Source organism: Desemzia sp. AGC72, assembly GCF_057334175.1.
In genome coordinates, this window is sequence record NZ_JBHFIG010000006.1 from 1 (window position 1) to 115343 (window position 115343).

Here is a 115343-nt window from a genome sequence, read left to right on the forward strand (position 1 = left end):
CATAAACATAATGTAAGTAGACTTTTTCGTTGATTGGGGAAGTACTCAAGTGGCTGAAGAGGCGCCCCTGCTAAGGGTGTAGGTCGCTAACGCGGCGCGAGGGTTCAAATCCCTCCTTCTCCGTTTTTATGTTCAATGTCATTTATAAACAGGCCCGTTGGTCAAGCGGTTAAGACACCGCCCTTTCACGGCGGTAACACGGGTTCGAATCCCGTACGGGTCATGCTATTGAAATAACTTATCTTTGGAGGTTTAGCTCAGTTGGGAGAGCATCTGCCTTACAAGCAGAGGGTCAGCGGTTCGAGCCCGTTAACCTCCATTGGTTCCAAAAATACATAAAAAAGAAACTTCTAAGTTGGCTCGGTAGCTCAGTTGGTAGAGCACTTGATTGAAGCTCAAGGTGTCGGCGGTTCGATTCCGTCCCGAGCCATTATATTCTGGAGGGGTAGCGAAGTGGCTAAACGCGGCGGACTGTAAATCCGCTCCTTCGGGTTCGGCAGTTCGAATCTGCCCCCCTCCATTTTTATTTTATTATGGCGATTGTGGTGAAGTGGTTAACACACCGGCTTGTGGCGCCGGCATTCGTGGGTTCGATCCCCATCAGTCGCCCCTTTAATGGGCTATAGCCAAGCGGTAAGGCAAGGGACTTTGACTCCCTCATGCGCTGGTTCGAATCCAGCTAGCCCAGTTTTTAAATATATTTTGGCGGTATAGCCAAGTGGTAAGGCAGAGGTCTGCAAAACCTTCATCACCGGTTCAAATCCGGTTACCGCCTTGTTTTATAAGTGATAAAATTTGTAGGCAAAACACATGCCGGCGTGGCGGAATTGGTAGACGCGCTGGACTCAAAATCCAGTGCCCGTTGAGGGCGTGCCGGTTCGATTCCGGCCGCCGGTATTAAATACACCGTTATACTTCAATATGCACTTCAAACTAACAATATGTTATGTTTGAAGTGCATATTTTTTTATCTAAAATCAACCAGATTATAACTACATTTAAATTCTATTGATAGAAGGTTTATAGTGGTGAAATAGGCATACTTTAGAGATATTTTACTTCTATTTGTGAAATTAACTATTCAAATATTTCTTTTGTGAAAAATAATAGCGAAACTCTAGGTTATTAGTTGCAATGTATAGAGAATATTTGGTAAATTTGTTTCAGTTATAAATTACATACTATTGGAGGAATAATAATATGGCACAAATCAAACTAACACCAGAAGAGTTGAGAACTTCAGCAGTAAAATATACGAATGGTTCTTCTGATATTGATAACGTTTTAGCAATATTAACTTCTGAACAAGAAGCTATTCGTGAAAATTGGGAAGGATCTGCTTTTGAAAGTTTTGACAATCAATTCAGTGAATTGAAACCAAAAATCCAAGAATTCTCACAATTGTTACAAGACATCAATACTCAGTTAAACTCAGTTGCAGATACGATCGAGCAAACAGATCAAGATATCGCTGGAAAAATCGGGTTTTAATACTAATAGTTGATTGATTTAAAATCGAGCCACAGGGAAGGGATGAGAATTCCCTTTCTTTTTTTATGTGTTTTTTTACTAGGAGTTTAATTTGGAGAGGTGAATGTTGGAGATGAAAAATAAAAGAAGGCTTTGGTTAAAAATTGGTGCAGCGATTACTGTGTTTGCAGGTTTATTATTTATTTTAAGCAATCATATACAAACGGCAGAACGCGTCAATGAAAAAGCAGATGAGACAGGTACTGAAAAGTCTGTAGACGTGAAAAGTAAAATGGCTATAGCTATTGTAAATGAAGATGAAGGAACAGTAGTAGGGGATGCAGACTATACTTTAGGTTCCAATTACATTAAGCAAATTGAAAAAAATGAAGAGTATGATTGGTATGTAGTAAGTAGAGGAAGTGCTGAATCAGGACTTAATGAGGGTCTGTATCAACTGATGTTGATCATCCCCAATAATTTTTCTGCAAAAGTATTAGATATGAACGAAACAAATCCAGAAAAAGTAGCGATAGAATATCGAGTGAATGCTAATGGAAACAATGAGTTGGAGACAGAAGCCGATCGTGTTGGAAATGAAATAGTGAATGGATTGAATCAGCAATTAGTTGACGTATATGTGGCAACGATTTTAGTTAATCTATCTCAAGCTCAAAATAATGTGCGAGAAGTGGTCGATGGCAACAATACCAACATGGGTTCATATGAAAATCAAGTTTATGGAACGGCTTTAAGCTTTGAGAATGCTATTCCGACAATAAAAGATCATACAAGCATTACCCTTGAAAGCAATGAGCGGTTAACAGATACTCTTTCTGAAAACACAGCGGGATTTACTGAATATAGTCAGTCATTGTTGGAATACGACTCTCAATTAATGGAATACATATCAAAACTGAATAATGACACTATTTCTTACGAAACTTTTATGGAAAACATTCTTAGTATGGATGCTGCTTTATTGAATCAAGAAACAGAAGAATTGTTTAACAGTATCCAAGTTTCTAATGAAGTTCTGTTGTCCCAATTTCAACGGCCTACAGGTCCAGTCAGAAATGCAGCTATTGGGATCGATACTTATGCTAGTGAGTATGCTCGCTTAGAGAGCTATATGACAGAAATGAACACGAAAGTAGCTCAACAAGAAGAGCTATTGAATGACCAATTAGAAACAGTTGATGCTTTTGTTGAAGAGCAATTGAATGAGGCTTATGGTAAAGAATCGGACATCAGTTTAAGAACATTTTTACAGAATCATGAAGACATAAAAGATAGCAAAGGGGAGACCAACTCTTTCTTGGAAAAAATAGCTGAAAAAGAAGAACTTCAAAAGTACAAGGAAGAGAAGCAAAAAAAAATTTTATTGGAACAAGTAGCTACATTGCCTTATCTAACTATTGAAGAGCTGCCTAAAGAGCAGTTAAGTTTAGTTAAAAATGTTGACCAGTTAATTGAATCTGTAAAGCAGCAAGAAAATTATCTAAAAGAATTTTTGAGTAACAATAATAAAGAACCGAATAAAGAAGCAGAAAATATAGCGAATGATATATCTAAAGCTTATCAAGAATTGGTAGCATTTATTGAGGAAACACCAGAAAAAACATTCCATTTTGAGATAGATAATACGGATGGGAAAATTCGAGATGGAACTATCAACGTTCAATTTCCTAATAGTATAGTATCGCCTACATGGACAGTTAATGGGACACCAGTTCCAGGAGATTCTTTCCTCATATCAGATCGTGACTCACATATTACTATCAGCGGAACGTATAAAATCGAAAACTTACCTGAAAATCAAACTGACAAGCAACAGATTAAAGTTGAAGTTTTGCAGAAACAGCAAAAACCAGAAACCGACCAGCTTGAACAGGTGAAAGAAGATGAGGTGAGTAGCGAGCCACCTTTAAAACCAGAAAATGGGGCTAGCGAATCTAATGCAGGAGTGAAAGAAAGTCTATCATACGTCCACTATGTTTTTTATGAAGAAGTGGATTATTATTCTAGCTTAGAGCATCGAAACGCATTGGATCGATATACAAGTGTTATAGAGAAAATCGAACGTCTCTATAAGGATGTTTTTCTACAAATTGATATTACAAATGAAGAAAATACTCAGCCAGTATTTGATGACTATTCAACCATAGTAGGGAAATTTTTAGATCGTGATGTGAAAGACTACTTAACCGAAGTCATCACAAACACTTTAACGAATAATTTAACGGGTTATGGGTTGTTAGCCAGTCAACAAAATGTGCGTTCTACAATGGTTGATTTGACGCAGCAATTGCCAGTTCTAGCTGAAAAAATGTCAAGTATCAGAACAACAGCACAGAACAATGCTGAACAAATCAATACTCAGCTGCAACTATTATCTAGCTGGCAAGAACAAAGCCAGGCTGTAACAGCATTGGGAGCAGATAATGGTGAAAATCAACAACTAAACTCCATTACAGCTAAAGATATTTATACGAACCTTGGTCAAATTCTACAGACAAGCGGGAGTTTAAAAACCGATTCTGAAAGTACGGTAGAAATGGCCAGTTCTGTAAAAGATGTATTCCAATCTTTTGATGCAGACGTTGCTGTATTAGAATTGAGTACTGAAGAATTAACGACAGACGCGGGCAGCTTAATGAATCGATTCCAAGAACAAGTGGAAGAGAATAATCAATTTGCAGGTAATTTTGTAGAAGTATTAAGCAATGCTCACCAAAATGGCATATTGAATGAGACTGTTATGGATTTTATCGCCAATCCTGTTGAAAAAGACTTTAAAGGGTCTATCCAAGCAGCGGAAAAAGTGAATCCATTTACTTGGGTATTGATGATTTATGGAATCTCCTTATTTGCGGGTTATTTGATTGCTTCGAATAATGTTGTTTTCCTGAAAAAAGATGACTTTGACGGATCCAATGCAGCTTTAAAAATGAAAGGTTATCCACTATTGATCATTTTAGGCATCAGCATTGTTTTAGGATTGATAGAAGGGATGATCAGCGGAGCAGTTCTAGGTGTGCCATTTGAAAGTACATTGAAGTGGACTGCGGCGGTTGTGCTACTAAGTGTAGTGTTCAGTCTAATAAACTACAGTTTGATCAAGTTATTCAAAAATATGGGATTAGGAATCAGTATGTATTTCTTGATCAGTTATGTTTTTGTTACAGAATCTATAGGAACCACAGCAAATTTATCAGGGTTCGCAAATGTGATCCGTACAGTTAATCCATTAATGCTGGGAGAAAGAACGATGAGAGCATTGCTTCAAGCCCAATCTAGTGTTGAAATGGTTCTAGTACTAGTGATTTTGGCAATCGTTGTCAGTGGTGTTCTACTATTAGTTGGAAAGAAACCTGCTAAAAAAGAGGTGGCATAGACATGAGAAATAACAGAATGCTCCTTCTGTTTCTTTTGTTACTAGGAATATTGGTTTCTTGGGAACCTAAAAATGTTGCAGCAGCAGAGAGTTCTGATTCAGAAAATGGTGTTTCGATTCAAGTGGACCGTTTAGAAGGGAATTCAAAAGGTCAGTCTGCTACCTTAGATGTCAGCGATTTATTTGGAACAAAAGATACTGAACGGATAGAAACGTATACTGAACAGGATAAACTAGACGAACAGAAGCAGGTCAATGCTCTTTTTACTACTGGGGTAGAAGAAACGACACACGAGACTTTCAATAAAAAGAGCTTGTTTACTGCTCCTATAAATACAAATCATACTGGAGAGTCAGTGCTGCAGCAAGAAACACATGCGCTTGGCTCAGTCAGTTTATTAGAAAATACATGGTTTAAATTCTTTCTGATAGCAGTATCAGCAACTTCTGTTGCGGCATCATATCAATTGTATAAGAGGGATAATTATGAGGGATAATGATCACGTTAATATTACGTTAGTGTTAAAAAATGGAAATGAGGTTGATTTGCGTATCCCTGTTTACATCACAGCAGCAGGACTGGTCAATCAACTACATTCTATCTTTCATTTGGAAGAAAATGAAGGCATGAAACAAATCAAGATTTCGTCTAAAGGATTGATCTTGGCCGAAAATCAGTTTTTATATCACTATCCAGTAACGGATGGGGATATTATAGAAATTATTTAAGGAGAAAACTATGGACTCAATCGAACATATTCCACAGACGGTAAAAATAGTATTTGATCAAGTAGAGTACGATTATGAAAAAACAGAGACACAGTGGACAGTCCGCATCAAAAAATCTGCAGCACACTTAAAGAATGAAGATCGATTAGCCGTTTTAAAAGTACCAGAAGCTCATTTTTTACCAGGCAGTTATGAAGTTACAGAAGACAAATTGATTTTTAATTACACAATTCAGCGACCAGGTCATACAGTGAAAGAAATGCAGGAGCTGGATACGGTAGAAAAGTTGAAAGCTGCAGTAAATTTATTGTCCTTTGGGGAATTAACCCAATTTCCTTATACTTTTTTCCTGCACCCGGAAAATCTCTATTTTGATTACAATTTAATTCCCTCAATTGCTTATCGAGGAATCAAAGAGCAAATGCCGCCGATGGAGATGAACCCAGAATTTCTGTTGCGAAATATGAAATGTTACTTGATCAGTTTATTTCTGACAGAATACAGATTTGAAGACTTGTACGCAGGCAATTTGGAGACCGTTACGGGAACTGAGTTTATCCATCGTATCAAGACAGCCGAATCCATGGAGGCATTGGCTGATTATATTAAACCATTGTATGTGCAAAAAGCAGCAGAGGAAGAAAAAAAATATCAAAAAGTGGATAAGAAGAAATACAAATGGTCCAGACAATTAGCATTATGGTTTGGCGGTGCTGTAGTCGTTTCTCTAGCAGCATTGAGTTATTTTGTCTTTATCCGCAGTCCGTTCCAAAACAGATTATTAGAAGCTGACTCTTATTTTGTACAAAATAATTACACTGAAGTTATCTCGACATTAAATTCGATTAAGCCTGAAGACTTGCCGGCTACACAAAAATATATGATGGCTTATTCAGTTGTTCAAGGTCAAAGTTTCAATGAAGAACAAAAACAAGTAATTTTAAATAATGTCAGCCTAAAATCAGACGTGAACTATTTGGATTACTGGGTTCATATCGGCCAAGGAAATTATGAAGAATCGATTGATTTAGCTAAAAAAATAGGCGATTACGATTTGATTTTGTATGGTATTGCTCAAATCAGGGAACAAATCATCAACAATCCGGAATTATCCGGTGAAGAACGAGAACAGCAATTGAGTCAATATGAAACTCAATACGAAGAATACAGCGAAGAAAGAGATACAATTCTTGAAGAAGAAACGCAAACAAACTGATAAAAATTCAGAGCATTCAGTAAGGAAGGTGCACTAGGTGGAACAACTCCGATACCAGACAAATAATATTCAAAATATAAGCCTGATCGTCCACGGTTCAGCGGATCGCTATCAGTTTGATTTGACGTTAAATGAATTAGATGATCAGTCATTCTCTTTGGATGAGCCAAAGTTTGCAGCGTTAGTAGAATCTTTTCCGAAATTAAAAGGATATATCGTACATGTATTGGACAATACATATACGATCCAAAATGAAAAAGAAAAAAGAGACAGCTCCTTAAACCAGTGGTCGACTATCTCTACAAAAAAAGAAGACCTAGCTATTTGGGTGGGCGCACAAGCTGAAGAAAAGATATATGATATCACAACAAAAAATGTTCTATTTGTTGGACCAGAAATAAATGCAGACCTGCAGATCGTACATACAAATTCACAGGTCTTATTGAAGAAGACTAAAGAGGGACAATGGACTTACGAAATGGTGGAAGGGCTGCTTTACCTCAATAACCGCTCGACTGCTGCTAGAATAGGGCAAGTCCAATTTGGCGATGAGTTAACGATTGAAGGCGTTACGCTGAAAGTGATGAAAGAAGAATTGAAAGTTTGGGGGCTTTCTTCAACATTCATTCATTTGCAAGAAGTTGCTTTTTCACGTTACGCTTTTCCTAAGGATTATCCAGAATATCATCGATCGCCAAGAATTATTTACCGCAATCCTGAAAAAAAAGTAGAGGTAAAGGCGCCTCCTCAAATGCCGAAGAAACCGACTGAGCAATTGCTTAGAATTATTTTACCTCCTTTAGTAATGGTTACGTTACTTGTGATGATCAGTATTTTCCAACCTAGAGGATTATACATTGTTATTACATTAGCGATGTCTTTACTAACAGCTGTTTTTTCTATTCAACGGTATTTTACTCAGCGAAAAGAGCATAAAAAAGCAGTAGAAGAAAGAGAAAAGACGTACCAACATTATTTGAAAGAAAAAGGCAAAGACTTGTATCAAGATAAAAAAAATCAAGAAAATGGTCAACATTATCATTATCCTTCGATTGAAGAACTGCAGGAAGCAGCTGTAAAATTGAATCATCGAATCTATGAAAAGACGCCTGTACATTTTGATTTTTTGCATTATCGTTTAGGATTGGGAAAAGTAGCGAATGCAGTGGATTTGACTTACTCAAATAAAGAGAGAGAGAAGAAGCTGGATGAATTAGAAGTTCAAGGCTATGAATTGTTTGAACAGTACCAGTCATTGAATGATATGCCGATAACCGTTAATTTGATAGAAGCGCCAGTAGGGTATATCGGACCTAGAAAACTTGTCATTGAACAGCTGCAATTATTGGTCAATCAGCTAGCTTTCTTCCATAGTTACCACGAAGTTCAGTTTATTGCGGTTTTTCCTGAAGAAGAAAAAGAAGAATGGAATTGGATGCGCTGGCTGCCGCACGCAAAATTAAGCAATATCAATGTCAGAGGTTTTGTTTACAATCAGCGCAGTCGCGATCAAGTGTTGAACAGCTTGTACCAAATCTTAAAAGAACGGAAAAACGCCTTAGGAGAAAAGAAAAAAGCCGAGGATTCTGTCGCTTTCACTCCTCATTATGTCGTGCTGGTAACCGATGAAAAATTGATTTTGGACCATATGATCATGGAATTTTTTGATCAGGATCCATTGCAGTTAGGATGTAGTATCGTTTTCGTTCAAGATGTATTGAGCTCGTTATCGGAAAACGTTCAAACGGTTATCGATATTCGAGATCGTACGACAGGCGTATTGTTGATGGAGAATGGAGAACTGAAGAATACTGTATATCAATTGGATCATTTTCCAATGGAATTCGATAAAGAAAGAATCCCACGCGCTTTGGCTCCACTAAAACATTTGCAAAGCATCAAAAATGGTGTGCCTGAGATGGTGACATTTTTGCAAATGTATCAAGTCAGTGATGTTGAAGAGTTAAATGTTGTTAAAAGATGGAAAGAGCACTCTCCTCATAAAACATTGGCTGTACCTATTGGATTACGATCTGCCAACGATCCTGTTCAGTTGAATCTGCATGAAAAAGCTCACGGGCCTCATGGATTGATTGCTGGTACGACAGGTTCGGGTAAGTCAGAATTGATTCAAAGTTATATTTTAAGTTTAGCAGTCAATTTCCATCCGCACGATGTGGCTTTTCTGTTGATCGACTACAAAGGTGGAGGAATGGCTAATCTGTTTAGCGGGTTGCCTCACTTGCTGGGAACGATCACCAACTTAGATGGCAATCAAAGCTTAAGAGCTCTATCGTCGATCAAAGCAGAATTGAAAAGACGGCAGAGATTATTCTCTTCAAATAATGTCAATCATATCAATCAGTACCAAAAACTGGTGAAAAATGGAGATGCAAAAGAACCGTTGCCGCACTTGTTTTTGATCAGTGATGAGTTTGCAGAATTAAAATCTGAACAGCCAGATTTTATGAAAGAATTAGTATCCACAGCTCGGATCGGTCGATCATTGGGGATTCATTTGATCTTAGCAACTCAAAAGCCGACGGGCGTTGTGGATGATCAAATCTGGAGCAACTCGCGTTTTAAAATAGCGTTGAAAGTGGCTGACCGCTCAGATTCAATGGAAATGCTGCGGACACCAGATGCATCTGAGATCACCCAAGTCGGACGCGGATATATGCAAGTGGGGAATAATGAAATTTATGAATTGTTCCAAAGTGCTTGGAGCGGAGCAGATTACCTGCCTAATAAAGAAACTCAGCATATTGAGGATCACACGATCTACTTGGTCAACGATCTAGGGCAATATGAGATCTTAAATGAAGATCTTAGTGGACTTGATGCCATAGAAGAAGTAAAACAAATTCCAACTGAGATGGATGCTGTGATCGAAGAGATACAAAGAGAAGTTTTCAAAGCTCAAATCAACCCGATCGCTAAACCTTGGCTGCCGCCTTTAGAGGAACGTATCTATACTAGTGATCTGCACCCGCTAAACTTTAATGAAGAATGGTCTAATCCAAAAGCACCTTTGACTCCAGTCGTTGGGGTGATCGACTTGCCTGACATTCAAGAGCAGCAAACACTGCGATTAGACCTGACAAAAGATGGCCATGTACTACTGTATGCCAGCCCTGGTTATGGAAAGTCGACTTTCTTGCAGACAGTGTTGATGGACTTGGCGCGTTCTCAAAATCCTGAACAAGCAGAAATGTATCTATTGGATTTCGGAACAAACGGCTTACTGCCCCTAAAGAACTTACCGCATGTTGCCGATATATTTACTGCAGATGAACACGAAAAGTTAAAAAAATATATGACTCGAATCAGCCAAGAAATGAGAGAGCGGAAAAAACTTCTGAGCCGATATGCAGTAGCGAATATTGCATTATATGAACAAGTTAGCGGGAAAACGGTCCCTTCTATCTTGATTGCTGTAGACAGTTATGAAGGAATCAAGGGATTTGCTATCGAAGCGGAATTTGAAAGCCATTTGATACAAGTGGCTAGAGAAGGAGCTGGTCTAGGTATTCATTTGGTAATGACAGCCGGAAGACAAGCTAATCTAAGGATGAATCTGTCTGGAAACATTAAGCAACAATTTGTTTTGAGACAAAACGCTGATGATGAAGCAAGAATGGTTGTCGGAAGAACAACTCTCAGCATAGATGATTTGCCAGGACGCGGGTTGGTACGTATAGAAAAACCAGAACTGATACAAATTGCTTTACCGGTTAAAGCTGAGAGCAGTATAGAATTGATTCAAGTTATGCAGCATGAAATAAAACAAATGAAACGATCATGGAAAGGGAAAGTACCAACTCCGATTCCAATGGTTCCAGATGAATTGTTTGTTAATGACTTTGTATCCAACCCAATCGTGGCAGAAGTTCTGTCACAGAAAGAAAATATGGTCATTGGACTTGATCGCGGAACTGCTCTGCCAGTTGGTTTTGAGCGTAACGGAAAAGTTATTTATTTAGGAGCTGGAAGAGCTAAATTGACAGAAAGTTTGAGTTCTCTGTTGCACATTTCGAAATCAGCTGAACAACAAACGTACATTATTGATCAATCAAGTATGCCGCTTTATGCACATCGGGACAGTGTTCAAGCTTATGCCACAGCAGATCAAGAAATTGAATACGTACTGGACCATGTGCTTGAGATTATTGGTGAGCGAGAGGAAATGTACTTTAATCAATTTAGACAAGAATCAGGGCAAAACATGGAACATTTCTATACTGACTTCACACCTATCATGTTGATTATCAATGATTTAACAGCGATATATGATAGATTAGAAACAGCAGCGAAGCGGAAAATCGATCAACTAGCTGAAGTGGAACATAAGCTGGGTGTCACTATTGTATTTGGAGCTGAATATAGTACCTTTAATCGCGATTACAATGATATTGCTAAGAAATTGAAAGCTACCAAAAATGCGGTGATCACGATGGCCTTTTCAGAACAAAGTATCTATCCGCCGGGAGTCCGAATTGCTCGTGAAAAACCATTAGAACAAGATGAGGCTTATCTGTACCAAGAAGGTCGCTATCATAAAATCAAATTCCCAATAAAGATTTCGGAGGGGTAAGATGAACCAAGTGAATGGACTAAAAGTAGAGATCAATCAACACAGATATTTGGATAATAAACTTTATGTATCTATTGGGATCCATGCAGGATTTGCGTACAAAGAATACGTTACTTTAGATGATCCGACAAGACGCATAGAAGTAAACCAAGCTAGTGCAAATGTCTTTATGGAATATATGCGATTGAAAGCCATGAAAGAATTAGGAAAAACGATTCGTGTAAATACGACGACAAATGCTTCGGTATTGACTTTTCTGACTACTGCATCGGCTTTCGATCGAGACATCCAGCAAGTGATGGACTTGTTTTATCATCTTGAACTAGATGAAGAGGTATTTGCAGCGGCCAAAATCAATTGCGAAATGAATTTTAAACAAAATTACAAGGATATTGCTTTTCGAGCTTATACAAAAATGATAGAATTTTCAGATAAACGAAAAGACTTCCACTTTCATCAATTGACAAGAGATATTCAGACCATTGATTCAGAGGACGTAAAACAATTCATGGAACTGTTTGTGAATTTTCCCAATACCGTCTTATTGATAAACGGGAATACTGACAAAATCACAGAAGCCGAATTTTTCTATTGGTTAAAGAATACTGAAAAACCAGGAGAAGTGATCGTTCCTTCTCCTCATGTGATGGAAATACTTCCTATAGTAGATCAACACTTGAAAGCTGTAGATAAAGAGTCGTATTCTGTTGGAGCAATGCACTTCGATTTTGATCCGCATGTTGTTCCAGTACATGACCAATTCGCTTTACTGCAGTTGATCGGACACTGCTTATTTAAAGGAGACTTTGCCGTGAGCATCGACAATTTTGATGCGAGTATTCAGTACCAAGAGCATCCTCTGCTTAAGTATAAAGATCAATTACCATTGTCGCTGACTCAAGGAACGGTTAAAGAAGCTTACCTGTCGATTCAAGAAGAAGTAGAATATCTTTTAGTTGAAAAGCCTTACCAATTCAATCAATTGTTTTTGAGTTTGTATGTTAACGGTATCGATTTGATTAAATATTATGTAACAATAAAAACGTATCAACCTGAATTTATCAAAAAAATAATGAAACAACACTACAAGGCTATTACTGAATGCCATATGGTGTTGGAACAAGGAGCAAAGGTGAATTATGTCTGAAATATTGATAGAGCCAGAACAACTTCAAGAAGAAATAACGAGCTTTAAAGAAGCCAACGCGGCAATAGACAGCTCTCCTTACACAACAGAAAAAGGCAATTTAGATTTAACAGCCGTTAACAAATATGTAGATGCTTTAGAACAAATGAACCAAGCCATAACAAATTTTAAGAATTTATCGGATAACGATATTCAAAATCTAGAATATATCCGTGCTGACTGGATGAACCTAGATCGTGAATTGGCAGGAATGACTCTAGGAGACAGGCTCTTTGGTTCAAGTGATTCATAGGGAGGTGCACTATGGCTTTATTAAACAATGAAGAAATGGAAGAATTGACGAAGCAGGCGACAGATCAAGCCTCTACTTTAGAAGAATTGTTTTATGCTCAATATAAAAGTGCTTATGTTTTAACGGAAACTGCTAGTTTTAGAGGAGCAGCAGCGGATAGTTATAAACAATACATTCAACTATCGACCGTACATCATATCAACATGTTCATGAATATATTAAATGAAATCAAAACAGCCATTACAGACATTAAAGAGATTTATTTGGGATTTGAAAGCGATGCGAGCGGAAAAGTATCTACTGCTGACTTAGAAACTGCCGAACAGCAAGTAACAGCTAGGCAAAGAAGTGTTTCAACGATAACGAATCGAGTAGAATCGTTGAATATCCAAGCGGCTGAATATATCCCGGTAACAGATATTCAAAGCAATGCTTTAGAAACAGATTTTCAAGCAGTATTGGTTTTTTTGACGGATACAGTGTATGACTTAGCTGATACGGATCAAACCGCTTTAGAACGAGCAGAAACGATTTATGGACGTATCCAAACGTTGAATACAAGTATCCAGAATATTGCTGACAATTATTACGACAGTCAAGGGACATTAGCGTTAGATAAAGTAGGACAATTGGCCAGTGAAACTTGGTATAAGGCAGAGCCTACAACAGCTTTAGATGAAAAGTTGATTGAAGATCCTTTCTTTTTCACTGCAGATTCTCAAGCTGCAGCTGAAGGTCAATGGGCAGCAGGATTAGCTTCTGATACTTACATATCAGCAGGACATCAACAGCTTGGACGATCTTACCAGACTCAACTAAACGAGGGTGTTTTGACGGCTTCTGGAGAATTTGTAACCGTAGAAGGAAATGCTAATGCCCGTCTGGGAGAAGTAGCTGAAGCGAATGTAGCTGGAAGAGGCGTTTATGCGAACGGGACCTCAGAGTTTGGATCGTTGACCTCAGATAATAAAGGGTTCAATGTTGAAGGAGAAGCAGGCCTGTTGAATGCTCAAGGGGATGCTAGGTTAGGCAATGACTTGATCAATGCTGAAGCATCGGCTGGTGCCGAAGTGCTGACCGTCGAAGGTGGGGCAGCTGCTCAGTTTGAAGATGTAAACAATTATGCCCTTGGACTTAAAGGAAATGCTACCGCAGCAGATTTATCTGCGAGTGCAGGAGTTTCTTTCTTTGATATCGAAGTAGATGGAGAATCTCAAAATGGTCAATCCGTAAAAGAAAATCTATCGCTGTTTGGAGTAAATGCTGAAGCTAGTATTGGTTTATCAGCGGAAGCTGCTGCTTATATAGAAACACAGAATGTAGCAGAATTTGGACCGCTGAATTTAAACACGACATCTTTAGAGGTAGCAGGGAAATTAGGTTTAGGTTTACGATTGAATGTCAACGTTCCGACGTTTACGTTTGACTTTCCTTGGTAAATAAAGATTTTGATTTTGAAAGCATGTAAAAAATATTTACGAAAGGGAGTGAGAATATGGCAGATAATCCATCTGTTCAACTGGTTCTACCTAAAAGTTCAGGAGGTCAAACTCCTGATAATAACAACGTTGTGGCACTGGCAGATAAATACTTAACGACCTATCCAGACATAGGAACTAAAGGAGTATTTAATGTGACGTATACTGGTTATGTGACAAAAACAGAACCAGCACAAGCTTTGTTTATGGCAACGAATCGAACTGGAGAAGCCATTTCCAATTTCTCGTTTGTATTTGATCTGAAGATAGATGGACAAGCGATATGGGAAAAAACGCTGATCGCTATTACTGATGAAGAATTTGGGGAGTTGCCTGCTGAAACTTCTATGCCATTATTGATCAATGTCCCTATGGGGAAAGAAGCAGACTTACTGAAAGCGGCGGATGAAGCTATGATTCAATTGTCTCTTTCGCAATTGCAGAGACTAGTTTAGTCCTAAGCCAAGGAGGGGAAATATGGTATGAGTCTCTTAGAGGATCTTAAAGGAAGAATTCAACAGTATCAAGCCACCATAGAAGATGATCGTCAACGGATAGAAGAATACAGTCAAAAAATCAGTGAGATCGATCAAATCTATCAGGCAATGAATGATGAAAAAGAACTATTGTCGGATGAGAAAAGAGCAGTTCAAACGCTGGCTAATGAGACCTACAGCAACTGGACTGGTGATCTCCATTCAAATGAATACGAGCCGAAATTAGAAGAGGACATTTTGAACGGAAGTCTTCAAGTTACCATTCGGGCGATTGATGAGAACATGGATGCTTTAAATGATGCTAAAACAAGATTTGAAAATAAAATCTCACGCACGCAAGGTATTATCGGAACATTAGAAGCAGGAATCAACTCTATGTGGAATGAAGTAGAGAACTTAATGAATTAATTAAATGTTGACTTGATGACACATCAGCTCCTCAATGGATAATAATTTTCCATTGAGGAGCTGATGTATTTTGGGTCTTCATCTTCTAGCGTTGGTAAAGAAACTCCCTCCGGTCTATGGGGTGACTTACGGCGAGCCATGGGACCGCCTTGAGCCAAAAAGCATCTCAAGGGCTTTTAAGTTTTGGCATATCCGTACGTCGCTAACGCTCCAACGGCTATGCCAAAGCTTGCAAGCTTGATTATGAAAGACATTTCTGCAGCAACGTCATAAATTGGAGCTCCGTTATTTTGCATTCATCTGCAATATTTAAGGTGCTTGTTTCAAAATAGAGCCATCTCTAGTAAAATAAAAGAAAACCAACAGGTTACAGAACAGTCATCCAAAAGTATGATGCTGTAGAAGGAGTACACTAATGAATCCATTTTTTAAATTTGTTCTCAAATTGATGTCTTCTCCAAAAATCAATATGCAAGAAGACTATCAGTTTGTCCGCAAGATGCAGCAGCTTTTTTCACAAAAACCAAAAAAAGGGTACGTTATTTTGGATCACAAGATCTATTCTAAAAATCATTCGCATGATATACCTGTAAGAGTTTTTCATCCGAAAGAAAAACGTCATGAAGACGCGTTGGTATTTGTTCATGGCGGAGGTTGGGTGACTGGAAATATTGATACTTATACGACTACCTGTATCAATATGGCAGACCAGACAGGCAGGGTAGTTTATTCGGTCAATTACCGCTTGGCTCCGGAGCATCCTTACCCGGCAGGATTAGAAGATTGTTATCAAGTCATAGATGTCCTATTGAATCATTTGGAGTTGACTCGCTCAGCAGATACTTCCAAGTTGACGTTGATAGGAGATTCTGCTGGTGCGAATCTGATTGCAGCAGTTTCATTGAAATTACGCGATGAAGGAAAAATTGTACCTGCCAGACAGGTTCTATTGTATCCGGTCACTTATTGGGATCATACAGAAAGCTCGCCTTTTGAGTCTATTCGAACAAATGGATATGACTACGGATTAACTGCTAAAAAGATGCAAGAATATATGGAGTTGTATGCACCTGATTTGGAAATCAGGCAAAGTGCATATATCTCTCCTTTGATGGCATTTGACTTAAGTCGTCAGCCGGATACATTGATCATTACAGCGGAATTTGATCCTTTACGAGATGAAGGAGAGGCTTATGGTGAGAAGCTTCAAGATGCAGGGAATAATGTGGTCATTCATAGAATCAAAGAAACGGTCCACGGATTTATCACATATCCAACGTTTGTTGAACCTGTAGTTGAAGCATACGAAGTCATCAACGCTTTTTTAGACAGGACGCAGTAACATGCTCGATGGAGGTGAAATAGGTGAAACAAAAGGAACAATCCAAACAAAAAGAATGGGTACGGTTGGATAACGCATCGAATATCTTTTTGGCAGCAATGTCGACGACCGATACTAAAGTATTCCGTTTAAGCGCAGAAATGCATGATAGTATAGATCCAATCAGTTTACAAAAAGCTTTAGAGCAGACATACGCACGGTATAAGTTGTACCACAGTGTCTTAAGACGTGGGATTTTTTGGTATTATTTACAGCATACAGAGATCATTCCCAAAGTGGAGCCGGAAGTTTCAGCTCCTTGTTCGCAATTGTATCATTTTGACCAAAAAGAGCTGTTGTTTAGAGTAATCTACAATCAAAATCGTGTCCATTTAGAAGTCTTCCATGTGTTGAGCGATGGGACAGGTGCGTTATGGTTTTTTGAAGACTTGATTAAAGAATACATTTTATTGCGCTACCCTGAATCGTTGGAAGAAGTAAAAAAAGAGCAAATAGAAGCCAAAGTCCGTCATTTGGAAGATAGTTTCGTAACGTACTTCCGTCATAATGGACAACAATCCTTTACGGAGTCTGCACAGTCTGCGCTGCGTAATTTTGCCAGAAGCAGCAAAAGAGCAGCTTTTAAATATGGGAAAAAATTTGGCCGTGCTTTACTGACAGACAGGACTGTCCCTTCAAAGAAAAGACATGTTTATCTCATCAAAGGGGAAAAAACAGCAGATAACCGCACAAAAGTAATCGAATTAGAAATGCCGGTAAAAAAAATATTGCATTTAGCTCATCAAGAAGAAGCTACTCTAACCATTTACTTGATCGCCTTATTTTTTGAAGCGATTCGAAAATCCAGACCTGATTTCCAGACCAGAGATACTATAGTGATTTCTGTGCCTGTCAATTTGCGACAGTTTTACCCTTCCAATTCAGCCCGCAACTTTTTCAGTACTGTAAAATTGGAATACACTTATTCTCAAGAGCGTGATCCGCAATTGAAAGAAATTTGTGCGTCGTTGGCCAAACAAATGAACCAGCAGTTAAGCAAAGAAAATTTGGAAAACAAGCTGAGCCGGCTGATTTCTTATGAATACAATCCAATAAACCGTTTGATACCGAGGCCAATAAAAGATGGTGTATTAAAAATCATCAATTACTCTAACAATCGAAATCTTACTGTAGCCATGTCTAATCTAGGAAGAGTAGCGTTTCCACAGTCGATTGATGGATATGTGAATAGGCTTTACTTCCATACATCTGCTGTGAGACCTCAGTTTTCAGTCATTAGTCATGGAGATCAGTTAACCATTTCGTTTACTTCTCCATTCATAGAAACGGATATTCAACAGCAATTTGTCAGAGAATTGACTTCTGCAGGGGTCGAAGTGACCGTTGCGGCAAATAAAACCCAAGCAGTCGAGTTAAGGGGGGATCTGTGGTGAAGCGTTGTACGCATTGTCAAGTGAACATCAAAGGAGACTGGGAACAGTGTCCTTTGTGCCATCAAGCCCTGGAAGCAGACAGCAAAAAAAATTCCAGCAACCCGTACCCGGATATTCCTTTACGATTTGACAAGAAGAATGTTGTACAGCGCTTGATGTTGTTATCTCTCTTGATAATTTTAGTAGTCTTCACGCTTGGACTCTTCTTCCCCAGTCCGTTAGGTCCTTTGCGTATTTCTTTGTTTGGGATCATGAGTCTTTGGCTAGTTGCATTGATCATCATCCGTAAGCGCAGAAATATAGCTAAAGGAATTGTTTACTTGATTATTTCCACATCTCTGTTGTGCGTATATTTAGATTACATGGCGGGTTGGAGTGCATGGTCAACAACGTATGCGATCCCGATCATTTGTATCAGTGCAATTGTAGCGATGTTTATAGCGGTGCGTATCGTTCGCTTAAAAGTTGGGGATTACATTTTGTATCTTTTAACGGCTACGCTGCTGGGATTTTTGCCAGCTGCATTCTTATTTTTCAATTGGACTACTTGGGCTTTTCCAGCGCAGTTTTCTCTGTTGATGAGTATGTTGATGTTTGCTTGGACCATAGTGAATCATGGAAAAGACATCTTATCAGAATTACAAAAGCGAGCGCAAATTTAGAATTAATCTGAAAAAAATACCGCTGACGATAATCGTCAACGGTATTTTTTCATTGTTTCAACAAGTCTTTCTAATGAGTCCATCAATATTTTTGTAGGAACGGCAAGGTTCAAACGTTCAAATCCATTTCCTTCTGATCCAAAAATGTATCCTTCATCTCCAAAGACAAGAGCTTCCTCATGCATGATGCGTTCCAATTCTTTTTCAGAAAGTCCAAATGCATTGAAATCCAGCCATTGCAGAAATGTGCCTTCTAAGTCAAATACAGTTACTTCAGGTAATTCTTGGTTTAAAAAGGCTTTTAATTTTTGATGGTTTGTCCAAATCAACTCTTTAAACTCAAGCAACCACGGTTCTCCCACGGTATACGCTATTTCCGTGGCTTTCAAGCCTACTACATTGGTGCCGCTGTCTAGACCGACCATTTCCATATCTTCCAAGAAGCGTTTTCTTACCTGCTCATCCGGAATGATGATATTAGAATTTTTCAATCCTGCCAAATTAAAGGATTTGCTGACAGCTGTTGCTGTAATACAGATAGAAGCAGCTGCTTTTGTGACAGTCGCCATAGGAACATATGTATGTCCAGGCATAGCTAAGTCATGATGGATCTCGTCAGCTAAAATGATCACATTGTTTGCTTTACAAATCTCTACCACTTTTACCAATTCTTCTGTTGTCCACACTCTGCCTACGGGATTGTGCGGACTGGAAAACAACAGCAACTTGTTTTTAGACTCTTTCGCTTTTTCTTCCAAATCCGAAAAATCGATCTCATAACGAGATCCTTTTTGAAGTAAGGAACTTTTAACGATCGTACGTTTTGTTTTTTCAATCGAAGAATAAAAAGGATAATACACCGGCGATAAAATCATTACACCATCTTGAGGATCTGTAAAAGCTCTGATGGCAGAATAAAAAGAAGTCACCACACCTGGAATAGTAATGATCCAGTCTTTTTTGATGGACCACCTATGCTGGTTTTTCATCCATTTGATCACAGTCTTATAATATTCTTCAGTAGGCAGATCATACCCTAAAATGGCAGTGTCTAAATAATCTTTCAGACCTTGAATGATCTCCGGAGCTAACTTCATGTCTACATCAGCAACAGATAAAGGAAAGATCGTATCGTCTAAAGAAGGGTTCCAGTGATTCATCTGGATCCATTTTGCAGAACCGGTGTGTTTTCGGTTGATTGGTGTTGTAAAATCATACTTCATCAGTGACAGCCTCCTAAAACTCCAATTTGTCTTATTTATGCTCATTCTAACATACAAATAAAATTTCAAATAATAGAACCCTGTTTCTTTTAGTCGGATGAAAAAAAGCTGTTGTGTAAATTTTTGGATAGGAAGGAGACAACGTTTCTTGTTAATGTTAAAATAAAATGAAAGATTGATGAAGAACAACTTATTTTATTAGACAGGGAGAGATTTGATGACTGAAAAAGGATTACAAGAACGCTCTTTAGTACCGGAAGCTTTAACGTGGGATGTATCAGCTATTTACAGTTCGCGAGCTGAATTTGATGCAGCGGTGACAGAGATAAAAACAGCAGTAGAAAAATTTGCGCAGAAGTTTGAGGGGAAACTAACATCTGCAGCAACGATTAAAGAAGCCATCAAAGAATATGAAGCCATTTTACAAGTAGAGATGTGGTTGAATTATTATGCTTACTTACCTGTTTCTGCGGATATCTCCGACCCTAAGAATATGGAATTGTACCGATGGATCGGAAACTTGATTGCTGAATGGAGCGGAACGTTGAGTTTCTTCCATTCGGAATTGATCGAAAGCGAAGCGGATGTATTGGACCAAGTAGCAAAAGAAGAACCTGATTATGCTGTATTCATTCAAAAAATCAAAGACGAAAAAGCGATCCATTTAGATTCGGCTGTTGAAAAAGCTTTGGCGCAGTTGGATCCTGTTTTAAGTTCGCCGCAATCGATCTTTGAGCAGATTCGCTCTTCAGATATGGATTTCGGGACGTTTACGGCAGAGGGAAAAGAATATCCGCTCAGTTTCGTATCGTATGAAGAATATTACATGTACCATCCGGATACTGCTGTTCGTCGTGCAGCATTCGACAAATTTTCCACAGTATTGGGTCAATACCAAAACGTGATGGCTGAAACGTATTACACTCAGCTGCAAAAGGAAAAAACGATAGCTACGATGCGAGGATTTGACTCGATATTTGACTATTTGTTGTATGATCAACAGGTGGAACGTGAAATGTATGATCGCCAAATCGATGTGATCATGAAAAACTTAGCACCCGTGATGCAAAAGTACATTACTCATGTTAAAGAAGAAAATGGATTAGATAAAATGACGTATGCAGATATCAAGATCGATTTAGATCATGAATTTGCACCGACCGTTTCCGTTGAAGAATCAAAAGATCTTGTACAAAAAGCTCTTTCAACTTTAGGAACTGATTATGTAGACATGATCATGAGAGCTTATCCAGAACGTTGGGTTGATTTTGCTCAAAATAAAGGAAAACGTTCAGGTGCCTTTTGTGCGACGGTTTACGGTAAGCATCCGTATATCTTGATGTCTTGGACCGATCAACTGACGGATGTGTACACGCTGCTTCATGAACTTGGTCATGCCGGTCAAGGCGTATTGTCAGGCGCGAATAACTCTATTTTATCTGCACGGATGTCGCTGTATATGATCGAAGCACCGTCAACCTTTAATGAGCTGCTGCTGACGGATTCATTAAAAGAAAGCAGCACAGATCCCAGAATGGAACGTTTCGCATTGACTCGAATGATTTCTAAAACGTATTTCCACAACTACATCACACATTTATTGGAGGCAGCTTATCAACGAGAAGTATATAAGCTGATCGATGCCGGACAAGGATTTGATGCTGGCAAATTAAGCAAATTGAAACGTGCCGTTTTAGAGGAGTTCTGGGGTGATGCAGTAGAAATTAATGACGGTGCTGAGTTGACATGGATGCGTCAAATCCATTATTATATGGGACTGTACTCTTATACTTATTCTGCAGGTCTGACGATTGCCACCCAAGCTTTTTTGCGAGTGAAGGAAGTAGGCCAATCCGCAGTAGATGATTGGTTGAAATTTTTAGCGTTAGGCGGTCAATTGAAACCAGCCGAGGCAACTAAAGTAGCAGGAGTAGATATTACCACAACAAAAGCGTTAGACGATACGATTCACTATTTAAACGAAAGTGTAGACCGAATCATCGCGTTGACGAAAGAAATGAATTAAGTTCGGAGGATGACAAGTGATTGACTTAAACAAGTTGGTTGCGGGAAAGCAGCTCACTGAGTTAGATGAGAAGATACTGAATTTTGTGATCCATAACATGGACACTGTTTTGCAAATGGGTGTAAGAGAAATCGCGCGGGTGAACTTTACTTCCCCGGCATCTATTATTCGGCTGGCGAAAAAATTAGGCTACACAGGCTTTGTGGATATGTATTATCATCTGCTGCCTAAAGTGTCTCATACACAGCAGCCATCAGAAAAAAGCCCCGAAGATATTTTCAAATTTGAGTTGGAGGATATCTTTCAGTACAATTCAAGAGAAAATGTAGATAATTTTATCCAGCAAGTCTTAAATCTTAAACAACAATACATTTTCATTTACGCAACAGGTTTTTCTGCGATTGCGGGGGAGTATTTGTATAAGAAATTATTGGTGTTGGGGAAGAAAACGATTTTTGCTTCCGGGACAGATTCAATAGGGGTATTTGAAAACAACTTGGAAGATATCGGTGCTTTTGTTGTGATCTCAAAATCAGGAGAGACTCAGCAAGTCATCGACAAACTAGCATCAGCTAAGGATCAAGGCATCTGCACGGCATCTTTTACAAAAAATGAACCTAACCGAGTAGCCGAGTTGTCTGATATCCATTTCAAAATTTATGATCGAAATGAACTGGATGATCGAAATATGCTGCCCAATACGTTTTTCCCTAGTTTATTGATGATGTTTGAATACTTGTTTAAAGTATATTTAGATGAAAAAAATACCTTGCAAGACAAATAAGTGCGAAACGTGTTTCTGTTTTAGGAAACACGTTTTTTTGTGATCGTTATAGCTGTACAAGTAAGGGGTTTCATCATAAGATAAGGGCAGCAAGGAAAGAGATAAGGAGGAAGAGAAGACATGAAAGAAAAAATGATGGATGGGCTGCAGAGATTTTCTAAAGCTATGTTTATTCCTGTATTGATATTACCGATTGCAGGGATTTTGATCGCTTTAGGAAACGTATTTACAAATCAGCGGTTAATTGAAACCGTTCCCTTTATGGATAATCCAATCACCACAGGTTTCGGCACTATTTTATCTGGATCATTAGTATCTATTTTAAGCAACTTAGGATTGATTTTCTGTGTGGGGTTAACAGTTGGTCTTGCGAAGAAAAAGAAAGCTGAAGCTGGGTTTACAGCTGTATTAGGTTACTTAGTATTCATCAATGCGATGAACAAATTCATGGAATTATCTGGATTATTGATTGAAGCAGAAAATTTACAAGGAACAGGACAAGCATCTGTTCTAGGTGTTCAAATCTTAGACATGGGTGTGTTCTTGGGAATCTTGTTGGGTGTTGTTACAGCAATGGTCCACAATAAATATGCAGACAAAGATTTCAACAATGCATTCCAAATTTACGGCGGATCTCGTTTTGTATTTATCGTGCTGATCCCAGTTGTTGTTTTATTAGCCATTGCCTTTACTTATATTTGGCCATTTTTCCAAACGGGTATCAATAACATGGGGATCTTGATCAATCAAAGCGGCAATTTTGGATTATTCTTATATGGTATGTTGGAAAGATTATTGATTCCTACTGGATTGCATCACTTAGTGTACACACCGTTCTTATACTCTTCATTAGGAGGAGTTCAAGAAGTTGGGGGACAGATCTTCGAAGGAGCTCGAAATATTTATTTTGCTGAAATAGCAGATCCGAATGTAGCTGTTCTTTCTCCGAGTGTTATCTGGGATGCACGTGGAATCTCTAAAATGTTCGGTTTGATCGGTGCTTGCTTGGCTATGTACCAAACAGCAAGTCCAGAGAAAAAGCAACAAGCGAAAGCTATTTTGATTCCAGCTGCAGTAACTTCTTTCATCGCCGGAGTTACAGAACCGATTGAATTTTCGTTCATGTTCATTGCACCAATCTTGTTCGTTGTCCATTCAGTATTGAGCGGATTGAGCATGGTCGTCTTAAACTTATTCAACGTTCGAGCAATCGGACCTAATGGTTTTATTGACTTTATCTTATACAACATCCCTCTTGGACAAGAAAAAACGAACTGGATCATGTACGTTGTTGTTGGATTGATGTTCTTTGCGATTTACTACTTCACATTCCGTCTATTGATCACCAAATTGAATTTGAAAACCATTGGACGTGAAGATGATGGTCAAGAAACGAAATTGTATTCTAAACAAGATTATAAAGAAAGCAAAGAATCAAAAGATGTTGCAACACAAACAGGAACAAAAGATACTGGTTTAGCTAGCACGATCGTTGGCGCATTAGGCGGAGCAGACAATATCCAATCGGTCACGAACTGCTACACACGATTAAGACTGATTTTGCAAGAACCTGACAGAGTAAACGAGAGCATATTGAAAAATGAGACAGGAGCTAACGGTATTATTGTCAAAGGACAAAATGTCCAAGTTGTCTATGGATTACAAGTAGAAAGTGTCCGAAAAGCAGTAGATAAGTATCTAGGTATTACCGAAGAAGAATAAAACAAACAGAAGGAGTTTTTTTAATGAAGAAGTTTTCAATTGTTATTGCCGGTGGAGGAAGTACTTTTACTCCAGGAATCGTAATGATGTTATTAGACAATATGGACCGCTTTCCGATTAGAGAATTGAAACTATACGATAATGATGGCGAAAGACAAGGAATCTTGGGAGACGCTTTAAAAATTCTTTTAAGAGAACAAGCTCCAGAAGTGAAATTTTCACATACCACAGACCCTGAAGCGGCTTTTACAGATGTAGATTTCGTTATGGCACACATTCGTGTTGGAAAATACGCTATGCGTGAACAAGATGAAAAAATCCCTTTGAAATATGGAGTTGTTGGTCAAGAAACTTGCGGACCAGGTGGAATCGCATATGGAATGCGCAGTATTACAGGAATGATGGAGATTATTGACTACATGGAAAAATATTCTCCAGATGCTTGGATGTTGAATTACTCAAATCCAGCAGCTATTGTAGCAGAAGCGTGCCGCGTGATGCGTCCGAATTCAAAAGTCTTAAACATTTGCGATATGCCTGTGGGAACATTAAGAAGAATGTCTCAAATCGTAGGAAAAACTCCAGATGAATTAGAAGTTCGCTACTTTGGTTTGAACCACTTTGGTTGGTGGACAAGCGTGAAAGATAAAGAAACTGGACACGAGTATTTAGATGAAATCAAAGAGTACGTGGCTGAAAATGGATATCTGACTCAAGTGGAAGTAGATACGCAACATATGGACGAGAGCTGGCAAGCAACGCATAAAAAAGCCAAAGATCTATTAGCGATCGAACCGCGCTTCTTACCAAATACGTATTTGAAATACTACTTCTACCCGGATTACGAAGTATCTCAGTCAAATCCTGAATTTACTCGTGCAAATGAAGTTATGGCTGGTCGTGAAAAAGAAGTCTTTACAGCAGCTAGAGGCATTATTGAAAAAGGAACAGCTGAAAACAGCGGCTTCCACATTGACAGTCACGCATCATTTATCGTTGATTTAGCTCGTGCGATCGCTTTCAACACGCATGAACGTATGTTGTTGATCGTTGAAAATAACGGAGCTATCGCCAATTTTGATGACGATGCAATGGTAGAAGTACCTTGTATCGTGGGCAGTGATGGCCCGGAACCATTAGCTCAAGGTAAAATCCCTAATTTTGAAAGAGCGTTGATGTTGCAACAAGTTACAGCAGAAAAAATGGTGGTTGAAGCGTATCTCGAAGGAAGCTACCAAAAATTATGGCAAGCATTAAGTCTATCTAAGATCGTTCCAAATGCAGAAGTGGCTAAGAACCTTTTAGATGATTTGATTGAAGCCAATAAAGGATACTGGCCAGAATTAAGCTAAGCAAAAATAATGAAAGCGGCGAGAAAAGTTTAGTTCCTTTTCTCGCTCTTTTTGTTTAAACTAAAAAAGAAAACCTTTAGGAGTGAAGAGCAGAATGGAAATTGGTTTGATCGGATTAGGTAAAATGGGTCATCAATTAGCATTGAATTTGTTGGACAAAGGGCATAAAGTTACAGGATACGACGTTATGGAACCAGCACGAGAATCTGCTTTAAAAGCAGGTATCACAGTAGCAGAAAGTGTTGAAGGATTGGTCTCTGGTTTTACTGGACGAAGAGTCATTTGGATGATGGTTCCGGCAGGAGAGCCATTAGAAACATTATTGCATCAGTTATTGGGTCTGTTGGACAAAGATGACATCATGATTGATGGAGGCAACTCTAATTACAAAGATTCTATCCATCATGCGGAAATTGCGGCAGAAAAAGGTCTTTATTTCATGGACTTAGGCACATCTGGTGGGACAAGCGGAGCTAGAGAGGGTGCTTGTATGATGATCGGTGGAAATGAAGAAGCATTCTGTTACATCGAGCCTGTCATAGAAGAAATTTGTGTGAAAGACGGGTACTTATATACTGGCAAATCAGGCAGCGGGCACTTTTTAAAAATGGTCCATAATGGTGTAGAATATGGTATGATGCAAGCAATGGGCGAGGGATTTGAACTCGTTGAAAAAAGCGGTTTCGATTATGACAATGCTGAGGTTGCAAAAGTATGGAACAACGGTTCTGTGATCCGCAGCTGGTTGATGGAATTAGCTGAACAAGCTTTCCAAAAAGATGGGCATTTAGACGAAATGACCGGTATAATGCAGTCTTCAGGAGAAGGTCAATGGACTGTTGAAACCGGTTTAGAATTAAAAGTTCCGACGCCAGTTATTTCGATGTCTTTGATGATGAGATACCGTTCTTTACAAGAAGATACATATGCTGGGAAAGTTGTTTCAGCACTACGAAATGAATTTGGAGGACATGGTGTAATCAAAAAGTAAGAAGGAAGTGTAGCAGTGAGTCAATATGTTATTGGGGTAGATATTGGGACAACGAGTACAAAAGCGGTTCTTTTTCAAACAGATGGGACCGTTATGAGTTCAGCTTACGATTACTATCCTTTGATCAAAGAAAAACCAGCATTTGCTGAACAAGAACTAACAGATATCTATCAAGCCGTATTAAAAACAATCAAAACAGTTGTAACTCAAACCAACACGCTTGCAGAAGAAATTGCAGCGGTCAGTTTTTCGAGCGCCATGCACAGTTTGATTTTGATGGATCATGAAGACCAGCCGTTGACAAGAAGCATTACATGGGCGGATAACCGTGCGCATCAGTGTGCTGAGCGTATAAAAATGACCACTGGAACCGAAATTTATCAACGCACCGGAACACCGATCCATCCGATGTCGCCTTTGTGCAAAATCAGCTGGTTCAAAGAAGAGGAACCAGAATTGTTCCATCAAACGAAAAAATTTATTGGTGTAAAAGAGTATGTTTTCCATCAATTGTTCGATGAGTATGCTGTCGATTATTCAGTAGCTTCAAGTACTGGTTTATTCAACATCCATACTTTAAATTGGGATGAATTGGCTCTTCAAGAAGCCGGCATAACGATCGATCAATTGCCAGTTGCATACAGTCCGACAAAGCAGTTGAGCGGACTGAAAATGGAAGTTGCCGCAGAGTTGGGCTTGCTTCCAACGACTCCATTTGTTTTAGGCGGAAGCGACGGGTGTTTATCCAATTTAGGAGTAGGTGCCGTTGATTCAAAAAGTGTCGCTATTACAATTGGAACCAGTGCAGCAGTGCGGATGGTGACGAACAAACCTTACTTGGATGAGGACCAGCGAACATTTTGCTATGTATTGGATGAAAACCATTATGTTGTTGGTGGAGCCATTAATAATGGCGGTGTCATCATGGATTGGGCAAAAAAACAATTTTTCCATACGGAGAGTGCATTTGGAAAACTAGAAGAATACAGCAAAATGATGGAATTGATCAATACGGTTCCTACTGGTTCAGAAGGATTGCTGTTCCATCCGTATCTAAACGGCGAACGGGCTCCTTTGTGGCAAGGAGAGGCAAGAGGATCGTTCTTCGGATTGCATTTGATGCACGAAAACAAGCATATGCTGAGAGCTGTTTTGGAAGGAATCTGTTTAAATATCTATGATGTGTTGTGCGAGATCATGGAGCAAGCAGGAAAACCAGATAAGATCATTGCAACTGGAGGATTTTCTCAATCTGAAGTGTGGCGTCAATTATTAACGGACGTGGTCCAACAAGAAATGTATGTTCCGGAAAGTTTTGAAAGTTCATGTTTAGGAGCAAGCGTAATCGCGCTGAAGAGTGTGGGCTTGGTCGACGACATCCATGTTGTAAAAGAAATGATCGGAGCAGAACACAGACACTATCCAAATCCTCAAAATGGTGTTGTGTACCAAGAAATCTTCCCGCTTTACCGAAAATTGAGTAGACAATTCTCAGGGAACTTTGATGAATTGAGCCAACTGCAACAAAAGATCACTCCAAAAAATAGGGTCTTAAAATAAAAAAGATTAAGCTTCTTGAGCAGCAGTTGAATGCTTGAGAAGCTTAATTTGTTTTATCTTATTTAATTTAAACTGTAGTAAAGGGGAAAGATGAACATGAATGTTACTGAGTATCTAGATAAAAATTTTCCTGGTCTTCAATTGATACCTTCTATCTATAAACAATGGCCTATTAGTATCCACTTTCTACTTGGTGAAGGCATTTATCAATTTGATGAGAAGGGTAAGCTTCGTTTAAGGCGATTTGAAAAAGCTTTTCAGCAAGCGTGGACGATCTTCAACGAGCTGTTTGATCAAGAGGATGACTTAATTCTTGTCACGAATGTTTATTTTCAAAAGCAACAAAAAACTAAGAAAATAAAGATTTATCAACCAAATTTGAGAGACAAAAACAAGTTGAACAAATTGAATGTTGAAACGTATCCTTATCCTTTTTATCCAAACGAAAATGAAGGTTATGAGATGCAACGCTTTTCCTTGCACTGCCAAGTGAAGGACGTACAGGTAGAGAATATACTTAAAGCTGCGATTAATGAAGATTTTCCTCAATTGAAACCCAGATTCGGAAGGAATGGGGCTGATTACCCAGATGTTTTTTTTGTAAATGCAACGAGAGATATTATTTTATTTGTATATGATGACAGAGGGTGCGAAGTGATAGCGAATAAAGTTGATAAATTAAAGCTTCTTTATCAAAAATATTCTCATTGGGTAGATGATTTCGAAAAGGACCAAATAGCGAAAAATTTAGAGTTACTCCCCAGTTAATGATTTTTCCAGAAGGTAATACAACAACCTTCTATGCAGCTTAATAACAGATAGAGAACTAAAACTATTTTTCGTTGAATACTTTATACTTTGACAGCACGATTACACTGATGACATTTAAAGCAATGGTTACGATAATGAGTATTGCTGATATCCGAGTTACAGTACTGGTCGTGTCCATAAGTGCAGTCCAGTCCAGTCTTGTAGTGTAACTAAGTGATTGATATAGGAAATCTGAAACCACAGGGCAATAGAACAAGCCCCTAGACTTAGCAGCAATTTTGTAATTGAAAATTTAGTCATTTCTTTTTTTAATTGTACTATAGTAAGAGCAGGGATTAACCAAGCTACTAATCCAAAAATCAAACTGCCTATATTAAGCCAAGCGTAATCAAATAGACCAAACATATTATTCTCCTTCCAAGAGTCGTTTTTATGAAATCATATCTTTAAAAGGATTATACTATTCCTTTTTTCGAAATAGATTTAAATTTGTATTAGGATTTTGATAAAATATTAGAAAATACCAGCAGCAGATCAGTATATACCGATCTGCTGCTGGTATTCATATTGAGTTAGAGTTTATTGATGCTTAAATGCTGTACCCCGCGCTCTGTTACAGGGACATTATAGGACGAGAAACACAGACTTTTGTTTAGTCAGATGAAGGTAAAGGTTTTACAGCAGGTCCTTCCAACACTTCACCGTTGTAAGAAAATCGAGAACCATGACAAGCACAATCCCAAGAACGTTCTGCATCGTTCCAATCTAAACTGCAGCCTAAATGGGTACAGACCGGAATAACTTTGTGCAGATGTCCTTTTTCATCTCGATAAGCGCCTACTTTTTCTCCATGGACATTTACTAAGCCGCCTTCATCCAGTGAAAGATTGGTTAACTTTTTATCAGGACGTTTTAATTTGCCGACTACATAATCTTTTCCTACCGATGTGTTTTTCCATAAAAAAGTTTTAGCATCGATTAGTTTCAGTTTCTTTCGAGTAGGGTCAAATAGAGAAGCATAGCGATTCTCATGACCTAAAATTGTATCTGTTAGCAGTTTGGCTGCAACAGCTCCAGCAGACATACCCCATTTATTAAATCCGGTAGCGACTAAAATCGTATCGTTTTGTTTGGTCATTTGTCCGATGTAAGGGACTTTATCTAACGTCTGCAGATCTTGGCTGGACCACATATGGAGAGGGGCTTGGCCCTCAAAGTATTTTTTGCCGAATTCTTCTAGATTTTGATAGTGGAAAATGGTTTGTTGAGAACTTTTGCCAGTTTGATGACCTTCTCCGCCGACCAATAAAAGCTGTTCGCCGTTTTTTCCTTGAACAGAACGGATGGATCGATCAGGCTGTTCAACGTTGATATACATACCTTCAGGAATCTTACCAGTTGCTCGTGTCACCATGGCGTAAGAACGGTGGATAGAAAGACGTGTGAAAAACAATCCGTCCGCATCGTTTATAGGATAATGAGTAGCCATGATAATTTTTTCACATAAAATAAGAGAATTATTCTCTGTCAAAATTAAAGGCGTTTTTTCTTTGAGGATTTCCATTGCACGAGTGTGTTCAAATATTTTCCCGCCTAAGCGAATGATTTCGTGAACGAGTGCAGTTAGAAAAAGCATCGGATCGAATTGAGCTTGATCATACATCACTAAAGCTTCTTTGATGGAAAATGGCAGGTCAGTTTTTTCTTTCGCTAATTCACCGTTGATTCCGAGTGCTTGGTAAGCAGCTGCTTCTCTTTCTAGTTTTCGTTTTCCATAATGGGACTCTGCGTAAATGAAAGCATCTTTTTTTTCATAATTACACTGGATATTCAGTTCTTTGATCAGTTGCCGGATAAATTCTAAGCCATCTATGTTCGCGTCATAATATTGCTTAGCTTTATCTTCACCAAGTGCTTTTATGAGCTGGTCATAAATCAAACTGTGTTGAGCGGTGATCTTTGCTGTAGTATTACCGGTAACTCCATTGATCAGTCGACCGGCTTCGATCAATGTGACTTTTTTGCCTGCTTTTGCCAATAAATAAGCACTAATGATACCAACGATACCACCGCCGACGATACCGATTTCAGTTTTATGGTTTTCTTTTAAGGCTGGAAACTCAGGAGTAGTTTGCTCGGCTGTCCAGAAAGATTTAGGAAAAGGCAGAGAAGTTTTTATTTCGTGGGAATTCATTGAATAAACCTCCTTAATAAATGGATGAAAGAAAAGGCAAACAATCAATGCGTGAAATAGTGAGGGGAAACGAGTGAAAAACAATATGTACAAGCAGATTGTAGCACTAGTCCGATCAAAATGTAATAGATAACCCTTTAAAAATATATCTGTAAAATTTAATTGAAAAGGGTTTTACTTCTAATAGTAAGTGGTATACTAGGAACCATAAATGAAAAAATTCTCATTTTATGAGAAAGCAAAAAGGGAGCAAACGACATGACACAAGAAGAACTAAAAATTCGTGCAGATGTCCCAGAGGAACTGACATGGGACCTTACAGCTTTATATGAAACAAAAGAGGATTTTGAAGCAGCTGTTGAAGAGTTGAAAAAAGCTGTAGACCAATTTATTGCAGACTACGAAGGAAAGCTGACTGAAACGTCTATTATAGCTGAGGCCTTAAAAAAGTATGAAGAGATTCAAGAAACCATGGTTTATACATATGATTATGCTTTTCTGCCTGCAACAACGGATCTGACGAATCCGGAATATGTGCAGTTGTCTCGTTCAACAGATAATTTATTTGCTGAACTAGGAGCAAAATTAGCCTTTTTTGATTCAGAATTAAAAGGAGCATCTTTAGAAACGCTGGATGAAGTAGCAACAACAGTACCACAATTTGCATCGTTTATTCGTCACATCAAGGAAGATAAAAAGATCCAGCTGGACCCAGCTGTCGAAAAAGCACTAGCACAATTGTCACCAACGCTAAACGCTCCAAGCGAAATCTATGAACAAGCTAGACTTGCTGATATGGATTTTGGCACGTTTACGGCAGATGGCAAAGAATATCCATTAAGCTTTGTGCTGTATGAAGAATATTATATGTACCATGACGACACGGTCATTCGCCGGGCTGCATTTGATAAGTTCTCACAAGTTTTGAGCCAATACCAAAATACCGTTGCGGCAGCATACTATACTCAAGTACAAAAAGAAAAAACATTGGCTACGATGCACGGATTCGATTCTGTAATCGATTATCTATTGTATGACCAAGAAGTTGACCGAGACTTATACAATCGTCAAATCGACACGATTATGACTGACCTTGCGCCAGTGATGCAAAAATACATGACACACGTTAAAGAAGTACGCGGTTTGGATAAAGTAACTTACGCGGATTTGAAAATCGATCTCGATCCAGAGTATGCGGTTGAAGTGTCTATTGAAAAATCAAAAGATTTGGTGGTAGATTCAATCAACGTTTTAGGAGAAGATTACGTGAACAGAATCATGAAATCTTACCCGGAACGTTGGATGGACTTTGCACAAAATAAAGGGAAATCAACTGGAGGATTCTGTTCGTCACCTTACAAAAAACATCCTTATATTTTAATGTCATGGACAAATCAATTGTCTGATGTTTATACTTTGATCCATGAGCTGGGTCATGCTGGGCAAGGGATATTGTCTGCTGAAAACAACTCTGTTTTAGGCGCATCTCATTCGTTATACTTGATTGAGGCACCTTCAACATTTAATGAATTGCTGCTGACAGAGTCTCTACAACGCAAAAGTGATGATGCCCGCATGGATCGCTTTGTGTTAACTAAAATGTTGACAAACACTTACTTCCACAACTTTATCACTCACTTATTAGAAGCTGCGTATCAACGCGAAGTGTATGAATTGATCGATGCAGGAAAGAGCTTTGATGCAGCTAAATTAAGCGACATCAAACGTTCAGTCTTGCAAAAATTCTGGGGTGATGCAGTAGAAATCAATCCAGGAGCAGAATTGACATGGATGCGTCAGAGTCATTACTACATGGGCTTGTATTCATACACCTATTCAGCAGGATTAACGATTGCAACTCAAGCATTCTTACGTGTCAAAGAAGAAGGACAGCCAGCAGTAGAAGATTGGTTGAAATTTTTAGCACTAGGTGATCAATTGGTACCGGCTGAAGCTGCAGCAGTGGCTGGAGTAGACATTACGACTTCAAAACCTTTAGATGATACGATTCATTATTTGGATGAAACGGTTGACCGCATCATTGCGTTGAGTTCAAATTTAAAATAAGCAGGAAATCGTTGGAGGATATAGAATGAATAGAAGAAAAAGAGGTACCTTTCCAGTAGGGTTTTTAATGGTACAACTATTAGTCGGTGTTCTTTTATTGACGCCGATAGAAGCAAAAAACGGCTTAGGATTATTGGCACTAGGTATCAGCTTTTTAGGATTGTTTTTAACTATTTTTTCGACATTCAAATCACCAGAGACTAAGAATAAGAAGATACTAGCTGGCATTTTTACTCTCTCATTGTTAACGATAATGGGGGTCACTTTAATAGGCTTTGCCCAACTAATAACGACAAGTATGCCGTAAAGAAAAAATTCTGTATAATAAGCTCAAATTCAAAGAAGTAACTTTGCAAAAATAAATTGCTTAGTTGCTTCTTTTTACTTTACCTGTCGTAGTAATTTTGTTATACTTTAATTACTACGACAGGTGGAGTAAATGAGGTGATGAATTGGTTACAAGTGATGTCATGCGAGGTTTCAATAGTTTGATCATTCTGTCCATTTTGATGAAGCAAGATTCTTACGGCTATCAGATTTCAAACTTAATCAAAGAAAAAACACATGGCGCATATATTATGAAAGAGACGACACTGTATTCGGCATTCAATCGGTTAGAAAAGAATGCATTGATTCAATCCTACTCAAAACCAGAAACAAAAGGCAAAACGCGGACATATTATAAAATAACCCCTCTTGGTATAGAGGCTTATTTTGAAAAGTTGGTTGAATGGGAAGAAACACAAGAAATTATTCAGCAGTTCGTTAAGGGGGAGAAAGAATAATGGATACTATTCGAAATTATGTAGAATCAGTCTTTGTCAATTTGCCGAGAACACCTGAGATGCAGCAATTAAAAGAAGAAATGCTGCGGAATATGGAAGAAAAGTACTTCGAGTTATTAGATGCAGGAAAAAGCGATAATGAAGCGATTGGCGAAGTATTAGCAGATTTTGGGAACATCGATGAAATCATGGAAGCTTATGATTTAGAGTCGGAAGAAGAACAAGACGATGAGCAGATTTATTTCTCACAAGAAGAAGCCGATGAATTTATGCAGCATCGAACTAAGTTTGCTATGGGGATAGCTGCAGGAGTATTCTTATGTATCACAGCGCCTGCCGTATTATTGCTGATTCAAGGATTGTATCAGTTGTTTCCAGCATGGCAAAGCGTGTCATCAGATACGATCGATATCTTTTCCGTCGTTCCTTTGTTATTAATGATTGCTGTGGCAGTCGGGATTTTTGTCAATTTGGGAATGAAAGAAGACGAGTATAAATTAGATTATCGTGCTATCAAATTGGAAAACGCGACGAGATCTTATTTGCAAAGAGAAAAGCGAGAATTCCAACCGCGGTTTGCTAAAGCTATTACTTTAGGGGTAGTCATGTGTATCTTGGCACCGGCTGTTCTATTGTTTTCGATATTGTTTCTAGGTGAAGAAAATGGATTATCAGTAGTGTTTCTGCTTAGTTTTATAGCAGTAGGGGTTTTCCTCTTTGTATTTTACGGCATTTTATACTCCACTTATGAAAGATTATTAGCTCAAGGAGACTACACGCCGGAAAAATTGAAAGCTGAAAAAGTGTCTGAGAATGTGGCAGGAGTTGTATTTCCAATCGCTGGAGGAATTTATGTCGTTTCAGGGTTCTTATTTAATACTTGGGATACAGCATGGGTCATTTTCCCAATCGTCGGGATCATGTTCGCGATTTTTACAGCTGCATACAGCAGTTACCTGACAATGAAACAAAGAGGAAAAAAATAGCTCAAAAGGCCGTCTCAATAAGAGACGGCCTTTTGAGATTACTATTAATTTACAGCCATGATCCAGTGAATTGGTGAATGGCATAGGTATTTTTTGTATCATCAACTTCTCTTGTATAATAATCTTTTGGTGAGAAATATTCTCTTGGGAACAGAGTAACATCTTCAAAAATTTGTTTTGTGTTATCCATCTTGAAACCTTTTTCTTCCATGATTTCTGTAATGCGAATTACGTTTGTTTTACGGTCGTGTGTACCGTCTTCTTTGATAAACGTTCTGTCCGCATAATCTTGGTACCACTCTTCAATGAATGGATGATGAGGTTCTGCTCCGATGATTCCGGTAGAAATTTCTGTCTCGATCTCAAAGCCGAAGAAAGCAGGCAATTTCAAGAAATCATCTAAAGGTTTGATGACTTCCATATCGGTATCCATATATATACCGCCATATTCTTTCAGGACATACAAACGAGCTACATCGGAAACGAAAGCCCACTGTTTTTCGTCATAAGCCTGTTGAGCATAGATTCCAGCCGCCTCTAGATCAAAGTTATCTTCATTCCACAATTTGATTTCGTAGTCTGGACAATATTTCTTCCAGCTGGCAATACATTTTTCTTCTACTTCTCCAAAAGGCTTGCCTCCAAACCATACGTAGTGAATAATCTTTGGTATCATAACAAGCTCTCCTTCATTATTAATTTTTGCAACGTTCTTATACAATCATAAAAATAAACACGATAAAAAGCTAATAAAATGCCTTGATAATGAAGAAACAACCAGACCGTCTATCATCGGTCTGGTTGTTTCATAGGAAAGGGCTTCTTTTTTAGTTTGGAGGAGTAAAAAAGAAATTGGGTATTCTTTTGGTATGCAAAAAGTATAAACAAAAGATATGAAAAAAGTGTGATGAAAAACGGAACTATTTATTTAGTTAATCAAGAATTACAAAAGTGGAGTATATCTTTTGTAAACTGAACAATTGCTGAGTGGCTTAACTTCAAATCATCCTGCATTTTCTATACAATAGTAAAATAGAAAACAGTCCTATAGTATTAGACTAAATGGGTTCTTATTTCAAAAGTCCTGATATAGATAAAAGATACGAAAAGGAGAGGACACGTATGGATATTTCCAGATATCGTATAGACCCTAATGGAGACATTGATTTGGCGAAGTTAGCGGAAAAAGAAGGACATGATTATACAGAAGAAGAGATCAAAGAAAAGCTGGTTCCGAAAAGTGTAGAACAATTGAAGGAATGGCAGTTGAAATTGCATGCAGAAGAGAAAAAAGGGATTTTAGTGGTGTTGCAAGCTATTGATGCAGCTGGAAAAGATGAAATCATCACGTTTATTTTTTCTCATTTGATGCCTCAAGGATTGGCAGTTAATCCAGTCAAAAAACCGACTGAAGAAGAATTAAAACACGATTTCTTATGGCGGATTCATAAAGGGATGCCTGAAAGAGGTCAGATCGCTATTTTGAATCGTTCTTACTATGAGGACTTGATTGCGCCAATGGTGTATGGAGAAGATCACACGATTCCTATGCCTTCGAATGAACAAAATGACGATCCATGGGAAATCAGATGCCGTCAAATCAATGATTTTGAAAAATACATGAAAGAAAGCGGCTTTCCTGTCGTGAAATTCTTTTTGAATGTGTCCAGTGAGATACAAAAGGAACGATTACTAGAACGAATGAAAAATCCAGATAAAAACTGGGAGTTTTCTTTCAGCGATGTTGAGGACAGAGATAAATGGGGAGAATTCCAAGAAGCGTACGAAAGAATCTTGAATCATACCTCTACTGAGCATGCTCCATGGTATGTATTGCCGGCTGATGATGCTTGGTACACCCGCTATGCAGCAGCAGAAATCATGATTCATGTATTAGAAGAGTTGAACCCTGAATTACCAGTGATGACTGATGAAGAAAAAGAAAAACTGGATGAAGAGATCGAGAAGTTAGAAAAAGAATAGGATTATTTTATTAAGGTATTTGACAAATAAATAGCAATAAAAAAGAGAAATCTAGGATGGGATAAAACTCGTACCTAGATTTTTTTTGTGAAAAATCACGATAGATTAAAAAAAGATTAGACTGCATTAAGCTGTCGGTTCAACGAATCGTTCGTAGTAAAGCGTTTTCAGTGAAAAAAATTTTAAAAAAAATGTCTTGACCACGGATTCTAATTAAATTATAATCATCCTATTATTATCTAAGGGTTTTTTAATGCTTCTTTAATTTTAATATAAAGGGTATAAGAGGGGGAAATTGAATGAGAAAGAATAAACGTTTCAGTTTATTAGTAACTGGATTTGCTTCAATGATGGTTCTTGCAGCTTGTGGAGGAGCTAATTCAGATGGGGCTGCGGAAGACGTAGCTGCTGATGATACTGCTGGAGGAGTTTTAAATGTTCAAGTAGATGTTGAAGTAGCAACAATGGATCCTCAAATGGCAACTGATGGGACGTCATTTGAAGTTATCGCGAACACTATTGAGGGACTTTATACATTAGATGAGAGCGGCGTGGCTGTACCATCGCTGGCAGAAAAAACAGATGTCAGTGAAGACGGATTGACTTACACATTTACTTTGAAAGATGCAACTTGGTCAAATGGTACTCCTGTTACAGCGGATGATTTCGTATACGCTTGGCAACGTTTGGCTGATCCAGATACAGCTAGCGAATATTATTACATTATGGGGATCGCTGGTGTAGTGAATGCAGATGAAATCTCTGCTGGGGAAAAAGATCCTAAAGAATTAGGTGTAACAGCAATTGATGATAAAACATTAGAAGTGAAGTTGAACCACCCCGTTCCATTCTTCGAAAGTTTAATGGCCTTCCCTTCATTCTTCCCAATGAATCAAGCATTCTTTGAAGAAGCAGGAGAAAATTATGGAACATCAGCTGATACATTGATCGCTAATGGTGCGTTTGAAATCACATCTTATGAACCGGCGGCAACAACTATCGAGTTGGAAAAAAATCCAGATTACTTTGATGCAGATAACGTAAGCTTAGACGGTATCAAATATCAAGTCATCAAAGATACGCAACAAGCAATGTTGTCTTATCAAAATGGAGATTTAGACGTTGTAACATTAGCTGGAGAACAAGTTGATTTGTTTAAAGATGATCCTGAATTCCAAACGATTCAAGCTGGATATTTATGGTATGTCTCTCCAAATACAAAAGTACCTGGTTTGGAAAATGCTAATTTAAGAAAAGCATTAGCGCAAGCATTTGATAAAGATTATATCGCAGAAACAGTTCTAAAAGACGGTTCTAATGCTGCTGATTACATGATCCCAGAAGGCTTGGCAGTAGATCCAGAAGGAGTAGACTTCCGCGAAACAACAGGAACTTACTTGGAATTCGATCCATCTACAGCTCAAGAAGCTTTAGAGTTAGCTAAAGAAGAACTAGGAAAAGACAGCTTCACATTTACGATGATCATTGAAGATACTGAGAGCTCAATCAACGTAGCTCAAGTATTGAAATCACAAATTGAAGAAAACTTAGACGGTGTAACGATCGAGATTGAACAAATGCCTAAGAAAACAAGACTTGATCGCATGAATGTTGGAGACTACGAATTAGCATTAACTCGTTGGGGTCCAGACTATGCTGACCCAATGACATATGCAGATATGTTCTTAACAGATTCTGGAAACAACAAAGGATTCTGGTCAAATGCCAAATATGATGAATTAGTTAATTCTTCTTTAGATGGTGAGTTGTCACTTGATTCAGAAGCTCGTTGGGCAGCCTTACAAGAAGCTGAAAGTATCCTTCTTGAAGATGCTGGTATTCTTCCAGTTTACCAAAAAGGAAATGCAGTTATGGTTAAGAGCAATATTACAGGTGTTGATTTCCATACAGTTGGAGTATCACGTATCGTAAAAAATGCTGTAAAAGAATAATCATTTCTGACTCTTGATGAAAAAGGCGTACAAAAGAATAACAATCGGTTGTTGCAACTGTTTTGGATTATTCAACGTACGTCTTTTTTATTTCTGATAGAGAGCGAATGAGAACTTCTAGGTTAGTAGAAAGGGAAATCACCATGAAAAAATATATTGCACGAAGAGTCTTAATATCTTTTTTGACTTTATTAGTTATCATTCTGGTTTTATTTATTTTAATGCAATTGCTCCCTGGGTCTCCGTTTAATGACGAACGTTTGACTGTAGAACAGCAGACTATGATCATGAACAAATATGGATTGAACGATCCATTGCCAGTCCAGTTTTTCCGCTATTTGCAAAACATGTTAGTGGGAGATTTTGGGAAATCTTATACCATCTCTAAAGATACTGATGTAGCGATCTTGCTGCAAAACAGATTGCCGATTTCATTAGCATTAGGTGGAATCTCTATTGTGTTAGGAGCTGCAATCGGGCTGTTTCTTGGAGTATTTTCAGCGTTAAAACACAATACCGTATGGGATTCAGTATCGACTTTTATCACTGTCCTAGGGGTATCGATTCCTTCTTATGTGTTTGCTTTGGGATTGTCTTATTATTTCGGGTTCCAATTGAAACTGTTCCCTATGCTGTTCAGTCCGGCTGATGGTACGAATGCCTATTTATTGCCGGCGGTTGCGTTGAGTATGACCGTTATGGCTACAGTAGGACGATTTACTCGGACAGAAATGCTGGATGTCTTGAATTCTGATTACATCCAATTAGTAGAAAGTAAAGGCGTTTCAGGTCCGCGATTAGTGATAACTCATGCTATGCGGAATGCATCGATCTCGATTTTAACGGTTCTGGGACCTTTAGTCGTTAGTTTGATGACGGGTAGTCTAGTCGTTGAAAAAATATTTTCGATTCCAGGTATCGGGCAATTAATGGTACAAGCAATCCAATCAAACGACTACAACATTATAATTTCACTTGCCTTTGTGTATAGTGCCCTCTATATCGGAGTAATGTTGGTCGTAGATATCTTGTACGGTGTCTTAGATCCTCGAATACGTTTAGCAAAGGGTGGTTCAAATGGATAAACCAATCGAATTCTTACCAAATGACTTTGAATTTGTAAAAGATGCTGATGGCGCAATGATCGATGAAGTCTATTCAGGCGAATCATTCTGGAAAAATATTCTTCGTCGAATTGTAAAAAATAAAGGAGCGGTTGTCGGTTTTTTCAGTATTATGATTATTTTGATCTTAGCGTTGATTGGTCCAGAAATCACAGGATACACTTACGATCAGCAGATAGCAGGCCATGAAAGTATGGCTCCAAGGATCCCAGGACTTGAAAAATTGGGGATTTTTGATGGGACAGAAACATTGAAAACATCAACTGGCGAAATGGAAGTTAATAAATACGAACAAATCGCAGACGGAGAAGATGTTTACCATTGGTTTGGTACGGATGTTTTAGGAAGAGATATCTTTACTCGTACTTGGGAAGGAACTCGTATTTCATTGTACATTGCTTTAGTAGCTGTTGTTGTTGATGTATTGATTGGAATGAGTTACGGAATGATCTCTGGTTTTTACGGCGGTAAAGTAGATATGATCATGCAGCGGGTAATGGAGATCTTAAACGGAATTCCTAGTTTGGTAGTCGTTACGTTGTTGATTATTGTCTTGAAACCAGGTTTATTGAGTATCACGATCGCAATCGCATTGACAGGATGGATCGGAATGAGCCGAATCGCTCGAGCTTCGATGTTGAAGTTGAAACAAAGTGAATATGTACTGGCTGCTCGTACAATGGGAGCAAAGGATTTCCCAATCATGTATAAAGAAATCTTGCCGAATATTTTCTCTCAGCTATTGATCATGTCAATGTTTTCTATTCCAAGTGCGATCTTTACAGAAGCATTTTTAGCGTTTGTAGGTATCGGGATCCCGGTTCCTATGGCGTCATTAGGTTCATTGATTTCAGAAAACTTTAAATCCTTAACGACTCATTTTTATATGATCGTGCCACCAGTAATTGTCTTAGCTGTTTTGATGTTGAGTTTCAACATGTTGGCTGATGGACTACGTGACGCATTGGATCCAACATTGAAAGAGGTGTAAAGCATGACAAAAGAAAAAGTACTTTCTATTCGTGATCTATCGATCGCGTTTAAAACGTCCTCTGGACTAGTCAATGCTGTTCGAGGAGTAAATTTAGATTTATATAAAGGTGAAACGCTGGCGATCGTAGGAGAATCTGGAAGCGGGAAATCTGTTACGGTCAAAGCAATCATGGGTATTCTAAGCAATAACGGGAAAATCAAAAGCGGTACGATAGAGTATACCTATGAAGAAAATGGAGAAAAGGTCACTAAAAATCTTTTGGATTTTTCCAAAAAAGAGATGCGGAAAAATATTAATGGAAAACATATTGCCATGGTTTTCCAAGATCCGATGACTTCTTTAGATCCGACCATGAATATTGGGAACCAGATCATGGAAGGCATGCGTATTCATTACAAAACACCAAAAAAAGAAGCATACGCTAAAGCTTTAGAACTGTTGGAATTGGTAGGGATAACGGATGCAGAATCAAGAATGAGCAACTATCCTCATCAACTTTCAGGCGGGATGCGCCAACGGATCGTCATTGCTATTGCTTTGGCAAGTGATCCGGATGTGTTGATCTGTGATGAACCAACTACTGCATTAGATGTAACGATCCAAGCAAAAATATTGGAATTGATCCAATCGATCCAACGAAAAACAGGTATTTCAGTTATTTATATCACTCATGATTTGGGGGTAGTGGCTAAAGTAGCTAATGATGTGAATGTGATGTACGCGGGTCGAATTATTGAGTCAGGAACAGTCAATGAAGTATTCTACGAGCCGAGACACCCTTATACTTGGGGATTGTTACTGGCTATGCCGGACTTGGAAACAAAAGCAGACAAGCTGGAGTCTATTCCAGGAAATCCTCCCAATTTGGAGCATGAGGTCGTAGGAGATCCATTTGCACCTCGTAATCCATATGCATTGAATATTGACTTGCGCTTAGAGCCGCCAATGTTCAAAATCAGTGAGACTCATTATGCAGCTACTTGGCTGCTGGCGGAAGAAGCACCCGATTGTCCTCTTCCAAAAGAACTCCAAGAGCGTATTGAGCGAATGAAGAGAGAGGATGAACGCTATGTCGGAACCGATGAAACCTATACTTTCAGTGAAGAACTTAAAGCAGCACTTTAAAGTCAATCGTAAATTTACTGTGAAAGCAGTAGATGGAGTGTCTTTTGACATCAACCCAGGAGAAACTTATGGATTGGTTGGAGAATCCGGCAGCGGGAAATCGACTATCGGACGATCAGTGATTCGTCTATATGATATAACGGACGGCGAAATGACGTTTAATGGTCAAGATATTTCTGGTAAAATGACGAAAGAGACAAACGAAATGATGCGGACAAAAATGCAAATGATTTTTCAAGATCCGATGGCTAGTTTGAATCCTCGAAAAACAGTCATGGACATCATTGCCCAAGGACTGGACATTCATGGAAAAGCAGGATCGAAAAAAGAAAGAGAAGAACAAGTCATCGAGATCCTAGAACGTGTAGGATTGTCGCGTGAATTCGCAAACCGTTATCCAAACCAGTTCTCTGGTGGACAACGTCAACGTATCGGAATCGCTCGAGCGCTGATCATGAATCCTGATTTGATTATTGCAGATGAGGCCATCAGTGCGCTGGATGTTTCTATCCAAGCTCAAATAGTCAATTTGATGAAAGATATCCAAAAAGAAACCAATGTAGCTTACTTGTTCATTGCCCATGATTTATCAATGGTTCGTTATATTTCAGATCGTATCGGTGTCTTGCATTTAGGTCATTTGTTGGAGACAGGGACTACTGAAGAAATTTTTACCAATCCATTACATCCTTATACAAAATCGCTGATTTCTGCCATCCCTCATCCTAATCCGATTTTAGAGAAGAAACGGACTTCTTTAACGTACGATTATGCAGCGAGCGGATTGAATTACAGCGAAGGAACATTGCATACTGTGGAAGGAACACACAAAGTTCTGGGAACAGACTTAGAAGTCGAGAGATGGCTTCAAAAAGATAATCAAGCCGAAGTTATTGGTGTAAGCTAAAAAAGCACTCTGTCACAAAAGACAGGGTGCTTTTGGCTATGGATAAAAATAAAAATTCAACTCAAAACTTCTTTTCCAGGAAAATTTTAGGATAAGATTCAAGTGATATTTTGAATGCGCTTTACTTTCTGGCCAATATACTAAACTTCTCAGCAAAAAAAGATGCAAATTGTAGACAAAATTTAAACAACTCCTTATTTTATACTAGTGAAAATTTGGAAATCAGATGCAGTGTGTCAAAATTGATGATACACTAAGAGCGACATGAGAAAGATAAGGTTTTTTGTGTGTTTCTGAGGAGGAATAACATGAAAAGAAAAGATAAAGTATTAGCTTACGTATTGGAAAAAACCAGTACGTTAAAAGATAGAGATATAGAAATCGGCGGAGGGATTACGGCCTCTGAAGTTGCTGAATCACTTGATATTTTGAGGAGCAATGCATCAAAAGATTTAAATCTGCTTACCAGAGAAGGTCATCTGGAGAAAACAGAAACCAGACCCGTTCGATACTATGATGCAAAAATTAATCATTACAGACCGTTGGAGAAAAAAGTAAAGAGTTTCAAAGATTTCTCCATTGAACCATCAGCTCCTGTTTTAGTGAATAGTTTACCCATTCCAACAACAGATTTGTTTCACCGCATGATAGGAGCGAACGGCAGCTTGACGAGTCAAATCAGCCAAGCAAAAGCAGCAATATTTTACCCTCCAAAAGGGTTGAATACGCTGATCATAGGACCAACCGGATCAGGGAAAACTTACTTTGCAAATGCTATGTATCAATATGCTCAAGATAACAAATTGATTGCAAAAAATAAAACGATGGTCGTGTTGAACTGTGCAGATTATGCGCATAATCCGCAACTTTTGATGTCGCATTTATTTGGACATGTTAAAGGGGCTTATACTGGAGCAGTCAGCAGCAGTGAAGGATTGTTGGAAAAAGCGGATCACAACATGCTTTTCTTAGATGAAATCCACCGCTTGCCCCCAGAAGGTCAAGAAATGCTGTTTTATTTTATGGATACTGGTACTTTTTCACCTATGGGAGATACAGGAGAAAAGAAAAAAGCAGATGTCCGTATCGTGTGTGCGACAACGGAGGACCCTAATTCGGCTCTATTAGCCACATTCAATAGACGAATACCGATCGTCATTACTCTGCCGTCATTCCAAAATCGACCGGCTATTGAGCAAATCAATTTACTGAAATATTTGATGAGTATTGAAGCAAAAAGGATTCAAAAGAGTATCCAGATTGAAGATAAAGTTATGCAAGCTATTTTAGGAAGTGTAACGTATGGGAACGTCGGACAGTTGAAATCTGTTATTCAAATGGTATGCGCGCGCGGTTTTTTGGAGAGTGTAAACAATAAATCAGAAATCACGTTAAAGTATGAGAATCTGTCCGGTATTTTAGAAGATGGTTATGAGTCCGTTTCTTTGAATCAAAAGTTAAGACATGAAATTGTTCATTTTATTGAACCTTGGACAACGATAACGCCTATAGATGACATCATGGTATTTGAGTCGGATACGTATGAGCTGCCGTATAATTTGTATGAGATCATTGGAGACAAAGTAGCGATGCTGAAAGAAAGCGAAGTTTCTAATCAAGAAATCAATCGTTTTATTACGACCGATATTGATTTGCATTTGAAGTCATTTTACAAGAATACGATTTTTTCTACTAAAGAAGACGGCTTGAAAGATATCGTAGACGTTAAGATCATTGAGCTGACTAAACGCATCCAAGAAAGTGTGGAAGAAATTCTCCAATTTAATTTCTCCAGAAAATTCTTGTACGCGATGAGTCTGCACATCAGTTCTTTCGTCAAACGCATCCAAGAAGGTATTTTTGTCAACAACGACAATATTCATTTAAAAGAATTTGTGTTAAATCATGCGGAAGAGTATCAAGCGGCTAAAGCGGTCAAAAAAGAGATCGAACAAAATTACCAAATCGTTGTTCCAACGGTTGAAGTGAATTATTTAACGATGTTGCTGGTTTCTTTGCGTACAGAAGAACAACAAGGACAAGTAGGCATCGTCGTAGCTGCTCATGGGGCTTCAACAGCGTCTTCTATGAAAGACGTAGTAGCCACGCTTTTGAATTCCAATAATCTGTATGCCGTTGATATGCCATTGGAGATGCAGCCAAGTGAAGCATTTATAAAAGTCAAAGCAGCTATCGAAGAAGCAGAAAATGGAGCAGGTGTGTTGTATTTAACGGATATGGGATCCTTAGTGACCTTTGGACAAAAAATCATGAATGAGACAGGGATTCGAATCGAGACTCAAGACATGATCACGACTCCGCTATTATTAGAAGCTGCGCGAAAAACCCAGTTTTCTAACCAAGATTTGATGTCGATGTCTCAAGAGTTGAAACGTTTCAAAGGTTATACAACTCAAAAGAATACCTTTGAAGCGCCAGATGAACAAAATCAGCAGCAGCTTCAAAAAGAAGATAAAGAGCAGATTATTGTGACGATATGCGCGACCGGAGAAGGAACAGCGATTCAGCTGCAGCGGGTGATAGAAGATATCCTAGCCGAGTATCTGGAAAGTGATATCAGTATCATCCCCATCTCTATTCTGAATTATCAAGAGAAATTGAAAGAACTGAAACAAGAATATACTATTGTCGCCACATGTGGTTCTATTGACCCGCATATCAGTGCACCGTTCATCCCGATTGATGCATTGTTGGGCGGTAACGGTAAACAACGACTGCACAATATCATTGAAGGTTTGGAATCAAATGGAGATCAAGAATTATTTCCACGTTTATCAAAAGAAATGTGTGTAGAACACATGAATCAATATGTAACATACATCAATCCTGTTAAAATCATCACACCCATTTGGGATTTTTGTTACGAGATGGAAAAGAATTTAAATCGCACATTCAATAATGGCTTCAACTTAGGTATGATGCTGCATTTGTGCGGAATGATCGAGAGGATGGTCATCAAAGAAGAAATCAGTTCAGGAAAAGATGTAGACGAGGTAGATCCTGAATTAGCTGCTTTGGTAGAAGAGGTTATTACGCCAGTTTTACATGACCTTAACTTAGAAACCTCTGTAAATGAATTGAAATTTATTGGAGCTATGTACCAAAATAAATTGCAAGAAGCTTCTTCTTAAAAAAATGATCTGGAAACCATCAGTGGAAATTGGTTTCACTGATGGAATCTACAGATCAGTAGAGGGGACAGGTTGAAATGAGTATGGATATTCGTTTAGTTCGTATTGATGATCGGTTGATTCATGGTCAAGTATCTACTGTTTGGACCAAAATTACTAAAGTAAACCGTATCTTAGTTATCAGTGACAGCGTAGCAAAAAATGATATGCATAAGACTTTATTGAAGCAAGCGGCACCTCCTGGGGTCATCGTTAGTGTAATAACTGTACGGAAAATGATAGCGATTGCAAATGATTCGAAATTTGACAGCTTCAAAGCGATGCTGTTGTTTACAAATCCTGAAGATGTTGCTGCTGTGGTGAGACACGGAGGACAAATCGAGTCTATCAACATAGGCGGCATGAGTTACTCTGAAGGGAAAAAAATGATTACGAATACTGTAGCAGTGGATAAAAAAGATATTGAAGCCTTTAAATACTTAGCCGATCAAGGAATCGAACTGGAAATTCGTAAAGTAGTATCAGACAGCAAAGTGAACTTGATGAATTTATTGAAAAAAGGCGCTTTGTTATAATAAAACCGCTCTGAAAAAATTGTCATTTTCCCAGCGGTTTTGCCCTGAAGGAGATAAGAGGAGAGGATGAGCCTTAGGGGTATAACAACTTGTTAAGAAGAATCAATTAGCTATTAACATGCTGCTTATTAAGCTGCGATGAATGAAACAAACAGCCAAGCAGATTTTTATGAAGAAGTGGCTGATTTAGGGATCGCTAAAATTGAATTGAGAAGATAGTACAGTCATTAAAAAAATGGTTTTAGTGAAATCCAAAGAAAAACATCCCAACTTGGTATCGAGATTTTTTATGCTGTACCAGAAATTTTATTTGAAGGCGATGTTCCTCCGACAGCAACGTTAAAAAAGAGATTGCTAAAATCAGTTAGACGAAAAGACTTTATCCACAAATACTTGTGGATAAAGTCTTTTTTAAGCATCTTTTTTGGAGGTAATATACTGTTTTACTAAATGATCGTATTCACGCATAATAGTCGAAACGACAGGGTTTTTTGTCGAGTCTAATAGGATAGAGTCGATCGAAGCTATGGGCAATACATCATTGCCTGTTCCAGAAATAAAAGCTCCGTCAATAGTGTGTAATTCTGCCGCAGGGATATTTTGTTCGATGATAGGAATTTGCTGCTGCTCGCATATCGCTACAACTTTAGATCGAACAATGCCTAAAAGGACCGTTTTCGCTGGAGAGGTATAAAGTTTATCCCCTTTGACGATAAATAAGTTTGAACGACTGCCTTCTGTTACATTATTTTCTTGGTCGACTAACAAGACTTCATACGAGCCTGTTTTTTCTCTTTCCGCCATTACAATTTTTTGATACTCTTCACGCTGGATCTTGATATTGGGGTCTTCTCTCTCCAATTTCAACAGAGTCGTTTTCATTCCAGTTTGGTAGTAGCTCGCAGGCGGATAAGGGCTTTTAGTGAAGAATGCCAGTAAACCAATATCTTTATTCCAAATCAATTTGATGTTTTGATCAGAGACATCATTTATAGCAACAAGCTGATATAAACGATTGATTAAGATATCATCTGGATCTGTTAAGGGGATGCCGACAGATAAAGCAGATGATCTGAATCGGCGCAAATGGTCTTCTAAAAATAAAGGAATACCTTCTCTAACGCGGATCACTTCGTACACATTTTTTCCTGTTAACTGTTCAAATAGCTGCAGACTTTCTGTGGATTGTTCTTGATCATTATGATAGTAAAACTTTTGTTCAACGTATTCCATATTTGTCATCCTCTTTTGTTTAATAATGGTGATTGATCTGATCAGGAGAGAACTAAACGTTTATTCTAGTTTAGTGTATCACTTTTCCCAAATGAAGACAGTAGTGATTTTTAAGAGTTGGAGATATACAGCTCGTTTTATCGTTTATAGTATGGTATTTTATAAAAAATACATAATGAGAGAAGGATTTTTAAGATGACAAAAAATGAGCGAAAATGGCATAAGATTTACATAGGATTGATGGTGTTTATTTATCTTATTTACATCCCGGTATCAGTTATAGAGTGGTTATCCACAGATAGTGGTTTTCCAATTGTAGCTTTAGTGGTAGGAATCGCTTTGCCGTTTATGAGAAGAAACCACATGGCACAACTAAAAGATGAACAAAAATAAAAAATCTTCTAAATTCAAATGAAGTCTTAACTTTTTACTCGTAAAAAAAAAAATGATAAACTGCTTTCAAAAGCTTAAACTATCACTTTTACAAAAAGGAGAGATTTTATGCGCGCAGTAACATGGCAAGGAAACGAAAAAATGGAAGTGAAGACAGTTCCGGATCCAACGATCGAAGAACCAACAGATATGGTCATTCGTATTACAGCTACAGCTATTTGCGGTTCAGATTTGCATTTATACCATAATGGGAAACCGGTCATGGAAGAAGATTATGTAGTGGGACATGAGCCTATGGGAATTGTGGAAGAAGTTGGTTCTGCAGTGACAAAAGTGAAAAAAGGCGATCGAGTCGTTATCCCTTTCAACATTGGTTGTGGAGATTGCCATTTCTGTGCTCATCATATGGAAAGTCAATGTGACAATTCTAATCCTAATCCAATGTTTGATCAAGGCGGATTGTTTGGTTTTGGTAAAATGAACGGAAATTATCCTGGAGGACAAGCTGAATACTTACGTGTCCCGTTTGCGGATTTCACATCTTTTGTGGTCCCAGAAAGCAATCTGCCAGATGAAAAAGTTCTCTTTTTATCTGATATTTTGCCTACAGCTTATTGGAGTGTAGAACACAGCGGGATGAAAGCCGGAGATACAGTAATCGTTTTAGGTTCAGGACCCGTTGGTTTGTTCGTTCAGCAATTTGCGAAGATGAAAGGGGCAGCACGAGTGATTGCTGTGGATAACGTCGACCATCGATTGCAACATGCAAAAAAAATGAATGGTGTGGAAATCGTCAATTTCTCAAATGTTTCTGAAGTGGGCGACCAACTGTACGAAATGACAAAAGGCGGCGCTGAAATTGTTATTGATTGCGTGGGGATGGATGGTGTCAAACCGTTAAAAGAAAAAGCAAAAGATTTTGTTTCTCTACAAAGCGGATCTTATTCACCGATACAAACAGCTAGTGAAGCAGTGAAGAAATTTGGAACGATCATGGTAACTGGAGTTTATATGACACCAGCTGCCAACTTCCCATTCCACAACATCTTCACTCGAAATGTAGATATCAAATCAGGACAAGCTCCTGTAATTCATTTGATGCCAAAAATTTACGACATGATCGAAAAAGATATGTTTGATCCTACAAGTATTATCACGCATACGATGCCGTTGGAACGTGCAGCTGAAGCTTATGATATTTTCGACAAAAAGGCTGATGACAACATCAAAGTAGTCTTGAAACCAGGTATGTCTTAAAATTAAAATAGTCTCTTTGAAAGTAATTTTTCAAAGAGACTATTTTTCGTTGTGAACTCATAAAAGAAAGGAACTTTTACATGATTCAACAAGTCGGGAAAATCATGTTGTATGTAGAGGACCAGGAAAAAGCCAAAGAGTTTTGGGTGGAAAAAGTTGGATTCAGTGTTGTGGAAGATCAAACGCAAGAGAATATTCGCTGGATAGAAATCACCCCGACCCAAGAGGCTCAGACGCACTTCGTTCTTCATGACAAAAATGTTATAGCCGAACTTGAATCTGAATTGACCTTAGCGACGCCTTCTTTGTTGTTCTTCACTCAAAATGTAGAAGAATTGTATACTGAGTTCAAGCAAAAAGGAATAACGGTCGGCGAACTGGTCACTACACCTACAGGAAAAGGGTTCAACTTTGCGGATTATGAAGAGCAGTATTTTGCTGTAGTAGAAGAACAGACGTAGGATAGAGAATGATTGATTTAGGCACCCTTTTTAGAAAATTGACGGCAAAAAGGTCACGCAATTGTTTTTTGCGTGACCTTTTTTCAACTTTATATACCGAAAAAAGAACGTAAATGATTTTTACGTTCTTTTTTACTTATTCTCTTCTGAAAAAGTTACGTAAGGACACCAAAAATGATTTTCTGTTAATTAAATTCGAGCTGTTCCCGTTTCCGCAGCTGCTTTTTTGTAAAATAGTGTTCAAAAACGAAGATAAAACCGCTTATATAATTAAAGTTATAGTTTAACATAAGTCAAAAACATCCTTAATCAAAACTTTAAAAGAAATAAAGAATTATTTTGCAAAGAATAAAATAAAATGCCGATACTTAAAAAAGACGAACAATTTTCGGTTGGTTAATTTTTATATTTCGTAATTAAGCTTTACTTTTAGGTTATATCCTAATATAATGATTTTACAACTTTAATAAACGAACTATTTAGTGATTGAGATCTAAAGCGTTCGTTATAAAACAGGAGGGTTAATGTGGAAGAGAAAATGCAGCATCCAGTAGTGGGTAGTAGAAGAGTGGATCACTTGAAAGAACAAGATGATAGTCTAACGTTAAATTACGGAATTGATGACACACCCGATTTTGTCACCACTGTTGTTTTAGGGTTTCAAAATGTACTAACGGCTTTTGGAGGACTTGTAGCTGTTCCTTTAGTTATTGCTGGTATCGCTGGTTTCGGCGTTGCAGATACAGCTTATATGATCAGCGCTGCGTTATTGGTTTCAGGAATTGTATCAATCATTCAATCAAAAGGCTTTGGACCAAAGAGATTCAGAGTTGGGGCAGGTATCCCAACTATCATGGGAACTGACTTTGGCTTTGTAGGACCTGCAAATGCAGTTATTAATACGATGGGCGGCGGCATTGCAGGGTACTTAGGCGGAACGATGATAGGTGCTTTGCTTGAGATTGGACTCAGTTTTTTTGTCAAACCACTAATGAAATTTTTCCCTCCTGTAGTTACTGGATCAGTTATTGCGCTGATGGGAATGACTTTGATGCCAGTTGCTTTTGAATGGGTCGGAGGCGGAGTAGGAGCTGCCAACTTTGGAGATCCATTCAACTTGATTATTGCGAGTTTTGTTTTCTTAATCGTTCTTGGAATCAACCATTACGGAAACAAAAGAATCGCGCCTGCAGCTGTATTATTAGGAATCGTAATTGGGTATCTTGTTTGTATTCCTCTAGGGATGGTCGATTTTTCTCAGGTGGCACAAGCACAATGGTTCGCCTTTCCTCAATTGTTCAAGTTTGGAATCAACTTTGATTTGAAATTTGCGATCCCTTTTGTAGCGGGATATTTAGTGACCATTATTGAAACGGTGGGTGTTATGCAAACCATAGGCGAAGTAACACAAACGAAGTTATCAGATGAAGATATTGCAAATGGTGTGCGGGCAGACGGTGTCGGTTCTTTCATTGGACCAGCTTTAGGATCTGGTCCAGTAGCGACTTTTAGTCAAAATGCCGGCTTGATTCCGTTGACAAGAAACGCTTCACGAACAGTAGCCATTGCTGCAGGAGTCATCTTAATGTTAATGAGCTTTTTCCCTAAATTTGCCACTCTAGTATCAATCATGCCAATGCCGGTTCTAGGTGGAGCTGGGATATTGATGTTCGGTACAGTTGCTGGTGCCGGAATCAAATCCCTTTCACGTGTTAAAATGAACAACCGCAACTTGCTGATCGTTTCTTCTGCAATTGGAGTCGGGTTAGGGGTAGCTTTTAGACCGGAAGTAGTAGCGGGTCTACCAGGAATTTTAGGCGGATTGTTTTCTTCAGGAATTTCAGCTGGTACGATCGTGGCTTTAGTCTTAAACATTTTGTTGAAAGAAGAAAAATAACTATTTCTTTTATAGTCTGACTTTTATGCAAATAAAAGTTGGGCTTTTTTATGTTTTTCGGTAAATATTTTGCATAACAAGGTGAAGAGTCGCTTATATCGGCCATGAGCGAGTAAAAATGATGTCTTATGGCACAAAAAAATTACTAAAGAGCCATGAGAGTGGCAAAAGTATGCCTCATGGATGATATGAACTAGTTATCGGCCATGAGGATAGAAAAATAAGATTTATGGCACACAATGGAAATCCCCCCACACTAAAACACTAAACTAGTAATCAGTCTGTAACCTGTTTAAGGAGATAATTTGGTATACTAAAGTATCTATTAAAACACCTTTGTGCATAAGAAAGGAAGTAAAAATGACCAAATTTTTTGGATTTATATTGACCATTTTAGTCTCTATCGTGTTTGGTTTTTGGCTGGCTGCGACAAATATTTTAGAGGGAACTCGCGCAGGAGATGTCTTGTACGAAATAGTGGATTTAATACCCATGCCAAACGAAGTTTCAACACCTCTGCAAATTGACATCCCTAAAGAAGAAACCAGCGCATCAACGGTGCAATCGTCTGAAGAAGAAAGTACTCCTGGCAATGCTGAAACGAGTCAAAATGGAATAGACTATCAGGTTATCGAAAATCACGTTTTTGAGTTGCTTAATGAGCTGAGAATTGAAGTCGGTGTTTCAACCTTAACAAAAAATGATCAATTAAAAGTGGCTGCAGATAAACGAGCCGTAGAAACGGAAGAATTGTTTGAACACACTCGTCCAGATGGAAGTGATCCTTTTACGGTTTTAGAAGAAGGAGAAACTCCCTATCGTTATCGGTGGGCTGGTGAAAACTTAGCTATGGCAACTTATTATTTAGATGAAATCGGTATGGCGGAAGTTATTTTTGAAGGTTGGAAAAACAGTGAAGGACATTACAAAAATATGATCAAACCTGAATTTAAAGAAGTGGGGATCGGAATCCATTATGATGGTGAGATTCTTTACGCTACTCAAATTTTCGGAACACCGCTTTAAATGAAAATAAGAAGTGATGGTTAATTTTTATCTCCGCTAACGATGAATAGACTTCATCATTAGCGGAGAATTTTTTGTTTTTCGCAGAAGAATCAAGTCATACCAAAAAAGCATTAGACTCATGGTCTAATGCTTTTTCTATTGGTTACAAATTTTTTTGTGATTAAGATCAGTCCGTGTATTCATCCAAAATAATTCTGAATGAGGATTTAAATTGTTCGCGGTCTTCTTTGGTAAAGGCTTTTGGGCCTTTGGTTCGCTGGCCGCTCTTGCGCGCCATAGCGCTTAAATAACGAGACTGCAATAATTGATCAATATTATCTGTAGTATATCTAAAGCCTGTATGGTGCAGCACGATACAGCCTTTTGCTAAACATAATGAAGCTAGGCCATAGTCTTGAGTGATCAAGACATCTCCTTTTTTTACCAGCTGCATAATACGATAATCGGCCGCTTCAGCTCCTGTATCTACGTAAACGGTGTTTACATTTTGCGGATATTCCTTTGTGGAATAATGAGAAATACTCGTCACTAAAGTAACCGGTAAACCTCGTTTCACGCCTTCTTCAATCACAGTGTCTTTTACAGGACTTGCATCTGCATCAATAAAAATATGCACCATCATCACCTAAACTTTCTCTTTTGATCTTTAGATTGATTTTAGTATACAAGAAACCTATAGATTTACAAATGACCAAATCAGAAGGCTGAAAAGTTAATGATGTTAATGCAAGAAACATATCCACAATCTGGAGGTGATTTTGTGACAAACAGTTCACATTATTGCCTATTAATTTGTCAGTTTTTCTCCCGATATAAACAACAGTCAACATAATATTTTTTACAAATTTTAAAGAGGAGGGAAATTTGTAAGGAACAGTAGCAGTTGCATCAGGTTTGTATGAAAAGTGAGGGAAAATATCAAATGGAAACAACAAATAATTTATCGAATGCACCTTTAGAGAAGGTGGCATCTCGAACGCAATTTTTAAAAAACAAATTCAATGCTAAAACAATCAAAGTGAAGTTACTAAAAAGCTTCGGATTTATTATTTTAGTAGTATTAGTAAGCAATTTAATTAATTTGTATACAGTGGAAAAACAAAATACACAAGTAAACCATTTGATCGAAGAAGAATTGCAGCTTTTGATGATCAATGATAGTTCAGCTAACAATATGGCAGAACGAATGAACTTATTGCAAGCTTATGTACTTTCAGAAGATGTACAATACTTAAACACCTTCAACGATAGAATCGAGCAAAGTATAGAGCTGGAAAATGAGTTCTTGGCTAAATCCGATGCACCAAATGCAAAAGAATTGATCGATCAAAAAATTACTTGGGGAACATACACTGATCAAGTCATCGTTGCTGTCGAAGAAGGAGACGACGAACTTGCTGAAACAATTATGTTGGATGAAGTGATTCCTAGAGGGAATCAACTGATACAAGGGTTCAATTTGTTGTCGCAAGAAACTAATGAAGAAATACAACGAGTTTCTGCTGTAGTCGAAAAAGCTGGCGAAGAAATGATGACGAACTTAACGATTCTTTCTATTGTTACTCCGATTTTAGCACTGGTCATTGCTTTAAGCATAGCTAGAAAAATCTCTAATCCTATTCAAAAAATCAAAGAGCGTATGGAAATCATTGCAGCTGGAGATTTGAGTTCTGAACCGTTGGCAGTAACAGGTGAAGATGAAATTGCAAATTTAATGACAGCTGCCAATGAAATGAGCTTTAGAACAGCTGAAGTCTTGAAAGAAGCAAGTACGATCGCTCAAACAACTTCTCATTACAGTGAAGAATTGACTCAAGCTACTTTTGAAGTAAAAAGCGGAGCGGAACAAATCGCAACGACTATGCAGGAAATGGCTTCTGGTTCAGAAACTCAAGCAGGAAATGCTTCTGAACTAGCTTTAGTCATGGATTCATTTGTGAAGATCATTGAAGATGCTAACACAACAAGTAATACTGCAAAAAACCAATCTGCTAATATTCTAGAGATGTCTGCTGACGGACAAAACTTGATGAACACGTCAACAGAACAAATGACTAAAATCGATAGTGTAGTCAGCCAAGCTGTTGAAAAAATGTTTGGTTTGAATACTCAAACAAACGAGATTTCTAAATTAGTAGAAGTCATCAAAGATGTAGCAGACCAAACGAACTTATTAGCTTTGAATGCAGCTATTGAAGCAGCACGTGCAGGGGAGCATGGTAAAGGGTTTGCCGTAGTAGCAGATGAAGTACGTAAATTGGCAGAACAAACTTCCAACTCTGTTAAAGATATTACCAATTTTGTTCAGACGATCCAAAATGAGTCATTCAACGTGATGGACTCTCTAAGCAACGGTTATAAAGAAGTAACAGAAGGTACAGCTCAAATCAAACAAACTGGAGCGATGTTGAGCTCCATCAATAATGAAATTTCTAATATCTCCACTGGAGTTAATAAAATTACGGCTAACTTAGAAGATATTCTAGCATACAGCAAAGAAATGGATGTTTCTATCGGCGACATTGCATCTGTTTCAGAAGAATCTGCTGCAGGTGTAGAAGAAACTTCTGCTGCTTCACAAGAAATCTCCGGATCAATGGATGAAGTATCAGCAAGTGCAGTACAAGTATCAGAATTAGCAGATAAATTAAACGATTTAGTGCAACATTTTAAACTTTCAGCAGAAGCATAATCGGCGGAGAGAAAATAACAGCTTAAAAGAAGATAAAAGATGAAGATGAGGTTTTACACTCATCTTCACATACATATTTGCTTTAGGTAAGGATTGAAGGAGAGTTTTTAGATGTAGAGAATTGACAGTTGAAGGAGACACAATGATGGCAGACAAGTTCAAAGATACAGTGAAAACGGTAATTGAGAAAGCGAAGAATATTCGATGGAAAAACCGAGATGTCTCGAAAACGAATCGAAAAAAAAGCATTAAATACCCTATTATTCTGTTAATCGTACTATTAGTAGCAGCTCCTGTCGTAGTCGCATTAACGTTATCTGCAAATAATTCAACGAAGTTATTAGCTGACCGTATTGAAACCAGCGAAAAAGATATGACCACTATCCTGGCAAATCAATTGCAAGATACGGCTAGATCCATGGAAAATAGCTTGGATTTGTTAGCTAAAGAAGAAGCTTTTTGGCAAATTGCAGAAGATGATTCAGTGCGTTCAGACATCTGGAACAATCTGAATATTTTACAGACAACCAGTAGCAATATTGGAACAGCTTTATATGCTCCGGTAGAAAAAGAAATTATTGCTACTACAACTGGAGTATATGAAAATTATGACCCTACAAATAGAGAATGGTATACAGGCGCATTAGATGCGAAAGGGAAAGTATATTGGAGTACTCCTTATACGAATACAGCTGATTCTAAACAAATCATTACTGCTTCAAAAGCTGTTTATCAAGGTGGGGAATTGGTAGGTGTTCTAGCATTCGACTTGTTATTGGATAATATCAATACCTTGATCAATGAACTGAATATTGGAAATACTGGCTATTTCTTTATTGCTGATAAAAATGGAACAGTCTTTATGTCGCAAAAAGCATCAGAAATCGATTCATCAATTGTAAATGATCCTATGTTTACGACAGCTTATGAAGAAAATGGATTTGTGGACAATGAACGCAACGATAAAGTAGAAGCTTATTATCAAAAAGTACCTGCTTTAGGATTAACGATCTATACAATTGCTGAAAAAGCAGAAATGGCACCGGAAATGACGATGAACACTAAAGTGATTTTATCCATAGTAATTGTTGGTACTCTAATAGCTATTTTGCTGGCCTTAATTGTTTCAGGATATCTTACTCGAATCACATCATCATTTGTTCAGTCATTTAATAAGTTGAAAAATGGAGACTTGTCCACTCGTATGACTTCAGATGACTTAGCGTTTAAATTCGAGAGTAAATGGTTGAAAAAGAAAAAAACGATTCAATCTACGTCAGTGAGTGCAGAAGGCAATGAATTTGGCCAACTCGCACATCATTTTAATGAAATGGCTCACCGCTTCAATGAAACAGTAGGAAGAATGAAAGAAGAAAGTATCCAGTTGGCCGACATGACAGAAACCATGACGGAGATAGCAAAACAAACGACTTCGGCGACCGAGGAAGTTTCCGAAACTATCACTGGAGTTGCGGAAGCCACAGGAACTCAAACTCAAGATACTACTAATACGGCTGAACAAATGGGTGAACTGGTAGATGTATTCAATCAAATAGAAGTTAGTTTAGGCCAAATGCAAACAAATACCAACGATACTGCTGAGGCTAATATGAACAGCAGTGAAAAACTATTCTATGTATATGAGAATTGGCAAGCCACAGTAGAAGTGTTGACAACATTGCAAAAAAATATCAATGGTGTGAACATGGAAGTCCAAAATGTGGATAAAATCGTGCAATCTATTCAAGAAATTTCAAAACAAACGAATCTGTTAGCTTTAAATGCTGCTATTGAAGCTGCTCGAGCAGGAGAAGCTGGAAGAGGATTTGCTGTCGTTGCAGACGAAGTTCGAAAATTGGCAGAAAAAAGTGCCTCTTCATCTAAAGAAATCAGCAAAATCATTTCAACCATTCAGAAGAAATCTAATGATATGGTGGAAAAAGTTCAAGATACGAATGATGGAAGTGAAAAACAAACAACTTTCATTGATCAAGCCATTGATGCAGCCAATACGGTTACAGATAAAATGGATCTATTGATGCAAGATATCAACAGCGTGACAGAACTAAATGAAGTGATTATGGTTAAAAAAGAAACTGTTGTGTCTTCTATTGAAAATATTGCAGCTTCTGCTGAGGAAAATTCTGCAGCAACAGAAGAAGTTTCTGCCAACACAGAAGAAATATTGGCAACTATGCAAGAGTTCAGTTCACACATTACTGATTTAGAACGAGTGGCGAGCGAATTAAGCGACTCAGCTAACCAGTTCCAATTGTATGATGAGCAGGCAGACAATGCAGACGAAGACGATGAAGTTTTCCCAGATGTGGAAAACCTGTCTCTTGGAGAAATCTAACTCATCCAACGTAAGATGTTTAAGAAAGCAGGTGCAAAATTGAAAAAACACATTATCTTTATGTGCAACAATCAAAAAACAGCCGTTGATATCGATGTTACAGAACGAATCTTGTTGTTGGAAGATATCACATTGATTCCAGACACATCGGATTATATTAAAGGTGTGATTGATTATAGCGAAGAAGTCCTGCCAGTCATTGACTTGAACGAACGATTGTTCAATCAAGCATATCAAAAAACTGAGCAGACAAAAGTAATCGTAACTTTGTGGAAAAACAAAAAAATCGGATTGATCGTAGATGATGTAACAGCAGTCCAAGATTTTAGCGACCAAGAATTGCAACACGAAACAAACGAAAGTAAAGGCAGAAGCATCAAAGCAATTGTTAGAACTCCTGAAAGTATTATTACCGTTATAGATGTGGATAACTTATTTCCAGCTGATGGAGAAGCTGAATTGTCATCCATCATAGAAACCTTTGCAAAAGAAAAAGAGGACTCTTCTAAAAAAGAGTAGACCTATATCTTTTGCGTATGAAAAAGTGGTGAATAGTGAATGTCTGAAGAATTAAAAGTAAGAATATCCGATTATAAAATCGCGGCACCACCTGATTCATTGATTACTATCGCACTTGGTTCTTGTGTAGGAATCGCTGTTTATGATCCTAAAACGAAAGTAGGCGGTCTGAGTCATATCATGCTGCCAGATAGTAAGTTATTTAAACCACCTTATAAAGTTGAAAAATTTGCTGACTTAGCTATTCCCCAGATGGTCGATGAAATCAAAAAATTGTCTCGTTCTGAAAGGCTGGTAGCAAAGATTGCCGGAGGAGCCAGCATGTTTCAATTTTCCAGTCAATCAGAAGGAGAATCGATTGGAGACCGTAATATCAAAGCCGTAATAGATTGTTTGAATGAACTGAACATTCCATTATTGGGTCAGCAAACAGGGGGAAATACAGGTAGAACAATGATGGTAGATTTGGAAGAATTTAAGGTAACTGTCCGCAGCGCGAATCGTGATATTAGTGTCTTATGAAAGGTAAAGGAATGGACAAATGAGTATAAAAATTTTTCTAGTCGACGATTCGCCATTTATGCGAAAAGTTTTTTCGGATATCATTTCCGACATAGTTGGTCTGGAAGTCATTGGAACTTCCAGAAGCGGTAGAGATACCATACGCAGGTTAGAGCAATTGAAACCTGATTTGATTTTGATGGATGTCAACATGCCTGGATTGAACGGATTAGAAACATTGAAACTCATTAAAGAAATGAGTTCGGTTCGTATCGTGATGATGAGTTCCCAAGGTGGGGAAGATATTACTATCGAAGCGCTGGAGAGCGGTGCAGATGATTTTATAGGAAAACCTGAAAACCTGAGAGCAAACAGCGACGAATTCAAGAAAGAATTAGAAGTTCGCATTAAAGCACTGTTCAAAACAACAGAAGATAAGTCCCGTACTGTTATTAAAAGAGAACCAATGAAGAGAAAAAGCAGCCTTTTGAAAAATGAATTTCCAGCTCAAACTGTTCCGGAAAAAGTAAAAGCTATTGCTATTGGAGCTTCTACAGGAGGGCCTAGAGCATTGATGCAAGTAGTTTCGGAATTTCCAGCTGAATTATCGATTCCTGTTTTTATCGTTCAACATATGCCTGCCGGTTTTACGGCTTCGTTTGCTCAACGAATGAATACTGAATCAAAAGTTACTGTCGTTGAAGCTGTGGATGGCTTGCCCGTGGAAAAAGGAATAGTATATATAGCTCCTGGGAACTACCATATGGTTGTGGAAAACAAAACAATTAGATTGTTATCCACCCCTAAAATCCATGGTGTTCGTCCAGCTGTTGATATTTTGTTTGAATCCATCAAAAATGAGTACAAACAATCAGTCATAGGAGTGGTGTTGACTGGAATGGGTTACGATGGAACTAAAGGGTTGCACGATATTAAGTCTGTTGGGGGATATACCTTAGCGCAAAACGAAGAAACATCTGTCGTTTACGGGATGCCTAAGAACGCTGTGGAAAACGGCGTAGTGGATCAATGTATAGGATTGAAAGAAATTTCGGATATCCTAAATCAAATTATAAAGGTGAGCTAATGGAACTTAACTATGATTTCTTTTATCAATGGACAACAAAAAATCTGAAATTGAACTTAGATGGCTACAAAGAGACACAATTACAAAGACGGATCGCAACGAGCATGAAAAATGCTGGCGCTGAAACCTTAGAAGAATATGCGGTAGTTATTGAAAAAAATCCTGAAGCAAAGCAAAAATTCTTAGACTATATAACCATCAATGTAACGGATTTTTTCCGGAATAAAGATATTTTTGAAGAATTTGAAGACCAGCTGGTCAATGAACTGCTGTCAAAATTCCCTTCTTTAAAAATTTGGAGCGCAGCTTGTTCGACAGGAGCAGAAGCTTATTCTATTGCAATGATTTTAGCAAAACATAATGTTAAACTGCAGAATAAGATCCTTGCTACAGATATTGATGAAACGATTCTGCAAAAAGGACGAGATGGAATCTATAACGAGTACGAATTGAAAAATTTAGAGTACAATTTGCGAGATAAATATTTTGAAGAATCAAAAGGCAAATACCATGTAAGCAATGCTATCAAACGTACTGTTGAATTTAAAAGACACGATCTGATATCAGATGCTTATCCAAAAGACTATCATGTTATTGTTTGCCGAAATGTCATGATCTATTTCAAAAATGACGTCAAGAATGAAATCTATCGCAAAATCAGTGAAGCCCTAGTACCAGGAGGACTCTACTTCGCAGGAGCTACTGAAACCATCTACAACCCAGCACAATACAACCTAAAAAAACTCACACCCTTTATTTATCAAAAGGATGCGTAGGTCGCTGGTTTGACTTGAAGGGAAAATCTATTCTCTTTTTAGAGGATGTTCTTTATCCTCAAAAAAGAGAATGATTTTTCCCAAAAGTCAAGCGACCGCAGCTCAACTAAAAGGATACTGAGCTGGCTCGATAGACATGAAGGGAAAATAGGGAAAAATTATTGTGATGCTTCTCAATCACAAAATTTTTCATCTTTTTTCCAAAATGTCTAGCCAGCGAAGTTCAACTAAAAGGATGTGTAAGTCTCTTGTCCAGACTCAACTAAAGAAGGATACGGAGCCGACTAGATAGAGACATGAAGAGAAAAATCCAAAGCCATCAGATTTAAAGGAGGGAATGCAATGGATGATAATAGTAAATACCTGGAATTGTTTTTCGAAGAATCTGATGAACACATTCAAAGCTTGAATGATTGTGTATTAGACCTTGAGAGTGATCCAGAAAACCAAGAGATTATTGATGATATGTTTCGTTCCGCTCATACATTAAAAGGTATGGCAGGGACGATGGGATATGATTCGTTAGCTCAATTAACGCATAAAATGGAAAACGTGTTTGATTTATTAAAGAAAAAAACAATCAAAGCTGATTCACGCTCTATAGAATTGATTTTTAATTGTTTGGATTCTATCTCTGCAATCGTAGAAGATTTGAGACAAGGCGGAGAAGGTGTTTTAGATGTTGCAGAATTAGTTGTACGATTAAATGCTATCTCTGAAGGCGAGCAAGAGGTAACTGTTGAAGAAACAACAGATGCAAAAAGTGATGACAATTTTAATTCACAGTTGCATTATATCGACTCATCAGACGTATCTGTGATTGAAAGCGCAGCTGCAGATGGTTATCAAGCATATACCGTTACAATTAAAATTGAAGAAACAAGCGGTATGAAAAATGCCCGTGTCTTTCTTGTGATGAGCAAATTAGATCAACAAGGAGAAGTGCTTCATTCTGAACCTAATGCAGAGGTATTAGAAAAAGAAGATTTTGGCTCCGTGTTTAAAGTTGTTTTATTGACTCAAGCAGACGAAGAAACGATTAAAGAAGCTGCATTGAACAATAGTGAAATCGAAGACGTTTTAGTGAAAGCATTTGATAAAAGTGACGTAGTATCTGAAAAACAGGTTGAAGAAGCAGCTGTCCTTGAACCAAGTGCTGCTCCTGCAGAAGAAGTAAAAAAAGAAACAGTGAAAAAAGCTTCTTCTAAATCGACGCATACCAACCAAACTGTTCGAGTAGACATCACAAAGCTGGATGATTTTTTGAACGCTGTTTCTGAATTGCTGATTTACCGAACACGTTTAGAAAGTATCAGTCAAGATAACCAAATCAAAGAGATGAATGAGCCGTTGGAACAATTTGCGCGTATTACGACGGAATTGCAAGACCTGGTATTGAAGATTCGGCTTCAACCGGTCAGCACAGTGATGACGAATTTTCCTCGTATGGTTCGTGATCTTGGAAATGATTTAGGTAAGAAATATAATTTAGTGATCGAAGGCGGAGAAACTGAATTAGACCGGACAGTTGTTTCGGAACTAGGAGAACCTCTGATTCATTTGATTCGTAATGCTGCAGACCATGGAATAGAGATGCCTGAAGACCGTCAGAAAAATGGGAAAGATCCGGCTGGATTGATCCATATTGCAGCTTACCAAGAAGGCAACCGAGTCGTATTGACTGTACGAGATGATGGAAAAGGATTAAATCCTCAAGCTATCAAAGAGAGTGCTGAAAGAAAAGGCATCGTGACAACTGGATTGTCAGATATCGAATTACAACATTTGATTTTCCATCCAGGGTTTTCTACAGCTAAAGAAGTGACTGGAATTTCTGGTCGTGGAGTTGGAATGGATGCTGTTCAGCAAAAAATCCATTCATTAGGCGGAACAGTAGAAATCATCAGTGTTGTAAATCAAGGTACGACCTTTAAAATCAATTTGCCATTGACGTTGTCGATTATCGATTCGTTGCTGATCAAAGTGGGAGACAGTACTTTTGCCATTCCACAAGGAATCATTGAAAAAGTTGTTAGTCCAGGTCCAGGTGAGGTTATTCAAACCTATGAAAATGAGATCTACACCACAGGCGGAGCTACACCGGTTATTCGCTTAACTGAAGTATTAGGAATGGAAGATACAAATAATCCAGAACCTTATTTGATTCTTGTGAAACTTGGCGAAAATCGATTTGCATTGAAAATCGATGATATCATCAAACAGCAAGAGATCGTTATCAAAGACTTAGGTAAAGAGTTGTCTCAAGTAAACTGTTACTCAGGAGCCACTATTTTGGGAAATGGAGAAATAGTCTTGATCTTAGATGTCACAGCTATTGCCAACGAAAGTCAAGGTGTTCAAAATGCCATCAGAGTTTAGTACAGTCCAACTAGATGCTTTAAAAGAAGTCATCAATATTGGTGGAGGAAACGCTGCGACAAGTTTGTCACAATTGATTAACAAACCTGTTCACATGACAGTTCCAATAATCGAAGTCATGGCGTATGAAGATATGTTCGAACAGGTAATGTCAGAAGATACAATGATCGATGCAGTCCTGACAAAAATGTTCGGACAAGCAGAAGGAGTCTTCTTATTAGTAGGTTTAGAAGAAGATATGAATCATTTAGCTTCTATTATGTTGCCGGAAAATAGTAAAACAAATCCAGAGATGTTGGATTCAGCAATGAAAGAGTTAGCAAACATTTTGGTGAACTCATTTTTGAACGCTGTAACAAAACTGTTGGATATTAACTTATTGACATCCATTCCGTTATTGACACGAGACATGTTTGGCGCCATAGTAAGTAGTGTCTACATGGAAACTGGACAATATGACGATACGATCTTGATTTTAAAAAATGAATTTTATTACATGGGTGAGCGAATGGAAGCAGCATTATACTTCGTTCCAACACCTGGCGTATTAGATAAATTATTTAGTTTATTAGGAGTTTGAAAGGGGAAATAACAAATGACAAAACGTGTACTTATTGTTGATGATGCAGCATTCATGCGTATGAAATTAAAAGATATTTTAGAAAAAAATGGTTACACAGTTGTAGCAGAAGCAGAAAATGGGGTAGACGCTATTGAAAAATATAAAGCAGAAAACCCTGATATTGTGACTATGGACATTACTATGCCGGAAATGGATGGCGTAGACGCACTAAAAGGCATCAAAGCTTTTGATTCAAGTGCTAAAGTAGTTATGTGCAGTGCAATGGGACAACAATCTATGGTAATGGATGCGATTCGTGCCGGAGCAATGGACTTTATCGTAAAACCATTTGATACAGGCCGTGTTATCCAAGCGTTAGATAAAGTCACTCAATAATTGGAGTTGAACAAAAAATGCAAATTGTGATGTTTACGATAAAAGATAACTATTATGCAATAGAATCGAAAAACGTGGAAGAAATTACGCAACAGTTAGCTTGGACGCCAGTTCCGAATGCTCCAAAGTGGGTACAAGGATTAATCAATTTAAGAGGTGAAGTGCTAACTTTGATAAATTTTCAACAATTGTTGTATCCCGATGGCGAACAAAAAGATTTGTGCTACAATAGGAGCATCATTTTATCAACTGACAAAGGAAAAATTGCTTTAATGGTTGATAATGTGGAGGAAGTTACCCAAGTAGAACCATCAGCTATTGAACTTGCAGATAAAAATGCGCAAGAAAAAGTAGCAGGCGTCATTTCGATAAATGAGAAACTCGTCAGCATGCTCAACTTGGATGCTTTACTACCTAAAAGTGAGGGAGAATAGTGAAACAAGTCTTATCACAACAAGAGATAGACTCCTTATTGGCAGCCGTACAAAGTGGAGAAATCGATTCAGAAGAATTAGAAGAAGCTGAAAAACCGAAAATAAAAGCCTATGATTTCAGACGTCCAGTCCGTTTGTCAAAAGAATACATTAGTACTTTGACAATGATCTTTGAAGAGTTTGCTAAGATCGCCGGCAACTCGCTGTCTACTCAAGTCCGCAACAACGTTGACCTGCAACTGGCATCTATTGAACAAGTCAGTTTCGAAGAGTTCACGAATTCTGTTCCTCGTTTTACTTGGATGAATATTTTTCACTCCGAACCATTGGAAGGTGTTCAAGTAGTAGAAGTGAATCCACAGTTCACATTGCAAATGATTGAATTGCTGTGCGGAAGTTCGGATATTATCACTACCACTGAACTTCAAGGAAAAGAAGAGTTTACGGAAATTGAATTGGCTATTTTGGAAGAAGTTTCTGCTAGTTTTCAAAGAGCTTTCAAAGCTGCTTGGACTGATATCATGGAACTGAACACCATATTAGATTCCATGGCGACGAACCCGCAAATGCTTCAAAGCATGTCACCTAATGAACCGGTTGTTTTAACAACATTCACTGTGACCTTGTTAGGTAATCAAACCTTTATGAACTTGTGTATCCCTTATATTTTCTTTGAAAAGATTTTAGACAAGCTGAGTTTTAAAAACTGGTTCCATACAGAAAAAGAAAATAGTCATTTGGACAGTGAGCAATTAGAAAGAAATCTGCAATCTGTTCATGTAAATACGGAAGTCTTATTAGGAAAAACAAAGATGACTTTAGACAACTTTTTGCAATTAGAAGTGGGAGACATCATTCAACTGGACGGAAAAACATCTCAACCTTTAGTCATGTCGGTTGAAAACTTGCCTTCTTATCTTGTGAAGCCTGGATTAAAAGGGAAAAATTTGGCAGTTGAAGTACTAGAAAATATTGGAGGAGAAACAAGCTAATGAGTGAAGCATTATCACAAGAAGAAATCGATATGTTGCTAAATGGAAATTCCTCAGCTCCATCAGAGGAAATAGTTGAATCCTTAACGAAAGACCAAAAAGACATTATTGGTGAAGTTGGGAATATCTCTATGTCTCAAGCAGCGACAACGTTGTCAAAAAACTTGAACCATCAAGTGAAAATCACCACTCCTCGTGTTTCGACTACGACATTTAAAAAAATTATCGAAGATTCTGCTACGCCAAAAGTAGCAACAACGGTTGAATTTAAAGAAGGTCTAGTAGGAACGAATTTGTTGATGATGGATATGAACGATTCAGCTGTGATCGCCGATTTGATGATGGGCGGAAACGGAGATGTTCAAGTATCCGAATTAACGGAGTTGGAATTAAGTGCAGTCAAAGAAGCGATGAATCAAATGATCGGTTCAGCTTCTACGGCTATGGCAACAATGCTGGGAAGAATGATCGATATTTTACCGCCGGATGTACTGGTTTTAGATGAAAATAATCTAGGCGCTCATGAGGATATGATCAACAATTCAGAAACAGTATGCAAGATTGCGTTTGATTTGAATGTAGAAGGTATTTTACATAGCGAAATTATGCAAGTCTTTACGTTAGATACCGTCAAATTGATTGAAAGTATCGTGATGAATGATACGGCTGAAGTGCTTGAAGGCCGCACCCCAGAAACAGAAGAAGTTGTTTCTGCACCTGCATCAGAGCCGGTCGTTGAAGAAACACCTGCCCAACCTGCTGAAAAAGTGTCGTTTTCAAAACCTCAGTTCTTGGAGTTGAACGCAAAAGAGTCCGAGAAAGCAACGAAAAACTTAGACTTGATCATGGATGTTCCCTTAGATTTCAGTGTCGTTTTAGGTGAAAGCCGTAAAACGATCAAAGACATTTTGTCATTAGGCACAGGTTCTGTTGTGGAACTGGATAAAATGACAGATGAGCCATTAGAGATCTACGTTAACGGCAAATTGATCGCTGAAGGCGAAGTCGTTGTCATCAACGAAAGCTTCGGTATCCGTATCACGAATATTTTAAGCAAAGAACAACGGATCAGACATTTAAGATAATTGTAGAGGTTTGAAGAGAGGGTTAAGACAAATTGTCTTAGCCTTTTTTGCTGTCTACTTTCAGGTAGTCAACTTAGAATGTTGGTTGAAAATAGATTCGCGTTCCTTTTTATCCTGAATAATCCTAAAATCGGTACGTAAATAGAAATAAAGCGCAAAAACATGCTGTTATTATGGTGATAAAGCGATTCTTATTTAATTCACAAAAGATTTGGTGTATTAATTTCTAAAAGTGGGTTAATATTTAAAGGAACTGTCCGATATAATCTTTGAAAGTCATAAAAGACACGAATCGACTAAACAAACTAACTTAATGGACAAGATAGAAAGGAGCTGGAGACATGAAAATCAATAATGGATACAACCAATATGTGAATAATTCTCTCCGCTACAATAAAGAAACGACTGAAAATAAAAACATCAAACCTCAAGCAACAGTAAGTGAAGAGGCTGTGAAAGTAGAAATCTCAGATGCTGCTAAACAAGTTGCTAAAGCCAATAACAACATCGTATTCAGCGAAAGAGTACAAGCAATCAAGCAAGCTGTATTGAATGGAACATACGAAGTTTCACCGGAAAAAATTGCGGATAAAATGGTCGCTGACATGAGCCAACAACGTGAGGGCATTGAATAATGAGCCAAGAAAATAAAGTCTTAGCTCTGTTGTCCGATTTTATTGAATTGCTAAAAAGTGAAAAAAAAGCTTTGATCCAGAATGATGCAGAAAAAGTGGTAGAAATCGTTTCTGAAAAACAAGTATTTTTAGAACAACTAGAAACGTTATCTCCCGATTCACTTTCTGATGAAGCTTTAAAGACTCCTTTAGCAGAGATCAAACACTTGCAAGAAACGAATCTAATGTTGACAAAAACAGCTCTTCAATTTCAAGAAACGATCTTGAAAGCCATCACGAATACCGTAAAGAGTTCAGGAAATACGTATTCGAAAAAAGGCTATTATAAGGGTAATGAGCAAGCAACATTAATCAATCAATCGTTATAAGAAATGAAGAGGTGGAAAAAATGTCCGGATTATTTGGATCGTTAAACTCAGCAACATCAGGAATGACATCAGCTCAGACAGTCCTGCAAACAATCAGTCACAACGTAGCGAACGCAAATACAGATGGGTATTCAAAACAACGAGTGACGTTGGAAACAAATAACCCGTTCAATAAATCAGGTGTCGGCCAATTAGGTACCGGCGTGCGTGTTTCAGGCGTGATACGTGTAGTAGATGACGCTGTAGTAGAGCAATTGAGAGATGAAAACAGTACATTAGCAAAATTTGAATCAAAATCAGATGCGCTTCAACAATTAGAAGCTATTTTTAATGAACCATCTAAAACAGGCTTGAGCAATAACTTAAGCGAAGTATTCGCTTCATGGACCTATTTAGGTTCAAACCCAGAAGTAGCAACGGCTAAAACAATGGTCGTGCAAAATTCTGAAACCATGACCGATACAATGAATCACATGGCTACTCAGTTGGAAAAACTGCAAGGCAATACGATAAAAGGTATTGAACAAGACGTAAAAGACTTCAATATTAAATTAGAGCAATTACATTCTCTAAACAAACAAGTTTCTTACTCAATCTCAAGTGGTCAAACACCAAATGACTTGTTGGATAAACAAGACGCTTTATTAGGAGAATTGAGCGGATTAGCTGGAGTCGAAGTGAAATTTGACGGAATGCGCCAAGCTACAGTGAGCATTGGGGGGCAAGAATTGTTGACGCCAACCAGCATGCAAAAGCTTGCTGTTGCAGGTCAACCGAATCCCGAAGGAAAAATTGTTTTAGCTGGAGATAACTCTAAAGAGATTGTTTTAACCAGTGGATCGGCTAAAGGTTCTCAAGAAGCGCTAGCAGAAGTTAACCATCAAGTGAAAAACTTAAATGAGTTTGCATACACATTTGCTACAGCAGTCAATACGATACATAGCGGCGGAGATCAGAATGGTAAGCCATTCTTTGAATTAGGAGTCGATAGCAATTACGCAAAAAACATCTCTGTTCAAGCTGACCTGGTAAAAGATCCTGAAAAAGTAAATTCTGGAAAATCATTAGATAAACCAGCAGCAGGGGATGGAAGCAGAGCGCAAGCAATTGCTGATCTACAAAATACAAAGTTAGTGTATTCTTCAAACGCAACTTTTGAATACGATGAAGTAACGATGACTATTAAAGACCAAGCTGATGGAACATCTGTTTCTAATGGCTATAACGATATTGTTACAGAAATCGGAATTTCAAAACAACAATCAGATAATATGTTTGCTAGCCAAGAAGACTTAGTTCAGCTATTAGATCAACGCCGCCAATCTATTTCAGGGGTTTCAATCAATGAAGAAGTAGCAAGCATGATTCAACACCAAAGTGCTTTCCAAGCGAATTCAAGAATGATTTCTATGATTTCTGAAATGCTGGATACTTTGATCAACCGTACGGGGGTATAATGAACGATGAGAATAACTGATTCTTACATGTCTTCGAATTTTATCAATAACCTACAAAGCAATCTAAAAAACCTTTCTAAAGTCCAAAATCAATTGTCTTCTTTAAAAGAAGTGAGCAAGTCTTCAGACAATCCTATGTTAGTTTCCGAAATTATGGATTTAAATAACAGTATGATTCAAAATGAAGAATACATGTCAACCATTAAAGACTCTATTGGTTTTTCGAATATGCAAGACAGCGCTTATGATGCTGCGACGAAATCAATGTCCAGAATTCGTACATTGATTCAACAATCAGGAACGGATACTGTAAATAATGAAGATCGTCAATTAATCAAAGCTGAAGTAGAAGCTGAAATTAAAACATTAACAGACGCTCTAAATACGAATTTCGGCGGAAAATATATCTTCTCTGGTTTAAACACTACAACTAAACCATTTAGCATTCAAACAGATGCCAATGGAAAAATGACCGGCTTAAATTATGCTGGTACAACCGATGCAACTTCAACCGGTAACTTGCCCCGAAGAATTGCTCAAGGCGTTCAAATAGAATTGAAGACAGATGGTCGGAAATTATTGAACGAACAAGGCGATGCCGGTCAACCTGATAATTTAGGAACTTTTTTGAGTGATGTCATAATGGCTTTAGAAACAGGAGATGTAGAAGCTTTGTCCGGCGATTTACTGGGACGAGTTGATAAAGAAATTGACAACATTGTTACTCAGCGTGCTGAAAACGGGGCTGTATTCAATCGCTTAGAAGCTTCTAAAGAACGTAACACTTCAGAAAATCTAAACCTAGAATCAATGCGTTCAGACAAAGAAGATATTGATTTAGCAGAAAAATTTATGGAATATACGATGGAAAAAACGGCCTATGAAGCATCTTTAGCTATGGGAACGAAAATTTTATCAACAAGTATTTTAGACTACCTTTAAGAGGTAGTTTTTTTATTTATTTATTTTAAAAAATACAAAAATAACTTAACTAACTCAAAAGTTCTCCGATATATATTTTGAAGACAAGAACTTCAACATTTACTTAGGAGGAATTATATAATGAGAATCAATACAAATACAGCAGCATCAAATACTTACTCACGTTTAAACTCAGCAAACGCTTCAAAAGCTAGTTCTTTAGCTAAATTGTCATCAGGATTACGCATCAATAAAGCCGGAGACGACGCAGCGGGATTGTCAATTTCAGAAAAAATGAAAAACCAAATCAGCGGGTTGACTCAAGCAACTCGTAATGCACAAGATGGAATCTCTTTGATCCAAACAGCTGAAGGTGCATTAAACGAAACACACAGCATCTTAAACCGTATGCGTGATCTTTCAGTTCAATCATCTAATGATACAAATTCATTAGATGACAGAAAAGCTATCGATGCTGAAATGACGCAATTGTCTACAGAAATCGATCGTATTGCTTCAGATACTAAATTCAATGGTATTTCATTGCTAGCAGGCGAAAGAGATTTAAACATCCAAATCGGAGCAAACTCTTCTGATGAAGCTCTAACTATTAAAACAGTTGATGCTAAATTTGCAACATTGGCAGCAGGAACACTTAGTGATACAGCAGTAGATACGTCAACTGATCATGATGCAGCTTCTACAATTGCACATGCAAACATAGACCTAATTGATGCAGCTATCACTAAAGTTTCAGACGCACGTGCAACATTCGGTGCACAACAAAACCGTTTAGACCACACAATCAACAACTTAACAACAACAAAAGAAAACTTGTCAGAAGCGAACTCACGTATTCGTGACGTAGATATGGCAGAAGAAATGATGAGCTTCACTAAATCAAACATCCTTTCATCAGCAGCTACTTCAATGTTGGCGCAAGCAAACCAAATGCCGCAAAGTGTTTTACAATTACTACAATAATACTCAAAAAAAGATTGCCAATTTGGCAATCTTTTTTTATTTTTTACTTAATTAACATTTAAGATAGCCGACTAGTAATATAGAGGCAAGACCTCATAGAACTTTATTAGGAGGAATTATATAATGAGAATCAATACAAATACAGCAGCATCAAATACTTACTCACGCTTAAACTCAGCAAATGCTTCAAAAGCCAATTCTTTAGCTAAATTGTCATCAGGATTACGTATCAACAAAGCCGGAGACGACGCAGCAGGATTGTCAATTTCAGAGAAAATGAAAAACCAAATCAGTGGTTTGACTCAAGCTACTCGTAACGCACAAGATGGAATCTCTTTGATCCAAACGGCTGAAGGTGCATTAAATGAAACGCACAGCATCTTAAATCGTATGCGTGATCTTTCAGTTCAATCATCCAATGATACGAACTCAGTAGATGACAGAAAAGCTATCGATGCTGAAATGGAACAACTAGCAACAGAAATCGATCGTATCGCTTCAGATACTAAATTCAATGGTATTTCTTTACTTGCAGGCGAAAGAGATTTAAACATCCAAATCGGAGCAAACTCTTCTGATAAGGCATTAACGATCAAAACTGTAGATGCTAGTTTTGCAGGGATTGCCGGAACAGCTCAAGAAAAAACAGCCGTTACTGCTGCAGTTGATGCATTAGCAGCAGGAACACCTACAGCTGAAGAAATTGCTGCTGCAGAAAAAACAGACTCTGAAAATTCTGTCAAAGCTGCACATGCTAATATTGATAGACTTGATGCAGCTATTACAACAGTTTCAGACGCACGTGCTACATTTGGTGCACAACAAAACCGTTTGGACCACACAATCAACAACTTAACAACAACAAAAGAAAACTTGTCAGAAGCGAACTCACGTATTCGTGACGTAGATATGGCAGAAGAAATGATGAGCTTCACTAAATCAAACATCCTTTCATCAGCAGCTACTTCAATGTTGGCGCAAGCAAACCAAATGCCGCAAAGCGTTTTACAATTACTACAATAATATCCAAAAAAGATTGCCTTATGGCAATCTTTTTTACTTAGGAGCTTAAGTAATTGAAAAGTATTCCGATTTAATATATAGAGGCAATACCTCAACCAATTATTTTTAGGAGGAAACATACATGAGAATTAATACAAATACAGCAGCATCAAATACTTACTCACGTTTAAACTCAGCAAACGCTTCAAAAGCTAGTTCTTTAGCTAAATTGTCATCAGGATTACGCATCAATAAAGCCGGAGACGACGCAGCGGGATTGTCAATTTCAGAAAAAATGAAAAACCAAATCAGTGGTTTGACTCAAGCAACTCGTAATGCACAAGATGGAATCTCTTTGATCCAAACAGCTGAAGGTGCATTAAACGAAACACACAGCATCTTAAACCGTATGCGTGATCTTTCAGTTCAATCATCTAATGATACAAACTCATTAGACGACAGAAAAGCTATCGATGCTGAAATGACACAATTGTCTACAGAGATCGATCGTATTGCTTCAGATACTAAATTCAATGGTATTTCATTACTTGCAGGTGCACGCGATTTAAACATCCAAATCGGAGCAAATTCTTCTGACGAAGCTTTGACGATCAAAACTGTAGATGCGAAATTTGAAACATTAGCTGGAAAACCTAAAAATGCAACAGCTGTCGATACTGCAACTACAACTGCTCAAGCAACCTTAGATGCAGCACAAGCTGCTCATGATGCAGCAATTGCAGCTGATCCAGCTGATGATAGTAATTTAGCAACTTTGGATACTGCAAAAGCAGGGTTGATAACAGCTCGTGAAACAGATGCTAAAGCTTCTGTTACTGCAGCTAAAGACAATATCGACATGCTTGACAAAGCAATCACAGCTGTTTCAGATGCACGTGCAACATTCGGTGCACAACAAAACCGTTTAGACCACACAATCAACAACTTAACAACAACAAAAGAAAACTTGTCAGAAGCGAACTCACGTATTCGTGACGTAGATATGGCAGAAGAAATGATGAGCTTCACTAAATCAAACATCCTTTCATCAGCAGCTACTTCAATGTTGGCGCAAGCAAACCAAATGCCGCAAAGTGTTTTACAATTACTGCAATAATTTTTCAGTGAAAATAAGGTCTTTGATAATAAGCCGATTAATGTCGGCTTATTATTGATATCTTGAAAAAGCAAAGGAATACATTTAAGATAGAGAAGATAAATTCTTCTTTTTCATCATGTTGGAGGTGTAGATTTTGGTAGACATTCAAGCAAATAAACCGATAACAGCTATTGATAGTATTAAGAAAGCAAATTCTTTTGTTTCTAAAAACGAATTTAAAGAAATGCAGCTCCTATATGATGAAGCAGAAGAAAATATTGCAGGAGAACACCTTGAAAAAGCTGTTAATAAAATAAATAGTCATCTTTTAGGGATAAATGCTCAATTTCAGTATAGAATTCATGAAGGCACTGAACGAGTTATGGTGAAATTAGTTGATATGGAAACTAATGATGTAATAAAGGAGATTCCTCCTGAAAAGATGCTGGATATGGTAGCAGAAATATGGAAACGAGTTGGACTCGTTATCGATAAACAAAAGTAATAAGGAGATAAAAACAATGACGAGTAATGTAAGTATTATGGGTTCATATTCTGGTATCACAATGGACACAGTCGATCAATTGATTCAAGCTGAATCTGGTAAATTAAAACAATATACGAGTCAGCAAACTAAGTTGACTAATGAAAAAACTGCGTGGAAAGATATCAATACGCGCTTAGATACATTATATAAAAAATTCGACGCTTTAAAAAAAGTAGAAGTATTTGATTCAAAAACAGTTAGCAACAGTAATGAAAAAGCTGTAACTGTTTCAGCGGGGACCCAAGCACTTGAAGGAACCTATAATGTTGAAGTTTTAGAATTGGCTAAGTCTAGTCAGTTGACTTCTGGCGTTATCGAAAAAATGAGCGGCAAAAAGTCGACAGAGAACTTAATGATAAATGGAACGTTAATATTGACGGATGCAGATAATAAAATTGTTTCAATTGATGTTACTAACGATGAGAGCTTAAAAGATATTGTAACTAAAATTAACGAATCTGCTAAAGATACAGAATCTGGATTGCGTGCTTCAATTGTTGATAATCGTATAGTTTTGATGGATTCCAATATGGGTGAACGCTCTATTACTGTCGGAGGATCGTTGGCAGGAGAACTGGCTTTAGGAAACGAAGCTGGAGTAGGTGCTGTCTTTACTGAGGGTAATGCAGCCAAATTAAAAATCAACGGGATCGAACTGACTCGTAATTCAAATACCATCACAGATGCGGTTGAAGGATTAACATTTAATTTAGCGGCTGTAAGCAATAATCAAGTAAGTACCATCAAAGTAGCGGAAGACTTTGAAAAAACAAACGCTGCTGTTCAAGAATTTATAGACCAATACAATTCTACAATGTCGTTTATTGATAAACAGTTAGATGTCGGGAATCCTGCAGCAGAAGGCAATACTACAGGATCATTAACTGGAGACAGTTCTCTGATGAGACTACAATCACAACTTCGCTCTTTGATGACAACTCAATCTAATGATACCTCTCAGTCGATCAGAGCTTTATCTGATTTAGGAATAGAAGTCGATCGTTATGGATCTGCAACTTTAGATTCAGAAAAATTGAAAAAAGTTTTAGCAAAGGATTCTAACGCTGTACAAAACTATTTTTTCCGTGAAGAAACAGTTGTAACAACTAATGCTGAGGGTGTAGAGTCAAGCGAGAAAAAACAAATCGGAATGGCTCAACAAATGACATCTTTTATTAATGAGTATATTAGTGAGAAGACAGGCATTATAACTACTAAATCAAAAACCAATGACGACCTGATTAAAGACTTAGATAAACAAATTACAAAATTTAATGAACGTTTAGAAGCAAAACGTGAACGGTATATTAAACAATTTACTGCTCTAGATGTAGCCATGATGGAAGCAGAGTCTCAGATGAGTTACTTAATGAGTCAAATTGGATCAACTAATCAACAAAATCAATAGTAAACGTCATATGGGAATATGAGAAGGGATAGGAATATGCCGAATCAACAATATAATCGTTTAGAAATACTGAATCAGTTGCTCCAGAGTTTGCAGAAATGGGATGGAACTAGTACACAAGCTAATGAAATTATTGAAAAAAACAATGTTTTACTAGCAGAATTAAAAGAAATAGACAATAGTTTCAACCAAAAAGATAGTAGAGTCTATACTAGACGAGAACAAGAGCAAGTAGCAGCCATCATTGAGGGACAGCAATCCTTACTAGCTGTGATCAAAAAAGACCGGAAAGTTATTTTGGATAAAATGAAGCAAATGAATCAAAAAAATAAAGTAGTAGATAATTATTACTCGTCTTTTCAACAACCTATCTTTGTGGATAGAGGAATGTAACCTGTAACTTGTGGAAGACCATATGTAAGGAGAAAAGAATCATGATGCAACAACGCAATGCACAAAATGTATACAAACAAAACCAAATTCTTAATGCCAGCCCTAAAAAATTAGTTGTTTTATTGTATGATGGATGTATTAAAAACATGAAATTGGCTGAATTAAGTATTAAAGAAAATAAGTTGGACCAAGCTCATACGGCTCTGATCAAATCACAAGATATCATAGCTGAGTTGGCAAGTACTTTAAATAAAGAGCAAGGTGGTCAAGTTGCTCAAGACCTGAATGATATCTATGAATATCTTATGATAAACTTGATTGAAGCTAACCGCACAAAAGATGTTACTATTATTCAAAAAAACCGAGAAATGATCGAAGAACTTCGTGAGGCGTGGGCAGAAATTTAAGTGAATAAAAAAGTTGGAATTTAGACAATTTTAATTAATTGAATAGGATAGTAAAAACCACCCTGCTTTGTCAGGGTGGTTTCTTTGCTATATCAAGGAAAAGTGTTCCGTTTCACAAAGCGCAAAATATTTTGCTATTTAATTGTTACAAAAGTTGTCAAAAAAATACTTTGATTTACAAACAAATAACAAAAATTTCGTTGTCAAACAAATTCCTTTCACTTATACTTTAGCTGTTGAGTAAATATTGTCATAAAAGAGAATTTATACATAAAATGCATGTTATTTAATTTAATGAATAAACATGAATTGCGAGTTCAAATAAGAGTTTTTGCTTTAAAAACATACATTTGAAGGGTATTAAATCATTTAACTAAATAATTTTTTGAATATATTTAGAATTTTTATACTTTTGAGAAAGTGCGTTTTTCCCTTAAATATTTATAATAAAGCTTATGTGAAAGTATTTTCAATTGTATAAGAAAAAATTATAGATTTATAAAAAATGCATAAACTTAGGATATAAAAACAAGGAGGGAAACCAATGGATCAAACATTCGGGTTAATAAAAAATGCGTTAAATGCTGCTGAGTTGCGACAAGAAATGATTTCCAGCAATATTGCTAATGTTAATACAGATGGCTACAAAGTAAATAAAGTGGAGTTTGAAAGCCTGTTGGACAGTGCGTCCAATGGCTTTTCTTTAACTAAAACAGATGATCAGCATTTCGGTATCGCTGATTTGACAGATGTACAGCCAATAGTAAGCAAACGAGCAAACACTTCCGTCAAAGACAATGGGAATAATGTAGATATCGAAGTGGAAATGATGGATCAATCAGAAAACAGTTTATATTACAATGCACTGGTAGCTCAATTAAATACGAAATACTCAATGTTAAATAGTGTGATTACTAAATAAAGTTATTAGGCAATAGGAGGAAGAACAAATGTCTATTTTTGATTCAATGCGCATCAACAGCAGCGGGCTGAGTTTAGAACGATTAAAACTCGATACCATTTCAAGTAATATTGCGAACGTGAATACGACACGTACCGAAGAAGGCGGACCTTATCAAAAGAAAACTGTAGTCTTTGAAGAAAGTTTGATGCAAAAAACGTCTGATTTAGCTGGAAGCATCAATGAAAAAAGCTTTGGTGTCCGAGCAACAGGGATCGAATCCAGTGATGAGATTGTAATAGAATACAATCCTACTCATCCGGATGCAGATGAATTTGGTTATGTAACTAAATCGAATGTCAATATGGCTGATGAAATGGTCGAAATGATGAATACGATTCGAACTTATGAGGCGAACGTAACAGCTACAAATGCTAGTAAAAGTATGTTGAGTAAGGCCTTGGAAATTTCAGCACGATAGAATGACAAAAAAATGACGGTTTCGTTTTGCGTACAGTACAGTATAACGAAACTAAGATGAGTATAAGGGAGTAGGACAATGAACATAGAATCAATGTACAACAGTTTACTGAATGGTATTTCAACAACAGGCGGTATGGAAAACGCGACTCAATCAGCAGCAAGCAGCGCAACAGATGCTCCGTCTTTTGATAATTTACTTAGTGGATCAATGGAGAAATTAAACCATCAGCAAGTGGCATCGAATGAAGCTATTACAGGGTTGATCACTGGTGATGTGGATAACTTACATAACGTTATGATTCAAGCGACAGAAGCTCAGCTTTCTTTAGAATTGGCCATTCAAGTACGTAACAAGGCAATTGAAGCATATAACGATGTCAAAAATATGCAATTCTAGAAAATGTTGAGGAGATTACGTTTAAATGGATAACATAAAGCAAGCATGGGGGAAAGTCCAAGGCGGATGGCAAGCGTTAGATAAAAGCAAGAAGACTCAGTTAGCTATGATTCTTACTGCGATTATTTTAGTCGTCGGGGGCCTTACATATATTACAAAAAAAGTAGATTACAGCGTGTTGTTTTCAGAAATGGAAGCATCTGACGCTGGATTGATCGTTGATGATTTGGAAGCTCAAGGAGTAGCCTACAAATTAGAAGACGATGGAACGACGATATTGATCGACTCTTCTTTAGTGGATAAATACCGTATCGAGTTAGCGATGAACGATATGGTACCTGAAAACTCTATTGGTTTTGAGATTTTTGACACATCAAGCATGATGGCTACAGATGAAGACCGAAATATCATGTATCAAAGAGCTGTATCAGGTGAATTGGAGCGAGCAATCAGCACGTTAGACACGGTAAAGAGCGCAAAAGTCATTTTATCGATGCCGGAAGACAGCGTGTTTGTTGATCAAGAGAATAGAGCAGAAGCTTCTGCTTCAGTTGTGATCACACCAAGAAAAGCTGATATTTCTCCTGCAGAAGTCCAAGGGATCGCATCTTTAATGGCCGGAGCAGTAGACAACCTGCCGCAAGAAAATATCAAGATCGTGGATAATAATGGGAACCTTCTTAGCAGCGCTATAGGCGACGAAAGTATCAATTCTGCTACTTTGAAAAATCAATACCGAGATATTGAAGCGAGTTATGAAAAAGACATGGAACAAAAGTTGATCGAAACGTTAGGTCCGATTTATGGCATGAACAACTTAACCGTCTCTGTCAGCGTAGCAATGAATTTCGATGCTGTTGAAGAAGAAGCGGTTCAATACGATGCTTATGGCAATGGTCCGGTCGTCCGCAGCGAAAGCGTACAAGCAAATGGTTCTAATATGACAACTGAAGAAACAGGCGGCAACGATAATGTAAGTAACGTCATCGTAGAAGGTGAAGCAGAAGATGGTTCGAGCTACAACAGAACAGTGAATAATGAAATAGATACAACTACTACACATACAATAAAAGCTCCAGGAACAATCACATCACTGTCAGCTTCTATTGTGTATAACGGTAACTTGAATCTAGATCAATCAGCGCAAATTGGAGAAATTGCTCAAATGACTATTGGAGCTGATCAGGAAAGTATCGTTATTCAAGGAATACCATTTGTAAACAATAATGCAGATGAAGATGCACCGATTATTGGGGCTGATTTCCAAGAAGAATTGATAAAAGCCTTCAAGAACAACTGGCCTTATGCTGCTGGCGGAATCGGATTGATCGTTTTATTGACATTAATGTTGCGTATCTTTAAGAAGAAAAGATCAGCAGACGATGAGTTTGACGACCTTTACGATGAAGTAGAAGAAGAACCGATTCAATCTGTTGTGAAAGATGACATTCAAGCGGCTCTTGCTCGAAAAGCTGCACAACAAGCAGCTGAAAAAGAAGAAGCAGACTTGAAATTACAATTGAATAAAACAATGAGTGAAAAAGAGAATAAAGTCAAAACGATGGCCGAAGAGAACCCAGAAATGGCTGCCGACTTGATAAAAATCTGGATGAAGGAAGAGTAGTGGATGGATACAACAACAGACGGATTAAAAAAAGCAGCAATTTTGATGATTACGTTAGGTTCTGAAGCCTCTTCAAAAATCATGAAGATGCTGCCAGACAATATCATTCAAAAAATCAGTTATGAGATAGCGAATATTGATTATGTCAAACCAGAAGAACGCGATACCATCGTTAATGAGTTTATTGAAATGCAGCAAGCTCGCGAGTATATCATTGACGGCGGAATCGATTATGCTAAAAGTTTATTGAACAAAGCTTTAGGACCTCAACGTGCAAAAGAAGTGATCGATATGTTGAATCAAATCCAATTACGCGAACGTCCATTTGATATCGCTCGTAAAGCGGATCTGCAGCAATTGACCAACTTATTATTGGGAGAACAGCCGCAAACTGTTGCGTTGATTTTATGTTACATGCAGCCTGAGAAAGCAGCAGCTGTACTAGCAGAGTTTCCGATTGAACAGCAATCTGAAATTGCCGAACGAATCGGTACGATCAGTCACACATCGCCGACGATTATTTCAAAAATAGAAAAAGTCATCGAGAATAAATTCTCTAACTATGTGGAAAACAAAACTGAAGCAGTGGGCGGAGTTCAAACATTAGTAGAAATTTTGAACTCAGTAGGCAGAGGTACAGAGAAGAACATCATGCAAGTGTTGGAAGAAAGACAGCCTGATTTAGCAGACGAAGTGAAAGCGAACTTGTTTACTTTCGAAGACATTATTACATTGGAACGTTCGGATGTTCAAAAAGTGTTGCGTGAAGTCAATAAAGATGATCTATTGCTGGCGCTTAAAGGTGTTGGTGATAATATTAAAGACTTTGTTTACAGCAACTTGTCTAACCGTCAAGTAGAAACAATGAAAGAAGATATGCAGTTCTTAGGACCTGCGCGTTTGTCCCAAGTAGAAGAAGCCCAGCAGAAAGTTGTCGCTACTATCCGCAAATTGGATGAACAAGGCGAAATTTATTTGAGAAGAGGAGAAAGTGATGTCATTATTTCATAATGTGATAAAGGCAGAGCAAGCCTCAAGCGAAGAACAGTTTGCAGAGATTACTACGAATTTTGTAGTGAAGAAAAAAGAAACAGCATTTGTTGCAAGTTCAAAAGAAGACGAAGTCATTCAATCGAAAGCTGAGCGACTATTGGAAGAAGCTGAACAAGAAAAAACGCGATTGCTGGAAGAGGCATCTTTTGAAGCAGAAAAGATCAAAGAAGCAGCTCAGCAATCTGGTTTTGAAGAAGGTACAAAACAAGGTTACTCACAAGGCTATACCGCCGGATTTGAAAAAGCGATGCAAGAAGGCCAAGAAGAAGCAGCAACCTTGATCCAACATGCTCATGCAATGGTTCAAGAAGCAGAAGAAAAACTGGCAGAGTATTACAGTGAAAAGCAAGACCAACTAATTCAATTAGCGGCTACGATGGCTGAAGCAATCGTCCATCAAACGATCGATGCTTCTTCTGATCAAGTGTTGGAATTAGTGAAACCTTTATTGATGCGAATGAATAAAACCGAAAAGCTGATAACAGTGACTGTTCGTCCAGAACAAGTTGAATTAGTTCAAGAAAAACTGACTTTATTAGAGCAAAAATATGTAGAAGTTCGTTTTATCGTACTGACTGATCATACATTGGAAAAAAATGGGTGTGTGATCGAGACAGCTCATAATATTATTGATTTGCAGATAGGGAAGCAACTGGAAAAAATGGTTCAAGAAATGAAGTCGATGGAGTGAGGATAGAGTGATAGAAGTTCCCTTTGAAAAGTACACAGCTTCCATAAAAAAGAATACATATCACTTGAAAATGGGAAAAGTCAGTCAAGTTACCGGAATCATCATTAAAGTTGAAGGTCTGGATGCTTTTGTCGGAGAAGTCTGCGAGATACTGATCAAATCCAACGGCAAAGTTGCTCTTAGTGAAGTAGTAGGATTTGTTGATGAAACAGTCTTATTGATGCCGCTTGATGAAGTTGAAGGTATCGGACCAGGGTGTTTGGTTCGTCCAACCGGAACGACATTGAAAATCGAAATCAGCGAGCAGTTATTGGGAACAACGATGGATGGTTTAGGCCGTCCAATGTATCAAGATATTGAAATCAATGGAGATCATTTCAATGTCAATCAAAGTGCGCCTAACCCTTTTACACGGATGAAGATCAAAGATGTGATCTCAACAGGGATTAAAGCCATCGATGGCTTGCTGACAGTAGGAGAAGGTCAGCGGGTCGGGATATTCGCTGGATCCGGAGTCGGGAAAAGTACGTTGTTAGGCATGATCGCTCGCTATTGTGAAGCGGATATCATCGTAATCGGTTTAATCGGTGAGCGTGGACGTGAGGTTTTAGAATTTATTGAAAAAGATCTTGGTCCAGAAGGGTATAAGAAATCGGTTGTCGTTTGTGCGACTTCTGATATGCCGCCTTTAGTTCGTTTAAAAGGTGCTTCGGTTGCTACGGCGATCGCAGAGTATTTCAGGAAGCAAGGAAAAAAAGTCGTCCTGATGATGGATTCGGTGACACGTGTAGCGATGGCACAACGGGAAATCGGCTTAGCTACTGGTGAACCGCCGACGTCTAAAGGGTATACGCCTTCGGTATTTACGACGCTGCCAAAATTACTCGAGCGAAGCGGGATGTCTGACAAAGGTTCTATTACTGCTTTTTATACGGTATTGGTTGAAGGGGACGATATGAACGAACCTATCGCCGATACGGTTCGTGGGATCTTAGATGGACACATCGTCTTGTCTCGGAAAATTGCTTCTGAAAATCATTACCCGGCAATTGATGTCCAAAGCAGTATCAGTCGTTTGATGAAAGACATCACGGAAGAAAAGCATTATCAATTGTCAGGGAAGTTAAAAGAAAACCTTGCAGTTTATGCAGAATCAAAAGATTTAATTGATGTAGGGGCTTATCGTCAAGGCAGTAACCCTTTAGTAGATAGAGCAATTCAACTGAATCGTCCTATCAAAGATTTCTTGAAACAAAATGTCGATGAACCTTCAAGCTTTGAAGAAACGAAGGAAGCTTTGACGCAATTGTTCCAAGGAGTTTAAGAAGTTAGTCAGCAAGAGAAAAAGAGGTGCGATAATTGGCAAGTCAAACATTTTCAATGGAAAAGATATTGGATTGGCGCTCAGATCTTGAAGAAACAGCAAAAAGAAAAGTAGCTCAAGTACAAGTGAAGAGAGAAGCACAACAAGCTGTGCTGGAAGATTTGATTAGAGAAAATATCAAAGTCAAAAATGATCGCTTAAAAATCAATAAAATCAATGATATGAGACACCAGCAATTATATCAAGCGTTGTTGGATGAAAAGATCATTCATCAAAAAAACCAATTAGATTTAACGCAAAAAGAACTAGAAGCGGCTCAAGCTGAGTTGCTTGAGGCTCATAAAGACAAAAAAGTCATGGAAAAGTTGAAAGAAAAAGAATTGTGGACGACTGCTGAACTGATCAAAAAAGAAGAGCAGCAGCAATTGGATGAGATAGCAACATTGAGTTTCGGTCGAGTCTTTTATTAGGAAGCCTTTAAACCATTTGAAAGGAGGTGATACCTATGCAAGCGACACAAGCCATACCCGCTTTACATATTCAATCAGGAAGCCTGCCTGATTCCACGATTCTAGTAGACGCGGCAGAATTTACTGCTCAATTAACAGAATCGATGCAAAAAAATGGGCAGCAGTCAGCAAATCAAGCTGAAAATGAACCAGGTTTACAGATGGAAGTCTCTGAAGGTAAGATAGATCAAGAATCCGAAACGACAGATTCGTTGGAAGAACAAACTGATCCTAACATAGCGGCGTTCTTTTACCAACCCTTAAAAATGGCCGAACAACAATTGACTGCTCATCTGGAACCTGATTTAGAAACAGGAGAAGTTGCTTCAGTTTCTCGGGAATCAAAAGTTATTTCAAAAGAAATCGCTCTGGAAAATACAAGAGCTGTAGTAGAAGATGCCAACGGACAACCTATTGATCCAAAAGAAGCACAATTGCCAACAAGCGAAGATAAACTATCAGCTCAACCAGCAGTTGTGGATGATTCACTAGGCGGTAAAACAACTCAAGCAACAGTCGTTTCTCAAAACAGTGAAGCAGTGTTTAAAAAACAAGCTCAAACCTTGGAAAAAAATTCTGCTGACCCAATTCAAATAAATACCGAATCTAACATCATCAAGCCGGTTTCAACAAACAGGTTGGAGAACAGTCTTATATCTGCAATGAACGTAAGTGCTGAGAACGCTGTCTTACCAGAATTCGAACAAGTGATTGAACAAGTCATAGTAGAGCAGACAACAGAGAAGATGACAACTGGTCAAGACGATTTGGACATCCAATCTCAATTGAGAATGAAAGTGTCTGGATCCTTTACAGATCAATTAGCTGCAGTACCTGCACAGACAACAACCTCACAAAAAGAGATAGCTTTACCGGTAGTGTTGACTAGTGAGAGCAGCAGTAAGAATCAACAAGCCCTGACCCAAGCGGTAAGTGAGATTATTTTCGATCAAAGTGCCGGGATGAAAGAAGGACAACAAACTACAGCACGAATAAGTTTGACTCCAGAATCATTGGGAAATATGAGGATAGAGATCCAAATACGAGAACAGCAACTGTATACAACGATCGTCGTAGAAAGTACGGAAACAAAAGAATTAATGGACAACAGCATGAAGCAATTGACAGCTAGTTTGGCGCAGAAAAATATTCATTTGCAAGAAATGACTGTACAGATCAGTTTGCCGCAAGCGACAGATTTTTCATTTGCCGGCAGTTCACAGCATGAAGCTGAAAATCAAGATCACGCTGTTCCGGGAAGGTTCATAGAATCCTCGGAAAATCCAGATTTAACAGCTGCAGAAGACGAGACAGATACTTCAACAGGACGTCTGAGTATTTTGGCGTGAAAAGGAGAATAAAATGGATATTCCAACAAATTTTACTATCGGATCTACTGAAAGTATCAGAGGTTCAAAACAAAAAACGAACGCTGAATTAAGTTCAGAAGACTTTTTGAAAATTATGGCAGCTTCGATCAGCAATCCTCCTATTTCTTCTGGAGAAGGCGGCGGCAGTAGTGACGGCGGAAGCGGCGATTACATTTCTCAAATTGTTCAGTTCAACATGGTAGATCAATTGACTGCTTTAACAGAAACAGTAACGACAAATATGTTGATGATGCAGCAGCAGCAAGGATTAGATATGTTGGGCAAAGAAGTGAAAGTTTTGGATGAAACGACTTTTGTCACTGGAACAGTTGAAAAAGTCCGTTACACAGAAGGCTACGCGACACTTCAAATCAATGGGAAAGAATATGCTTTAAATGATGTAGTAGAAGTAGGTGTCAAAGCAAATGAACCTAAGAATTGATGGTACTCCATCACCGGGTAATGTACAGACCAAAACTTCTATAAACTCTAAGATTGACCGCACGTTCAGCACTTTTTTAACCGATGCAGCAGCGGAAACAGATAATACTAAAGAAGTCAAGATTTCGCGTCATGCTCAAAAAAGGTTGGAGGAAAGAGGTCTTCAGCTGGAAAGTAATGATATGCAGACGTTGGAATCAGCGTTTGATGAGTTGAATCAAAAAGGTTCCAGAGACTCGCTGATATTTTTTAAAGATATGGCATTGATTGCCAGTATCGACAATCGAACGATCATCACAGCACAAAAGACAAGCGAAATGCGAACAATTACCAATATAGACAGCGCAATACATATTTGATAATGAACTGGCTGGACCTAACGGAAGCCAAGACCCATGGACTGATAGAAGTGGGTACAACTGAATGGAGGAAATCAACATGTTAAAATCACTATACTCTGGTGTTACAGGAATGAAGAGCCAACAAACGAAAATGGATGTTATTTCAAATAATATCGCAAACGTAAGTACAACAGGATTCAAAGCAGGTCGTGTTCGTTTTGAAGATATGATCAGCCAAACAAATGCCAATGCTCAAGAAGGAATCAACGCACAACAAGTAGGTCTTGGAGTACAGACCGGCTCAATCGATACGATCATGACAGGCGGATCCTTGCAAACTACTGGTAGAGCTTTAGATTTCGGGATCGAAAACGGCGACAGCTCATTCTTCACGGTTAGTGGAAATGGCGGAGTAGAAGTTTCTTATACTCGTGACGGTGGATTTTATACAGGTGCTGATGGAAGTTTAGTAACTTCCAGCGGGTTGAATGTTATGGGATATGCAGCTAATGCAGATGGAACTGGAATCGTTGCAGGAAATGCATTACAAGCTCTAGAAATCCCAGCTGCTCGTGTAGTTGGAGCAAATACATTTAACTTACAAAGCTATACTGTAGACAACACAGGGGTGATTAAAGGTACATACAGCGACGGAAAATCTTACGTGCTTGGTCAAATGGCTTTAACAAGCTTTTCAAACCCAGATGGATTAGAAAAAGCCGGCAGCAATTTATACGTTGCAACAGCTAACTCTGGAGCTGCAGAATTAGGCAGACCTGGAGATGCAGGATACGGAAAAGTTCAATCTGGTTTCTTAGAAATGTCAAACGTCGACTTAGCGAATGAATTTACTGAAATGATTGTTACGAACCGTGCTTATCAAGCCAACTCAAGAAGTATCACGACTTCTGACCAAATGTTAGAAGAACTGATCAACCTGAAACGTTAAGAATAAATAGGTGAATATGCTGCTAAATGGAACAGTTTCTGTTCCATTTAGCAAGTCTTGAAGAGAGAAATGGGGTAAGCGAGATGATTGCTTTAACTTCAGTTTCAGGTAAAGAATTTTATTTGAACTGCGATTTGATTTATAAAATGGAACACACTTTTGATACGATCATTACTTTAGTAGATGGAAAAACAATCAGAGTGGTTGATCCTGAAGAAGATATTATTGAAAAAATCATTGCCTTTAAACGTAAAATTTATACTCAATTACCAGAGGGTGAGGAGAAATAATGAAAAAAAATATGGTTCCTTTAATCGGTATAATCTTAGGAATCGGGTTGTTGGTGTGGTCTATAACGTCAGGAGGTCCTATTGCTGCTTTTTTAGACGCTCCTTCACTTGTCATTACACTAGGCGGTTCATTTAGTGCGTTATTAGTTAGTTTTCCTTTAACCGATTTAAAGAAAATACCAAGTGTGTTGAAACAATTACTTTTACAATCAGACATCAAAGAAGAAGAACTGATTGCTACTGTCGTAGATATTTCTAAGAAAACTAGAAGTCAAGGGATATTAGCCATCGAGAATGACATCAAAGAGTTGGACAATGAAATGCTGGTGTATGGTTTAGAAATGGTTGTAGATGGATCTGATCCAGAAGATATTCGAGAAATTATGGAAATCAAAGCAGAAAATATTGAGAAAAGACATAGTATCGGACAAAATATTTTTAATAAATGGGGAGAACTTGCTCCCGGTTTTGGTATGTTGGGAACATTGATCGGATTGATCATCATGTTGGGACAATTAACAGATCCGAGTACTATTGGTTCTGGGATGGCAACAGCATTGATCACAACCTTCTACGGAAGTTTGTTAGCCAATATGATTTTCTTGCCAATAGCAACGAATTTGAAAATTCAAACGGAAGCAGAAATGCAATTATGCGAAATGGCTATTGAAGGAGTATTGTCTATCCAAGCTGGTCAGAATCCGCGCGTCATTGAGCAAAAATTAAGAAGTTACTTGCCTGCCTCAAATAGTGATCTTGACTCAGATACAGTCGAAGCTGATTTGACAAAGGAAAGAAATTATGGCTAGAAGACGGAAAACAACATCCATAGAAAGTAGCGGCTCTCCAGGGTGGATGACAACCTTCTCTGATTTGATGACCTTATTGTTAACCTTCTTTATTCTTCTATTCTCTATGTCGAGTGTCAGTGATTCGAAGTTCGACCAAGCTTCTGCATCTATGTCATTAGCCTTTACAGGTCAAGATGGATTACTGCCTGAGGAGACAACGGTGGTTCCAAATAACGATGGGAATTTAGAAGAAGTTGAAGGCGTCGAAACCACAGGGGAAGAGATCCCGCCAGAATTAGTCGAAATGTATAAAGAAATGGAAAAAGAATTGAAAGAACAAGGAATGGAAGGGAATATTAGTATCAAAATCGATTCTGAAGGAATTTATTTGGATATCAAAGATTCTATTCTTTTCACATCAGGCAGTGCCGAAATAGTAGGATCGGGTAAAGAGACATTAGATAATTTAGCAGAATTGATCAACCAAGTTCCTAATGAAGTGATCATCGAGGGGTACACAGATAATGTTCCAATGAGCAATGCACAATACGCAAGCAATTGGGAATTATCTACTTCAAGAGCAGTTTCAGTTTTAAGATATCTTAGTGAAGAAAAACAAGTTGATCCAACTCGATTATCCGCTCGTGGTTATGGGGAGTACCAACCAATCGCTCCCAATGATACAGCAAAAAACAGAGCAGAAAACAGACGAGTAAACATCGTTATACTATATGAAGAATTTAAGGAGGAAAGTTGATGGAAAATGCAACTCCTGAACCAAAAAATAAGTTGAAACCTGTGTTGATCGTAGTCATCATTTTACTATTGTTGACGGCTGGAACACTTTTAGGTATTGGTTTCAGTACAGGGAAAATTCAAGAAGTAACGGCAACGGTTTTTGACTCAAGCGAAGAAATTACAGTGCCTTTAGAGCAGTTCTTGGTTAATTTGACCCCTGGAGAAAACAACAAAGATCAATACTTGCAAATCGAATTGTCGATTCACAGTTCGCAAAAGGATGCGGAAGCAACTATTACAGATAAAACAGCTCAAGTAAGAGATGCCATTATTGCTGTATTAAGAAATAAGACAAGTGATTCATTGTACGCTGCTTCAGAAGACGGCGAATTGGTGATCAAAAATGAATTAAGAGAGAAAATCAATCAAGAAATCGGTTCAAATTTAGTCAATGAGGTATACATAACCAACATCGTCACACAATAGATGAAGAAAATGAGGAGTTAAAGAATGGGTTTTGGAACAGGGCTTGAATATGTGTTGAAAAGTGTTCTAGCATTAATAGTAATCATCTTTTTAGCCAATAAACTATTGGGTTATATGAATACCATAATGAATAAGCAGACAAAGGCTATTCGTATTATTGAACGGATGCCGGTCAATAAAAATTCGTCTATGTGTATTGTTGAAATGTTGGGAAGCTATTACTTGATGAGCTTTACAGAAGGGCGAAATGAGATCTTAAAAGAATTCTCTGAAGATGAGAGCGATGCGATCATAGCGATGAGAAAAGAAAAAGAACTTTCAGCCGGACAAAAAACACCAGATGCGGAACAATTTAAAGAAATCTACACAAAAATTCAAGAAAAAATTCAAACTTATACTGAAAAGAGGAAATAACCGTGTTGAAAAAAGTCTTGCTTGTAACGGGCGGAATAATAGGATTGTTTGGGTTTCCCCAACAAGTAGGAGCAACAGAGATCATGGATACTATCACATCTGCTCTAGATAGTGGAGCAGGAGAAAATGCCGAAACAGTTCAATTGTTTTTATTGCTTACCCTGTTAAGCTTTGGAACAGCCTTCCTGGTTTTAACGACAGCTTTCACTCGAATCATTGTAGTCTTGTCTTTTACTAGAAGTTCATTAGGGACACAGCAGAATCCGCCCAATATCGTCATCATGGGATTAGCGATTTTCCTTACTTTCTTCGTTATGCGTCCTGTGACAGATGAAATTATGGAAGATGCGATCAATCCGTATTTGAATGAAGAAATCACTACGGAAGTGGCGATAGAAAGAGCAGAAGGACCTTTGAAAGAATTTATGGCTGCACAAACGCGTGAAAAAGATATCCAATTGTTTTTAGATATTTCTGGAGAAGAGAAACCGAAGAATTTAGAAAATTTATCAATGACGGTCTTGACGCCAGCGTTTGCGATCAGTGAATTACGAACAGCTTTCAGCATAGGATTTTTGATCTTTATTCCTTTTCTGGTCATCGATATGGTCGTCGCGAGTATTCTGATGTCCATGGGAATGTTTATGCTGTCACCAGTCATGATCTCATTGCCGTTTAAATTATTATTGTTTGTATTAGTAGATGGTTGGTATTTAGTAGTAGAATCCCTTGTTTCAGGATTTCAGTAGAGGTGAAAAATGAAAGTAGAACAAGCATTAGATATTGTACGCGAAGCTTTTTTGGCCATTATTCAAGTAGCAGGACCAACATTAGCTATTGCCTTGATTATAGGATTGGTGATTAGTATTTTACAAGCCACTACTCAATTGCAAGAGCAGACGTTGAGTTTCGTACCAAAAATATTAGCCGTCATTGCCTCTTTGATCATATTCGGTAATTTCATGCTGAATGTAATGATTGAATTTACTGAGAAAATCTTTGAAACTATTGCGAGCCTATGATGGATAACGCCTTACTAACAGAATTGAACGGAGCTTTACTGATCTTGATGCGAGTGTCTGCATTTATCTTGATCTGTCCTGGATTTTCTTTTACTGGTCTGCCTAACTTAGTCAAAGTGGTTTTATCAGCAGGAATATCAATCGGTGTTTATTCTGTGGTGCCTAGTGTTACCACTATTGATGGCATAGTTGAATTTTTCTTTATCGGATTAAAAGAAGTTTTGGTCGGTTTTGCAATTGGCTACATTTGTCAGTTGTTTTTCTCAGCAGTTGAAATGGCAGGGAAATTGATCGACTTTCAAGTAGGGTTTTCAATGAGTGAAGTGTATGATCCCAGTCTAGGAATCAGCGTTTCCAATTATGGAAAAATCTTTTACTGGATTTCGATGTGTATTTTCTTCTTTACGGATCTGCATCATGCAGTAATCAAGACTCTTGTAAAATCATTTAGTTATTTACCGTTAGACAGCACTGATTTAGGTTCTTTTGGTACGGAAGGTATTGTAACCTTATTCGGGATGATTTTTGAGTTGGCGCTGAATTTAGCATTGCCGCTCATGCTGACATCTTTGATCGCTGAAGTGGTGTTAGGATTGATTTCTCGAACGGTTCCGCAAATCAATGTATTGATTTTAGGAATGCCGCTAAAAGTATTGGTTAGTTTACTGATGACATTAGTGGTTTTGACACCGATGACAGAAAGTATCAAAGATATAATGCCGATGATGGTGAAATACATGAATGAATTCATGCGTTCGTTACCTGGTTAAAGAGAGGTGAGTTGTCATGCAAGATAAGGATAGTAAAACTGAAAAAGCCAGCCCCAAGCGAATAAAAGATGCTCGAAAAAAAGGGGACGTCGCTAAAAGCAGCGACTTGACTTCGGCTATTTCCTTTACAGTGTTTGCCTTGATGACAACATCTCTTGGCTGGTATGTATTTGAAAAAAGCTTTGCTTACTTGAAAGGTTTCTTAGAGAATGGATTAACAATGGGAAGCCAGGTGGGTACGGAAGGATTAAGAAATAATTTGGCCAGTATTGGCGTTCAATCGATTATTATGCTGTTTACTATTGCTGCACCATTTTTATTGATTGCATTTTTTGTTTCTTTATTGGCTGCCGGACTACAGACCAGGTTCTTGTTTTCAAAAGAACCGATTAAAATGAGCTTGAAAAAAATCAATCCTGTCAGCGGATTTAAAAATATGTTTAGTAAAAAAGCTGCGTTTACCTTAGTGAAAACAATTTTCAAGCTGGTTCTCGTATTTTGGGTGACTTACAATGCATTGACAGATTCTATTGTAGTGATCGTCAATTTAAGTAAGTTCGGTACCGAAAAGATTTTTAGTACACTTTTAGAATTGATCAAAACAGTAGGTACCAATTTGGCTGTACTTTTAATGGTTTTGGGAATTGCGGATTACGTGTATGAGCGTTATGAGTTCAGCCAAAAAACGAAGATGACAAAGCAAGAAGTCAAGGATGAGTACAAAGAAAGTGAAGGAGATCCGCAAATTAAATCTCAACGGAAGCAACTTCACCGACAAATGATCAACGGAAATATAAGAGATGTAGAAACAGCGGCCGTTGTGATCACGAACCCGACTCACTTAGCGATTGCTATCAGGTATGAAAAAGGAAAAGATGAAGTGCCGATCGTAGTCGTAAAAGGAGCAGATCTGATTGCAGAGAAAATTCGAGAAAAAGCTCGTGAGTATGCTGTTCCGATCATAGAGAACAAGCCCATCGCTAGAAATTTGTATAAAAACATCCAAGTAGGACAACCCATACCGGTAGATCTTTATCAATCTATCGCAGAAATCATGGCGTTGGTTTACCAAATGGAAGAAATGAAAAAAGACAAGATTTAATCTGGTATAGAAATACCCTATCAGAGGTAGACGAAGGAGACCATGTAATGATAAGTGCTTTAAATGAAAGAATAGAAAAATTTAGTCGTTTTTCTGATATAGGAATTGCTGTTTTAGTGGTGGGAATCTTGGCAATGATTATTATCCCTCTACCAGCGCCTATATTAGATTTTATGTTGGCTGTAAATATTTCTTTATCGTTGATTATTTTACTGCTGACGTTATTCACAAAAACTGTTCTAGAATTTTCTACTTTTCCTACTTTATTATTGGTCACAACGATGTTCGGTTTGGCGCTGAATATTTCGTCTACCCGTTTGATATTGACACAGGGAAATGCCGGACAAATGATCGAAACTTTTGGGAATTTCGTAGCCGGAAATAATTTTATTGTTGGAGCAGTTATTTTTATCATTATCATTCTTGTTAATATGATGGTCGTGACAAGCGGTTCAGGTCGTGTATCGGAAGTGTCTGCTCGGTTTACGTTAGACGCTATGCCGGGGAAACAAATGTCAATTGACGCAGATATGAACGCTGGTTTGATTACAGAAGCTCAAGCAAAGAAACGCCGTAAAGATTTAGAACGTGAAACGCAATTTTTTGGAGCTATGGATGGAGCAAGCAAATTCGTTAAAGGGAACGCTATTGCAGGTATCATTATTACTTTGATCAATTTGATCGGAGGAATCCTGATTTTTTCTCTGCAACAAGGATTGGGAATAATGGAAGCCTTAAATCAATTTGGAAAGCTGACGATCGGAGACGGTTTAGTGAGTCAAATTCCTTCATTGATGGTGTCTGTTGCTTCGGGTATTTTAGTTACTCGTTCTGGAAGTCAAACAGGCTTCGGGAGCTCGTTAAGCGGAGAATTATTTGGAAATGCTAAAGTCATTAAAATCGCAGCGGGAGTTTTACTGTTGTTCGCTATTGTACCCGGCATGCCGACCATACCATTTTTACTGATCGGGTTGATTGCTTTTGCTGCAGGTTATCTGATCGATGAGAATGAAAAAATCAAAGTGAATCAAGAAAAAGATTCTGAGATAAAAGAAGCAGCAGCTCAACGTACGGAGAATGAAAAAGTCCAAGAAGAATCGATCACCGCTTTCCAAGTAGATCCTATCTCGATCGAAATAGGGTATGGATTGATTCCATTGGCGGATGAACGCCAAGATAGTAATTTAACTAGTCAAATTCCTACGATTCGCCGTCAATGCGCACAAGAAATGGGAATCTTACTGAATCCAATTCGCATCCGAGACAATTTGCAATTGGCACCAAATGACTATGTTATCAAGATCAAAGGGAATGAAGTCGCACAAGGAAGCTTGTATCTAGACAAATTTTTGATTATTGATCCAGGAGAGTCTACGTTTGAATTCAACGGAATACCAGCTAAAGAACCTTCATTTGGTTTAGATGCTATGTGGATCGATGAAAGTGATCGAGACATGGCGGATATCAAAGGATACACCGTTGTAGATCCATTGACCGTACTGATCACTCATTTGAAAGAAACCATCACGCAGCATAGTTTCGAATTATTGGGCAGACAAGAAGTGAAACAATTATTTGAAGGTATTAAAGAAAAATATAGCGTGGTCATTGATGAATTGATTCCAGATATTTTACGTTTGGGTGAAGTGCAGAAAGTGCTGCAAAGTTTATTGAAAGAACATATCCCGATCAACGATCTAGTAACGATATTGGAAACTTTGGCAGACTATGGAAATACAACAAAAGACACAGAAGTGCTGACAGAGTATGTGCGGCAAGCTTTGAAGAGAACGATCGTAAAGCCTCACTTAGATCAAAATGGTGTGTTGCATGTAGTAACGCTTCATCCAGATTTGGAAGAACGAATCAGCCAAAGCACACGAAAATCGACAGCAGGTTCCATACCAGCTCTTCAGCCAAATGAGATCACGAATTTCTTTGACAACTTGACTCACTCCAACAATCAATTGGACAGCCATGGTATACCTCACGTGTTGTTGGCGTCGCCTAAGATTCGTCCGGCAGTCAGAAATTTATTGGCCTTCAATTTTCCAGATTTGCCGATCTTGTCTCTAAATGAAGTGCCAAATGATATTCCAATCGAAACGCAAGGTATGATTGAAACATGACATCACTAATGGTGCATCCAAACAAAATGGCTAGGAGGAAGGGCAATGATGTATTATGAGACTGACCGAGAACAGGAAATCTTAAAGTATCTTCCCTTGGTCGAAAAAGTTGTGAACGGGTTAAACATCAAACGAAGCGACTATGAACGATCTGATTTGATCAACATGGGCGTGATCGGATTGATGGACGCACTGAATAAGTTTGATCATTCAAAGAAAGTCCCTTTTGAAGGATATGCTTATATCCGAATCAAAGGTGCCATTATTGATGAAGTGCGTAAAACATCTAAAGTTTCCAGATCGCGCATAACGAAATTAAATGATTTTTACAAAGCCAAAGAAAAATTGGAAAAGACACTTATGCGTACGCCTTCGGATAATGAAATTTGCGCAGAGCTGGGCATTGGAGAAAAAGAATTGGGTAAGCTTCACGAAACTATTCATCAACTGGCGTCGGTGTCTTTAGAAGATGTACTGTTTTCTGAAGAAGGTCACGATGTCGAGATGCTGGATGTATTGGAAGATAAAAATGCTGTGAATTCTGAAGAAGTTCTTTTAGAAGATGAGCGAAAAGAGATGCTGGCTTCAGCGATCAAAAAATTAGACGAACGTGAGCAGCAAATTTTAAACATGCTGTATATAGAAGAATTAAGTTTAAAAGAAATTGCATTCGTATACGATTTGTCGATTCCGCGTATTTCTCAGATCCATGGGAAAATGATTGTAAAATTAAAGAGTCATATGAAAGAGGCTTATAATGATTAGAGGATTTATTACTACAAACAGAAACTTACATATATTAGAAAAAAAGCAGGAAAACTTAAGTACTACTGTTGCTAATCTAAATACTGTTGGATATAAAGAACAAGAAATCATCCAAAGCAGTTTAGTGGAACAAAACTTGTTCAACCGATTAGATGGTCCTGAATTGAATCAGCGGTTCAATGTTGGAGGCTTGTCCTTAGGAAGTCAAATCGATGAAGTGTACCGGGATTTTAGTCAAGGTGGTATCAAATTAACCAACTCGTCAACTGACTTAGCTCTTCAAGGTGAGGCATTCTTTACGGTTCAAACGGCGAATGGCGAAACGATGTATACACGTAATGGAAACTTCACGGTAGATGCAGAAGGGTTCTTGGCAACGCAAGAAGGCCATCAAGTAATGAGTACTGCCAATACACCTATTCAAGTAGGTAGTATGGACTTTACAGTTTCAACGGATGGAACGATTCTTGAAACGGGGCAGCAACTGCAATTAACGAGTTTTGCTGATCCTGCTGGATTGACTAGCCAAGGAGACACGTTATTTTCAGGAAACGGTGGTATGATGGCTGGTGATACAGCTATTTTCCAATCAGCAGTTGAAACGGCCAACGCCAATACAGCAGACGTGATGATCGATTTGATGCAAGTGTCCAGAGAATATGAAGCTAATCAAAAGATTTTACAAGCAGCAGATCAAACCTTGCAAAAAGCGGTTAATGAACTAGGGAAAGTGTAAAGCTGTTTTAAGATAGCTGGATAAAAGGGAGATTGGAGAAATAAAATGAGTATTTCTTTAAGCACAAGCAGAAGCGGGATCCATGCCCATCAAAAAGCTATGGATGCTATTGCTAATGACATTTCGAATGTCAATACAACTGGATACAAATCAAAACAAGTTAATTTTCGTGAGTTGATGACCAATCAATTGGCAGAAGATAAATTGCTTTTATCAGATAATGCAGAAGACGGAGAAATCGGCGTAGGGTCATTAAGTGGAGTAACAACTTCGAATTTCAAACAAGGATCCTTGACTGAGAGCCAAGGGGAGTTTCACATGGCTATTGCTGGAAACGGCTTTTTTGGAGTCACAGATGCTGCTGGACAATTTTACCTGACCCGAGATGGTGGATTTCAACTGAATACTAATGGAACGTTGACGAATGGGAACAATGAATCGTTGTCAATAAATGCGACAGTGCCGGTTGATCAATGGCCTGCTGGAAATATTGCAGTACAGGATTCTGGAGCCGTCATGATCTTAGATGATAATGGCAACCAAACGCAAGTAGCCACTATTCCATTATTTTATCCTACTGTCCCAGAAGCATTGCAGCCAGCAGGAGGAAATAAGTACCAAGTACCAGCTGGAATCGAGTTGTTGATTTCAAATGGTGCGAATGATGCTTTTGGAAGCATTAAACAAGGTTATTTAGAAAGTTCTAACGTAGATTTGCCTACTACTTTTACGGATATGATCGTTACTCAACGAGCTTATTCATTGAATTTAAAAGCCGCTCAAAGCACTGATGAAATCATGGGAATGATCAATAACTTTAAGCAATAAGATAATAGAGTTTGTTATTCTATAGTTATAAAGCAGACACCTTCAAAGCAGCCGCTCAAGTCATTTCGACTTGAACGGCTTTTTATTTTCGTTAAGCAAAAATACTTCTTTTCAGCTTTTGACATTTGAGCTATGATGAAAGAGAAAAAGTGAGGGATCCGTTATATTATGTATTTGACAATAGAAAAAACCGCTGAATATTTGAATGTGCCTGTCAGTGAACTTTATCGATTGATTCGGGAAAAACAAGTACGGACAGTCCAAGTAGATGATGAGTTGTTGCTGAATAAGGAACAGTTCAATTTATTTATGAAAGAAATGGAAAAGCAAAAAGAAGCACTGGAAGAATATTTAAATACGCCTATCCCAGAAGATATTGATATCAAAGATGAAGACTAATTTTATAAGGAAGTGACTTATGAGCAATTATCAATTCATAGCCAGTACGATTGATTTGCCTGAAATTGAGAATCCGCATGTCCATTTATATTCTCTTAATGAAGCTTTAGCGCTTGGAGTCTCAATAGAGGAAAGTATTTTGGAGATGGATATCGATCCTGACGAACCCGAAGTGCTGCTTTGGTTCGAAAGCGAAGAGTTGCTAGGGGAGATTACAGTGCAAAAAGAGGAAGACGGCTATTATTCTAATCCGTATACTCAGTTACCCTACAGGTATGCTTTTGAGTGGGGCGGGTACACACAAAAAAGAGCGGAAGAAATCATCGCTTTTTTGAATCAGCATATGCAATCAAGAAGCATAGTAGAGCTTTGGGATACGTGGATGGACGAAGTTGAAAAACCAGTAGTGGAGAAGTTATCTCTTGATCAGTTGACTCCACAACATATCCAAACATTATTTGGCAACACAGAGTACGAAAAACCGACAGTTTTGACCATACAAAAAAGCTGAAACAAGCAGTTTTGAACTGCTTGTTTCAGCTTTTTTAAATTATTACCGATTAGTTAGCTGTCTCTTCACCAATAACTTCTGGATCAGCAGCATCTTCTGCAGGCTCTTCTTCTAAACGAGGAGCAGAGACCGTTGCGATCAAAGTATCAGGTTCTTCAACAATTTCTACATCTGGAAGTTGTTCTAAATCAGCAACAGTTAATGTATCACCAATTTCTAAACTTCCTGCATCCACTGTATATTCTTCTGGTACTTTATCTGCTACTGTTTCAACAGTAACTTCATGAAGTGCTTGTTCCAATACACCAATTTTTACATTTTCTGTATTTTCTAGAACTACAGGAACAAAGACGGTTAATTTTTGTCCAGCTTTTAATGTTTGCATGCTTACATGTAAGATTTGATTTTTTAATGAATGACGTTGAACTTCTTTAATATAAACCTGAAGTTTTTTACCATCTTCCATGGTAACGTCAAAGATTGCACTATCTCCTTGAGTTTTCAAAACTTCGCGGATTTCTTTTTCATTTAAGAGTACAGAAATCGAGCCTTCCTCTTTCCCATAAATCACACCTGGGATATTTTCTGTGCGACGATCTTTGTGTGACGCGCCGGTACCGACTGATTCTCTTTTCATAGCTTTGATGTTCATATTACTATTCCCCCTTAAGATAATTACCTTAATATCAATGATAACGTAAATCAGGAGATAATGAAAGCGATATGACTTTTATGAAAGTTTATGTGCAATGAAACAAGGCCGCTTTTCAGCAAATAACATGAAAGGTATTCGATGTGATTTTGAGATGCGATGAAATTCTTGATTATATTATAGTAGAAAGAGGACGATAAGAACTCTTTTTGATCAAAACAACCATTTTAAAGGCTGCAACTTGTTAGATAGAAGCCTTCTAACTCACAATAAAGAGTCTAAAAAAACTAAAACTTGTGAGTAAATCACAGTATTACTGATTCTATCAGTTAAAATACTGGTCAGCAGTATAATGCCGAACGTTTGTTTCTATAGGACAGCTTACAAAACTGCTTTTGAGGAAATATAGATTACAAAACTTGAAAAAACTGCATTTTTAGCAAAAATACCGAATAATTACGGAAATTTCTATAACATGTTTTATTTTACGTAAAACTTGATTTTGTCACACTTCTGCAATGAATACTTACTTTTAATACAAAAGTAATAAAGTACCATAACAAAAGCTCTTTTTACCAGACTTCTCTTTCGAATCATGATATTATTCATTTCGTGGCAGAGGAACGCTTAATAGAATACTTGTAGAAATAAAACAAGACTATTAAAAATACAATGAGGTTCCTTTGGAAATGCAAAAGAAAATATGCATTCAGAATAGAAAGGGAGAAAATAATGAGAAACATAAAGTCAAGATTAGTAGCTGCAGGATCAACTCTAGCAATGGTAGGACTATTCTCAGTAGCTAACCCGTCAGAAGCATCGGCAAACGAATATAACGCTAATTCATGGCAAGCACGTACTGTAACGGAGGTCAAAGAAGATATCCAAAGTGATGAAAATGGATCAAAATATACTTTCCAATGGGGAGATACATTATCAAGCATTGCTTTAGCAACAGATATTTCTGTAGACTCATTAGTTAAAATCAATGATATCAGTAACGCAGATGTGATTATTGCTGGAAACTCTATTCATTTATCAAGTGACCATTCAGTTGTAACGGTAGAAAACAACAATGAAGTGAAAACTTACGATGTAAGTGAAGAAGAAGTGAAAGAAGTAGAAACTCCAAAAGAAACAAAAGAAGAATTAGTTAAAGAAGAAGTTGCAGAAGAAGCTGTTGAGACAAAAGCACCAGCGGCTGAAACTACTCAACCAACTCAACCAACAGAACCAACTGCAGAAGAAAAAGCTGGCGAATGGGTAACTGTAGAAGCTACAGCTTATTCAACGAACCAACCAGAATTAAGCGATACAACGTATACTGGAATCAATTTGAATGAAAATCCAAACGTTATCGCTGTTGACCCAAGTGTTATTCCATTAGGTTCAACGGTGTATGTACCAGGATATGGAACATTTATTGCTGGAGATACTGGTAGCGCGATTAAAGGACACCGTATTGATGTCCACATGACTGATTTAAATGCTGCATTACAATTTGGAAGAAAAACATTAGACGTTCAAATCTTGAACTAATTGATTCATCTAAATAAGTGAAGTCAATAAAAGAAGGCAGGATCTTGGTACCAAGATCCTGCCTTCTTTTTCTATGAGATATTTTAAAGTGGAGTAAATTTGAAGCTGAAATGATTATTCGTCAATACAGCACTCTGATATAGACGATCGTTGCTCCTAGAGCTGCTCCGACGATAAAATAAAGCAGCATCTGTAAAAGTAAGTACCAATCTATCTGATTAGGAGATGTGCTTTTCTTTTTTTGAGCTGATTTATTCATCTCTTCTCGTCGAGATAAGATCAAATAACCTAGACCAACGATGATACCTACAATAGATAATAAAGATTGTGACACTTCCGGGCGCAAATATCCCATGACTAGTCCCACCAAAGCCGCAAATAATAACAAAGCATAACGTCTCATCTTATTGGACATATCCTAAACCCCTTCAATAAATAGCTTTTCACTTATTTTACCATAAACAACTATCCGCACTATAATCATTTCATTTGAATACAAAATACAAAAAGAAACGAGCAATCTCGTTTCTTTTTGTGATTAATGCTGCATATGTTTTAATTGAAGGACCGTTTCTTTATCTGAATGAGTCCCCATTTGAAATTCTTCTTTATAAGCTTCAGGACCTTTTCCTGTTAAGACAATATAATCTCCAGGTTGAGCCAGTTTTTGAGCTTCTTGAATTGCAATGGTTCGGTCCATAACAATGGTAATGTGATCCGTAAGCTGAGCTTCGGCAACCAGTGCTTCATAAGTCTGTTTCATTTCTTCTTCGTAGGTCCCATTTAGATCATCCGTAGTTAAAATAGTGTAGTCACTTAATTTATGGGAAGTTTGAAGCATCGGGACGCGCTTTGTACTGTCTCTATTTCCACGAAAGCCGAATATATGGATGATCTTATTTGCGTTACATTCTCTAATGGAGTCTATACAGTATTGTAAGGCCAAGTCTGTATGTGCGTAATCACTGATGTAATGAACTCCATCAATTACAGCAAGTGACTCAAATCTGCCAGGGATTCCACCGAAATCCTTGAGACTATCATTAATATGGTCAATAGTATATCCCATATCTACGATTACTCCGCTAGCCATGGCTAAGTTGTACACATTGTGCATGCCGATCAAAGTAGAATAGATCGGTTCAATCGAGCCTGCCATGTCTACTTTGATATCTTTGCCTTTCTTCGATAAAAGTTTAAAAGTTGCTTCTTCGTCATGACCGATAGTGATTGTTTCGACATTGTTAGCTGATAAACGTTGTGTTAAATGTTGTCCCCATACATCATCAACATTGATAACAGCTTTCCCAGTGGGTTTTAATTTGTCGAATAACAAAGCTTTGGCCTCAAAGTATTCTTCCATCGTATGGTGATAATCTAAATGATCATGTTGTAAATTAGTAAATAAAGCATAATCAAATGATATTCCTTCTAAACGATATTGAGTCAATCCATGAGAGGAGACTTCTACGATGATCACTTGATCTGTTGATTGAGCCATCATTTGATGAATGAGCAATGCACTAGGGGTAGTGTTCAAGGACTTAGTTGTTTTTCCATTTATCACGTATTCTACCGTACTAATCAGTGAAGTAGAATAACCCGCTTTTTCTAATAAATGCTTCAGCAAGTAACAGGTAGTTGTTTTTCCATTTGTTCCAGTCACTCCAATAACGATTTTATTACTAGAAGCATCTCCGTAAAAGTTTTTGCACAATTGGCCGAGCATTTTACGGCTGTTTTTTGTACGTACATAAGGGGTAACCCCAATACTGGGTTGAACTGCTTCCCCGATAATCAGTGATACACCATTTTTTGCAGCGTCGTTTATATAATGATGTCCATCAAACTGGTAACCTTTGATAGCTACAAAGAGCATCCCGGGTTTTACATTTCTTGAATCATCCGTTATACCTGTAACCTCCATTTCAAGATCAATTCCTGAAAATTCAGATAAAGAAGAGAAGGATTCAATTAATTGTTTTAATTTCATTGTAAAGTTGCCTCCTTCTATAAGACAATCCATATAGGATAAACGATTTTTTATTTAAAGTATTTTACTAAAAGAACTATTTCAATGGGGATGTCATGTCAGTTCTGATAATAAAAATGAGAAAGGATAGACGTTCTCTATTCAAGTATAGTTGAATAGAGAAGCCATATCATCAAAAAAGCTTAATATAAATAACGTTATCTACATAAAGAAGAGAGGCATGTGTTTCTTTTGCCTCAATAGAAGAGGATAAGTAAATCGAACAAAGATGGAAGAAATCTATGAGACTGCTTAGGAGGATGAAGCACTAGATGAGGTCAGTGGAATTTTCCTTAAGGTGTGCCAAATCTGAGTTCAGCTGTTTTGTTTCGTAGTCTATTAAAGTCAACAAGTCTTTTTCCAGCCATTCAGTCAATTCGTGGTGCAGAAAAGACTGAAGAACTAAAATATTTTCGTAATGATCTGTGGGAGTGCTTAATTTTCTTTGAAGTTTTTTAGCTGATTTTTGCTCGTGCTTCAAAGATTTCTTTTTCTGTTCTGAAAAAGACGAAAAACTTTTGAGGACATAACGATATTTCTTTGCCTTCAAACGAACATGATGGACTTTTTCTATATCCGTATAATCAAGTTGATTAAATTTTTCTGCAACAGTCTGGTGTTCTTTTTTGAGCCGTTTTTTGACAAAAGAAGATAAATTTTCAGTTCCTAAAATCAAAGGAGCCCATTCAACAGTTTCAACCCACTGGAACAAATGAGTGAAAATAAGACGCATTTTCTTCTGGTTGCTTGAATGAATCAGTCTTCGCTGTTCTTTTAATCGTGCTCTAGTGATCAAATCTAAAATACCTTCAAAATCTTCTAACAATTGCTGTTCTGTGCTACTGATCGACTCGATTTCTTCTAACAAGACATCCAACTCACGCAAACGTGAAAACTGTTTGAATAATTCTATTGTCGAATCTAGGGCATCTTGATAAACGTTGTCAGGCAATAAAGGCTTTAAGAAAGCCAATGCAGAACGAAAATGCCTAGTATGGACGCGCAATTGATGTACGTTTTCTTTGTCGTAAGGAGATACTAGGAAAGTTTTATGAAAGCTTTGCATCTTGTTTAAGCAGTTTCTTAGCAATACAGTTAATTGAGCCGCTGGGTCACTCGCCATTAGTTGCAAGTTTTTCAGTGATTTGGATTGATGGAACCAAGATAGTTGAGCTTCATCTGAATTTTTTATTTGAACACCTACACAAGCACCTTTACCAAATGGCAGTAAAGAACCGGTCAGCTGCTCAACCCAAGTACTTAAAGTCGGTTCATGTCCTACAAGGATAATGGTGCAATCTTTTGCTGTCCTTTCAATTTCTGCCAAAAGCCGCTCGTAATCTCCTTCAACAATAAATTCCTTTTCTGTAATGGGGAGTACGCCTAACGAGTGGGAAATAATTTCAGCAGTCTCAACGGCACGCAGTAGAGGGCTGGACCAAATCAAAACTTCTTTCTCTATATTGAGCAAATAGCGAAGATTAGTAGCAGAGTTTTCTAACATTTTTTTACCTTCAGAAGTTAGAGTACGATTAAAATCTTCTTCTGAGTCTTCTTTATTTCCAGCAATTCCATGACGAAAAAAGCATATGAATCGACTCACAGCACTCATCCTTTCTTGACGATAGAGCTATTTTAAAATAAGCGAAATGTCTTTTCCAGTTTGACAACTCTATTATCGCTTCTTTAATGGTTTATTTCCACTAATAAGACAACAAGAGAGAGACGAAATCAAATAGAATAAAAATCTCCTTTAGTTTCTATTTTGAATATGATATGATGGAATTTAATTTATGAAAAAATGATTAAAATTTTAATCAGTAGGAGGAACCAGCAATGAAAAAAATAAAAATTGGTTTAGTGCCAAAATTAATTATTGCCATTATTTTAGGGATTGTATTTGGGCAACTTGATGTTTTACCCGCTATTATTTTGCAGATTCCAATTACGGTATCCAGTTTGTTTAGTAGTTTATTATCTTTTATAATTCCACTAATGATTATTGGTTATGTAATAGTTGGGATAGCAGATCTTACACAAGGAGCAGGAAAGTTACTTGGAGCTACTACACTTATTTCGTACGGCTCAACACTAGTAGGTGGAGTAATTGCCTATACCATTGCTTCCACTGTTTTTCCGATGTTTATTACCCCAGAATTAAGTCAAAAAGTAACTGAAAGCGGGGAAGGATTGGCAGCATTATTTACTATTCCTTTAGAACCACTATTGGATGTAACTTCAGCTATTGTATTCTCCTTTTTATTCGGTATTGGTATATCTTGGTTGAGAAGTCAAAATAAAGGAGAGACGATTTATCATTTCTTTAGTGATTTTAGTGCCATCATAACGCGTCTATTAAACACATTGATTATTCCGGGATTGCCTATTTATATCTTTGGAAATTTTGTAAATTTAAGTTATACGGGTTCCATCCAATCGATTTTGTCGGTCTTTTGGAGAGTGTTCTTGATCGTGTTGAGTCTGCAATTGATTGGAGTTATAGTATTATTTGTCATTGCGGGGATTTATCGAAAAGAAAAACCATGGCAATTTGTCAAAAATCAAATACCAGGATACGTTACTGCTCTAGGTACACAATCTTCAGCAGCTACGATTCCCGTTAACGTGGAAATTGCTCGTAAAAACGGTGTATCAAGCCAGATTAGAGAGTTTGTAATTCCTTTATGTGCAACAATTCATTTATACGGCAGTATTACGACTGTCATTTCTTGTGTGACAGCTGTTTTGATCATGTACGATTTGCCATTTAATTTCCAAATGATGATGGGCTTCATACTTGTACTTGGAGTAGCTATGGTAGCAGCTCCTGGAGCCCCAGGCGGAGGCATCATGAGTGCTCTTCCATTCTTAGCCATTGTTGGGATTCCGGCGACTGGTCCAATCGCGACTCTGCTGATTTCTCTCTATTTGACACAAGATAGTTTTGGAACTGCGGCAAATGTTTCAGGGGACAATGCAATTGCTTTGATGGTGGATAAAATCTACCATACAAAAATTTTAAAAGAAAAAAACTGGAGTCCAACCAGAGACAAAACACTCAATAGGGAAGTGCTGTAAATCATATAGAATACTAGAATAATTATTAAGTATTTGCTTAAATAAAAAACCCCAATCTCCACTAGTGATAGATAACTAGTAGAGATTGGGGTTTTAGTCATTTTTTTATACTTAATGCTTAAAAGGTCATATATGAACCTGGCCCGATTGGAAGACCAGTGAAATACCAGCCAATCAACATGATTAACCATACTACTAAGAAAGACATAGAGTAAGGAAGCATAGTCGAAATCAAAGTTCCTAACCCGCTCTTTGGCTCGTAACGTTTCATGAAGACTAATACCATTGCAAAGTAACTCATCAAAGGAGTAATAATATTGCTGGTAGAGTCAGCGATACGATAAGCTATTTGCGTCAACTCAGGTGTTAAGCCTACATTGAACAACATTGGGATGAAAATCGGGGCCATAATAGCCCATTTAGCTGAAGCTGATCCCAAGAATAAATCTAAGAAAGCTGCTAAAAGTGTAAAGGCAATAATCAGCGGAATACCAGTAAAGCCAACAGACTCTAAAAATTTCGCTCCGTTTACAGATAGAATCATTCCCAAGTTGCTATAAGAGAAATAACTGATGAATTGAGCCGCAAAGAAAGCAAGAACTATATAACCGCCCATTGAACTCATTGATTGGGTCATACCTTCAACCAAATCGTTACTGTTTTTTATTTTTCCTACCGTTTTTCCATAAACGAAACCAGGAATAACAAATAATAAGAAAATAGCAAAAATCAAACCTTGGCTTAAAAAGTTGTCCATTGTCATCAGTCCAGTGTCTTCGTTAAGAGCACGAAGCGGAGCATTTTCGGGAACAAGCATTAAACCAATAATGAAAATATATACTAGTACAGATAAACCAGCAAGTTTCAAACCCTTATGTTGAAGATCAGTCAAAGGCTCGTCGTCTGGTTTATATGAACCCTTGTATTCGCCTAATTTAGGTTCAATAACTTTCTCTGTAATAATCGTTCCGACGATTGTTAACAAGAACGTTGAAACAATCATGAAATACCAGTTTCCTGTTACAGCCATTTCATAATCGATATTGGCACTTTCTAAAGCCGCATTAGTGATACCTGTTAATAAAGCATCAGTAGGACCAATTACCAAGTTGGCTGAATAACCTCCGGAAACCCCAGCAAAAGCTGCAGCAAGACCAGCAAGCGGATGTCTTCCGGCTCCAGCAAACACGATAGCTCCTAATGGAATAATGACGACATACCCAGCATCAGAAGCAATATTGGATACAATACCTGCAAATACAACTACAGAAGTCAATAATGCTGTAGGAACAGATTTAATCAGTTTCTTCAACGCATCTCCAATCAATCCAGACCATTCTGCAACTCCAACCCCCAACATAGCTACCAGTACAGTTCCTAAAGGTGCAAAACCGGTAAAGTTCGTTGTTGCATTATTAAAGATAAAACTCAGTCCTTCACCATTAAACAAAGATACAGCTTTAGTGGTGACCTCTTCACCGAGGCGAGCGTCCATATAAGTTGCGGACAAACCTGCGCGTACTGCAATTTCTGAAATAATAATAATCATAAGTGCTAGAATAACAAATAATATTGCGGGATGAGGCAACTTGTTCCCGACGTTTTCAATTATCCCCAAAAAACCTTTAGACCTTTCTTTCATAGGTCGTTCTTTCTTACTCATTTTCTATTCCCCCATTTATATATTTCTCTTTATGACACAATTTAAAAGAGAATTAGTTATCGGTCCCATTAACCGATAATTTTTATATTACAGGAATTCAAAAGGGTGGTCAATAAACTTGCGTAAGTGATTCGTCCAATCATATATTTTGTATCTGTTAACAACATTTTTAATTATGGATTTTGAAATATCCAGAATTTTCAGATAGAACCCGACTCCAACAATTAGCTGAAACTGCTATTTGTTGGAGTCGGGTTCTATCTTAGTCTTTTTGAAACAGTGTCGGCGACTTGCCGTAATATTTTTTAAATAATTTACTGAAATAATAAGCGTCTTGGTAACCCACTAATTGAGATACTTGACGAATACTGATATCTAAGTTGTCTTCAATCATTTCTTTCGCTTTTAATAAACGCAATTGGATGAGGTAATTGATAACGGTTTCACCCTTATGTTCCTTAAAAGCTCTAGATAATGAGGTCGGGCTTGTATAAAAATAATCAGCGATTTGATTTAATGTCAGATCTTCCATGTAATGATTCTCCAAGTATTGAACGACCTCTTCTATCAAGGTCAGTTTTTCTTTTTCATCTGTAGTCAGTAATAATGAACTTTCATTTACAGGAAGAGTGGGAGCGTCTCTAAGTAAGAGGACAAAAAGTTTCAAAATCAATCCTTTTAACAATAATTCTGAACCAATTCTAAACTGTTCACGTTCCTTGAGGATCTCATTGCAGCTGTCAAAAAAGTTCTGTCGATTTTCAGATAAGCGAATGATTGGTTCTTTTATGGGGAAATAGTCCCTTGGAAAAAGATCAATCGTAAAATTGCGAATACCTATATGGATTTGTCTATTTTTCATATTGGAAGGCATATATTCATAATGGCTAACCCCAGGATTTAATAAAAGTACCGTTGGTTCTGTTAAATGAGTCGTTGTTCCTTCTATATTGTAGAAAACCTCTCCGCTGATAAGGATACTCATTTCTAAGAAATCATGATGGTGATTTTTACCGTCAAATGGACCCATGGAATCTGCATCAAAAATATAAAGAATTTCTGGATTAAATGTTTTGTCGTCAATTTTAAGCATCCCTTCACCCCCATACATTTTATTGGTATAAAATGTAAACTCATATGTATTATATGCCTTTTTTAAACAGATGACTATCCAATAAGAAAAGATTTGGATACGGTTACTTGAATTATAGACTATCTAAAAGGTGAACTCAAAAAGGATGAACATTTTTTCTTGAGGAACTTAGAGATGACCTTTATATGTTGGAGATCGTAGCTAGGCACTCCACATGTTGAAATTCAGTTGCGTGCTTCAGCTCCTCGGATAAAATCATTACCTGTTTTGAGAATAAAGAGCATTCTCTAAACAGGCAATAGATTTTTCTGTCGGAGCTGAACGAGGCACTTCACATGTTTATTATCAGCTGCGAGGCCTAGCAACTGTGCAAAAAAGATAAATTTTAGTTGGGATAGAAAGTATCCCAATCAAAATTCCCTGTCTTTGCTTTATTGCTGTCAAGGCCTCTTCGCATGTTGGAATTCAGTTGCGGTCGTTTGACTCTCGAGAAAAATCATTCTCTTTTCAAGTCAGAACAACGACCTCCACATGTTGAAATTCAGTTACGTGCCTCAGCTCCTCAGATAAAATCATTGCCTGTTTTGAGAATAAAGAGCATTCTCTAAACAGGCAATAGATTTTTCTGTCGGGGCTGAACGAGGCACTTCACATGTTAGTAATTTTATCCATTGTTTTTGTTGGTTATGTCCATTTTATGTGAGGTGGTTTTGGCTTAAGATTTGGGTAAGAGATTTATTGGGGGGAGTGGGAGTATGTCTAGTTTTCGTTGGATTTGGGAGTACATTAAACCGTACAAGTTGTATTGGTTTTGGGCGAGTTTGTGGACGGTTGTTGTGGCGTTATTAAACGTGGTAACGCCATATATTGGTGGAATGATCGTTGATGAGGTCATCAATAAGGAAAGAGGATCTTTGTTGGTACCTTTGCTGGTGATTATGATTGTTGCTACTGTATTACGTACGGTATTGCGGTACGTGTATCAAATGATGTTTGAAACGACAGGGCAGAATGTATTGTTTAAAATCAGGGAAGATCTGTACACGAAGCTGCAAGAAATGGATTTTGTCTTCTTCAATACGACTCGTGTTGGGGACATCATGGCGCGTATGACAGGCGATACGGATGCGATTCGTCATGCGGTTTCTTGGGTTTATTTTAACATTTTGGACAGTGCGGTATTGTTTATTTCAGCTATCATTTTTTTGGGCGGAATTGAGTGGCGCTTGATGTTATCTATGTTGGTGGTCACACCTTTTATAGGATTGTTGACAGTGATGCTGTCTTCTCGCGCAAATGCTGCTTATTATGAAATTCGAGAAAGTTTTTCGAGATTGAACTCCATGGTAGAAGAAAATATTGGAGGAAATAAAGTCGTTAAGGCCTTCGCCAATGAAGATTACGAGACAAAAAAATTCAATAAACGAAATGAAGATTACAGAGAGCGCAATTTATTTTCTGCTGAGATCTCAAGAACCTATTTGCCGGTTTTAGAAACTTTGGCGGGTCTACTGTCAGTCATAACTATCGGATTAGGCGGGTTCTTTGTTATCAGAGGAATCATGACAGTCGGAGAATTGGTTGCTTTTAGTGGGCTGACTTGGATGTTGAACGTACCGATGCGGAGTATAGGGATGTTTATGAACGACTCCCAACGGTTTATTACGGCAACGTATAAAATCAGACAAATGTTATCTGCTAAACCTCTGATTCCAGTGGAACAACAAAGAAGAGAAAAACGAATTCGAGGAGAAGTAGAATTTCAGCATGTTTCTTTTGCATTTGCTGATGACCCGGAGAACAAAGTATTGGAAGATATTTCTTTGAAAGCTAGTCCAGGACAAACCATTGGAATTTTAGGAGAAACCGGTTCAGGTAAATCAACATTAGTAAACTTGATTTCCAGATTTTTTGACCCTACAGAAGGGAGAGTCCTGATTGATGGGGAAGACATAAAAAATTGGAATGTACGTGAATTACGGCAAAATATTTCTATCGTCATGCAAGATGTATTTCTGTTTTCAGATACGATTCAAGAGAATATCTCTTATGGTACTCCAGAAGCTCCGATTGAAACGATTCGAGAAATGGCTAAAGTGGCTGATGCCAGTCCATTTATTGAAAAAATGCCGGAAAAATATGGCACGTATTTGGGCGAACGAGGCAGCGGACTTTCAGGTGGACAAAAGCAACGTCTGTCATTAGCTCGCGGGTTGATGAAAAATCCAGCCATTTTAATTTTAGATGACACGACTTCGGCAGTAGATATGGAAACAGAAGTGAAAATCCAAGATGCGATGAGAAAAGTCAGCAAGGAAAAAACGACTTTCATCATTGCAAACCGAATTTCTTCTGTAAAAGCTGCGGATGAAATTGTGATTTTATCTAAAGGGAGAATCGTTGAGCGAGGACGGCACAGTGAGTTGCTTCAAAAACGAGGCGCTTATTATGAGATTTATAGAGAACAACTTGGCCAATCTGAAGTAGAGGAGGCGTTGGACGATGGTACAGAATAGGTTGGAGGAAGAACAACAACTAGGAACTAAATTCAATACCGAAAACTACACAAGAATAGCTAAATATTTACTCCCATATAAAAGTTCAATAGCTAAAATTTTTGGAGTGATCATCTTTTCCAATATCGTGCTTGTTCTTGGTCCTTTATTAACAAGCATCGTTATTGATGACACTATTCCGAATCAAGATACTACACAGCTGTTGTGGATCATTATTATTTATACGCTGGCGACGATAGTGAATGGTGCTGCTATCCGTTACCGATTGTACAATATTCCTTTACTAGGACAAAATGTCTTGCGAGATATGCGTTATGATCTGTTCACTCATTTGCAGCGCTTGTCTTTTTCCTTTTACGACAGCCGACCTCACGGGAAAATTTTGACCAGAGTAGTAAATTATATCAATACTTTGAGTGATTTGTTGTCAAATGGTGTCATTAATGTATTATCTGACATACTCAGTATTGTAGTGACATTGATTTTTATGTTTTCATTAGATGTCACGCTTACTTTGTATAGTTTCATTCTGTTACCGATCTTATTTGTGATCACATTAGTGATAAAGAATAAACAACGTATCGCTTATGATGAATTAAGTGCAGAACAAGCCAACTTAAATGCGTATATCCATGAAAGTATTGCTGGAATCAAAACGACTCAATCCTATACGCGTGAAGGGATGAATTACGATATTTTTTCTCAGTTCAGCGATAATCAGCGAAAAGCTTGGATGAGAGCTGTACGGGTGCAATTCTTGCTGGGACCAATCGTTCAAAATATCGCCACTATAACAATCGCGTTTATTTACTTTGCTGGGATCAATGGATTAGGCGTAAACGTTTCGACAGGTATTTTGATTGCTTTTGTAGGCTACGTCAACAACTTTTGGAATCCGATCATTAACCTTGGTAACTTTTATAACTCCTTGGTATCTGGATCAGTTTATTTGGAACGAATATTCGAATTGATGGACATTGAACCTAGTGTCAAAGATTCTGAAAATGCTTTTGAAATGCCGCCAGTCAAAGGCGATGTAGAATTTAGAGATGTAACTTTTGGTTACAAAGAAGGGCAAACAATTTTTGAAGAGTTGAGTTTTCATGTCAAGCCTGGGGAAACAATCGCTTTAGTAGGACCTACAGGAGCCGGTAAATCAACGATCACCAACTTGATCAGTCGGTTTTACGATGTACAAAAAGGATCGATTTTGATTGATGGAATCGATATTCGCGATGTTACATTAGACTCTTTGCGCAACCAAGTGGGAGTCATGCTACAAGATACGTTCATCTTTTCAGGTACGATTTTAGAAAATATCCGGTACGGAAAATTAAATGCGACACATGAAGAGGTCGTTGAAGCCGCAAAAATCGTTCGCGCAGACGAATTTATCAGCGGGATGAAGCAAGGGTATCGTACGATCGTTCAAGAAAGAGGGAGTACCTTGTCAGCAGGTCAAAGGCAGTTGATTTCATTTGCCCGAACGCTGTTGGCTGATCCTAAAGTATTGATTCTCGACGAAGCGACTTCCAGTATCGATACTCAAACAGAAGTCCTTTTACAAGAAGGCTTGGATCGATTGTTGGAAGGTCGAACAGCTTTTATTGTCGCTCACCGCTTATCAACGATTCGAAATAGCGACCGTATCTTCTATATCGGGGACAAGAGAATTCTTGAGTCCGGCAGTCACGCGGAACTGATGCAGCAAAAAGGCTTATATTACCAACTGTACCGAACACAGTCTGAGTTATTGAAGAAAATATAAAGCTGCAGCACAAAAAAGCAACTCTATAGTGAGACTCAAAATGAGCCGAACTATAGAGTTGCTTTTTTTTACTAACAGATGAACATCATTTTTTACCTTGTTTAATCCAGTAATCAGCGATTCCGCCCATTTTAGACAAGCTCCAAATAACGATCCCCAAACCAAGTAAAGCCAGCAGTAACATCAATCTCCCGTCCTTTCTATGATTTGACGTTGTTCTAAGTATTGCTACTTACTCTTCAATTTCTGCGTCTAGCACTATAAGAGAGGAGACCTCTTGTGATCAATGCCGTTCCGATGACAAATAAAAACCAAAACAGTAAAAAACGGTACAAAGAAAGATGATCCGGCACAAAGTTATTTATAAAGAAAAGAGTCATAAGTGCTGCACCCACTATAAGATGATAAATCAGTCGTTGCTTCTTCAAACTCATATAAAAACCACCTAAAGGTTAGTTGTAAAATGTTCAATCTTTATTTCGTCTAAAGTATATCATGTAGCGAATGGATTGTAACCGCTTTTATAATCAAGTTGGTTTGCTGGGAAATTGTTTTTGAACGCTCTGACTTTTTTCGCGCTCTGACTGATTTTGTGGTAATCTAGTTAGTATGAATAATTTGAAAAGAGGCTATTTTGAATGAGTGGAAAAATTTATCAAGCAAAACATTTAGTGAAATATTATGAGTGTGATACGACAAAGAAAATGACTTTACCTATGATGGTGAATATCATGGTACATACTTCCGGAGAACAGAGTCACCTTCTAGGTGTGAGTGATGAAGTGGTAAATGAGAGAGGGCTGTCATGGATCATTCTGCAATATGAAATGAAATTTAACAGAATGCCTGGATTTGCAGAAGAAATAACGATTACTACTCAAGCGATTTCTTATAATAAACTGTTTTGTTACCGTGAATTCAAAGTCTATGGGGCTGACGGAAAAGAATGTGCAACAGCCATGACGACTTTTGCTTTAATCGATACTGAAAAACGGAAAATGGCTCGTATTCCGGATGATCTTGTAGAGCCTTATGAAGCACCTTTTGATAAAAAATTAGTTCGGACTCCTAAGCCGGAAAAAGTGGGCGAGGATGCAACTTCAACAGAATACCGTGTGCGTTTCTTGGACATAGACCGTAATCAACATGTGAATAACTCAAAATATTTTGAATGGGCCATCGATGCATTAGAATATGATTTCTTGACTCAATATGAATTCGATGCTGTAAACATCAAGTTTGAGAAAGAAGTTCATTACGGAAATATGATTTCCAGTGAATTCAGTATGAAAGAGTTGGAAGATGGTAAAGTTTTGACAGCTCATCGAATTAGAACAAATGAAACTGTCAATTGTGAACTAAGTATCGTTTGGAAGAAGCGATAAGTTGGAAAAAGCGCTTTTTGTCCTTGAATCTTCCCAATTCATTTAGTATACTTATAAAAAGTAAGTTATTAAACGAATTGTAAATAAGAAAGGATACTGATATGTTCAAGTTAAACGAAAACACAAAAATAGGCAAGGTAGTTTTAAATGTAGAAAATCTGGAAAATATGAAGAACTTTTATCAATCTTACATTGGGCTGGAGATCAAAAAGGAGAGTAGTGAGGAAGTTGCTTTTGGCGCTCATGGAGAAGATAAAGTGATTTTAGTTTTAAAATCAGTGCCTGCTTCAAGTGAAAAAGGACGTTACGCAGGCTTGTATCATTTAGCCCTTTTAGTCCCTACTAGAAAAGATTTGGGAGAAGTTCTTTACCACCTGTTATCTGTTAAATATCCAATCACAGGAGCCAGCGACCACGGTTACAGTGAAGCTATCTACCTGGATGACCCAGAAGGTAACGGAATTGAAATTTATCGCGATAAACCAGTAAGCGAGTGGGAAATCCGTGATAATGGAGATATCGCTGGAGTTACAGAACCAATGGATACTGAAGGAGTTATTGCTGAAGCTGCAGAACCATTTAAAGGTATGCCGGCAGGAACTTATATGGGACATGTCCACTTATTCGTCTCTGACTTGGAAAAAACAGAAGAGTTCTATAAAGACTTACTAGGTTTCGATTTAAAATTCAACTTCGGAGCCCAAGCAAAATTCTTTGCAGCTGGCCTGTATCATCACCAAATCGGTTCAAACGTTTGGGCTGGAACAAACATTCCTGCAACGCCTAAAGGTACTCGCGGAATGGAATTCTATACGATCGAACTGGACTCTGCGGAAGATTTCGAATCGATTAAATCAAGTTTGGACGAAAAAGGTTATGCTTACGAATTAAACAACGAAGATATGCGAATCACTTTAGATGACCCAAATGGTATTCATTTGATAATCGAAGTAGTTTAATAGGAAAGAGCGTTGATTGCACTTAATAGGCAATCAACGCTCTTTTTGGTTTATGATTCACTTGGATCTCTAGGTGTCCCTGGAGAGAATGGAATGTTTTGTTCATTGGCTGTTTGTTTTTTATCAGAAGTTTCTGCAGGTATATTATCTAAGGCAGGTCGGTCATTTTCAACTGCAGGTTTTCCTCTATAAGCTTCTGAAACTTCTCCAATATTAGAGAGAGTAGGATCGCTTTTTGATTTGATTGGAGAGCGATTCAAGTCAGTGCCTTTTTCCTTTCTTGTCGCTTCCTTTTCGACCAGAATAACGTAGCCGCCGTTTTTAACGGTTTTATTGTAATGTTCAGTTGTGTATTTGTCCAATTCATATGCGGCAAGAGGATTGGTTTCATCCCCGTAATTGAAGAAGTCAGGGTGTCCTTTAGCAACTCCTTTTTTATCCGCTACCGGGTCCACATTTGCTACAGTCAGAGATTCTAAAGCACCTTTATTAGCGCTCTTTGTTACGACAACGAGATCCGATGAAGTGTAGCCATCTGTCAGCAAGTGTTCTATTTCAGCAGCAGCTTCTTCTACAGACATATATCCACCTATTACTTTTTTGACCATCGAATGAATTCCTCCTTTGATTAGCTTTGTTTCAAATTCATACTAACAAATTATGTAAGCGAACCCAAATGATTAGTTTGTGTCAGAAATGACATTTAGAAAAAGATATTTTCAAGAATGCTTATACTTCTAGGTGAAATCCTGTTATACTTGAAAAAAATGGACGACGAAAGAGGCTATTATGAACAAACAAAACAGTTTCAAAGATTTTGCAGTCAGCGATGAAATCGTAGAAGCGTTAACGGATCTGCGTTATTTTCATCCTACTTCAGTACAAGAAGAAGTTATCCCTGTAGCATTAAAAAATGAAGATATTATCGTAGAGGCTCAAACTGGAAGCGGAAAAACAGTCAGCTACGGTGTGCCGTTAGTCGAAAAAGTGGAATGGGCTGAAAATAAACCCCAAGCATTAGTGTTAACACCGACACGTGAGTTGGCTATGCAAGTAAAAGAAGATTTGACCAATATTGGGCGTTTCAAGCGTGTGAAAGCAGCAGCCATATTTGGGAAAGCTTCTTTCAAAAAGCAGCAACTTGAATTAAAGCAAAAAAATCATATTGTAGTCGGCACTCCAGGTCGATTGTTGGATCATTTGCAAAAAGGAACAATAAATGTAGATAAAGTGCGCTATTTAGTCTTGGATGAAGCAGATGAAATGTTGAATATGGGCTTTATTGAACAAGTGGAAGCTATTATTGAATACATTCCTAAAGATCGCCAGACTTTATTATTCTCTGCTACGATGCCAAAAGAAGTTGCTAGATTAGCTGCTTTTTAT

General features: G+C 37.9%; 108 protein-coding genes and 9 tRNA genes (1 of these 117 running past the window's edge). 104 read left to right on the top strand and 13 right to left on the bottom strand.

Features of this window, described 5'->3' with window-relative positions; genetic code table 11:
* Positions 1-35: 35 nt before the first annotated feature.
* From ACE025_RS03395 to ACE025_RS03505, 23 genes are all read left to right on the top strand, one after another.
* Positions 36-123 (top strand) — tRNA-Ser (locus ACE025_RS03395).
* A gap of 28 nt (positions 124-151) precedes the next feature.
* Positions 152-223 (top strand) — tRNA-Glu (locus tag ACE025_RS03400).
* A 23-nt stretch (positions 224-246) separates the two neighbouring features.
* Positions 247-319: transfer RNA gene (locus ACE025_RS03405), tRNA-Val, on the top strand.
* A 38-nt stretch (positions 320-357) separates the two neighbouring features.
* Positions 358-430 (top strand) — tRNA-Phe (locus ACE025_RS03410).
* Positions 431-439: 9 nt separating this feature from the next.
* A tRNA-Tyr gene (locus tag ACE025_RS03415) sits at positions 440-520 on the top strand.
* A gap of 16 nt (positions 521-536) precedes the next feature.
* Positions 537-609, top strand: a tRNA-His gene (locus ACE025_RS03420).
* A 7-nt stretch (positions 610-616) separates the two neighbouring features.
* Positions 617-688, top strand: a tRNA-Gln gene (locus ACE025_RS03425).
* Positions 689-704: 16 nt separating this feature from the next.
* Positions 705-775: transfer RNA gene (locus tag ACE025_RS03430), tRNA-Cys, on the top strand.
* 37 nt (positions 776-812) lie between these two features.
* A tRNA-Leu gene (locus ACE025_RS03435) sits at positions 813-897 on the top strand.
* 303 nt (positions 898-1200) lie between these two features.
* Positions 1201-1491, top strand: a complete 291-nt coding sequence (locus ACE025_RS03440) for a WXG100 family type VII secretion target (protein WP_485937491.1) — start codon at positions 1201-1203, stop codon at positions 1489-1491.
* A 103-nt stretch (positions 1492-1594) separates the two neighbouring features.
* A complete protein-coding gene (esaA, locus tag ACE025_RS03445; RefSeq protein ID WP_485937493.1) occupies positions 1595-4867 on the top strand; it encodes a type VII secretion protein EsaA in 3273 nt (1090 codons plus the stop codon).
* Positions 4868-4869: 2 nt separating this feature from the next.
* On the top strand, positions 4870-5364 hold the full coding sequence (locus ACE025_RS03450) for a hypothetical protein (protein ID WP_485937495.1): 495 nt from the start codon (positions 4870-4872) through the stop codon (positions 5362-5364).
* A complete protein-coding gene (locus tag ACE025_RS03455) occupies positions 5354-5596 on the top strand; it encodes an EsaB/YukD family protein (RefSeq protein WP_485937497.1) in 243 nt (80 codons plus the stop codon). The genes ACE025_RS03450 and ACE025_RS03455 overlap by 11 nt, the downstream gene beginning before the upstream one ends.
* A 10-nt stretch (positions 5597-5606) precedes the next feature.
* The gene (gene essB, locus ACE025_RS03460) at positions 5607-6812 is read left to right on the top strand and encodes a type VII secretion protein EssB (RefSeq protein WP_485937499.1); all 1206 of its coding nucleotides are present in this window, start codon (positions 5607-5609) and stop codon (positions 6810-6812) included.
* Positions 6813-6849: 37 nt separating this feature from the next.
* Complete coding sequence (gene essC / locus ACE025_RS03465; protein ID WP_485937501.1) at positions 6850-11406, top strand: type VII secretion protein EssC; 4557 nt, start codon at positions 6850-6852, stop codon at positions 11404-11406.
* A gap of 1 nt (position 11407) precedes the next feature.
* On the top strand, positions 11408-12553 hold the full coding sequence (locus ACE025_RS03470; protein ID WP_485937503.1) for a hypothetical protein: 1146 nt from the start codon (positions 11408-11410) through the stop codon (positions 12551-12553).
* On the top strand, positions 12546-12845 hold the full coding sequence (locus ACE025_RS03475; RefSeq protein ID WP_485937505.1) for a TIGR04197 family type VII secretion effector: 300 nt from the start codon (positions 12546-12548) through the stop codon (positions 12843-12845). Before ACE025_RS03470 ends, ACE025_RS03475 begins: the two co-directional genes overlap by 8 nt.
* 11 nt (positions 12846-12856) lie before the next feature.
* Positions 12857-14284, top strand: a complete 1428-nt coding sequence (locus ACE025_RS03480) for a T7SS effector LXG polymorphic toxin (protein ID WP_485937507.1) — start codon at positions 12857-12859, stop codon at positions 14282-14284.
* Positions 14285-14340: 56 nt separating this feature from the next.
* Positions 14341-14778, top strand: a complete 438-nt coding sequence (locus tag ACE025_RS03485; RefSeq protein WP_485937509.1) for a hypothetical protein — start codon at positions 14341-14343, stop codon at positions 14776-14778.
* A 27-nt stretch (positions 14779-14805) separates the two neighbouring features.
* On the top strand, positions 14806-15228 hold the full coding sequence (locus ACE025_RS03490; protein WP_485937511.1) for a hypothetical protein: 423 nt from the start codon (positions 14806-14808) through the stop codon (positions 15226-15228).
* Between the two features lie 415 nt (positions 15229-15643).
* On the top strand, positions 15644-16570 hold the full coding sequence (locus ACE025_RS03495; RefSeq protein ID WP_485937513.1) for an alpha/beta hydrolase: 927 nt from the start codon (positions 15644-15646) through the stop codon (positions 16568-16570).
* A gap of 23 nt (positions 16571-16593) precedes the next feature.
* Complete coding sequence (locus tag ACE025_RS03500) at positions 16594-18003, top strand: condensation domain-containing protein (RefSeq protein WP_485937515.1); 1410 nt, start codon at positions 16594-16596, stop codon at positions 18001-18003.
* Entirely contained in the window at positions 17997-18665 is a 669-nt protein-coding gene (locus ACE025_RS03505; protein ID WP_485937517.1) for a DUF6320 domain-containing protein, read from the top strand. The genes ACE025_RS03500 and ACE025_RS03505 overlap by 7 nt, the downstream gene beginning before the upstream one ends.
* A 35-nt stretch (positions 18666-18700) precedes the next feature.
* Here ACE025_RS03505 and ACE025_RS03510 read toward each other — a convergent pair whose 3' ends face one another.
* Complete coding sequence (locus tag ACE025_RS03510; protein WP_485937519.1) at positions 18701-19888, bottom strand: MalY/PatB family protein; 1188 nt, start codon at positions 19886-19888, stop codon at positions 18701-18703.
* A gap of 217 nt (positions 19889-20105) precedes the next feature.
* On the opposite strand from ACE025_RS03510, the gene pepF (ACE025_RS03515) reads away from it, so the two are divergent.
* From pepF (ACE025_RS03515) to ACE025_RS03545, 7 genes are all read left to right on the top strand, one after another.
* Complete coding sequence (gene pepF, locus ACE025_RS03515; RefSeq protein ID WP_485937521.1) at positions 20106-21914, top strand: oligoendopeptidase F; 1809 nt, start codon at positions 20106-20108, stop codon at positions 21912-21914.
* Between the two features lie 16 nt (positions 21915-21930).
* Positions 21931-22698 (top strand): MurR/RpiR family transcriptional regulator, encoded by a 768-nt coding sequence (locus ACE025_RS03520; RefSeq protein ID WP_485937523.1) that lies wholly within the window; start codon positions 21931-21933, stop codon positions 22696-22698.
* Between the two features lie 120 nt (positions 22699-22818).
* Positions 22819-24420 carry a PTS transporter subunit EIIC gene (locus tag ACE025_RS03525; RefSeq protein WP_485937525.1) on the top strand — a complete coding sequence of 534 codons (1602 nt, stop codon included), beginning with the start codon at positions 22819-22821 and terminating at the stop codon, positions 24418-24420.
* Positions 24421-24443: 23 nt separating this feature from the next.
* On the top strand, positions 24444-25772 hold the full coding sequence (locus ACE025_RS03530; RefSeq protein ID WP_485937527.1) for a 6-phospho-alpha-glucosidase: 1329 nt from the start codon (positions 24444-24446) through the stop codon (positions 25770-25772).
* A 94-nt stretch (positions 25773-25866) separates the two neighbouring features.
* Positions 25867-26763, top strand: coding sequence for a phosphogluconate dehydrogenase (NAD(+)-dependent, decarboxylating) (gene gnd / locus ACE025_RS03535; RefSeq protein WP_485937529.1), 897 nt, complete (start codon positions 25867-25869; stop codon positions 26761-26763).
* 15 nt (positions 26764-26778) lie between these two features.
* On the top strand, positions 26779-28323 hold the full coding sequence (locus tag ACE025_RS03540) for a gluconokinase (RefSeq protein WP_485937531.1): 1545 nt from the start codon (positions 26779-26781) through the stop codon (positions 28321-28323).
* Positions 28324-28419: 96 nt separating this feature from the next.
* Complete coding sequence (locus ACE025_RS03545; RefSeq protein ID WP_485937533.1) at positions 28420-29091, top strand: DUF3885 domain-containing protein; 672 nt, start codon at positions 28420-28422, stop codon at positions 29089-29091.
* 655 nt (positions 29092-29746) lie between these two features.
* On the opposite strand, the gene ACE025_RS03550 is transcribed toward ACE025_RS03545, so the two are convergent.
* Positions 29747-31288 (bottom strand): FAD-dependent oxidoreductase, encoded by a 1542-nt coding sequence (locus tag ACE025_RS03550; RefSeq protein ID WP_485937535.1) that lies wholly within the window; start codon positions 31286-31288, stop codon positions 29747-29749.
* 258 nt (positions 31289-31546) lie between these two features.
* On the opposite strand from ACE025_RS03550, the gene pepF (ACE025_RS03555) reads away from it, so the two are divergent.
* From pepF (ACE025_RS03555) to ACE025_RS03570, 4 genes are all read left to right on the top strand, one after another.
* A complete protein-coding gene (gene pepF, locus ACE025_RS03555) occupies positions 31547-33355 on the top strand; it encodes an oligoendopeptidase F (RefSeq protein ID WP_485937537.1) in 1809 nt (602 codons plus the stop codon).
* A 25-nt stretch (positions 33356-33380) separates the two neighbouring features.
* Entirely contained in the window at positions 33381-33662 is a 282-nt protein-coding gene (locus ACE025_RS03560; RefSeq protein WP_485937539.1) for a hypothetical protein, read from the top strand.
* Positions 33663-33807: 145 nt separating this feature from the next.
* Complete coding sequence (locus tag ACE025_RS03565) at positions 33808-34140, top strand: PadR family transcriptional regulator (protein WP_485937541.1); 333 nt, start codon at positions 33808-33810, stop codon at positions 34138-34140.
* Positions 34140-35126, top strand: coding sequence for a permease prefix domain 1-containing protein (locus ACE025_RS03570; RefSeq protein ID WP_485937543.1), 987 nt, complete (start codon positions 34140-34142; stop codon positions 35124-35126). Before ACE025_RS03565 ends, ACE025_RS03570 begins: the two co-directional genes overlap by 1 nt.
* A 49-nt stretch (positions 35127-35175) precedes the next feature.
* Here ACE025_RS03570 and ACE025_RS03575 read toward each other — a convergent pair whose 3' ends face one another.
* On the bottom strand, positions 35176-35802 hold the full coding sequence (locus ACE025_RS03575; RefSeq protein WP_485937545.1) for a glycosyltransferase: 627 nt from the start codon (positions 35800-35802) through the stop codon (positions 35176-35178).
* A 446-nt stretch (positions 35803-36248) separates the two neighbouring features.
* Between ACE025_RS03575 and ACE025_RS03580 the strand changes: the two genes are divergently transcribed.
* From ACE025_RS03580 to ACE025_RS03615, 8 genes are all read left to right on the top strand, one after another.
* Positions 36249-37109 carry a PPK2 family polyphosphate kinase gene (locus tag ACE025_RS03580; RefSeq protein ID WP_485937547.1) on the top strand — a complete coding sequence of 287 codons (861 nt, stop codon included), beginning with the start codon at positions 36249-36251 and terminating at the stop codon, positions 37107-37109.
* A gap of 299 nt (positions 37110-37408) precedes the next feature.
* A complete protein-coding gene (locus ACE025_RS03585) occupies positions 37409-39061 on the top strand; it encodes a peptide ABC transporter substrate-binding protein (protein ID WP_485937549.1) in 1653 nt (550 codons plus the stop codon).
* A 143-nt stretch (positions 39062-39204) separates the two neighbouring features.
* A complete protein-coding gene (locus tag ACE025_RS03590) occupies positions 39205-40146 on the top strand; it encodes an ABC transporter permease (protein WP_188204009.1) in 942 nt (313 codons plus the stop codon).
* Positions 40139-41176 carry an ABC transporter permease gene (locus tag ACE025_RS03595; protein ID WP_485937552.1) on the top strand — a complete coding sequence of 346 codons (1038 nt, stop codon included), beginning with the start codon at positions 40139-40141 and terminating at the stop codon, positions 41174-41176. Before ACE025_RS03590 ends, ACE025_RS03595 begins: the two co-directional genes overlap by 8 nt.
* 3 nt (positions 41177-41179) lie before the next feature.
* A complete protein-coding gene (locus ACE025_RS03600) occupies positions 41180-42304 on the top strand; it encodes an ABC transporter ATP-binding protein (RefSeq protein WP_485937554.1) in 1125 nt (374 codons plus the stop codon).
* Positions 42249-43211, top strand: a complete 963-nt coding sequence (locus ACE025_RS03605) for an ABC transporter ATP-binding protein (RefSeq protein ID WP_485937915.1) — start codon at positions 42249-42251, stop codon at positions 43209-43211. Before ACE025_RS03600 ends, ACE025_RS03605 begins: the two co-directional genes overlap by 56 nt.
* Positions 43212-43519: 308 nt before the next feature.
* On the top strand, positions 43520-46363 hold the full coding sequence (locus ACE025_RS03610; RefSeq protein ID WP_485937556.1) for a sigma-54-dependent transcriptional regulator: 2844 nt from the start codon (positions 43520-43522) through the stop codon (positions 46361-46363).
* Between the two features lie 77 nt (positions 46364-46440).
* Complete coding sequence (locus ACE025_RS03615) at positions 46441-46938, top strand: mannose/fructose/sorbose PTS transporter subunit IIB (RefSeq protein WP_485937558.1); 498 nt, start codon at positions 46441-46443, stop codon at positions 46936-46938.
* Between the two features lie 411 nt (positions 46939-47349).
* Here ACE025_RS03615 and ACE025_RS03620 read toward each other — a convergent pair whose 3' ends face one another.
* On the bottom strand, positions 47350-48171 hold the full coding sequence (locus ACE025_RS03620) for an aminotransferase class IV (protein WP_485937560.1): 822 nt from the start codon (positions 48169-48171) through the stop codon (positions 47350-47352).
* Between the two features lie 195 nt (positions 48172-48366).
* On the opposite strand from ACE025_RS03620, the gene ACE025_RS03625 reads away from it, so the two are divergent.
* From ACE025_RS03625 to ACE025_RS03645, 5 genes are all read left to right on the top strand, one after another.
* Positions 48367-48564, top strand: coding sequence for a hypothetical protein (locus ACE025_RS03625; protein ID WP_485937562.1), 198 nt, complete (start codon positions 48367-48369; stop codon positions 48562-48564).
* A 108-nt stretch (positions 48565-48672) separates the two neighbouring features.
* Positions 48673-49821, top strand: coding sequence for a zinc-dependent alcohol dehydrogenase (locus tag ACE025_RS03630; protein WP_485937564.1), 1149 nt, complete (start codon positions 48673-48675; stop codon positions 49819-49821).
* Positions 49822-49901: 80 nt separating this feature from the next.
* Entirely contained in the window at positions 49902-50282 is a 381-nt protein-coding gene (locus tag ACE025_RS03635) for a VOC family protein (protein ID WP_485937566.1), read from the top strand.
* 526 nt (positions 50283-50808) lie between these two features.
* Positions 50809-52179 carry a uracil-xanthine permease family protein gene (locus ACE025_RS03640; RefSeq protein WP_485937568.1) on the top strand — a complete coding sequence of 457 codons (1371 nt, stop codon included), beginning with the start codon at positions 50809-50811 and terminating at the stop codon, positions 52177-52179.
* 360 nt (positions 52180-52539) lie between these two features.
* Entirely contained in the window at positions 52540-53205 is a 666-nt protein-coding gene (locus tag ACE025_RS03645) for a CAP domain-containing protein (protein WP_485937570.1), read from the top strand.
* A gap of 169 nt (positions 53206-53374) precedes the next feature.
* Here the strand turns inward: ACE025_RS03645 and ACE025_RS03650 are convergent, their stop codons facing one another.
* Positions 53375-53824 (bottom strand): YaiI/YqxD family protein, encoded by a 450-nt coding sequence (locus ACE025_RS03650; protein WP_485937917.1) that lies wholly within the window; start codon positions 53822-53824, stop codon positions 53375-53377.
* A gap of 306 nt (positions 53825-54130) precedes the next feature.
* Between ACE025_RS03650 and ACE025_RS03655 the strand changes: the two genes are divergently transcribed.
* The 50 genes from ACE025_RS03655 to ACE025_RS03900 all read left to right on the top strand — a co-directional run bounded on the left by ACE025_RS03655 (position 54131) and on the right by ACE025_RS03900 (position 97272).
* Entirely contained in the window at positions 54131-55900 is a 1770-nt protein-coding gene (locus ACE025_RS03655) for a methyl-accepting chemotaxis protein (RefSeq protein WP_485937572.1), read from the top strand.
* A gap of 121 nt (positions 55901-56021) precedes the next feature.
* Entirely contained in the window at positions 56022-58256 is a 2235-nt protein-coding gene (locus ACE025_RS03660; RefSeq protein WP_485937574.1) for a methyl-accepting chemotaxis protein, read from the top strand.
* Positions 58257-58295: 39 nt separating this feature from the next.
* On the top strand, positions 58296-58775 hold the full coding sequence (locus tag ACE025_RS03665) for a chemotaxis protein CheW (RefSeq protein ID WP_485937576.1): 480 nt from the start codon (positions 58296-58298) through the stop codon (positions 58773-58775).
* A 39-nt stretch (positions 58776-58814) separates the two neighbouring features.
* Positions 58815-59297, top strand: a complete 483-nt coding sequence (locus ACE025_RS03670; protein ID WP_485937578.1) for a chemotaxis protein CheD — start codon at positions 58815-58817, stop codon at positions 59295-59297.
* Positions 59298-59316: 19 nt separating this feature from the next.
* Entirely contained in the window at positions 59317-60363 is a 1047-nt protein-coding gene (locus ACE025_RS03675; RefSeq protein WP_485937580.1) for a protein-glutamate methylesterase/protein-glutamine glutaminase, read from the top strand.
* Positions 60363-61139, top strand: coding sequence for a CheR family methyltransferase (locus ACE025_RS03680; RefSeq protein ID WP_485937582.1), 777 nt, complete (start codon positions 60363-60365; stop codon positions 61137-61139). The genes ACE025_RS03675 and ACE025_RS03680 overlap by 1 nt, the downstream gene beginning before the upstream one ends.
* Positions 61140-61481: 342 nt before the next feature.
* The gene (locus ACE025_RS03685; protein ID WP_485937584.1) at positions 61482-63518 is read left to right on the top strand and encodes a chemotaxis protein CheW; all 2037 of its coding nucleotides are present in this window, start codon (positions 61482-61484) and stop codon (positions 63516-63518) included.
* The gene (locus ACE025_RS03690; RefSeq protein ID WP_485937586.1) at positions 63502-64098 is read left to right on the top strand and encodes a chemotaxis protein CheC; all 597 of its coding nucleotides are present in this window, start codon (positions 63502-63504) and stop codon (positions 64096-64098) included. Before ACE025_RS03685 ends, ACE025_RS03690 begins: the two co-directional genes overlap by 17 nt.
* 15 nt (positions 64099-64113) lie before the next feature.
* A complete protein-coding gene (locus ACE025_RS03695; protein WP_485937588.1) occupies positions 64114-64476 on the top strand; it encodes a response regulator in 363 nt (120 codons plus the stop codon).
* A 17-nt stretch (positions 64477-64493) separates the two neighbouring features.
* Positions 64494-64910: a chemotaxis protein CheW gene (locus ACE025_RS03700; RefSeq protein WP_485937590.1), complete on the top strand. Its 417-nt coding sequence runs from the start codon at positions 64494-64496 to the stop codon at positions 64908-64910.
* Positions 64910-65902 (top strand): flagellar motor switch protein FliM, encoded by a 993-nt coding sequence (gene fliM, locus ACE025_RS03705; RefSeq protein ID WP_485937592.1) that lies wholly within the window; start codon positions 64910-64912, stop codon positions 65900-65902. Before ACE025_RS03700 ends, fliM begins: the two co-directional genes overlap by 1 nt.
* A complete protein-coding gene (fliY, locus tag ACE025_RS03710) occupies positions 65902-66987 on the top strand; it encodes a flagellar motor switch phosphatase FliY (protein WP_485937594.1) in 1086 nt (361 codons plus the stop codon). Before fliM ends, fliY begins: the two co-directional genes overlap by 1 nt.
* A 341-nt stretch (positions 66988-67328) precedes the next feature.
* Positions 67329-67622, top strand: coding sequence for a flagellar biosynthesis anti-sigma factor FlgM (flgM, locus tag ACE025_RS03715; protein WP_485937596.1), 294 nt, complete (start codon positions 67329-67331; stop codon positions 67620-67622).
* The gene (locus ACE025_RS03720; RefSeq protein ID WP_485937598.1) at positions 67622-67990 is read left to right on the top strand and encodes a flagellar motor switch protein; all 369 of its coding nucleotides are present in this window, start codon (positions 67622-67624) and stop codon (positions 67988-67990) included. Before flgM ends, ACE025_RS03720 begins: the two co-directional genes overlap by 1 nt.
* A 20-nt stretch (positions 67991-68010) precedes the next feature.
* Entirely contained in the window at positions 68011-69447 is a 1437-nt protein-coding gene (gene flgK, locus ACE025_RS03725) for a flagellar hook-associated protein FlgK (RefSeq protein ID WP_485937600.1), read from the top strand.
* A 6-nt stretch (positions 69448-69453) separates the two neighbouring features.
* Complete coding sequence (locus tag ACE025_RS03730; protein WP_485937602.1) at positions 69454-70389, top strand: flagellin N-terminal helical domain-containing protein; 936 nt, start codon at positions 69454-69456, stop codon at positions 70387-70389.
* A gap of 120 nt (positions 70390-70509) precedes the next feature.
* The gene (locus tag ACE025_RS03735) at positions 70510-71352 is read left to right on the top strand and encodes a flagellin N-terminal helical domain-containing protein (RefSeq protein ID WP_485937604.1); all 843 of its coding nucleotides are present in this window, start codon (positions 70510-70512) and stop codon (positions 71350-71352) included.
* A gap of 123 nt (positions 71353-71475) precedes the next feature.
* Positions 71476-72375 (top strand): flagellin N-terminal helical domain-containing protein, encoded by a 900-nt coding sequence (locus ACE025_RS03740; RefSeq protein ID WP_485937606.1) that lies wholly within the window; start codon positions 71476-71478, stop codon positions 72373-72375.
* Between the two features lie 121 nt (positions 72376-72496).
* Positions 72497-73471 carry a flagellin N-terminal helical domain-containing protein gene (locus ACE025_RS03745; RefSeq protein WP_485937607.1) on the top strand — a complete coding sequence of 325 codons (975 nt, stop codon included), beginning with the start codon at positions 72497-72499 and terminating at the stop codon, positions 73469-73471.
* Between the two features lie 136 nt (positions 73472-73607).
* Positions 73608-73958: a flagellar protein FlaG gene (locus ACE025_RS03750; protein WP_485937609.1), complete on the top strand. Its 351-nt coding sequence runs from the start codon at positions 73608-73610 to the stop codon at positions 73956-73958.
* Positions 73959-73974: 16 nt separating this feature from the next.
* Positions 73975-75408 (top strand): flagellar filament capping protein FliD, encoded by a 1434-nt coding sequence (gene fliD / locus ACE025_RS03755; RefSeq protein ID WP_485937611.1) that lies wholly within the window; start codon positions 73975-73977, stop codon positions 75406-75408.
* A 36-nt stretch (positions 75409-75444) separates the two neighbouring features.
* The gene (locus ACE025_RS03760; protein ID WP_485937613.1) at positions 75445-75801 is read left to right on the top strand and encodes a hypothetical protein; all 357 of its coding nucleotides are present in this window, start codon (positions 75445-75447) and stop codon (positions 75799-75801) included.
* Between the two features lie 41 nt (positions 75802-75842).
* Positions 75843-76208, top strand: coding sequence for a flagellar export chaperone FliS (gene fliS / locus ACE025_RS03765; RefSeq protein WP_485937615.1), 366 nt, complete (start codon positions 75843-75845; stop codon positions 76206-76208).
* A gap of 544 nt (positions 76209-76752) precedes the next feature.
* Entirely contained in the window at positions 76753-77130 is a 378-nt protein-coding gene (gene flgB, locus ACE025_RS03770; protein WP_485937617.1) for a flagellar basal body rod protein FlgB, read from the top strand.
* Between the two features lie 28 nt (positions 77131-77158).
* Complete coding sequence (flgC, locus tag ACE025_RS03775) at positions 77159-77590, top strand: flagellar basal body rod protein FlgC (RefSeq protein ID WP_485937619.1); 432 nt, start codon at positions 77159-77161, stop codon at positions 77588-77590.
* 78 nt (positions 77591-77668) lie between these two features.
* Positions 77669-77989 (top strand): flagellar hook-basal body complex protein FliE, encoded by a 321-nt coding sequence (gene fliE, locus ACE025_RS03780; RefSeq protein WP_485937621.1) that lies wholly within the window; start codon positions 77669-77671, stop codon positions 77987-77989.
* 25 nt (positions 77990-78014) lie between these two features.
* The gene (gene fliF / locus ACE025_RS03785; RefSeq protein WP_485937623.1) at positions 78015-79613 is read left to right on the top strand and encodes a flagellar basal-body MS-ring/collar protein FliF; all 1599 of its coding nucleotides are present in this window, start codon (positions 78015-78017) and stop codon (positions 79611-79613) included.
* Between the two features lie 3 nt (positions 79614-79616).
* On the top strand, positions 79617-80624 hold the full coding sequence (fliG, locus tag ACE025_RS03790) for a flagellar motor switch protein FliG (RefSeq protein WP_485937625.1): 1008 nt from the start codon (positions 79617-79619) through the stop codon (positions 80622-80624).
* Positions 80608-81357, top strand: coding sequence for a FliH/SctL family protein (locus tag ACE025_RS03795; RefSeq protein ID WP_485937627.1), 750 nt, complete (start codon positions 80608-80610; stop codon positions 81355-81357). The genes fliG and ACE025_RS03795 overlap by 17 nt, the downstream gene beginning before the upstream one ends.
* A 7-nt stretch (positions 81358-81364) precedes the next feature.
* The gene (gene fliI / locus ACE025_RS03800) at positions 81365-82681 is read left to right on the top strand and encodes a flagellar protein export ATPase FliI (protein WP_485937629.1); all 1317 of its coding nucleotides are present in this window, start codon (positions 81365-81367) and stop codon (positions 82679-82681) included.
* A gap of 35 nt (positions 82682-82716) precedes the next feature.
* A complete protein-coding gene (fliJ, locus tag ACE025_RS03805) occupies positions 82717-83151 on the top strand; it encodes a flagellar export protein FliJ (RefSeq protein ID WP_485937630.1) in 435 nt (144 codons plus the stop codon).
* A 35-nt stretch (positions 83152-83186) separates the two neighbouring features.
* Positions 83187-84539 carry a flagellar hook-length control protein FliK gene (locus ACE025_RS03810; protein ID WP_485937632.1) on the top strand — a complete coding sequence of 451 codons (1353 nt, stop codon included), beginning with the start codon at positions 83187-83189 and terminating at the stop codon, positions 84537-84539.
* A 13-nt stretch (positions 84540-84552) separates the two neighbouring features.
* Positions 84553-85002, top strand: a complete 450-nt coding sequence (locus ACE025_RS03815) for a flagellar hook assembly protein (RefSeq protein ID WP_188203966.1) — start codon at positions 84553-84555, stop codon at positions 85000-85002.
* Positions 84986-85360, top strand: a complete 375-nt coding sequence (locus ACE025_RS03820) for a TIGR02530 family flagellar biosynthesis protein (RefSeq protein WP_485937635.1) — start codon at positions 84986-84988, stop codon at positions 85358-85360. The genes ACE025_RS03815 and ACE025_RS03820 overlap by 17 nt, the downstream gene beginning before the upstream one ends.
* A gap of 79 nt (positions 85361-85439) precedes the next feature.
* Positions 85440-86291 carry a flagellar hook-basal body complex protein gene (locus ACE025_RS03825; RefSeq protein WP_485937637.1) on the top strand — a complete coding sequence of 284 codons (852 nt, stop codon included), beginning with the start codon at positions 85440-85442 and terminating at the stop codon, positions 86289-86291.
* Between the two features lie 26 nt (positions 86292-86317).
* The gene (locus tag ACE025_RS03830) at positions 86318-86581 is read left to right on the top strand and encodes a flagellar FlbD family protein (protein ID WP_485937639.1); all 264 of its coding nucleotides are present in this window, start codon (positions 86318-86320) and stop codon (positions 86579-86581) included.
* Positions 86581-87390 (top strand): motility protein A, encoded by an 810-nt coding sequence (locus ACE025_RS03835; protein ID WP_485937641.1) that lies wholly within the window; start codon positions 86581-86583, stop codon positions 87388-87390. Before ACE025_RS03830 ends, ACE025_RS03835 begins: the two co-directional genes overlap by 1 nt.
* Positions 87383-88129 carry an OmpA family protein gene (locus ACE025_RS03840; RefSeq protein ID WP_485937643.1) on the top strand — a complete coding sequence of 249 codons (747 nt, stop codon included), beginning with the start codon at positions 87383-87385 and terminating at the stop codon, positions 88127-88129. Before ACE025_RS03835 ends, ACE025_RS03840 begins: the two co-directional genes overlap by 8 nt.
* Entirely contained in the window at positions 88129-88596 is a 468-nt protein-coding gene (locus tag ACE025_RS03845) for a flagellar basal body-associated FliL family protein (RefSeq protein WP_485937645.1), read from the top strand. Before ACE025_RS03840 ends, ACE025_RS03845 begins: the two co-directional genes overlap by 1 nt.
* A gap of 24 nt (positions 88597-88620) precedes the next feature.
* Positions 88621-89010, top strand: coding sequence for a flagellar biosynthetic protein FliO (locus ACE025_RS03850; RefSeq protein ID WP_485937647.1), 390 nt, complete (start codon positions 88621-88623; stop codon positions 89008-89010).
* A 17-nt stretch (positions 89011-89027) separates the two neighbouring features.
* Positions 89028-89759 carry a flagellar type III secretion system pore protein FliP gene (gene fliP, locus ACE025_RS03855; RefSeq protein ID WP_485937919.1) on the top strand — a complete coding sequence of 244 codons (732 nt, stop codon included), beginning with the start codon at positions 89028-89030 and terminating at the stop codon, positions 89757-89759.
* A 9-nt stretch (positions 89760-89768) separates the two neighbouring features.
* Positions 89769-90032, top strand: a complete 264-nt coding sequence (gene fliQ, locus ACE025_RS03860; RefSeq protein ID WP_188203958.1) for a flagellar biosynthesis protein FliQ — start codon at positions 89769-89771, stop codon at positions 90030-90032.
* A complete protein-coding gene (fliR, locus tag ACE025_RS03865; RefSeq protein WP_485937650.1) occupies positions 90029-90802 on the top strand; it encodes a flagellar biosynthetic protein FliR in 774 nt (257 codons plus the stop codon). The genes fliQ and fliR overlap by 4 nt, the downstream gene beginning before the upstream one ends.
* Before the next feature lie 16 nt (positions 90803-90818).
* Positions 90819-91904, top strand: a complete 1086-nt coding sequence (locus ACE025_RS03870) for an EscU/YscU/HrcU family type III secretion system export apparatus switch protein (RefSeq protein WP_485937652.1) — start codon at positions 90819-90821, stop codon at positions 91902-91904.
* Positions 91905-91951: 47 nt separating this feature from the next.
* Entirely contained in the window at positions 91952-94033 is a 2082-nt protein-coding gene (gene flhA, locus ACE025_RS03875; RefSeq protein ID WP_485937654.1) for a flagellar biosynthesis protein FlhA, read from the top strand.
* Positions 94034-94081: 48 nt separating this feature from the next.
* Positions 94082-94798, top strand: coding sequence for a sigma-70 family RNA polymerase sigma factor (locus ACE025_RS03880; protein WP_485937921.1), 717 nt, complete (start codon positions 94082-94084; stop codon positions 94796-94798).
* Positions 94791-95534 (top strand): flagellar hook-basal body protein, encoded by a 744-nt coding sequence (locus ACE025_RS03885; protein ID WP_485937656.1) that lies wholly within the window; start codon positions 94791-94793, stop codon positions 95532-95534. Before ACE025_RS03880 ends, ACE025_RS03885 begins: the two co-directional genes overlap by 8 nt.
* A gap of 45 nt (positions 95535-95579) precedes the next feature.
* The gene (locus ACE025_RS03890) at positions 95580-96362 is read left to right on the top strand and encodes a flagellar hook-basal body protein (protein ID WP_485937658.1); all 783 of its coding nucleotides are present in this window, start codon (positions 95580-95582) and stop codon (positions 96360-96362) included.
* Between the two features lie 168 nt (positions 96363-96530).
* On the top strand, positions 96531-96761 hold the full coding sequence (locus tag ACE025_RS03895) for an excisionase family DNA-binding protein (RefSeq protein ID WP_485937660.1): 231 nt from the start codon (positions 96531-96533) through the stop codon (positions 96759-96761).
* 19 nt (positions 96762-96780) lie between these two features.
* Positions 96781-97272 (top strand): hypothetical protein, encoded by a 492-nt coding sequence (locus ACE025_RS03900; protein WP_485937662.1) that lies wholly within the window; start codon positions 96781-96783, stop codon positions 97270-97272.
* A 49-nt stretch (positions 97273-97321) separates the two neighbouring features.
* Here the strand turns inward: ACE025_RS03900 and ACE025_RS03905 are convergent, their stop codons facing one another.
* Positions 97322-97924, bottom strand: coding sequence for a 50S ribosomal protein L25 (locus tag ACE025_RS03905; RefSeq protein WP_485937664.1), 603 nt, complete (start codon positions 97922-97924; stop codon positions 97322-97324).
* 732 nt (positions 97925-98656) lie between these two features.
* Here ACE025_RS03905 and ACE025_RS03910 point away from each other — a divergent pair.
* Positions 98657-99463 (top strand): 3D domain-containing protein, encoded by an 807-nt coding sequence (locus tag ACE025_RS03910; protein WP_485937666.1) that lies wholly within the window; start codon positions 98657-98659, stop codon positions 99461-99463.
* Between the two features lie 121 nt (positions 99464-99584).
* On the opposite strand, the gene ACE025_RS03915 is transcribed toward ACE025_RS03910, so the two are convergent.
* The 3 genes from ACE025_RS03915 to ACE025_RS03925 all read right to left on the bottom strand — a co-directional run bounded on the left by ACE025_RS03915 (position 99585) and on the right by ACE025_RS03925 (position 103098).
* The gene (locus tag ACE025_RS03915; protein ID WP_485937668.1) at positions 99585-99878 is read right to left on the bottom strand and encodes a hypothetical protein; all 294 of its coding nucleotides are present in this window, start codon (positions 99876-99878) and stop codon (positions 99585-99587) included.
* 123 nt (positions 99879-100001) lie between these two features.
* Complete coding sequence (locus ACE025_RS03920; RefSeq protein WP_485937670.1) at positions 100002-101456, bottom strand: UDP-N-acetylmuramoyl-L-alanyl-D-glutamate--2,6-diaminopimelate ligase; 1455 nt, start codon at positions 101454-101456, stop codon at positions 100002-100004.
* 307 nt (positions 101457-101763) lie between these two features.
* The gene (locus tag ACE025_RS03925) at positions 101764-103098 is read right to left on the bottom strand and encodes a CHAD domain-containing protein (protein ID WP_485937672.1); all 1335 of its coding nucleotides are present in this window, start codon (positions 103096-103098) and stop codon (positions 101764-101766) included.
* A 233-nt stretch (positions 103099-103331) separates the two neighbouring features.
* Between ACE025_RS03925 and ACE025_RS03930 the strand changes: the two genes are divergently transcribed.
* Positions 103332-104573 carry a dicarboxylate/amino acid:cation symporter gene (locus ACE025_RS03930; protein WP_485937673.1) on the top strand — a complete coding sequence of 414 codons (1242 nt, stop codon included), beginning with the start codon at positions 103332-103334 and terminating at the stop codon, positions 104571-104573.
* A gap of 118 nt (positions 104574-104691) precedes the next feature.
* Here the strand turns inward: ACE025_RS03930 and ACE025_RS03935 are convergent, their stop codons facing one another.
* Positions 104692-106236 (bottom strand): AbgT family transporter, encoded by a 1545-nt coding sequence (locus ACE025_RS03935; protein WP_485937675.1) that lies wholly within the window; start codon positions 106234-106236, stop codon positions 104692-104694.
* A gap of 262 nt (positions 106237-106498) precedes the next feature.
* On the bottom strand, positions 106499-107329 hold the full coding sequence (locus tag ACE025_RS03940; RefSeq protein WP_485937677.1) for an AraC family transcriptional regulator: 831 nt from the start codon (positions 107327-107329) through the stop codon (positions 106499-106501).
* 755 nt (positions 107330-108084) lie between these two features.
* On the opposite strand from ACE025_RS03940, the gene ACE025_RS03945 reads away from it, so the two are divergent.
* Both ACE025_RS03945 and ACE025_RS03950 read left to right on the top strand, forming a co-directional pair.
* Positions 108085-109845: an ABC transporter ATP-binding protein gene (locus ACE025_RS03945; protein ID WP_485937679.1), complete on the top strand. Its 1761-nt coding sequence runs from the start codon at positions 108085-108087 to the stop codon at positions 109843-109845.
* Positions 109832-111613, top strand: a complete 1782-nt coding sequence (locus tag ACE025_RS03950) for an ABC transporter ATP-binding protein (RefSeq protein WP_485937681.1) — start codon at positions 109832-109834, stop codon at positions 111611-111613. The genes ACE025_RS03945 and ACE025_RS03950 overlap by 14 nt, the downstream gene beginning before the upstream one ends.
* A gap of 239 nt (positions 111614-111852) precedes the next feature.
* Here the strand turns inward: ACE025_RS03950 and ACE025_RS03955 are convergent, their stop codons facing one another.
* Positions 111853-112047 (bottom strand): hypothetical protein, encoded by a 195-nt coding sequence (locus tag ACE025_RS03955; RefSeq protein ID WP_485937683.1) that lies wholly within the window; start codon positions 112045-112047, stop codon positions 111853-111855.
* Positions 112048-112251: 204 nt separating this feature from the next.
* Between ACE025_RS03955 and ACE025_RS03960 the strand changes: the two genes are divergently transcribed.
* Both ACE025_RS03960 and ACE025_RS03965 read left to right on the top strand, forming a co-directional pair.
* Positions 112252-112998, top strand: a complete 747-nt coding sequence (locus ACE025_RS03960; RefSeq protein WP_485937685.1) for an acyl-[acyl-carrier-protein] thioesterase — start codon at positions 112252-112254, stop codon at positions 112996-112998.
* A gap of 101 nt (positions 112999-113099) precedes the next feature.
* A complete protein-coding gene (locus ACE025_RS03965) occupies positions 113100-113957 on the top strand; it encodes a VOC family protein (protein ID WP_485937687.1) in 858 nt (285 codons plus the stop codon).
* A gap of 50 nt (positions 113958-114007) precedes the next feature.
* Here the strand turns inward: ACE025_RS03965 and ACE025_RS03970 are convergent, their stop codons facing one another.
* The gene (locus tag ACE025_RS03970) at positions 114008-114565 is read right to left on the bottom strand and encodes a hypothetical protein (RefSeq protein WP_485937689.1); all 558 of its coding nucleotides are present in this window, start codon (positions 114563-114565) and stop codon (positions 114008-114010) included.
* A gap of 181 nt (positions 114566-114746) precedes the next feature.
* On the opposite strand from ACE025_RS03970, the gene ACE025_RS03975 reads away from it, so the two are divergent.
* A protein-coding gene (locus ACE025_RS03975) for a DEAD/DEAH box helicase (RefSeq protein WP_485937691.1) crosses the window boundary here: on the top strand, positions 114747-115343 show its 5' end (the start). 855 nt of this gene lie beyond the right edge of the window; the window shows 597 of its 1452 coding nt (coding positions 1-597); its start codon is at positions 114747-114749; its stop codon lies beyond the right edge, outside the window.

What these genes read in the sequence shown, in the direction of transcription:
- ACE025_RS03730 (WP_485937602.1), top strand. Translation starts at nt 69,454, where the DNA reads ATGAGAATAACTGATTCTTACATGTCTTCGAATTTTATCAATAACCTA.
- fliS (WP_485937615.1), top strand. Translation starts at nt 75,843, where the DNA reads ATGATGCAACAACGCAATGCACAAAATGTATACAAACAAAACCAAATT.
- ACE025_RS03930 (WP_485937673.1), top strand. Translation starts at nt 103,332, where the DNA reads ATGAAAAAAATAAAAATTGGTTTAGTGCCAAAATTAATTATTGCCATT.
- gnd (WP_485937529.1), top strand. Translation starts at nt 25,867, where the DNA reads ATGGAAATTGGTTTGATCGGATTAGGTAAAATGGGTCATCAATTAGCA.
- ACE025_RS03495 (WP_485937513.1), top strand. Translation starts at nt 15,644, where the DNA reads ATGAATCCATTTTTTAAATTTGTTCTCAAATTGATGTCTTCTCCAAAA.
- fliE (WP_485937621.1), top strand. Translation starts at nt 77,669, where the DNA reads ATGAACATAGAATCAATGTACAACAGTTTACTGAATGGTATTTCAACA.
- ACE025_RS03760 (WP_485937613.1), top strand. Translation starts at nt 75,445, where the DNA reads ATGCCGAATCAACAATATAATCGTTTAGAAATACTGAATCAGTTGCTC.
- ACE025_RS03720 (WP_485937598.1), top strand. Translation starts at nt 67,622, where the DNA reads ATGAGCCAAGAAAATAAAGTCTTAGCTCTGTTGTCCGATTTTATTGAA.
- ACE025_RS03600 (WP_485937554.1), top strand. Translation starts at nt 41,180, where the DNA reads ATGACAAAAGAAAAAGTACTTTCTATTCGTGATCTATCGATCGCGTTT.
- ACE025_RS03590 (WP_188204009.1), top strand. Translation starts at nt 39,205, where the DNA reads ATGAAAAAATATATTGCACGAAGAGTCTTAATATCTTTTTTGACTTTA.
- ACE025_RS03595 (WP_485937552.1), top strand. Translation starts at nt 40,139, where the DNA reads ATGGATAAACCAATCGAATTCTTACCAAATGACTTTGAATTTGTAAAA.
- ACE025_RS03935 (WP_485937675.1), bottom strand. Translation starts at nt 106,236, where the DNA reads ATGAGTAAGAAAGAACGACCTATGAAAGAAAGGTCTAAAGGTTTTTTG.
- ACE025_RS03820 (WP_485937635.1), top strand. Translation starts at nt 84,986, where the DNA reads ATGAACCTAAGAATTGATGGTACTCCATCACCGGGTAATGTACAGACC.
- ACE025_RS03685 (WP_485937584.1), top strand. Translation starts at nt 61,482, where the DNA reads ATGGATGATAATAGTAAATACCTGGAATTGTTTTTCGAAGAATCTGAT.
- fliD (WP_485937611.1), top strand. Translation starts at nt 73,975, where the DNA reads ATGACGAGTAATGTAAGTATTATGGGTTCATATTCTGGTATCACAATG.
- ACE025_RS03915 (WP_485937668.1), bottom strand. Translation starts at nt 99,878, where the DNA reads ATGTCCAATAAGATGAGACGTTATGCTTTGTTATTATTTGCGGCTTTG.
- flgC (WP_485937619.1), top strand. Translation starts at nt 77,159, where the DNA reads ATGTCTATTTTTGATTCAATGCGCATCAACAGCAGCGGGCTGAGTTTA.
- ACE025_RS03690 (WP_485937586.1), top strand. Translation starts at nt 63,502, where the DNA reads ATGCCATCAGAGTTTAGTACAGTCCAACTAGATGCTTTAAAAGAAGTC.
- ACE025_RS03735 (WP_485937604.1), top strand. Translation starts at nt 70,510, where the DNA reads ATGAGAATCAATACAAATACAGCAGCATCAAATACTTACTCACGTTTA.
- ACE025_RS03960 (WP_485937685.1), top strand. Translation starts at nt 112,252, where the DNA reads ATGAGTGGAAAAATTTATCAAGCAAAACATTTAGTGAAATATTATGAG.
- ACE025_RS03510 (WP_485937519.1), bottom strand. Translation starts at nt 19,888, where the DNA reads ATGAAGTATGATTTTACAACACCAATCAACCGAAAACACACCGGTTCT.
- ACE025_RS03795 (WP_485937627.1), top strand. Translation starts at nt 80,608, where the DNA reads ATGTCATTATTTCATAATGTGATAAAGGCAGAGCAAGCCTCAAGCGAA.
- ACE025_RS03670 (WP_485937578.1), top strand. Translation starts at nt 58,815, where the DNA reads ATGTCTGAAGAATTAAAAGTAAGAATATCCGATTATAAAATCGCGGCA.
- ACE025_RS03845 (WP_485937645.1), top strand. Translation starts at nt 88,129, where the DNA reads ATGGAAAATGCAACTCCTGAACCAAAAAATAAGTTGAAACCTGTGTTG.
- ACE025_RS03900 (WP_485937662.1), top strand. Translation starts at nt 96,781, where the DNA reads ATGAGCAATTATCAATTCATAGCCAGTACGATTGATTTGCCTGAAATT.
- fliQ (WP_188203958.1), top strand. Translation starts at nt 89,769, where the DNA reads ATGAAAGTAGAACAAGCATTAGATATTGTACGCGAAGCTTTTTTGGCC.
- esaA (WP_485937493.1), top strand. Translation starts at nt 1,595, where the DNA reads ATGTTGGAGATGAAAAATAAAAGAAGGCTTTGGTTAAAAATTGGTGCA.
- ACE025_RS03615 (WP_485937558.1), top strand. Translation starts at nt 46,441, where the DNA reads ATGAGTATGGATATTCGTTTAGTTCGTATTGATGATCGGTTGATTCAT.
- ACE025_RS03655 (WP_485937572.1), top strand. Translation starts at nt 54,131, where the DNA reads ATGGAAACAACAAATAATTTATCGAATGCACCTTTAGAGAAGGTGGCA.
- flgB (WP_485937617.1), top strand. Translation starts at nt 76,753, where the DNA reads ATGGATCAAACATTCGGGTTAATAAAAAATGCGTTAAATGCTGCTGAG.
- ACE025_RS03635 (WP_485937566.1), top strand. Translation starts at nt 49,902, where the DNA reads ATGATTCAACAAGTCGGGAAAATCATGTTGTATGTAGAGGACCAGGAA.
- ACE025_RS03940 (WP_485937677.1), bottom strand. Translation starts at nt 107,329, where the DNA reads ATGCTTAAAATTGACGACAAAACATTTAATCCAGAAATTCTTTATATT.
- ACE025_RS03910 (WP_485937666.1), top strand. Translation starts at nt 98,657, where the DNA reads ATGAGAAACATAAAGTCAAGATTAGTAGCTGCAGGATCAACTCTAGCA.
- ACE025_RS03950 (WP_485937681.1), top strand. Translation starts at nt 109,832, where the DNA reads ATGGTACAGAATAGGTTGGAGGAAGAACAACAACTAGGAACTAAATTC.
- ACE025_RS03955 (WP_485937683.1), bottom strand. Translation starts at nt 112,047, where the DNA reads ATGAGTTTGAAGAAGCAACGACTGATTTATCATCTTATAGTGGGTGCA.
- ACE025_RS03605 (WP_485937915.1), top strand. Translation starts at nt 42,249, where the DNA reads ATGTCGGAACCGATGAAACCTATACTTTCAGTGAAGAACTTAAAGCAG.
- ACE025_RS03890 (WP_485937658.1), top strand. Translation starts at nt 95,580, where the DNA reads ATGAGTATTTCTTTAAGCACAAGCAGAAGCGGGATCCATGCCCATCAA.
- ACE025_RS03470 (WP_485937503.1), top strand. Translation starts at nt 11,408, where the DNA reads ATGAACCAAGTGAATGGACTAAAAGTAGAGATCAATCAACACAGATAT.
- ACE025_RS03870 (WP_485937652.1), top strand. Translation starts at nt 90,819, where the DNA reads ATGCAAGATAAGGATAGTAAAACTGAAAAAGCCAGCCCCAAGCGAATA.
- ACE025_RS03825 (WP_485937637.1), top strand. Translation starts at nt 85,440, where the DNA reads ATGTTAAAATCACTATACTCTGGTGTTACAGGAATGAAGAGCCAACAA.
- ACE025_RS03450 (WP_485937495.1), top strand. Translation starts at nt 4,870, where the DNA reads ATGAGAAATAACAGAATGCTCCTTCTGTTTCTTTTGTTACTAGGAATA.
- ACE025_RS03610 (WP_485937556.1), top strand. Translation starts at nt 43,520, where the DNA reads ATGAAAAGAAAAGATAAAGTATTAGCTTACGTATTGGAAAAAACCAGT.
- ACE025_RS03810 (WP_485937632.1), top strand. Translation starts at nt 83,187, where the DNA reads ATGCAAGCGACACAAGCCATACCCGCTTTACATATTCAATCAGGAAGC.
- ACE025_RS03675 (WP_485937580.1), top strand. Translation starts at nt 59,317, where the DNA reads ATGAGTATAAAAATTTTTCTAGTCGACGATTCGCCATTTATGCGAAAA.
- ACE025_RS03475 (WP_485937505.1), top strand. Translation starts at nt 12,546, where the DNA reads ATGTCTGAAATATTGATAGAGCCAGAACAACTTCAAGAAGAAATAACG.
- ACE025_RS03700 (WP_485937590.1), top strand. Translation starts at nt 64,494, where the DNA reads ATGCAAATTGTGATGTTTACGATAAAAGATAACTATTATGCAATAGAA.
- ACE025_RS03645 (WP_485937570.1), top strand. Translation starts at nt 52,540, where the DNA reads ATGACCAAATTTTTTGGATTTATATTGACCATTTTAGTCTCTATCGTG.
- flgK (WP_485937600.1), top strand. Translation starts at nt 68,011, where the DNA reads ATGTCCGGATTATTTGGATCGTTAAACTCAGCAACATCAGGAATGACA.
- ACE025_RS03480 (WP_485937507.1), top strand. Translation starts at nt 12,857, where the DNA reads ATGGCTTTATTAAACAATGAAGAAATGGAAGAATTGACGAAGCAGGCG.
- pepF (WP_485937521.1), top strand. Translation starts at nt 20,106, where the DNA reads ATGACTGAAAAAGGATTACAAGAACGCTCTTTAGTACCGGAAGCTTTA.
- ACE025_RS03880 (WP_485937921.1), top strand. Translation starts at nt 94,082, where the DNA reads ATGTATTATGAGACTGACCGAGAACAGGAAATCTTAAAGTATCTTCCC.
- ACE025_RS03905 (WP_485937664.1), bottom strand. Translation starts at nt 97,924, where the DNA reads ATGAACATCAAAGCTATGAAAAGAGAATCAGTCGGTACCGGCGCGTCA.
- ACE025_RS03945 (WP_485937679.1), top strand. Translation starts at nt 108,085, where the DNA reads ATGTCTAGTTTTCGTTGGATTTGGGAGTACATTAAACCGTACAAGTTG.
- pepF (WP_485937537.1), top strand. Translation starts at nt 31,547, where the DNA reads ATGACACAAGAAGAACTAAAAATTCGTGCAGATGTCCCAGAGGAACTG.
- ACE025_RS03850 (WP_485937647.1), top strand. Translation starts at nt 88,621, where the DNA reads ATGGGTTTTGGAACAGGGCTTGAATATGTGTTGAAAAGTGTTCTAGCA.
- ACE025_RS03575 (WP_485937545.1), bottom strand. Translation starts at nt 35,802, where the DNA reads ATGATACCAAAGATTATTCACTACGTATGGTTTGGAGGCAAGCCTTTT.
- fliF (WP_485937623.1), top strand. Translation starts at nt 78,015, where the DNA reads ATGGATAACATAAAGCAAGCATGGGGGAAAGTCCAAGGCGGATGGCAA.
- ACE025_RS03620 (WP_485937560.1), bottom strand. Translation starts at nt 48,171, where the DNA reads ATGGAATACGTTGAACAAAAGTTTTACTATCATAATGATCAAGAACAA.
- ACE025_RS03525 (WP_485937525.1), top strand. Translation starts at nt 22,819, where the DNA reads ATGAAAGAAAAAATGATGGATGGGCTGCAGAGATTTTCTAAAGCTATG.
- ACE025_RS03920 (WP_485937670.1), bottom strand. Translation starts at nt 101,456, where the DNA reads ATGAAATTAAAACAATTAATTGAATCCTTCTCTTCTTTATCTGAATTT.
- fliR (WP_485937650.1), top strand. Translation starts at nt 90,029, where the DNA reads ATGATGGATAACGCCTTACTAACAGAATTGAACGGAGCTTTACTGATC.
- ACE025_RS03815 (WP_188203966.1), top strand. Translation starts at nt 84,553, where the DNA reads ATGGATATTCCAACAAATTTTACTATCGGATCTACTGAAAGTATCAGA.
- ACE025_RS03570 (WP_485937543.1), top strand. Translation starts at nt 34,140, where the DNA reads ATGGATACTATTCGAAATTATGTAGAATCAGTCTTTGTCAATTTGCCG.
- ACE025_RS03895 (WP_485937660.1), top strand. Translation starts at nt 96,531, where the DNA reads ATGTATTTGACAATAGAAAAAACCGCTGAATATTTGAATGTGCCTGTC.
- ACE025_RS03490 (WP_485937511.1), top strand. Translation starts at nt 14,806, where the DNA reads ATGAGTCTCTTAGAGGATCTTAAAGGAAGAATTCAACAGTATCAAGCC.
- ACE025_RS03835 (WP_485937641.1), top strand. Translation starts at nt 86,581, where the DNA reads ATGAAAAAAAATATGGTTCCTTTAATCGGTATAATCTTAGGAATCGGG.
- essB (WP_485937499.1), top strand. Translation starts at nt 5,607, where the DNA reads ATGGACTCAATCGAACATATTCCACAGACGGTAAAAATAGTATTTGAT.
- ACE025_RS03740 (WP_485937606.1), top strand. Translation starts at nt 71,476, where the DNA reads ATGAGAATCAATACAAATACAGCAGCATCAAATACTTACTCACGCTTA.
- fliG (WP_485937625.1), top strand. Translation starts at nt 79,617, where the DNA reads ATGGATACAACAACAGACGGATTAAAAAAAGCAGCAATTTTGATGATT.
- ACE025_RS03965 (WP_485937687.1), top strand. Translation starts at nt 113,100, where the DNA reads ATGTTCAAGTTAAACGAAAACACAAAAATAGGCAAGGTAGTTTTAAAT.
- flgM (WP_485937596.1), top strand. Translation starts at nt 67,329, where the DNA reads ATGAAAATCAATAATGGATACAACCAATATGTGAATAATTCTCTCCGC.
- ACE025_RS03440 (WP_485937491.1), top strand. Translation starts at nt 1,201, where the DNA reads ATGGCACAAATCAAACTAACACCAGAAGAGTTGAGAACTTCAGCAGTA.
- flhA (WP_485937654.1), top strand. Translation starts at nt 91,952, where the DNA reads ATGATAAGTGCTTTAAATGAAAGAATAGAAAAATTTAGTCGTTTTTCT.
- ACE025_RS03550 (WP_485937535.1), bottom strand. Translation starts at nt 31,288, where the DNA reads ATGAATTCCCACGAAATAAAAACTTCTCTGCCTTTTCCTAAATCTTTC.
- ACE025_RS03530 (WP_485937527.1), top strand. Translation starts at nt 24,444, where the DNA reads ATGAAGAAGTTTTCAATTGTTATTGCCGGTGGAGGAAGTACTTTTACT.
- ACE025_RS03560 (WP_485937539.1), top strand. Translation starts at nt 33,381, where the DNA reads ATGAATAGAAGAAAAAGAGGTACCTTTCCAGTAGGGTTTTTAATGGTA.
- ACE025_RS03580 (WP_485937547.1), top strand. Translation starts at nt 36,249, where the DNA reads ATGGATATTTCCAGATATCGTATAGACCCTAATGGAGACATTGATTTG.
- ACE025_RS03455 (WP_485937497.1), top strand. Translation starts at nt 5,354, where the DNA reads ATGAGGGATAATGATCACGTTAATATTACGTTAGTGTTAAAAAATGGA.
- ACE025_RS03485 (WP_485937509.1), top strand. Translation starts at nt 14,341, where the DNA reads ATGGCAGATAATCCATCTGTTCAACTGGTTCTACCTAAAAGTTCAGGA.
- ACE025_RS03745 (WP_485937607.1), top strand. Translation starts at nt 72,497, where the DNA reads ATGAGAATTAATACAAATACAGCAGCATCAAATACTTACTCACGTTTA.
- ACE025_RS03585 (WP_485937549.1), top strand. Translation starts at nt 37,409, where the DNA reads ATGAGAAAGAATAAACGTTTCAGTTTATTAGTAACTGGATTTGCTTCA.
- ACE025_RS03885 (WP_485937656.1), top strand. Translation starts at nt 94,791, where the DNA reads ATGATTAGAGGATTTATTACTACAAACAGAAACTTACATATATTAGAA.
- ACE025_RS03680 (WP_485937582.1), top strand. Translation starts at nt 60,363, where the DNA reads ATGGAACTTAACTATGATTTCTTTTATCAATGGACAACAAAAAATCTG.
- fliY (WP_485937594.1), top strand. Translation starts at nt 65,902, where the DNA reads ATGAGTGAAGCATTATCACAAGAAGAAATCGATATGTTGCTAAATGGA.
- ACE025_RS03840 (WP_485937643.1), top strand. Translation starts at nt 87,383, where the DNA reads ATGGCTAGAAGACGGAAAACAACATCCATAGAAAGTAGCGGCTCTCCA.
- ACE025_RS03630 (WP_485937564.1), top strand. Translation starts at nt 48,673, where the DNA reads ATGCGCGCAGTAACATGGCAAGGAAACGAAAAAATGGAAGTGAAGACA.
- ACE025_RS03545 (WP_485937533.1), top strand. Translation starts at nt 28,420, where the DNA reads ATGAATGTTACTGAGTATCTAGATAAAAATTTTCCTGGTCTTCAATTG.
- ACE025_RS03970 (WP_485937689.1), bottom strand. Translation starts at nt 114,565, where the DNA reads ATGGTCAAAAAAGTAATAGGTGGATATATGTCTGTAGAAGAAGCTGCT.
- ACE025_RS03625 (WP_485937562.1), top strand. Translation starts at nt 48,367, where the DNA reads ATGACAAAAAATGAGCGAAAATGGCATAAGATTTACATAGGATTGATG.
- ACE025_RS03695 (WP_485937588.1), top strand. Translation starts at nt 64,114, where the DNA reads ATGACAAAACGTGTACTTATTGTTGATGATGCAGCATTCATGCGTATG.
- ACE025_RS03830 (WP_485937639.1), top strand. Translation starts at nt 86,318, where the DNA reads ATGGAACAGTTTCTGTTCCATTTAGCAAGTCTTGAAGAGAGAAATGGG.